Here is a 114601-nt window from a genome sequence, read left to right on the forward strand (position 1 = left end):
AAGGCAGAACCTTTGAAAGCGTTGCGCTCGACTGGCATACGGAAATGTCGGCCAAGTGGGCACCAGGCCATTCCAAGACTGTGATGAGCCGCCTCAAAACCCACGTGTTCCCGCTGATCGGCGCCCGCGCCATTGTCGACCTCGACACCCATGACCTCATGCAGCCCTTGGAAGCGATCAAGAAGCGCGGAACGATAGACGTTGCTTTAAGGGTACAAAACTACCTGCAGAGCATCATGCGCGAGGCAAAGCGCCTCCGGCTTATCACCGTAAACCCTGCTTACGACCTTGAAGGCTTGATTAAGGCCCCGCGGGTGGTGCATCGCCCCGCTCTACCCTTATCGCGACTGCCGGAACTACAGGAGCGGATCGACACCTATAAAGGCCGTGCACTTACCCGCCTGACGGTGATGCTATCGCTGCATGTGTTTGTACGATCCAGCGAGCTGCGTTTCGCACGCTGGAGCGAGTTCGACCTCAAGCGTGGCGTCTGGGAAATCCCGGACACTCGGCCAGCGTTGGAGGGAGTACCCTTTTCCACAAGGGGTACGAAGATGGCAGGGGATATCCATTTAGTACCCTTATCGCCGCAAGCAGTGGCGCTACTCGAAAAAATCCATGCACTCACAGGCAAATTCGCATTGGTCTTCGCAGGGGATGCCAAACCCTGGAAGCCCATGTCCGAAAATACCGTGAACAACGCGCTTCGGACGATGGGATACGACACCAAAACCGATATCTGCGGGCATGGGTTTCGTTCGATGGCCTGCAGCGCACTGATCGAGTCAGGATTGTGGTCGGAGACCGCCATTGAACGGCAGATGAGCCACAAGGAGCGCAACAACGTCCGCGCCGCTTACATCCACAAGGCCGAGTTCATCGAGGAGCGCAGGCTGATCATGAACTGGTGGAGCCGGTACCTGGAGGCCAACCGGCAGGAGCATGTCACTCCACACGAATTCGCCAACCAGATTGGAGATAACGTTACTCGGATAAAGGCGAAGCCTGGCATTGGCGCAGAGAGGAGGAGTTGATATGGATATCTCAACCGCACAAAGCATCAAGCTCGCCATTGTGTCGGCAACCGGACTATCTAAAGACGCGCTGCATATCTATTTGGGCATGGCGGTCTATTTGACGTTGATCGTTGGCACCCGACGATTCAGGCCATACCTTGGCTGGCTGGTTGTTTTAATCATTGCGTGTGCTGGCGAGTGGGTGGATCGGCGAGTCGATATTGGAAGCTTCGGATACTGGCGCTGGCAGGCAAGCGCTCACGACGTTCTCAACACGTTGTTTTGGCCGACGGTGCTGACACTGCTTTGGCTTTTAAAGTGCCGCAGTAAAGTAAGCGTACATCCGTAAGACTCTCGCAATCTGCTCTGCCACGCGGGTCCATCTAAACAGGGCTGCAAAGCCGCCCTGTTTAGATGGACCTCACTTAAAAAATCCAAAGCCCACGCAACTGTCTGTGGAAAACCACTGATTTCCACCGATGGATAATTTCATGCACAGCCGCAGAACTCCCGAAAATTGGAGCCTTGACCCAAATTATCCACAGGCGTAGAGAAGATCGGGCAAAGCGCTGTCTTTGACAGCAACCCAGGTAGCCAGAACCTTTAAGGCTACGCCACACCGTGATGGTTCTCCCAAAGTGCGATTAGCGTCCGGCGGCTCGCACGGTCACAGCGATGTGATGGATGCCTACTTTTACCAGTGTGCCCACTGTGGCAACTCATCCCTTTCATAACTGCCCTGCAGCAACCTATCCGCTTGGCCATTCCCGTGCGCCAACCTGCGCCCGTCTCTTTCTTCCGGAAAGAGACGGGCGCTCCTACCGTTGCTGCAGCCCAACTCGTACAAGACTTTGCGGCATTCCCCCTAGTGACAATCGGCGTGACAAACACCGAAGTCGCCAGCAACAGCGATGCAGATGATGGTGCCGCAGCCCTCGGAATGGACTGCACCTGACTGACAGTCAGGCACGCCCCGGTCATCTCTTCACTGCCTTTACCCGACTCAGGATCTCGCGGCGCTGCTCTCGTCAGCCAGCGCTGCCTCCACCCGCCCGCTTCTTCGGAAGTGTTCAGGAGGCCAGATCATGAGATGCCCTAGCTCCCGGTCGTAAGGAGCCGCCAGTCCTGCGTAGTGGACAAACCCCACAGGTCGCAGGGGCCTTGATCCCTGATAACACTCAGCATTCTTGGCGGGATGACGTGGGGCGAGAACGGGAGAACGGAACATGAGGTGACCGACATGGCATTAGTGGGTAGACGCGATGGTCGTAATTTCGGTTACGGCAGGCAATTGAGTTATGCAGGGCCCCAGGCATTGAAAGACGTGTTCGGCGGTGGCCACTACGGCACGGTCAAGGCACACAGTGATCGGTGGCAGGCGTTCGTGAAGTGGTGCCGTTCCGAACAGGGGCCCGGTATCAATGATGCGCGCCAGATTGAACGAAAAATGTTGGTGGATTACGCAGCGTACCTGTGCGACTTGTTTATCGCCCGCGGGTAAAGGGCAATGAGCATACCTTCAACTATCTCGCGCAAGCACGTGCGGCATTGGATATGGGGGACTGGCGAAATGCGCTAGGAGCGTCCAGACAGAACCTTGAGGTGTTCTCGGATAGGGTGTGGAAATGGCTCGGTAAAAACGACCTTGGAATGCTGACTGTTCCGTTGGCAGCTCGCGGCGCTGAGCCTGCTTTGCGCAACCTTTGTGAAGCGCTGAAAAAACGTCTCGATGACTCAAAAACTTTCATACATCCAGACAAGCCAGGTGTTGTGCAGGGGCTCGGAGCCGTCTTGGGGGGGCCGGCACCATCCAATGTGTGGCATTACCTGAATAAAGGTATCCACGAGGAGGTGAATCGCGATGATTACGATCAACACCTCGTTCGTATAATCGTAGAGACGCTTGAGGCAATGAATCAGCTGCAACTCCGAACTATGTCAGCGGCACTTGCGAATGTTGCTCAAGCTGCTGTGGAGGTAGCAATTGCAGTGAATGCTCAAGGGCAAGGGCGTAATCACCAGGCAGGCTGAGGACGTCGGATATCTCGCGAGCCCATTGGATATGGTGGGCTCGCGCAGCGGGCATAGGGCATTCGAACCGACGCATGCCGGCTATGACCCCCGTCGAGTGTTCCTTACTTATTCGTGCTGCTCACCGTTTCAATCCAAAAGTAAAAGGCGTTCAGGAGCGCTGTGGGGCGCCGGGCAACGCGGCTTATTTGTTCAACATTTACGGTCGCGATGGTATTCGCAATGCCTGTCGTCTTTCCATATGTTGTTGAACCACGTCTTCTTGCTATGTAGCGGCGATGCATCAAACCCGAACTTAAACTAGTCTGTACGGCTGAATGAGCATGACTCGTATCCCTGAAACTTTCCCAGCGCACCAAACTTGCAACGGCAGAATAATGTGTTGTTGCAATAATCACCCAGCTATTCAGGTGAGGATCTCAATGTGCGATTGCCGAACTTAAACAGAGTGATATCGACCTAGCTGGAAAGTCGCAAGTCTTGCCCAGTCGCTTTTACCGAAGGTAGACCTTCCGGACGGTTGAAAGATGCCTGCTATAATAGCATAATGATATTGCGTCGCCGGTTGCTTGGATTTGGTTAAGTCTATCCATGATAGTTCTATGGCGATCTGTATGATCTTTCATTATTTACATAATCATCATTTCTGAGGTGCATAAATATGTCATTGAAGGCGCTTTTTGAAGAAGATGAATTAGATCCAAAGCGTGAAGCGTTAGATCTGATGACTAGCTATCATTCGACCATAAGATTTCTAGAGTATTTCCAAGCAGCAATCTTCGACCGAGAGCAACAGCATCGCTCTCTTTTAAGTGTATACAGAGATTATTTATATGACCTTGGTCTGATTAATACGCATGATGACTATCCGAGGGTGGTTGGAGGGAGGGCGGATAACCCAAATGAAAAACAGGCGATTCGAAACTTAAAGTTCCCAATGGGGCTAGGATCCTTGGCAGCGTATATGAGTATTAATTTGGGCATCGCAAAAGAAATAGCATCAGATAAAATCCCTAACAAAATCAGTGACAAGCTCAAATCCGATTGGTACTTTAGCGAATTTGATATTATTGAGGATGAAGCGGTTAAAAATCCGCCAATACTTAGAGTTGTCACGCGTCTGCGCAATGCCGTTAGTCATCACAATTTTAAGCTGAGAATACCTCTATCGCTAATTCATGAATCTGATATTAAAGATCAAGTGGAAGTAACTTTCTATGATAAAGATCCAAAGGGTAAAGAGTTTTTTGCCAAGGCTAGGTTCAGAGTCGTAGAGAAACTGATGGAAAAGCTGCGCAGTAGTGTTTATTCATTTCATACCTGTCCCGTGTTCGATGGCGATATTTCTAAGCATGATGCTATTACTAATTACGTCGCCGAATGCTTTGAGCACTTTAGTCGATCTTATGCAGGGAAAGGATTAAAGTTTGAAGGGGTGATAGGTCTTAGCCCAGAGGATGCAATTGAAGTTATTGCCAAAACGGGATATTTCGAGATTTCAAAATCTGATTGCTTAATGCACGAAGTCCGTTTTTCGTTGAATGGTAAAAAGTGTGATGCTCAATACATAGATATCCCATACATCGGATACAATAGGTGGGGTAATATTTTGATTGAGGACGAGCTTTACCCAATGGGGGAGTATCCGATGGAATGGATGCTGACTCATGAAAAGTCTCCACTATGTCGATTGGATAAAAAGATTGTGAGTATGTTAGACCTTGCGCTAGCTTCACGTACCGAGTAAATCACAACACCCAATACTGCGACAGTAATACGGCAATCGACTACCTTACTGACTAGTTTGATTGCCAAATCTTGCTTACGGGAGGAAGGGCATGCTCATCAACGTTAAATATGCCAATGGGCAAAATCCGGCGGCAAGCTGGCCGAGCGAAGAGGCTGCGAGTCATATCAGCTGCCATCATTATGCTTAAGGAAGGGCACAAATGTGCACCTCACCCTTATGATGTGGGATAAATCTTATGGTGACGCTCGTACCAAACGAGGTAGAAATGGCTCCCATACTGGAATCCCCATGCTCGTTTAGTTCCACCCAAACGGAAGCGATATGCGGTATCAAACTGTTCAAGCTCCAGCGTCGCCCAGCGAGCTTTTGCTTCTGGGGTGATGGTTGCCACATCTTGGGGATGGTGCCTTTTCCGACGCTTCCGCTTTTTGCCTTCTCCGGTTTCAAGGCGGGCAATCTCAGACCACGTCATTTGTTTTAGAGGCTCAAGTTCGCGGCTAAGCTCGGTGGTCCATTCCTCCTCCGTCCAGGCTCTGGACTCTTTCCATGACCAGTCGCCTTCCGTATCGGATACAGAAATGCACCATGTCATACGCGAGCGGTAGATGGCTGGTTTGTCAGCCAGCTTGGGCATGCCCTTCAAGACTTCATTGCGAGCCTCGGGAGTAACAGGGCACTTTGGTCGCGGAGGATCGTTGGGCACCACAGCGATTTTGGAACTGGCCTCATTGTTGTCGATTGTGCCCGCCAGCTTCTGAGCTTTTTCATTCTTGGCAGCCCGTCGTTCTTCCCTTTTCTCAGCCTTGCTTCCTGCCACGGTTATAGTCCCGAATAGTACTCATGCATGCTTCCCTTTTCGATCACCGTGTTTGAGCGATTCAAAGGGCCAAGATTTCCTCGGGCGTTTTTCCATGGGGCTTCTTCGTGGGTCAAATTGCTGAGCCACTGAGCAGTCTTTTTGCCATAGACCTTAAGAACTTGGTCGATGGTATCTCGCGCATCGTCATCGAGGTTTTTCGGATTACCCTTGGGAAACATCGACTTATCGACCAAAAACTGGCCTCGATGAATCTCGTAGATCGATGGCAACACCGGCCCGTTTGCCCAAGCTTCAAAATCTGCGTCGAAAAGTGCGCACTCATCCCAAACCATGGCCCAGGCTTGCGAGTAATAAATGAGTTTTTGGAGCTTCATTGCCGATATTTCGCCAGTTTTATCAAGGATGTAGCTGGCAACATCATGCTCTGTGGTTTTGGTCATTTCATAAGAAGTCAAATTGATTTTCTTGAGTATATATGGATTATTAAGATCCTTCAATGATGTGTCGTTATGCGGGACTCAGATTCTATGAAAACGATATAGATGCTTCTCTGGTATTATCGTTTTCCCGCTAAGAAGTCTCTAAAAAGCGTTTAAGCATAATCAAGCTTACAAGTATGAATACTAGCCAGCACACTCGCGTTAGGATACGAAGTTTTGACTTGGCAGACTCGGATGAGGATGATAGCTTCACGCGAGAAGCTTTAATCTTTTCGTGGATCTCATCTACGCCCACAATGATGTCATCATATTTTTTAGTGGACCGATCGAACTCATCTGCCAGTAAATTTATGTGGTTAATGACATTGCTGTTTAATGAAACTATCATCCAGGTCGAAATGATCAAGCCGACAAGTATGACTAGATAATCCCATGCAGTTGTAGCCGGTTTTAAAATGGCACCAGCAGCTACAATGCCACCTGGGACAGCAAATGCCTTGGTCTGCTGAGCCATAATGGCATCTTGAACTTTTCCCAAGAAGCTGACGCAATCACTTTCGATCTCAGTCAGTATTTTATTTACTGAGAATTTGCTGACGTAAACTTTATAGCGTTCGTTATACTTTTTGTAGAACTTTGAAACGGATGCCATTATTAGTCGAAGGTTGCAGTCCTTCTCGTCCTTCAAAAGCTCCGTCAGCGTTTCGCGCATCACGTGACGGCGTTCTTCACAATGAACATCCTCATCGGCCATAATCGCCGTATGCATTTTTTTAGCGTCTTTTAAATCCTTTTCCCCTACGTGGATGGCTAGCAGCTCATCGCATGTCATCAAGTAGGAGATTTCTAATTTTGTAAGAAGCGATTCTTTCGAACTGAAAAAAATGTACTTATGGGTTTGACCGTCATCACCCTCGCTATGGCAAAGTGTTTTGAGCGTGTCTCTAAGTAGAAAGTAAAGGTCTATCAGTCGAGAAACTGAGATCTGCTGGTCCTCGCCCATGCCAATAATGTGGAGGTGTTCTGGCTTTTTGCTACGCGTCCGTACTGCATGCCACATGTCTTCGGTGTTGGCAAAAAAAGGCACGAAAGAGGCGTCCCAGGCCGAAGGTGTTAAGAGGCAGAGATCTGTACCAACCAGCTCCAATTTTTCAGGGCTATGGCACCCATGCTCTTTCAGAAACGCAAAAACCTCCCCCATACCAATCGAACGCGTGTCGAGTATGAGCTGGTCATCAACCAGAGATATGCGATCAAGCATCGTCTGAGCCCGAGACCCGACTAACAGTGTTGATGCTTCTGAGCTGGTTTGATACCTCTATGGGCAGCTTTATCTTCAGATACACGAAATCCTTATCGACGCTAAGGTCTGCATCACTCTCGCCGACCGTCACAGCGTCCAGCTTGAAGCGCCCGTCAAACTCTCCAGAGGGGAGCTTAAGATTGGTAAAGGCCATGTTTTTTGCAGTAACACCCGAAGGCTGAAACTCTTCGCTTACCTTGAAGCGCTCAGAGTTTTCTGAAATAAATTTGACGAGCCCTCCGTGATGCGGCGAATCCTCATCCAAGCACTTGTTGATGACGTGCTGAACTTCAGAAAGGTGGACACGTTCGCCCGCTTTGCTCTCGATATATTCGACGACGCGCTTGTGAATTTTGCGTTTCTCTGAGAGGGATAGGGTATTAGCCTCTTCTTGGAGGTATGCGCCCAGTGCGCTTTTCAGGTTATCAACGCACACCTTTCCAGGTATCGAGTCAGAACAGCCCAGCGCGACAGTAAAGAACTCGCTTTTTGAATTCCCTTTGATGAAGTACAGGTAAGAGTCACCTGTATTTTTAGGGAAGCCTTTCTTGAATTCTGTCAAATCCATGCAGGCAGCTTGGCGGAAGTCCTGTAAGTTCAGGCTTTCCGTATCTTTCGGGTTGAGGCTGTTGTCGTTGTCGAAGTCATAACCAGCCTGCTTGCCCAGCATGACAATTAGCAGATGATCCACCTGCCGGTGATCTTGGTAGTGCGAAAATACCACGTAGCCTTCATTCAGTGAGCGGCGGGCTGGGTCGTTTGCCTCGTCACAGAGCCGGTCCATCACGCCATTAACAAACGTGTCGAATTCTAGATCGCTGGCGTACTTCGAAAAGTTGGCAGCAGCAGAAAGCATGTCGGGATCAACATAGCCATAAATTCTTCCGCTCTTGGAGAATTTTTTACCGATGCGATTTACAAAATCAACGCATACCGGGGAGCTGAGATCCCAGTTGTTGCCCTTGTTGCTATCGTAAAAGGTCAGACCGCCAAGCGTGGTCTTAAAAAATTTCGCTGCACATGCGTTTAATACAACTAGCGATTTCACTTCAGGTTTTGAAGCCTCTGCCTCATGAGGAGACTGAGGTGAAAATGATGTGCGATCATCCATGCTAGGTTCGTCCGTAGGAACTTAAAATAGCGAACGCTTTTACGTCGCCTGCCAGCTCTGAATAGTAGCACAGTGCTGGCATGAGGGCCCCGGATTCCGGTTAGTGGGTTAATAGCGCGATCACGTGCCGCGGCGAATTTTGGAGCGAGCAAAAGCGGGCTCTTACGCCACCATTAGCTTGAACAGGCTGACCGATCCTCAAATTTCCACTGACCGCAGAAGGATCCGTGGTTACGCCCTCTGTATCGCCCGCATAAAGCCGGAGCTAACCACCGGGCACCTCCAGCATGACAACAAAGATAATACTATTGGCTTGCTGAGCGCTTAGATAACGATACCGATGATCCTATGTGTCTCTCGTACACATCTGCGCCATTATTCGTTGCGGTGATGGGGGCTGGCATACTCGAGCACTAACAAAAAGCGGCTCTAGTGAGCCGCCTTTTAATCCTATTCCCCCGGTTTATGCTTATGGGGCTTCAGCTTTGGATGCTCCTTTTGCTTTTCAGGCGTGACTCTTTGCCGCTTGTCCGGAGTGCCATCCTCGTTCGTTCTTTTAGGGCCAGGTTTGATACTCATGGTCGACTTCCTTTATCGCTGGGGTTGTTGAATCCTTGATTTTAAATATCCGCGCCCCGTTAAGCTGTCAATAGGGAGAAATAGGTACTGGAGTCACAATGCCGGCAAATGTGGTCGATTGGGGTATGGGTCATCTCCTTGGAGGCTCTGACTTCGGTGTTTTCGCTAATGAACTGAACCGCGCCTAAATTTTAGATTATGTATGGATGTCCCCCATCTGGCCGGCTGCGGTTCAATTTGGGCGAGGTATTTTCCTCTGAGATATAGGACGCCTAATCGATAGTCACTTGAATGGAGGCTGGGAGGGGTGAAATAAATCTTCGAGGCTGCTTAGCTTCCTCGTAGCGCCTAGTCTCGATGCCCCCATATGGGGAATGCTGCCACTATTTGACGCCTGGTGGTTAGGCTCATGGTTATTGGCTTTTTTGAATTTTAGAAGTCACCGACAGAGTTCATCATCTGTGACGCCTTGAGGCGTTATATATATTTCGATTTTAGGGCGCACTCGTCCTACTGGGCGTTCCGCCCAGCATGGCACTGGGCGGTTCGGTCACCGTTGGGATGTATGAGGGAGCCGTGGTCGTTGAAGGCGGCGTGGATGGCCATGACTGCTCAGATTACGCAAAACCTGGGGCTCTCTTCGGGCGAGAAGCACCCCATCCCCGTCTGTTCCGTCCATCTCAATTTAAGGCGGTAAATGGTTGATTCACCACTTCTAGGGGCTAAGGCCGGTTGCTAGTCATATGAATGAGTTTTCCAACACTAAGTTTGCTCAGGATAGCGAGCGATTGCTTCTCATCTTCTGGCTCAACAACATCATATGTGTGCCAGTGCATAGGCATCTCACCCTCCGCAATCTGATGAACAGTATGAATTTCCTTGAGCGACGCAGCGTGTACCTCAATAATCGTTGGAGACAGCGCATAGCTCATAAAGACTTGCTCTGCTTCCTCTAAATTGTCATACAAGACAATCGCGTAGCGGTAGTCCACCGGGCTTGACGCGAGGAATTTCACTCGGCCGTCCTCTAGGAAGTGCTTCAACAGATGTTCGTCTAACACTGGCGTACCCTCGACAGGAAAGCCAGCATGGAATTGATCGTTTATGATCACTAATGGATGCACGTTCACTTCATCCAAGCAGTCGCTCAGGTGCGGGTAGTGCTCCCCGCAGAATTTCTCTAGATGAGTTCGGACATATTGAGTTTTTCTGTTTGCCTGGTTTACCTTTTTATATATGCCACTTTTCTTTTCGTGTAGAGCATTATGATAGTCCAATGGGGTAATCGGTACTCTTCGACTACGTAACTCCACCACGACAATTGTTTTGCCGAAGCTGAACGTGAGATCTACTTCCTCTCCATCTCCACCATAGTCCAGATCGACCGCGCTGGTCCATTTCAACTTTCTACCGATAGGGCCTTCTCCTGAACTACAAGCTTCCATTACTTTTACCATGTGCTTCTCGAAATGCCCCCCACGGAGATGCGCTTTAGGGTCTACTAACGGCAACCACATATCTACGTTCCTGCGAAGACTAGCCGACAGTAGTGAACTGGTCGATAATGCTATTTCTCCGTCAATTTCGAGGAGCGGTTTTAGCCAAAGATCATCTTGTAGTTGTGCGGCCTTATAGGTGAGGAAATTTAATATTGAGTCGATTAAAGGCCCCTCAAATGGTGTGACCCCCTCCAGTACCTGTATCAGCTCTTCGCGCTTAAACCAAATGCAGAACTCGAGCAGCTCCGCAATATCGGCGACGGACGTATCGCTCTGTGCATCAGATATTTGGTGGGCAAGTAGTGACAGGTGGAACCATACTAGTAGGATTTCTCGCACTGAGTATGTCTGACCATTGATATCCTCAGGGCATTTTACTTCCATAATCTCAAAGAGATGCTCTTCTATACCAAAATACTGCTCAACCCACCTTCCGTTTACGTATCGCTTGAATGCTTCGTCAAAAGAGTGAACTCCACGTACCATCAAGATTCCGTTTGGATCATATTTTATAAATTTCTTTGGCCCGGCGGGGCCTAGGTATGCAATCGAGTCATGTATAAAATTATTGGTTTGAATTGAAACGGTACCGTTTTGATGATCTCTGCGATAATCGCAAATAGCTTTCATTTTTCCCAAATCGTTTAGTTTGGAAACGAAAATGATGTTTTTACCCGGTATAAACGAGAAGTACGTATCTCCATATAGGATCTCTTGCCAGATGACTGAACCATTATGATATAGCTGAGAGCAGCTCAAATCATTGAGTAAAAAATCTACCTTGTCCACGCCTGATGGATCGTCTGCGATGACTTTATACTTCTCTGATAAATTGTCTTTGTTGTCTAATGCGTCATAAATTGCAAGGCAAATACTATCGAGTCTCATCATTACAAGTTGGTTTGCATGAACCTTGGCGCCGTCTTGCGTGAGATCGGACTTGAAGGCGATCATTTTTTCCAACGACGGTTTGTCGTCAGGATTGAGTGAGCGCCGCTGCTGCGCTGACACTTGTGCGAATCCATAATTCGCAGCTGCAAGATGAATGTGAAAGAAGTCCTTCAGGATTAAGTTTTCGTCAGATTTTAACCTGTAGTGCTGCCGTGTTAATGATACGCGTTTGAAATGATTACCAAGCCAAGTTGCGGCTTCAGCAATTGATCGATCAAGAGAGTTGTTGTCTGCGAGACCCTTGAAAATATTGTGCCATTCTTGGAAATCTAAACCGGATTTTGATGTTGGATGGGAAAGCTCCAGCTTTCGCGCCATGCTCAACATTTTACTTTGATGTAGTTTCATGTTTGGTATCCTAATACTATCAATGCGGCATCGAAACTGAGATATCGGCAAAAAATGCAAATTCTTAAATGCCTCTCCAGTGATAATTCAGCCCTCGCGAAACGCTATGTCAGGGTCAATAGGAATGTCGCTCGGGCTGCATGAAGATATGCTATACCCTGCCCGAGAGAAGAGTGCTCGATTAGAGCTTGGCCACTAAGGCTGCTCCAAAAATGATCCGTGATTTAATTCCGTTCTCTTCCAATCACTATCAGACACTGCCGCTCTCTGCGATCAACGATGCTAGCAACTGCCAGAAAGGATGACTGAGTGTATGCTCCAAGTCTTAAGCGCATGACTTATGAGGAAAGGCATTTGGTATCCCACGTCTACATCTTGCAAGACCTGAAGCATCCTCGATTCAAGATAGGCAAAGCGAACGACATACTCGCGAGAGCGCGGAGTTTTCGGTGGGAGTCAGTTAATTTCCAACTATCGCTCGGCCTGCGCTTAGGATCGGAAACCGATGCAAATAGATCGTAGCTTGGCTTTGCCTGCGACTATGTAAAACCTAATGAATGCTAAAGGATAGTTTTAGAGATATAGAATCTCACCTAAAACATTAAATCATTATAAAACATGTGCTTATGTACACCTTCGACTCCTGGTGCCGCACCATACAAAACGAAGCCCTCGTAGAAATGCGGGGGCTTTGTTGTTTCTGGATTGCTCTTACCACAGATCCTGATCTGGCAGCCTCTCTACTTTCCGCTGATCATCTATCTGCTCCCACGCCCCTCTGCAATCCTTTCGAAACCCCCACCTTCTGTAACGACGCTCGCATCGATCTTTACATGCGAAATTTTGGGTTGAGACGGAACAGCGCAGAGCGATAAATAAATCCGTCCCCTTTACGTTCGACGCAGTTCGCTGAGTTGACTGGCTAGACTGTTACTAAAGGCCAATTGCTGTTTGAATTGCCTTAGCTGCGACGGTGGCTCCAATCTTCGTTGCCACGTCAAGCGCCCACTTCCCAGCGGATTTCAAATGCTCCAATGCCCCTGCGCCATCCTGTCTCTTCGCCGCGTTCTCCGCTGCACCAATGCTAGCAACTGCCTGGTCGTGTTCGACTTCGGTAGCTTGATTACGCATTGAATTGCGAAGTGTCGCAAGCTCCGCAGTAAGCGCAGGTAGATCGAGATTGGATGCTGCTTGTTGCATTACTTGGTTAAATGTATTGTTTTCCGCTTTGGCGTTGGGCCCGATCGCGCCAACCTGCCCTGTTACGTTGTACTGGTCACCCATAGAAATCTCCTGAGAAATGAACTGCTGAACAAAAACCTGATTATGTTTTGGAAACAAACGCTTATTGGCATCAATTTCTTTTGAATTGAAATCATGGACTTGATTGTAAACACTACAATCTAAAAAGTGGCAGGGAGATATAAAGCCCCACTCATATCGCCAATCGTTGGGTTTTTTTTCCCTTTCAGCAATCCTGCGCCCGCAGTCGCTATCAATTTCATCTACGTATTTCGCCAAGTAGCTTGCGTAGTAATGAAGATAAGCGAAAGTAACCTCAGGGCAAAAATTTGAAAAAGCGCTCCAGTTTCCTTGAATGCCATGTATGCAAGTTTCGTCTTCAGCAATAACTGGTAGCAGCTCGGAGCTAGCCCAAAAAGCATCCAAAGACGCTTTTTTATCATCGTTTATAGAGGTGATGATTCTTGCTTCGCCAAGCATATATATGCTCGCATAGTATCTTGGGCATTTATGTACATTTGCGTAGGGGCACGAGGCGGGAGCATTTTTCTCTGAGCTTTTGCTTCTGTACCATGAAGAATCAGGGATGGTGATAGGCATTGCTAATGTCCTGAAAAAATCTAACTATAGATATTTGCTACAGATCAATTGCTGTTTGAATTGCCTTAGCCGCGACATTGGTTCCAATATTCGTTGCCACATGGAATGCCCACTTTCCAGCAGATTTCAAATGTTCCAATGCCCCTGCGCCATCTTGTTTTTTCGCCGAGCTCTCCGCAGCGCCAATGCTAGCAACCGCCTGGTCGTGTTCGATTTCGGTAGCTTGATTACGCATTGAGTTGCGAAGTATCGCAAGCTCCGTAGCAAGCGCAGGTAGGTCGAGACCGCATGCCGCTTGTTGTAAGACTTGGGTGAACGTATTGTTTACAGCTTGGGCGTTAGGGCCGATTGCTCCGACTTGTCCTGTTACGTTGTATTGATCATTGGAAATGAACTGAAAAACAACTTGTTTAGGCTGCGGAGACGAGGATTCATGAGCGCTGATGTTTTCTGAGATTGGAGTTAATTTTAATTCGTTCCCCTGCTCTAGCTCATGTCGGATACTAAATTCGCTCGTCAATAGCCCCCACATTCGCTGAGCAGAAATGCTATCAGGTAAAAAATATTTTGCATCATTAATGATTGGTTCAATGATCTTGCCAGAGATAAAATCAGACTTTAAATCTCGTTTAATTGCGCATGCAAATTCCATTAATGAGGACGCGTTTTTAAAACGTTGAATATTCCCTTCAATTTGATTGGTGCTACAGTGAGGTGGCAAGTAGGAAAGAACTCCTTGCCTATCTATTAGCACCAATGTTTTATCGATTCGATGGATCTTGTTTTTTTGGATAACCGAATCAACTATGTCTGATTCTTCGATAGTGTGACGCGTTAGGATTTCGACTAGACGATGTAACGTATCTTCCGCCTCGCTACCTAAATTCATAATTTGAATGGCTGGAAAGATTTTAGGAGGCGCGGAAAGTTTTTTTATACTAGCGGTGCCGGTAGTAGTGATCGCAAGAATTTCAGAAACGAATTTAAACAACCCATGATGGGATTTAATATCTTGCAGGCCGGCAATGGTAGCAAGGCATTCGACATCAAAAGCCTGTACTTTTACTGAAGCGCAAATGCAAGATAAATATCTTCGCAAGCTTACTGTTACTTGAAGGCGTTGTTGTACCTGCTCAAAAAAAACTGTGAAGGTAAATTGTTTTCCTTCAACACCTAGCTCGCTCTTCGACGACCGCAATGCGTGATGAAAGTTCTTTGTTGGCTCAAGTGTTGTGGGCGCGTAAGGGACGCGTGGATTGCCTCCAAGCATACGCAAAAAAGAGCTAGCCCCTTTGATATTGAAAAGCGGGTTAGCCAGCCTAGTTTTTTCAATCCCTTGTGGGGAAAGACTGGAGAAGATTTTCCAACCTAATTCGACATGGTATGACATTTCAAACCTTCATTGGGTTGGCGAGGGAGGAGTCGAACCTCCTTGTTCTAGCAACCTAGAATCTGTCGGCTCAATGTCTCCAAAGCGCCGTCCACACAGCCCGCCGCCGACGAGAATATCACGCCAGTATTTGTAAACAATATGAATCGTCCTCAAATTTGTTGACACATCCGGATGACAGCACTTGGCCGTCTGCTGCCTGTTACCACGGGCAGCTTTTGGCGGATTCAGCCTATTCTCTACGGTCGAATGCGCTTATGACGGCACGGAAGAGCGCAATTTCCCCGCGTGCGCCTTTCGAATTTTTTCGAAAGGCAGTCTGAAGCTTGGCACCAATCATTGAAAACTAAAGCTCCATTTCAGCTATCCATTCCAGTGCATCAACACCAATATTGTTGACACATCAATCTTCGCCTGCTTCGGCCAATATGGGCCCTTCTAGGTCATCATCTGCGACTGGCAGAGCGGCAGGTGCCGCTGCGTCATTCGCTACCGCAGGCACCCGTCGTGCCTCAGGAGTCGGGATGCGGTTGCAAATTATCTCGTCCATAGCGGTTACCATGTCTTCCAACGCTTTAATCCATCGCTTGACCTTAACCTCGTCAATATCTTGGATGCGGTTTGCCTGATTATAATCTCCCGCATGAACGATCTCATGGCGTCGAATGATGAGGTCCCCCACCCGGCTCTTGATGTGAGCCTGACGAGTCTTCCTGAAAGCGGCGTCAGTTAGCTTATTTAATCGATACACAAGAAATACGGAGTCGATAACGTCAAATCGCTGGGTGGTATATTGAGCGTAATATGATCGTACTAAATTGCGTATACGACGGTAGGGACGCTCCATAGTCAGAAGGCTTAATGCTTCACGCGTATCTAGGCCTGCTTTCAAAAGCAGTTCAACCAGCGAGTCGTCGGGGCGCTGCCTTTTAAGGTACGTGGCTAGCTTTTCGACGAACACGTCGGTCACATAGGCGTCCAGAGCCGCCACTGCAAGCACGACCGCTCCGCGGATTATATCCTTGGGAGCTGACGGGACGTTTTCATCCGCCGCGTTCATCGTGTGGATCGTCGTATAGGCGTCTACTAATGTTTCGCAACGCCTGGCGGTCTTATGGAATTTTGCAAAAGCTTTCGATGCCATCCTTGCCTCAGTTACTGCTTTGAAAGGCGTCATATTGACATCATTCAAAATGCAGCCGCTAGCACAGACGTCACTCTTGTCAGGTGCCACTTCCGGCGACAACGTCGCTGATGCCTCGAAAGGCCCGGGTTCGATTCCACAGAAAGCCATAACTAGCTGATTTATTTATAGTTACTAGTTGGGGTACGCCAAATTTTCCACAGACTTCCAGACCCGCATAAAACCTAGCCCCGCCGACCACTACCGTTCGTCTGGTGCCGTACCATACAAAACGAAGCCCTCGCAGAAATGCGGGGGCTTTGTTGTTTCTGGGGTGCTCATATTCTGTCTACGCCTGGCGCCCAAACTGAACAAGCCGGTGAGCCTCCAGATAGACCAATTCCCGTAGCGAAGTCCCGCCTTCAGAGTTTTATGCGGAATTATGGGTAGCCAATAATTATGACGTATCCATAAAACGGCATAACTGCACGAGCCGCATGATTTTGCATCCTGAACTGGCTGCAGGAATGGCAAACCTGCCCTTCAAGCTCAGCGTTTTGAGAAGACGCGACAGACTCATCTTCAGGCCGCCAGAACCAAGCACGGCAGCAGCAAAACGAAACAACTATTTCCCCAGTTGCACCCACCCCACCACCACGCTACCCTCCCCCCGTCGCTGCCAATTCAGCGACCGGGCCTGAGAACCCGACATGATGCAGGCGCAACAGCGCCACCAATCACGATTTGCAGGCGTTTTTTTATGCCCGTAGTTTCGTGCAATGGCGGCTGTGCGTGGGAGACCTTCGGGTCTGCCGGGTTCCTGTATCTCCGGTTCTCAGCCTGCGCACAGCTGCCACCCATTCGCCTGAGAACGAACGTGGTAGCTCTCACTTGATATGGGAGTTTTACCGATGAGCGCTCCAAATCCGTCTGGCTTCACTACCCTCGGCGTTACCCCTTTTTCATTCCATTCCGACCAACCTCTGTTCCGCGTTAACAGCGGGGTTTCCCTGAGCGAAGCGCTGTCTCACGTTTCCGATTTGCTGCATGTGGCCAAGCTGTTGGCGGAGGATGCGGCGATGATTCGGGATACGGACCGATACGCCTGGGCTTCGCACTATCTGCAGGAAATGAGCAAGGCAGTGATTGATGATGTGGTGAAGGTGTTGGAGTCGCCGGGCAATAATCTGTAGGTGTGTCAGGTTGTGAGTGTGTTGGCTGGGCCATCGCCATCGCGGGCAAGCCCGGCTCCCACATTTGTTCTTTGTTGTTTGTTTTAGAGTGTCTGGCTAGAAGCCGCCACACAAAAAACGCCCCGAGCCATCACGGTCCGGGGCGTTTTTTATTCAGCCGTATCGCTTAGTGCCCAGCACTCTGCCCACCGTCCACATGCAGAATTTCCCCGGTCACAAACCCAGCCGATTCCAGGTACACAATCGCCTGCGCAATATCCCGCGCTTCACCCATGTGCCCCACCGGATGCAGGCTGCCCAACGCCGCATGCGTCTCTTCCCCATGCATCGGCGTTTTGATAATCCCTGGGCTCACCGCGTTCACGCGAATGCCGCGCTTGGCGTATTCAATCGCCAGCGATTTGGTCGCCGAGTTCAGCCCGCCTTTGGTCAGCGAGGCCAGCACCGACGGCACGCCATCAATCGCGTGGTCCACCAGGCTGGTGGTGATGTTGACGATGTGCCCGGCGCCCTGTTTCAGCATCTCGGTAATCGCCAGTTGGGTGATGTAGAAGAACCCGTTCAGGTTCACCGCCAACACGTTTACGTAGTCTTCGTGGGTGTAGCTGGTGAACGGTTTGGCAACGAAGATCCCGGCGTTGTTGATCAGGCTGTCGATGCGGCCAAAACGCGCTACGCCTTCGCGGATGACGCGCTCGGCGGTGGCCGGGTCGGCGATGTCGCCGGCCACGGTGAGGATGTCCGGATCCGTCGACGGTTTGATCGACCGGGAAGTGGCAACCACGCGGTAATCCAGCTCGCGGTAAGCCTTCACTGCAGCAGCGCCCAGGCCTTGGGATGCACCGGTAATCACAACGACTTTTTTCGAATTGCTCATGATGAAACCTCTATAGGGAAAATGGGATGGTTCAAGCAGCCGCAGCGGATATTTCCCGCAGCATCTGTTCGTAGTAACTGACTGATTGCGACCCGGAGACCAGCTGGCGGCCATTGAGGACCATGGCCGGTACGGAGTTGATGCCGTGCTCGCGGTAGAACGCTTCCAGCTCGCGCACTTCATTGGCGTAGGCGGTAGAGCCCAGCACCCGTCGTGCGCCTTCAATGTCCAGCCCGCCCTCGGCGGCCAGACGCGCCAGGGTTTCGTGGTCGCTGACGTTCTGGCCATCGCTGAAATACCCGCGCAACAGCGCCTTTTTCAGCTCGAGCTGGCGCCCTTGCTGCAACGCCCAAAACAGCAACCGATGGGCGTCGAAGGTGTTGTAGAAGTGGCTGCGCTTTTCCAGGTCGAAGGTGAAGCCGATGGCCGCACCCCGCTCCATCAACATCCTTTTGCCGCTGGCAACTTCTTCAGCGCTGCGCCCGTATTTGCGCATCATGTGGGCGACGGCGTTTTCGCCTTCGGCCGGCATGTCAGGGTTGAGTTCGAAGGGTTTGTAGGTCAGTTCAACCTTCACTTCGCCCGCCAGGTTGTCGATGGCTTGCTCCAGGGCGGTGGCGCCGAGGGCGCACCACGGGCACACCACGTCGGAGATGAAGTCGATGGTGACAGGCGTGCTCATGACGGGTTTTCCGCGAGCTGTTTGCGGTACTGGGTGGTGGTGATGCCGGCGTAGCCCCAGTTATCGGTGTCGACTTCTTCGATGACGATGTGGGTCAGGTCCGGGCGTTTGTTGAGGACGCGTTCGAGGGTTTCGGTGATTTCGGCAATGACCTGGGCTTTCTGCTCCGAGGTAACGCCGTCGCGGGTGATACGTACGCTGACAAATGGCATGACAAGGCTCCAGTGACTTGCCCATCGACATGGTGGGCAGGCAGTGAGGCCAATTTAAGAGGTTGCTTGAGGTGGATAAAGGTGGGTCGGAGTACTTCATTAGTGATGCCATGTAATCAATCGAGACGTCCGGCGCTGCGTTTTTTTACTGCTCCCTGGAATAACCGCCCTCCCCGTGCGTCTTGCCTACAGGCTTAAGGCAGGCTGCAAACGCCTTGAGTGCTGGCCGATAACCCCTCACTTACGGACGTGCCCCACATGCTTAAATCCACAGTCAAAACCCTGTTGCTGCCTACGCTCATGGCCGCCGCGATGCTCACCGGCCAGGCCTATGCCGCCACCCCGGCGCTGTCGGACACCACCGTGGTGCTGGTGCACGGCGCCTTTGCCGATGGCTCCAGCTGGAACAAGGTGATTCCGTTGTTGCAGGCCAAAGGCTTGAAGGTGGTGGCGGTGCAAAACCCGCTGACGTCCCTGGCAGATGATGTGGCCGCCGCCCAGCGGGTGATTGATGCCCAGAGTGGGCGAGTGGTTCTGGTGGGCCATTCGTGGGCCGGCAGTGTAATCACTCAGGGCGGCACCAGCGACAAGGTCAAGGCACTGGTTTATGTGGCCGCGTTCGCGCCGTCCGAGGGCCAGAGCTCTGCCGAGTCCGAGAAAGGCTACCCAACCCCGCCGGGTATCGAGACCATCAGTGCCGACGCTTCCGGCTACTTGTATTTGCCCGCCGCGTCCGTGGCGAAAAACTTCGCCCAGGACTTGCCTGCCGACCAGGCCAACCTGATTGCCGTGACCCAGGGGCCGATTCTGGGCAAGGCGTTCGACGATAAAATCACGGTCGCCGCCTGGAAAACCAAACCCAACTATTACATCGTCGCCGCCAAGGACCGCATGATCGACCCGGGCCTGGAGCAGGCCTACGCGAAGAAAATCAATGCCACCACCACCGTGGTGCAAACCAGCCATGTGCCGATGCTGTCGCAGCCGCAAAAGGTCGCAGATGTGATCATCGCAGCCGCCAGCAAGCGCTGATCGCAGGCATAAAAAAACCCCGAACCAGTCGGGGTTTTTTATCGCCTTGAATCAGGCGCGACGCCGAATCAATTAGAAAACGTTGATTGGGTAGTCGGCGAACAGGCGGATCTCGTTACCACCCACGTTGTAGTTGCTGGCGTTGTTGGAAACGCGCAACCACGACGCACGGGCACGCAGGCTCAGGTCTTTCGCCGGGCCGCTCTGTACTACGTATTTGAACTGGTTGAAGATTTCACGCTCGGTGCCACTGCCGCGATTGGAACCGTCGTCAATGTTGGTGCCGCGCACGTAGGCGATGTTGTAGGTCAGGCCAGGCACGCCGAAGGCGCTGAAGTCCAGGCCGTAGCCTGCTTGCCAGGAGCGCTCGTCCTTGCCGTTGAAGTCAGACCAGTAGGAGTTGGCCAGCAGGATGGTGTTGCCACCGTCGCCGATGCCGCCTGCGTTGCGGTAGCCGCCGTACAGGTAACCGGTGTCACCGGTGCTGCGCTGGTGAGCCACGGTGAAGCTGTGCGGGCCAACGGCCCACGTGGCGCCCAGGCTCCAGATTTTGTTGTCGCGAGCGTCGGCGTCACCTTGGTTTTCCAGGGCGAAGCTACGGTCGAGCTTGGTCTTGTAGCCGTTGAAGTCGAAGGTCAACGATTGCTTCTCTGGCAGGGCCAGCACGTAATTGACGTTGACGTATTGCTTCTTCAGCACGTCCTGCATGTTGGAAGCGTAGAGGGCTGCCGACAGGCTTTCGGTGAATTTGTAGCTACCGCCGATGTAGTCGATGCTTTTCAGCCCGCCACTGTCGGAACCCTCGGCGCTCTTGCGAGCTTCCTTGGTGAAGTGACCAGCGTCCAGTTGCAGGCCGGCGATTTCCTTGGAGACGATCGAGGTACCGGTATAGGTTTCGGACAACAGGCGGGAGTTGTCGTATTCCAGGACCGGCACGGCTGGCATCTGATCACCGTACTTGATCACGGTGTTGGAGATGCGTGCCTTGACGGCAGCGCCGCCCTTGGCCAGGTCGTTGGCCGCTTCGCCGCTGTCGCCTTGCTTGAAGAAGTCGATACCGCCAGCGCCGCTGCGACCTTTACCACCATCCAGGCGAATGGCGTATTGGCCGATCACGTCCACACCCACACCAACGGTGCCTTGGGTGAAACCGGATTCGAACTTGCCGATGAAGCCCTGGCCCCATTCGGCTTTGTCTTGCTTGCCGTTTTTGTAGTCGCGGCTGATGTACGCGTTGCGTGCCGCGATGTTCAGGTGGCTGTCTTCAACAAAACCCTTCGATTGGGATTGGTCGTCAGCCATTGCTTGCGTAGCGCTCAAAATCCCCAGAGCGATCAGCCCCATCCGTTGCTTCAACATTTTCTTATATTCCTTATTGCTGGTTGAGTACGCGCTGTGACACCAGGCTCCGTGTTGCTTTTCTGGTGTCGACTTTCCCAGATAAAAAAAGGCCCGCGGACGACGTGAAATGCCGCGGGCCTTTTTTTATTGGGGAAGTCATGGCGGTTAGCCACAGGCGTTGGGGCGAATCCTATCCGCGCCCTTTACTGTGTGTCAATTTCGTGAATCTTCTGTATTTAGGCTAAAAAAGTCTAAGAAGCATTAAATAGCCATCATTGCGCAAGGCTCTATCAAGCGCTTCCTGGATCTGCACACCCCTGCAGGCCACACATTGGTGCACTCGATTGGGTGGGCTGAATCGAAATTGCGACTCTTTGTCTCAGCCACTCAACGAAGGCTTCTGGCTTGCCCAACCAGGGGCTGATATCGAGCAATTGCAGCTGCCCATTCTGCTCCAGGGCCAGCGTGGGGAAGCCCTGGCCGCCGACTTTTGCCAGCCATTGGCGGCTGTCATTGATGTGCGCTTGAGTTGCTGCGCCAAGGATTTCACTGAAAGCGGCGGTGAAGGCTTGGGGATCCAAACCGATGGATTCGGCCAGGGTCAGCAGCACGTCCTTATCGGCAATTCGGCGACCTTCGACGTAGTGCGCCGTTTGCAGACGCGCCAATAATTCCAGCCCGCGACCGGCAATTTTTTCTGCCGCCAGCACGGCGCTGGTCGGCGGGGCTGAATCGAACACCGCACCGTGGTCCCGCAACAAACCTTCGAAATACGCCTCGCCAAACGGTTGCCCGGTGTACTCGGCGATGCGCCGGTCGTGGGGCATTACGTAGTCACGCAACTGCGGCGATACGGATTGGCGATTCGCGCCGGTCATCATGCCGCCGCCATGCAACTGGATCGGTAACACGCTCCGGGCGGCGCTCAGCAGCGGCTCGGCGCCGTAACACCAACCGCACAGCGGGTCGTAAATGTAGTGAAGTGTGGCTGCCGACATGACGGGCTCCGATGGATGTTGATGACCGGCAGATTAGTCTCACGCACAATTGGGAAAAACCCCGGATCGTCTTTCAGACTGTTTCGAGAATCGGTCGAATACCCTTGAAAAACATACGCCGTAACATTTTTCAGAAAGGTCCGCCCAGGAATAGATAACCTGCGCAAATAGTAAGCATTACCATTAACGCTCTTTTATTCTGCCAACCTTTTTGGATACACACCCCGATGCCTGCCCTTCGCCTGACGCCCATGACCCTTGGGCTCTCTGTCCTGCTGTCTGCCGGATTTACCTGCGCTGCCACTGTCCTGCCGGAAACCTCCGTGAGCGCCGAAGCTGACGAGGACGACCCGCGCGTCAAGGAAACCAGCACCGCCACCCGCACCGCCACACCCGTGCGTTATGTGCCCCAGGCCATCGACTCGGTAAAAACCGACAACCTGCGTTCCTACGGCACCAATGACCTGGGCCAGGCCTTGAGCGGTATACCCAACGTCAGCAGCGGCGCCGACACACGGTTCGACAGCCTGCGCATCCGCGGCTTCGACGCCAGCAACGACTTCTACCTGGACGGCGTTCGCGACGACAGCCAATACGTGCGCGACCTGCACAACATCGAACGCATCGAAGTACTCAAGGGCCCGGCAGCCGTGTTGTACGGCCGCGGCGGCCAAGGTGGCATCGTCAACCGGGTGAGCAAGCTGCCCCAGGCCGGTCGCGCCTCCAGCATCGAGGCCCAGGGCGGAAGCAATGATTTGCGCAGCCTGTACGCCGACCTCAGCACCGACCCCACCGACACCATCAGCCTGCGCCTGAACATGGGCAACCAGGACAACAACAGTTTCCGCGACGGCGTCAGCGGCAATCGCCAACTGTTTGCGCCGTCCATGAGCTGGCAACTGAGCCCCGACCTGAACTGGCTGGTGCAGTACGAATACAGCCGCTACAACCGCACGCCGGACCGGGGCATTCCCGGGGTCAATGGGCGGCCGGCAGATGTCAGCCGCGGCACCACTTATGGTGACAAGCGCGATTACATCGACGACACGTCACAATCCCTGCGTTCGCGGCTTGCCTATGAGCTGAACGACAGTTGGCAACTGCGCCATACGTTGGGCGTGTTCACCCTAGACAGCGACTTCGATAACACTTACGCCGTCAGCTACGACCCAAAAACCGGCAAGGTCGGGCGCCAGCGCTGGCAGCAGGACTTGACCACCCGCAACATCCTCAACAACGTCGAACTGGAAGGCGGCTTCACCACCTTCGGCCTGGAGCATCGCTTGCTCACCGGAGTGGAATTGGGCAACCAGCGCCGTGACCCGAAACTCTATCGAGCGCCGCTCGCCGCTGTGCCGAGCGTGGATGTGTACAACCCCAACCCGGACCTGCGCCACTACGGTCGCCTGCCGACATTCAGCAGCAGTCACACCGAAGCGCAAAGCCAGGGCCTGTATGTGCAGGACCAACTGCGCCTGAACGATCAATGGCAACTGCTCGCCGGCTTGCGCTATGACCGCTTTGATGTGGAGTCCACCAACAAGCTGACCAACGCCTCGGAACAGGTCGTGAGCCACAGCACCAGCCCGCGCGTGGGCCTGGTCTGGACGCCGCTGGAACACCATTCGTTCTATGCCTCGTGGAGCAAGACGTTCTCGCCGACCGGCGGCGGCCTGATCGGCATCACGCCCAATGCCACGGGCAACGCCAACGACCTGAGCCCGGAGCTGACCAAACAGAAGGAAATCGGGGTCAAGAGCGACTGGCTCGACGACCGCCTGAGCACCACCCTGGCGGTGTATGAACTGGAGCTCTACAACCGCCGCACCCGCGACCCGCTGGACCCGACCATCACCCTGCTCAGCGGCGAGCAGCGTTCCCGTGGCGTGGAGTTGACCGCTACCGGCAAGGTCGTCGGCAACTGGTACGTGCGCGGTGGCGTCGGCCTGCAGGACGCCACGGTGGTGAAAGACAACAATGGCTTTGAAGGCAAGCGCATCAGCGACGTGGCCAAGCGCAACGCGAGCCTGTTCGTCACCTGGAAACCGGAGATGGGCTGGTACGCGGAAACCGGGCTGACGCTGGTGGGTGAGCGTTATGCGGATAACGCCAACACGGTGGCGTTGCCGGGTTATGGGCGCTGGGACGCACTGGCCGGGTTTCGGCAGAAGGAATGGGATGTGCGGGCGGCGCTGAACAATATCAGCGACAAGACGTACTACGCGTCAGCGACGAGTGCAGCGCAGATTCAGTTCGGCGACCCGCGCAGCCTGGTGGTGACTGGCACCTATAGCTTCTAACAGGCTTGCGTGGCGAGGGAGCTTGCTCCCGCTGGGGTGCGAAGCGCCCCCAAAATAGGCGACTGTGTTTTTTCAGATAGAACTCGATGATCTGTTTTGGGGCTGCTGCGCAGCCCAGCGGGAGCAAGCTCCCTCACCACAAGGTCCAGTGCAACATTGAAAACAACCGTCAGCCTTGCATCAATTCACACAACGCCTGCACCTCGTCCTCGCTGAACAGTCCCGCCGGGTACCGTTCGCTCATCACCCGGCGCGGGTCGGGCGTCCTGATCTGCCGCGAACCGTTTGCCTTCAACCAGAGCGCCAGCGCGTGGATCGCGTCACCGTTCACCCGCAAAGGGTGGAACGTGCGCGTGTACATCAGGTTGATATCGGCATTCATTTCAGCGCTCTCTCCGACGGCATGAGCGGCTAACTTACTCAAGGTTTATGACAGAACCGCTTAGTCATACACCGTGCTGTGTGTCGCAACAGCGATACAAGAGCTATGCCAATGTGCCCGGTTTGTCGGCACTTGCACACAAAAAAGCCCGCGAACCTGACGGGCCGCGGGCTTGCTGTAAGCGCGCAAAACATGGCGCACTCGATTGCCGTTAAACCCGGCACCAGGCTGTTACAAGTGCACTCAGTTTTTGTGCGGGGCCGGCTGTTGCTGGGTCAGACAGTGGATGTTGCCACCCCCCAGTAACAGTTCGCGGCCAGGCACCATCACCACTTCATGCTGCGGGAACAGGCTCTGCAGAATCTCCTTGGCGCGGCTGTCCAGCGGGTCGTCGAAGCTCGGCGCGATGATGCCACCGTTGACGATCAGGAAGTTGACGTAGGAACCGGCCAACCGCACGGTGGGATTGCGCTCCTGGGTGCCGTCTACCGGGTCCACGCCTGCGCATTCTTCCTCGGTGGCGTACAGCGGCCCCGGGATCGGCATTTTATGCACTGTGAACGAGCGGCCCTGGGCGTCGGTGCTGCTTTGCAGTACTTCCATGGCGGCATGGCAGCGCGCATAGTTCGGGTCTTGCGGGTCGTCGGTCCAGGCCAGCAACACTTCGCCTGGGCGTACGTAGCAGCAGAAGTTATCCACATGCCCATCGGTTTCGTCGTTGAACAGGCCATCCGGCAGCCAGATGATCTTATCCACCGCCAGGTTGGCGCTGAGCACCGCTTCGATTTCCTCACGCTGCAGGTGCGGGTTGCGGTTGCGGTTAAGCAGGCATTCTTCAGTGGTGATCAGGGTGCCTTCGCCGTCGACGTGGATCGAACCGCCTTCCAGCACAAACCCTTCGGTGCGATAACGCGGGCTGCGCTCGATCTCGAGGATCTTGCCGCCCACCTGGGAGTCGCGGTTCCACGGCGAGTACAAGCCGCCATCAAAACCGCCCCAGGCGTTGAAGTCCCAGTTCACACCGCGCACTTCACCGCTGTTGTTGATCACGAAGGTCGGCCCGGTATCGCGGACCCAGGCGTCATCGCTGGACATTTCCACCAGGCGAATATTCGGCACGTCCAGGCGCGCCCGGGCGTTTTCGTACTGGCCGGCCGAGACCGCCACGGTCACCGGTTCAAAACGTGCGATGGCCTTGGCCACCGCCACATGGGCGGCCTGCGCCGGCTTGCCGCCCAGGCGCCAGTTGTCCGGGCGTTCGGGCCAGATCATCCAGATCTGGGTCTGTGGCGCCCATTCGGCAGGCATGTAGAAGCCGTCGGCGCGGGGGGTGCTGTGCAAAGTGGTCATGGCGATTCAGGACTCCAGGGAACCGTCGAGGGTTTTAAGCGCACCATACAGGTTCGGACGGCGGTCGCGGAACGAACCCCAGGCGCTGCGAATGTGTTCAAGTTCATCGAGATCGAAGCGGTGCACCAGGATGCCTTCTTCGGTTTCGTTGAGTTCTTCTACTTTCTCGCCGAACTGATTGGCAATGAAGGACGAGCCGTAGAAGGTGATGTCGTAGCCGTCTTGCTCCTCGTTACCGATGCGGTTGCTGGCGATCAGCGGCATCAGGTTGGCGCCGGCATGGCCTTGCTGTACCCGCTGCCAGTGGTCACGGGACGAAATTGTCTTGTCGTGGGGCTCGCTGCCGATGGCGGTCGGGTAGAACAGGATTTGCGCGCCTTGCAGCGCCATGCTGCGGGCGGCTTCCGGGAACCACTGGTCCCAGCAGATGCCCACGCCGATCTTCGCATAGCGGGTGTTCCACACCTTGAAGCCGGTGTCGCCGGGGTTGAAGTAATACTTTTCATGGTAGCCCGGGCCGTCCGGGATGTGGCTTTTCCGATAAATCCCGAGGTTGGAGCCGTCAGCGTCGATGATCGCAATGCTGTTGAAACGCGCGCGGCCGGCCAGTTCATAGAAACTGATGGGCAACACCACCTGCAGTTCCCGGGCGACCTTCTGGAAGTGCTTGATCGCGACGTTATCTTCAACCGTGGTCGCCAGTTGCAGGTAGTCCGGGTTCGGCTTCTGGCAGAAGTACGGGGCCTCGAACAGCTCCTGGATCAGGATGATCTGCGCGCCCTTGGCGGCGGCCTCACGCACCAGCCTTTCAGCGGTTTCGAGATTGGCATCAAGGTCCCAGGAACAGGCCATCTGGGTCGCGGCAACGGTAACGATACGGCTCATGAATCATCTCCTCGGCGGCGGGCAAGTGGACGCCTTTATAGCGGATAAAAATCGGCTTTTGAAGCTAATAAATATCCGCTCATCGAAAAATGATCAAATTTTACCGATAACAATCGAGTTTATTGTTACAAGCCTTCCTCCAGAACCTTCGCCAGCATGTCGACGAAGAAATCCACACTGTGCCGTGAGGTGACCATCGGCGGCTTGATCTTGAGGATGTTCAGGTAGTCGCCGGTGGGCTGCATGAAGATCCCCAGCTCCCGCAGCCGGTCACACAGCAGCGCAGTCTCTTCGGTGGCCGGTTCCAGGGTCTGTCGATCGCGGACCAATTCCAGCCCCAGGTAAAACCCGGAACCATGCACTGCGCCCACCAATGGATACTGCTCGACCAGCGCCTCCAACCGCGCCTTGAAGTGTCCGCCCACCTCCTGGGCGTTTTCCCACAGCTTTTCTTCCTCCATCACATCCAGCACCGCCATGCCGATCCGGCAACTCACCGGGCTGCCTCCCGATGAGGAGAAGAAGTAACCTTCGGCCTCCAGCGCCTCGGCGATTTCCCGGCGGGTGATTACCGCGCCCAACGGCTGGCCATTGCCCATGCCCTTGGCCATGGTGATGATGTCCGGCACTACGCCCTGCTCTTCAAAGCCCCAGAAGAAATGCCCCATGCGGCCGTAACCCACCTGCACTTCGTCGGCGATGCACACGCCGCCCTGCTCACGAACCAGCGCGTACACCTGCTGCAAATATCCCGGCGGCAAAGAAATCCCGCCGGCATTGCCGTACACCGGCTCGCAAATGAAACCCGCCAGCTGGCGATTCTGCGCGGCGATTTTCGCCAGGTTGTGTTCCACGCTGCGTACGTAGTCGGGGGCGCTGTCCTGCCCGCGAAACTCGCCGCGATAGGTATTCGGCGCGGTCACCGGGTGCACCCAGTCCGGGCGGCTGCTCAAGGCCTGGGGGTTGTCGGCAATCGAGGTCGACACCGCATCCGCCGCCACCGACCAGCCGTGGTACGCCTCCAGCACGCTGAGCATGTCGCGCCCGCCGCTGTAGGCCCAGGCCAGGCGAATCGCCAGGTCGTTGGCCTCGGTGCCGCTGTTGACCAGAAACACCCGGTCCATGGAGTCCGGCGCCAGCGCCAGCAAACGCTCGGAGAATTCGGCAATCGCCGCATAGTGGAAGCGCGAGTTGGTGTTGAGCAGCGACCATTGCCGCGCCGCCACCTCGGCCATGCGCGGATGACCGTGGCCGAGGACGGCGACGTTGTTGAGCATGTCGAGGTAGGAACGGCCCTGCATGTCGATCAAATGGTTGCGCCAGCCGCGCTCGATGCGCGGCGGGTCGACGTAATAGTGCTTCTGCGAGCGGGCGAAGCTGGCGTCCCGACGCGCCAGCAGGGCTTCGGGGTCCAGCTCCGGCTCGGCGTCGCAGGCCAGCCCCAGCAAGGTGGCCGGGGATGGGCAGAGCGTTTGCCATGCCGCCGCCCGGGAAGGCGTGCAGAACAGCGGTGGCTCAAGCTCGGCGCGGCACAGTTGTACTGTCAGCGGCGCGACCACGTCGCCGATTACCTGGCCTTTTACCACTGCGGCGCCGTGCTTCAACAAGGCGTTCACGCCCCACAACCGAACACTCAACTGGGCGCTATGCAGGCTCAGCAGGCCGTCGGCGCCATAGCGCAAGGTGCCGGCGAACGGTGCTTCCACCGTGGCGCCCAAGGGCATGTGCAGTTCTACGTGAAGCGCGAAGGTGTCGGGCTCGACGGCACTGTCGGGTTGGGTGCGGGACAGACGATATTGACCATAACGACTGGCTGCCAGGCCATGGACCGCGGCCGCTTGTTCCAGCAATCGGCGATCAATGCCCTCCTGCTCCCAGTTACCGGCCTCGAAATGCGGGCTGAGCACGCCCAGATCGATCAACGCGAATTCACGCCCAACGAGCCCCGGCAACAAAGGCGCGAAGCCTTCACCGACAATCGGCGGCAATTCGGCACCGACGCAGTTCAGGATCGCCGCCTCCATCAATTCAAAGGGCACCGAGGTGGCTACGTGGAAAATTTCCCACTCATGCTCGGCATTCTTCAACAGGTACGCGTTATCCGGGTCCAGGCGTTGCTGCTGTTCACTGCTCAGCACCAACACCGCGGCCCGCGCGACGATCAGCGGCCATAGCACCTGCAACTCTTCGCGCTGCAACGGCGTGATCCGGTGGCACGCCTGGATCGCCGGCAGGATCGCGAACGGATCACCCTCGGCATGATGCAGCAGCGCCGCGCAGGTCACCGACAGGTCGGCAATGCGCCAGGTGCGCACCAGGTCGCCAAAATCGATCACGCCTTCAATCTGCCAATGCCGCTGGGCATCGCGCTGCCAGACCACGTTGTCATCGGTGATGTCCATGTGCACGGCTTGCCAGGGCAAGCGGTCGGCCAACGGCCGCAGACGCTGCCCGACCTGCTCCACCACGCGCTCCAGCCCGGCCCGATGCGGGAGGTTTTCGAGGGTCGACAGCAAATGAGTGATCAGCTCAAGGGCATGGCGTGGGTCCCATTGCAGGGTACGTTCCAGGCCCGGATGCTCGAAGTCGGCCAGCGCCTGGCTCATCCGCCCGCAGAGTTCGCCGAAGCCTGCGATCACCTCGCGCCCCAGATGGGGCAGATGGGTCAGCGGCTGGCCGTCGATGTAGTCCAGCAACCGCAGGTGCACGGTTTGCCCGGCGACGGTCTCGGTCAGCAGTTCTTCGCCAGCAAGCGACGAGATCACCTTGGGCACCCGTACATCCGAATGTTCCTGCAGATGCTTGAGGGCCGCGTGCTGGGCCTGCAACTCGACGGCGGCGTAGTCGCCCCGGCAGATTTTCAGCACAAAGCGGCCACGCTCGCTGTCGAGACGGTAGTTGAGGTCTTGCTGGCTGCCGAGGGACTGCAACGCCCCACCCAGGCCGTAATGCTGCTCAAGTAGCTGCGTCGCAGGCACAGGCCCGACTTGCGGGCATGGCAGGCTGGCGCGATGAATCAACGTGGCGAGCAACATGTGAAGACCCCTGGCTTTTTTATCAGGCGCTTATATCGCCATTGTTGACGGGGGTTACGCAACCCCCAGTCCCGCGCAGTGCCGTCAATCTGACTGTGGCCCCTTGCACCACCTGGCTCCACAACTCAAGCTATGCTCCATTCGCTTAATGTCTGTCTAAGGAAAAGGGCCTCCGACATGCGCATTCTCATCACCGGCGGCGCCGGATTCATCGGCTCCGCTCTGATCCGGCACCTGATTCAACACACCAAGCACGAAGTGCTCAACCTGGACAAATTGACCTACGCCGGCAATCTTGAGTCGCTGGCCAGCATCGCGAGCAACAGCCGCTACGAGTTCGTCCAGGCCGATATCATCGACCAGGCCACCGTCAGCGCCGTACTGGCGCGCTTTGAGCCCCACGCGATCATGCACCTGGCGGCCGAGTCTCATGTGGACCGTTCCATCGACGGCCCGTCGGATTTTATCCAGACCAATATCGTCGGCACCTACAGCCTGCTGGAGGCCGCACGCGGTTATTGGCAGAAGCTGGAAGAACCGGCCAAGAGTGCCTTCCGCTTCCACCACATCTCCACCGATGAAGTGTATGGCGACCTGCACGGCGTCGATGACCTGTTCACCGAAACCACGCCCTACGCCCCAAGCTCGCCGTACTCGGCCAGCAAGGCCGCGTCCGATCACCTGGTACGCGCCTGGCAGCGCACTTACGGCCTGCCGGTGCTGTTGACCAATTGCTCGAACAACTACGGGCCGTTCCACTTTCCCGAGAAGCTGATTCCGCTGGTGATCCTCAACGCCCTCGCAGGTAAACCATTGCCGGTGTACGGCGACGGCCTGCAAGTGCGCGACTGGCTGTTCGTCGAAGACCACGCCCGCGCGCTGTTCAAAGTGGTGACTGAAGGTGTGGTAGGCGAGACCTACAACATCGGCGGCCATAACGAGCAGAAGAATATCGACGTAGTGCGCAGCATCTGCGGCCTGCTGGAAGAACTGGCACCACAACGCCCGGCGGGCGTGGAGAAATTCACTGACCTGATCACTTTCGTCAAGGATCGCCCGGGCCACGACCAGCGCTATGCGATCGACGCCAGCAAGATCGAACGCGAGCTGGGCTGGGTTCCGCAGGAAACCTTTGAAACCGGCCTGCGCAAAACCGTGCAGTGGTACCTCGATAACCTGGAATGGTGCCGCAGGGTCCAGGACGGCAGTTATCAAGGCGAACGACTGGGCAACACCGACTTTAAGGATCTGATCGCATGATGAAGGGAATCGTACTGGCCGGTGGCTCCGGCACGCGTTTGCACCCCATTACCCTGGGCGTTTCCAAGCAACTGTTGCCGGTGTATGACAAGCCGATGATCTACTACCCGATCTCGGTGCTGATGCTGGCCGGGATCAAGGAAATCCTGGTGATCTCCACCCCGGTAGACCTGCCGCAATACCGCAACCTGTTGGGCGATGGCAGCCAGTTTGGCGTGCGGTTCACTTATGCGGAGCAGCCGTCCCCGGACGGCCTGGCCCAGGCGTTCTTGATTGGCGAAGAGTTTATCGGCGATGACCCGGTATGCCTGATCCTGGGCGACAACATCTTCCACGGCCAGCACTTCGGCGAACAACTGCGCACTGCTGCCGAACGCCCATCTGGCGCCACGGTATTCGGTTACTGGGTCAAGGACCCGGAGCGTTTCGGCGTGATCGACTTCGACAGCCAGGGCCGCGCGCTGTCCATCGAGGAAAAACCAGCCAAGCCAAAGTCGAGCTACGCGGTGACCGGCCTGTATTTCTACGACAACGACGTGATCAGGATCGCCAAGGCAGTCAAGCCATCGCCACGGGGCGAGCTGGAGATCACCGACGTCAACAACGCCTACCTCAATCGTGGCGACCTGCACGTGGAGCGCTTCGGCCGTGGTTTCGCCTGGCTCGACACCGGCACCCACGACAGCCTGCTGGAGGCCTCGACGTATGTGCAGACCATCGAGCACCGCCAGGGTTTGAAAGTGGCGTGCCTGGAAGAAATCGCCTACGAGAACGGCTGGATCGACCGTGACCACTTGCTGGAGCGGGCCAAGTACTTCGGCAAGACCGGCTACGGCCAATACCTGTATTCACTGGCCGGGGAGCAAAAATGAAGGTCACCGACACGTCGTTGCCAGGCGTATTGATCATCGAACCGAAAGTGTTCGGTGACGAGCGCGGCTTTTTCTACGAAAGCTTCAACGCCCGCGCCTTCGAAGAGGCCACCGGGCTCAAGCGTGATTTCGTGCAGGACAACCACTCGCGCTCGCAAAAAGGCGTGCTGCGCGGCCTGCATTACCAGCTCGAACATACCCAGGGCAAACTGGTGCGCGTCATCGCCGGCGAAGTGCTGGATGTGGCCGTCGACATCCGCCGCAGCTCGCCCAACTTCGGACAATGGGTGGGCGTGCGGCTTAGCGCCGATAACCATCGCCAGTTGTGGGTACCGGAAGGTTTCGCCCACGGCTTTGTGGTGCTGAGCGACTACGCCGAGTTCCTCTACAAGACCACCGATTACTACCAGCCGAGCGCCGAGCGTTGCATCCTCTGGAACGACCCGACGCTGGCCATCGACTGGGAACTGACGGAGACGCCGCAACTGTCTGCCAAGGACCAGGCCGGGAAAAGCCTGCAAGAGGCCGACCTGTTCCCATGAAAATCCTTATCAGCGGCCAACATGGCCAAGTCTCCCGGGAGCTGCAACAGCGCCTCCAGGGCCTGGGCGAGTTGATCGTGCTGGGCCGCGATCAACTGGACCTGGCGCATCCCGAGCAGATCCGCGACCAGGTACGCGCCCATCGCCCGGGCCTGATCATCAACGCAGCCGCCCATACGGCCGTCGATCAAGCCGAGAGCGAGCCGGACGTGGCCTTCGCCATCAACGCCACCGCGCCCGGGATTTTCGCCGAGGAAGCCAAGGCACTGGGCATTCCGCTGATTCACTATTCCACCGACTACGTGTTCGACGGCAGCAAGGCCGCGCCCTACAACGAGGACGACGCAACCAACCCGCTGGGCGTCTATGGCGCAAGCAAGCTGGCGGGCGAACAGGCGATCGCGGCCGTCGGCGGTGAACACCTGATCCTGCGCACCAGCTGGGTCTACTCGACCCACGGCAAGAACTTCCTGCTGACCATGCAACGCCTGCTGCAGGAAAAACCGCAGATGCGCATCGTCGCCGACCAGATCGGCGCGCCAACCTGGGCCGGGACCATCGCCAACAGCACCCGTGCACTGATCGAGCGCTGGCAGGCGGGCCAGGCCGGGGATTGGGGTGTCTACCACCTGACGGCCCAGGGCGAGACGTCGTGGTTCGGCTTTGCCCAGGCCATCGGCGAGCAACTACGGGCCAACGGTCGTGCCTGCGCCGAGCTGGAAGCGATTCCCTCCAGCGCCTATCCAACGCCGGCCAGGCGCCCGCTGAACTCGCGCCTCGATTGCAGCCGCCTGCAACAGCAATGGCATGTCTCGCAACCGCAGTGGCATGACGCATTGCGCGAGTGTCTTGCCGAGCAGCACTAGGCATAATGCGCCTGTACCCACAGGCGCATGACTCCCATGACTCCACCCCTTCCGCGAAGACCCCGCTGGCGCAGCCTGGCATTGCTGGCGCTATGCCTGGCACCGCTGTTGTGGCCGCTGGAGCACCTGGCCGAGCGTTATTACCGCAACGAACTGGCCGGTCAGAACCGCCAGACGCTGGACCTGTACGTCGCCAACCTGCTGGGCACCCTGCATCGCTACGAAGTGTTGCCGCAAATCCTCGGTGACCTGCCGGCCCTGCGCACCGCCATCGACGCGCCTCACGTCAGCACCAACCTGGTCAACGCCAACCACCTGCTCAAGGACGTCGCCGCCCAGGCCGGGGTGGAAGTGATGTACCTGATGGACACCACCGGCAAGACCCTCGCCGCGTCCAACTGGGACAAGCAGGACAGCTTCGTCGGGCGTAATTTTTCCTTTCGCCCCTACTTCAGCGAAGCCATGGCCGGGCGCCTCGGGCGCTTCTTCGGCCTGGGCACCACCTCAGCCAAACGCGGTTACTTCTTCGCCGCCGCTGTGCGAGATGGTGACAAGATCATCGGCGTGCTGGTGGTAAAGGTCGACCTGGACCACACCGAAAGCCTGTGGGGCAACACCCCCGAACAACTGCTGGTCACCGACCACAACGGCGTGGTGATCCTGACCTCGCGCCCGCAATGGCGCTTCCGTGCCACCCGGCCGCTGACGGATGAAGAACGCCGCGCCATCATCGCCATCCAGCCCTATCCGACCCGCGACCCGCAGCCGCTGAGCCTCAGCCCGACGGCGTGGGTGCGCCAATCCACCGACATCGCCGAAACCGGCTGGAAAGTCGAGATTCTCGCGCCACGCACCTTGATCAGCCGCCCGGTGCGCACCGTGGTCGCGGTGGGTGGCGCCGCCTTGCTGGTGCTGATGCTGTTGCTCGGCCTGATGATGCAGCGCCGTCGTCACTACCTGGAACGCATCGCCTTCGAAGCCAAGGCCCGTCGCGAACTGGAGATGCGCGTGATCGAGCGGACCAGCGACCTGGAAGGCCTCAACCGGCGCCTGAAACAGGAAGTGCTGGAACGTGAACATGCCCAGCAGGAACTGGTGCGCGCCCAGGACGACCTGGTGCAGGCCGGCAAGTTGTCGGCGCTGGGCACCATGTCGGCGAGTATCAGCCATGAACTCAACCAGCCGTTGGCGGCGATTCGCAGCTACGCGGAAAACGCCGGGATTTTGCTCGACCATGAGCGCACCGACGACGCCCGTGGCAACCTCAAGCTGATCAGCGAGTTGACCGGGCGCATGGCCTCGATCATCGCTCACTTGCGCGCCTTCGCCCGGCGCGACCGGCATGCGCCGGAAAGCGTGGCCCTGCAACCGGCGCTGGACGATGCCCTGGCGCTGCTGGCCAAGCGGCGGCGGGCAATGGAAGTGGAACTGATCCGCGACCTGCCCGAGGCCACCTTGTGGGTGGCGGCCGGCGAAACCCGCCTGCGCCAGGTGCTGGGCAACCTGTTGGCCAACGCTCTGGACGCCCTGACCGAAAAAGGCCCGCCGCGCAAACTCTGGCTGAGTGCCCAAACCACCGAACAGGGCGTCAACCTGTACATTCGCGACAACGGCCCGGGTTTCTGCATGGAAGCCCTGGGCCGCGCCAGCGAGCCCTTCTACACCACCAAGACCCGCACCCAGGGCCTGGGGCTGGGCCTGGCGATCTGCGACACCCTGATGCGCGCCTTTGGCGGTGAACTGTTGTTCGCCAACCACAAGGAAGGCGGCGCACTGTTAACCTTGAAACTGCGCGCCGGAGCACCGGGTGTCAGTCTGCAACCGTCCGAGGACCGCAGTGTATGAGTATCGATAACCAGATTCAGGTGGTGTTGATCGACGATGATCCACACCTGCGTCAGGCCCTCTGCCAGACCCTGGACCTGGCCGGGCTGAAAGTCCTGACCCTCGGCGAAGCCCAGGGCCTGACCGCGCGCCTGTCCCGGGATTGGCCGGGGGTTGTGGTGAGCGACATCCGCATGCCCGGCATGGACGGCCTGGAACTGTTGAAGGAACTCCACGCCCAGGACCCGGAGCTGCCGGTACTGCTGATCACCGGCCACGGCGACGTGCCACTGGCGGTGCAGGCGATGCGCACCGGCGCCTATGACTTCCTGGAAAAACCCTTCGCCAGCGACGCCCTGCTCGACAGCGTGCGCCGCGCCCTGGCCCTGCGCCGCCTGGTGCTGGACAACCGCAGCCTGCGCCTGGCCCTGAGCGACCGTCAGCAATTGAGTACACGCCTGGTGGGCCACTCCCCGCAAATGCTGCGCCTGCGCGAGCAGATTGGCGCGCTGGCGGCGACCAAGGCTGATGTGCTGATCCTCGGTGAAACCGGTGCCGGCAAGGAAGTGGTAGCGCGTGCGCTGCACGATCTGTCGAACCGCCGCAGCGGCCCGTTTGTGGCGATCAACGCCGGCGCCCTGGCCGAGTCGGTGGTGGAAAGCGAGTTGTTCGGGCATGAGCCCGGGGCCTTTACCGGCGCCCAGAAGCGGCGCATCGGCAAATTCGAATTCGCCAACGGCGGCACGCTGTTTCTCGACGAAATCGAAAGCATGAGCCTGGATGTGCAGGTCAAGCTGCTGCGGCTGTTGCAGGAGCGTGTGGTGGAGCGTCTGGGGGGCAACCAGCTGATCCCGCTGGATATCCGCATCATCGCCGCCACCAAGGAAGACCTGCGCCAGTCCGCCGACCAGGGGCGCTTCCGGGCGGACTTGTATTACCGCCTCAACGTTGCGCCGCTGCGCATTCCACCGCTGCGCGAACGGGGTGAGGATGCGTTGATGCTGTTCCAGCACTTTGCCGACGAAGCCAGCACACGCCACGGGCTACCGATGAAAGAGCTGCAACCGGGCCAGCGCGCGCTGTTGTTGCGTCACAGCTGGCCGGGCAATGTGCGCGAGCTGCAAAACGCCGCCGAGCGTTTCGCCCTGGGCCTCGAACTGGCGCTGGACAGCACCCCGGACAGCCCCTCGCCGGGGATCCTCACCAGCACGCCCGGCGGCTTGAGCGAACAGGTCGAACAGTTTGAAAAAAGCCTGATCGCCGCCGAACTGGCGCGCACCCACAATTCCATGCGCAGCCTCGCCGAGGCATTGGGCGTGCCGCGTAAAACCCTGCACGACAAACTGCGCAAGCACGGGCTGAACTTCGCCGACAGCGGCAACAGTCACGCCGACGACGAATGACCCTTTTCCCCCTGCCACGAGGCCACCATGAGTCGCGATAGCCGTTACCTGGAATCGATCCTTCACCACGACATTCCCCTGACCCGGGAAATGGGCCTCAAGGTTATCGACTGGCAGGACCGGCAGCTGCAACTGCGCTTGCCGCTCGACGCCAACATCAACCACAAGAGCACCATGTTTGGCGGCAGCCTGTATTGCGGCGCCGTGCTGGCAGGTTGGGGCTGGCTGCATTTGCAGTTGCGTGAGGAAGGGATTGAAGACGGGCATATCGTGATTCAGGAAGGGCAGATCAGTTATCCGCTGCCGGTGACCACCGATGCGACGGCGATTTGCCAGGCACCTGATGACAAGGTGTGGAAGCGATTCGTCGCCACCTACAAGCGTTATGGCCGGGCGCGCTTGGCGCTGGAGACGTGGATCGTCAATGAGGGCAGTGAAGAGCGGGCCGTGGCCTTTACCGGGCAGTACGTCCTGCACACATAACAAATGTGGGAGCGGGCTTGCTCGCGAAAGCGGTGGATCAGCCAATACATCTGGTGACTGACACACTGCCTTCGCGAGCAAGCCCGCTCCCACATTTTTGATCGGCGCTGTGCTTAAGACCGGGCCAGGGTCAGCAACCGCTCACGCCATTCAGCCTTGGCCGGCAGTGCCAAAAAGAACGGATTCAACAGCGATTCCCGCGCCGGGTAACTGAACGGCTGCCCATTCAATTCCAGCACTTCACCGCCCGCTCCTTCCAGCACACCCTGTGCCGCAGCGGTGTCCCACTGCGAGGTGGGCGCCAGGCGCGGGTAGCAATCGGCGCTGCCCTCAGCCAACAGGCAAAACTTCAAAGAACTGCCGATATTGGCCAGCTTCAACTCGCCCAATCCGGCACTCAAGCCAGCGAGCAAGCGATCCTGTTCAGGGCTCGTATGGCGACGACTGGCAACCACAGTAAATGCTTCACCGCTCGCCGGGGTCTGGCGCACCTGGATTTGCTTGGGCGCAGCACCTACATCGGAACGCCAGGCACCCAGCCCGGCACCCCCGAAGTAGCACCGACCACTGGTAGGCATCGACACCACACCGAACACCACGCGGCCCTTTTCGATCAGCGCGATGTTGACGGTGAACTCCTCGCTGCCGGAGATGAATTCCTTGGTGCCATCCAGCGGGTCCACCAGCCACCAGCGCTGCCAACCGGCACGCACGCTCTGGTCAATGTCCGCGTCTTCCTCCGAGAGCACCGGAATGCTCGGGTCCAACGCAGTCAGCCCGGCGAGGATCAAGTGATGGGCAGCCAAGTCGGCGGCAGTGACCGGTGAATCATCGGTCTTGGTGGTGACGGCAACATCGGCGCGCCAATACGGCAGGATGACCTCGCCAGCCTGGCGGGCCAATTCGATCGCGGGGGCAATAAACGGGTGACCCAGGAACAGTTCGCTCATGGCTGGAACGCTCCACGTTGAGTCAACAGGTCGCGTACCAGGTACAGCGCGGCCAACGCGCGGCCCTCGCTGAACTGCTCGTTCTGCGCCAACTGCGAGAGCTCCCTCAGGTTGACCCGGTCGACGCGCATCGGCTCGGGCTCGTCGCCTTCCAGGCGCTCTTCATACAGTTCGGTGGCCAGCACCACCTGGATTTTCTGGCTCATGTAGCCGGGGGACAGCGACAGCTCGGTGATGTGCTCCAACTGGCGGGCGCCGAAACCGGCTTCTTCCTTGAGCTCACGGTCGGCTGCCGCCAACACGTCTTCGCCCGGTTCGATCAGGCCCTTGGGCAGTGACAGTTCATACTCGTCGGTGCCGCCGCAATATTCTTCGATCAGCAACGCATGGTCCGAGTCGATCATCGCCACGATCATCACCGCGCCATATCCGGCCCCCCTGCCCACCAGGCGCTCGTAGGTCCGCTCCACGCCATTGGAAAAGCGCAATTGCACTTCCTCCACGCGGAACAAACGGCTACTGGCGACTATTTCGCGGGCGAGGACGGTGGGTTTCTGGCGCATGAGCGGCTCCTTGGCGTGATCGGGTTACTATACCGTGGCTTTTCCGATTGTCTGTGTCGGATATCTTTTCTTACATGAGTGTTCTTTATGCCTCCATTGCCCTGGCACGCCATCGACACCGTCCTGCTGGACATGGACGGCACCTTGCTCGACCTGCACTTCGACAACCATTTCTGGATGGAGCACCTGCCCCAGCGCTATGCCGAGTTGCATGGTGTGAGCCGGGCCATGGCCGAGATGGAGCTGCAGCCGCTGTTCGAGCGTAACGCCGGACAGTTGCAATGGTATTGCCTGGATTTCTGGAGCGCCGAACTCAAGATCCCGGTGCGCGAGCTCAAGCTTGAAACCGCACACCTGATTGCCTTGCGCCCGGATGCCGACACCTTCCTGGCGGCGATCAAACAGGCGGGCAAGCGGGTGATCCTGATCACCAACGCCCATCGGGATTCGCTGTCGTTGAAGCTGGAACGCATCGAGTTGGCGCCTTATTTCGAGCGACTGATCAGCTCCCATGACTATGGTTTTGCCAAGGAAAACCCGCAGTTCTGGGACGCCCTGCACGCCGACATCGCCTTCGACCCGGCCCGCAGCCTGTTTATCGACGACACCTTGCCGATCCTGCGCAGCGCCCGGGATTTTGGCGTGGGGCACTTGCTGGCGGTGAAGGAACCGGACAGCCGGAAGGGGCCCAAGGACACGGCGGAGTTTGCGGCGGTTGGGGATTACCGGGACTTGATCGTAGGTTTGTAACAACACTGAAGGTCCAATGTGGGAGCGGGCTTGCTCGCGAATACGGTGTGTCAGCCACTGAATATATTGACTGATCCACCGCTTTCGCGAGCAAGCCCGCTCCCACATTGGGTCCGTGGATTACTCAGGAATACGCAGCGTCTGCCCTGGGTAGATTTTGTCCGGATGGGACAGCAGCGGCTTGTTGGCCTCGAAGATTTTGTTGTACTGGTTGGCGTTGCCATACACCGCCAGCGAAATAGCGCTCAGGGTGTCGCCCTTTTTCACCACGACAAAGCGGGCCGCCGCGACAGCAGGACCGGAAACAGTGATCTGGTCATCAACACTCGCAACGCCGGCGATGTTACCCAGCGCCAGCAATATCTTCTCTTTCTCTTCCTGGCTGGCGACTTCACCTGTCACGGTCACCTTGTCACCGTCGACGGTGGTTTGCACATTGGGGTTACCCAATCCAACCTTGGCCACGTGCTCTTTTAACTGCTCGCTCGCGTTGGCATTACCCGGTGTCAACAGGTCAATCAACTTCTCGCCTGCTTCCTTAACAAAGCTTAAAAGACTCATGGTGCGCTCTCCTTGGGATTTAATTTCCAGATGCCAAAGACTAGACCAGTCCTACAGAATTGGGTTCCAGCCTGACCAAAGACCCAAACACGCTAGAATCCCACCGCATTGGAATAAGCCCGGAGCGAAGATGGACATCAAACAGCTGAAATTCCTCATCGCCCTCGACGAAACCCGTCACTTCGGCCAGGCGGCGGCGCGCTGCCATATCACCCAGCCGACCCTGTCGATGCGCCTGCGCAGCCTGGAGGAAGAGCTGCAGTTGCCGCTGGTCAATCGCGGGCAGCGCTTCGAAGGCTTTACCGCCCCCGGCGAACGCGTGCTGGCCTGGGCACGCACGGTGCTGGCGGCCTATGACGGCTTGCAGGCCGAGGCCGCTGCGTGTCGCGGCAACCTGGTAGGCACGTTGCGCCTGGGGGTGGTGCCGTTGTCGAGCTTCGATCCGCTGGCGTTGATGCAGAAGCTGCACAAGGAACACCCCAGCCTGCGCTTTGAGTTGTCCGCGTTAAGCTCCGAGCAAATCCTTGAACAACTTGCCAGCAACCGCCTGGACCTCGGTGTGTCGTACCTCGAGCGCCTGGACGCCGAGCGTTTCGACTCCCTGGCCCTGGGCGAAACCCGCATGGGCCTGCTGTACGACCAACGGTTCTTCAGCTTCGGCGACAAGCCCCTGAGTTGGGAGGCGCTGATCGAACTGCCCTTGGGCATGCTCACCAGCGGCATGCACTTTCGCCAGTCCATCGACCACAATTTCCACAGCCGTGGCCTCAACCCGCAGCCACTGCTACAGACCGATGCCGTCCATCAATTGTTACAAGCGGTGCACGGCGGCCTGTGTTGCGCGGTGATGCCACTGGACGGCGGCCTCGACGCCCTCACCGAGCACCTGCGCCTGCAACCCATTGAAGACGCTCAAACTTTGGCTCGCCTGGGGTTGATCATGCGCCGCAGTGCACCCCGTTCGGCCTTGGCGGAAGCGTGTTTTGCGCTGTACCAGAAATCGCTGATCGAGACTTGATCGACGGCATCTATCGGTAGATCAGTACTGACGATTAGACGCGACCCTTTGTCGCGCCTAGTCTTACAGCTGAATACTCCCGGTGGTAATGCCCAATGAACGCCCAGCGCCCAGTCTGCGCGGCGCCCGCCCTCGAAACGCCCGCGCCCGCCGCCAGCCAGAGCTACCAGTTTTGTAATCTCGAACACACCGAATCGGCCAGCACCGCGCTTGCCGAGGAAGTCGCGTTGGCGATTGCCTATAACGACATCAGCCAGGCGGTGATGCTGGTGACGCCGACCGACCTTGAAGACTTTATTGTCGGATTCAGCATCGGTAGCGGCATTATCGAAGACGTTAGCGACATTTATGACCTGAAAATCAGCGGTTCGGGCTCGACCCAATACGCTCAGGTGCAGATTTCCAGCCGCGCGTTCTGGAATATGAAGCAGCAGCGCCGGCAACTCGCCGGCACCAGTGGCTGTGGGCTGTGCGGCGTAGAAGCCGTGGAGCAGGCGCTGCCCAACCTCAAGGGGCTGCCCGGCGCGCCGTTGCCGCCTGCCGAATGGCTGGATGGCCTGCGCCAGCGCATCAGCGCGTTCCAACCGCTGGGCCAGTACAGCGGCGCGGTGCATGCGGCGGTGTTCATGAACAACCAGGGCGAATTGCTGCTGGGCCGTGAAGACATCGGCCGGCATAACGCCCTCGACAAGCTGATCGGTGCGCTGATCCGCCAAAAGATTCCGACCGACGGCGGCCTGGCGATTGTCACCAGTCGCTGCAGCCTCGAACTGATCCAGAAAGTCTTGCGTGCAGGCATCCAGACCCTGGTCAGCCTGTCGTCGCCCACCGGCCTGGCCCTGCAATGGGCTCGCCGGCACAACCTCAATCTCATCCACCTGCCGCAGAAAAGTGCGCCGCGGGTCTATAGCCCTGCGATGGAGAATCAAGCGTGAGTAATCATCATCAAGCCGACGACAAACCCACCCCGCGCTACAAGCCCTATAAAGGCCCGGCGGGTGGTTGGGGCGCACTGATCAGCGTGGCGCAAGCCTGGCTGACCAGCGACAACGCGCTGAAAAACATCCGCATGATGCTCAAGACCAACCAGAACGGCGGCTTCGACTGCCCGGGCTGCGCCTGGGGCGACTCGCCGGAAAGCGGCATGGTCAAGTTCTGCGAGAACGGCGCCAAGGCGGTCAACTGGGAAGCCACCAAGCGCCGGGTCGACGCGGCATTCTTCGCCAAGCACAGCGTCAGCGCGCTGCTGGAGCAGAGCGACTACTGGCTTGAGTACCAAGGCCGCCTGACCGAGCCGATGAGCTACGACGCCGAAACCGACCGTTACAAACCCATCAGCTGGGAATCGGCTTTCGACTTGATCGGCAAGCACCTCAATGCGCTGCCAAACCCGGACATGGCCGAGTTCTATACCTCGGGCCGGGCCAGCAACGAAGCGGCTTACCTGTATCAACTGTTTGTGCGCGCCTACGGCACCAACAACTTCCCGGACTGCTCGAACATGTGCCACGAAGCCAGCGGCGTCGCCCTGGCGCAAAGCGTGGGCGTGGGCAAAGGCACCGTGACCTTCGATGACTTCGAGCATGCGGACGCGATTTTCGTCTGGGGCCAGAACCCCGGCACCAACCACCCACGCATGCTGGAGCCACTGCGCGAAGCGGTAAAACGCGGCGCCCAGGTGGTGTGCATCAACCCGCTGAAAGAGCGCGGCCTGGAACGCTTCCAGCACCCGCAACACCCGCTGGAAATGCTCACCAACGGCGACAAGCCAACCAACACCGCCTACTTCCGCCCGGCGCTGGGAGGCGACATGGCCATCCTGCGGGGCATGGCCAAGTTCCTGCTGCTGTGGGAACGCCAGGCCCAGGCCGAAGGCAAGGAGGCCGTGTTCGACCACGACTTCCTCAACGAACACACCGCCAACGTGCTGGATTACCTGGGCAAGATCGACGACACCTCATGGGATGAAATCGTCGAGCAGTCCGGCCTGACCCTGGTAGAGATCGAGCAAGCGGCGCGCATGTACGCCAAAGGCAAGAACGTGATCATGTGCTGGGCGATGGGCATCACCCAGCATCGCCACTCGGTGCCGACCATCCAGGAAATCGCCAACCTGATGCTGCTGCGCGGCAACATCGGCCGCCCGGGCGCGGGCCTGTGCCCGGTGCGTGGCCACAGTAACGTGCAGGGCGACCGCACCATGGGCATCAACGAACGCCCGCCGGTGGCGTTCCTCGATGCCCTGGAGCGTCGTTTCCAGTTCCAGGTGCCGCGCGATAACGGCCACAACGTGGTGGAAGCGATTCACGCCATGCTCGAAGGCCGCTCCAAGGTCTTTATCGGCCTGGGCGGCAACTTCGCCCAAGCCACGCCGGACAGCCCACGCACCTTTGAAGCACTGCGCAATTGCGACCTGACCGTACAGATCAGCACCAAGCTCAACCGCAGCCACCTGATGCATGGCAAGGACGCGCTGATCCTGCCATGCCTGGGCCGCACCGACATCGACATCCAGGCCGAAGGCCCGCAAGCCGTGACCGTTGAAGACTCGTTCAGCATGGTCCACGCCTCCAACGGCCAACTGCAGCCGTTGTCGAAACAGATGAAATCCGAGCCTGCGATTCTGGCGGGCATTGCCGCCGCCACCCTGGGCAGCAAGCCGGTGGACTGGAACTGGCTGGTGGCCGATTACGACCGTATTCGCGACCTGATCGCCGACACCATTCCGGGCTTCAAGGACTTCAACGAGCGCCTGAAAAACCCGGGCGGTTTCTACCTGGGCAACTCGGCTGGCGCCCGTCGCTGGAACACCCCGTCGGGCCGCGCCAACTTCCGCCCGAACATCCTGCCCAAGGACCTGGTGCACGAACGCACCCGCAACACCGGGCAATTGCCGGACCTGATCATGCAGTCGATGCGCTCCCACGATCAGTACAACACCACCATCTATGGCCTGGACGACCGCTATCGTGGGGTCAAGGGCCAGCGGGATGTGTTGTTCGTCAACGAAGCCGACATCATCCGCCTGGGCTTCAAGCCGGGGCAGAAGGCTGACATCGTGTCGATCTGGGACGACGGCCGTGAGCGTCGGGTGAAGGGCTTTACCTTGCTGGCATTTGATATTCCGGCGGGGCAGGCTGCGGCTTATTACCCGGAAGTGAATCCGCTGGTGCCGCTGGAAAGCACGGGGGATGGCAGCCATACGCCAACGTCGAAGTTTGTAGCGATCCGCCTGGAAGCAGCGAGTGCAACCGGCTTGATCATGGCGAAGTCGGCCTAAGCGACACCTCGCCACAGACAGCACCCGAGTTTCTTACGGGCACAAAAAAGGCCGCTTTTGCATAAAAGCGGCCGTTCCGAAGTAACTAAAGACTCGCAAAACTCACTTAAGTTCCTCATACAAAACAGTAACTTAGAGAATTGTATACAACCCATACCACTGGTCGGGTTTCGATTGTCACCGTCTCGATACAACCTCAGGATCGCGCCGTCATCCTCTTGAGGTTCCTCTATGAAGTTCTCCTCGATTCTCTTGTTGTCCCTTGGCCTGGTCAGTGGCGCAGCCATGGCCGGTGGCACCACCGAAGCCGGTGTGGGCGGCGCATTGGGCGGGGTTCTAGGTTCTGTCGTAGGTCAGCAGTTGGGCGGTAACACTGGTTCAGCCATCGGTGCGGCTCTTGGCGGCGCAGGCGGCAGTGCGGTGGGCGCAGACAAGCGCAGCCGCGGTGAAGCAGCCATTGGCGGCGCATTGGGCGCGGCCGGCGGCAACGTGGTGGGTCGCAGTGTCGGCGGCAGCACCGGCAGCCTGATCGGCGCAGCAGCCGGCGGTGGCGCCGGTGGTGCACTGGGCAACTACATGGGCAACAAGAGCGATGACGATGATCGTCGTTACCGTGGGCGCGATAACCGCCGTTATGACCGCGATGACCATCGCGGGCGCGGCCATGCTTATGGGCATCGCAAAAACAAGCATCACTATCGCCACCACCGGTAACACGCGAATCGAAAGAACAACGCGGGTTTAATGTGGGAGCGGGCTTGCTCGCGAAGGCGGTGGATCAGTCGCCGGATGTATTGGCTGATACAACGCCTTCGCGAGCAAGTCGAATCGTCGCACCGCCGCTCCCACATTTGATTTTCATTGCTTCGCAGATCGTATTCAGATCACCAATCGCTGTAACGCCTCGCGCAACATCCCCGGGATCGTCACCGGCTGGTTCGACGCCCGATCCACAAACACATGCACAAACCTCCCCGCAGCACAGGCATCTTCTTCTCCCGCCTTGAACACCGCCAACTCATACTGCACCGAACTGTTGCCCAACTTGCCCACCCGCAGGCCGATCTCGATGCGGTCCGGAAAGGCAATCGAGGCGAAGTAGTCGCACGCCGAACTCACCACAAACCCAACCACTTCGCCGTCATGAATATCCAACCCGCCCTGCGCGATCAGGTAGGTATTCACCGCGGTGTCGAAGAAGCTGTAGTAGGTGACGTTATTCACATGGCCATATACATCGTTGTCGTGCCAGCGCGTGATGATCGGCTGGAAGTGGCGGTAATCGGCGCGTTGTGGCATGGCGTTGGTCATCGGTAAAACCCGGGCAGGAGGAGGCTCTCTTGATACTGGGTTCAAGCACTACCCGCAAGCCTAGGTTGGGCTTTGCTCAATCGTTTGCTGGACGCACGCCATACGCTTGAGCGCTTGATCCGTCTCGGCCGATTGCTGCAGGCACTGGCGATAGGCGGTGATATAGGTCTCGACTGCAGCGCTGGCCTGCTGCGGCGTGACCCGCGCCAGATACTCCACGAACGAACGCCGGCCGATCTGGAAGTGTTGGTAATCCAGCGGAAAATCCCAATAACCACCCCAGGTCAAAAAACCGTGTTCGGCGAACAGGTCAATCACCTCTTCTGCCCGGCCAGGGCGCGCCGGCTTGCCGGGGCGGGCATCCAGGCGGTTAACGGCATTTGCGGTACTTGCCCTGGGCTCAACAGTGGCCTGGCCGGTGAATTCACCTCGCGGGTTACGCCCGAACAAAACGAATGGGTTTTGCAGAGGGTTAAGGTCGATTGCGGCGCCATAGGCGTGCAGCGACCACCCCGAAGCGCCACTGACCTGGCGCCCATTAAAACCACTGGTATTGTTGCGGGCCATCGAGACCTTGTCGTTGCCTCGATAGGTTTCCAGCCTGACCGCCTGATGCACCGGGAACCGACGTTGCAGCAACTGCCTGAAGATCTCCTCCACATGGGGTGCGATGGCATCCAGCACCACGAGCTGCCCGTTGTTATGCAGCACTCCGCCAAAGTCCGCATAGCTGAACGTCACCCGCGCCAGGCGTGCGCAGGGCAATGGATTGGCGGCGGTGATGGTGTTGCGAAGCTGCATCTGCCGACAGTCATTCACGCTCAATGGGATGACCGAGGCCAGCGTGCCTTGTGCCACCAGCAACCCGGCGAACAGCAAGACGCCGGGGACAACACCACGAGAAAAACCAAAAGCCATGGGCAATTCCTTTGCAGAAGAAGTGAAGCGTCAAACCTTCTCACCTGCGGGCACGGTCCGGCTGTCGGCGGCGTCTGCCACTGGAAGGGAAAGCGCGACCCTCCAGACCGGAAATCAGAGTGCCTCCAACCCTGCCTCCGCCCATTCACGAACCTCTGCATAGGGATACTCCTCCAGTACCGCGAAACCTGGAATCCCTCGTGCCTTCAGCTTGGTAAACAACGGCACGCTGAGACCGCATAAAAACCGTGTCAGCCGCTCCGCGCTTGGCAAGTCGCCGCTGTACTCATGGTGGCTGTGGATAAAATCACCGCAAAGCGCGAGAAAGTTTTTATCCACAAGCGGCGGCAAGCTCGGCGGCGCCGGCAAGTGGGCGACGTTACCGTGGCACACCGAGCAGTGCCCGCACTGCCGGGGCGCGTTTTCATCGCCGAAATAGTGCGCCAGGCGGTAACCCAGGCACTCCTGTGTCGCGAACAGATCCAGCATGGCGTGAATTCGCGCCACCTCCGTCACCTCATGCTGCTTGAAGCCTGTGTATAACTCCGTGCTCAGCGCCTGTGGATCGAAGTCGGTATTCAGCAGGGCGTAAACCTCGGTCATCTGCCGGCTTTCCATCTCGATCAGGCCTTGTTCCTGAAAGTAATCCAGGGCCTTCACCACCCGGCTGCGCTCGGCCTGGTGCTGTTGATACAGCGCGTCGAAGTCCACCGTCGCCCAGGTTTTCGCCCGTTTGCAGACCTGGATAATCGCTGCGACAAACTGCTGCCGCTCGCCGGCAAAACGCGCCAGCAATGCCTCTGGTTCAATCAAATACTTGAAGCGGTATTCGGCATAAAACGCGTAGCGCGGCGCAATCACACCCTTGAGTTCAAGCTGCACGAGCAAGGTCTTCAGCGGTAGTTCACGGATGTTGCTGTGGTCCGACAGTGACCGGAGCATAAACTCCCACTGTCCATCGGCACGGACCGCCTGTATTTCCTCCAGGACTCGGCGAATACCTTCCTGTTCCGGCGTATCGCCGTACACAAAGTTTTCCAGGATATTCAGGCTGTCGCGGTTGGCCAGAACCAGACACTCAGACGGCTGCCCGTCACGCCCGGCACGGCCGATTTCCTGGCTGTAGTTCTCGATGGATTTGGGCAGGTCGAAGTGCACCACGTTGCGGATATCGCTTTTGTCGATGCCCATGCCGAAGGCAATGGTGGCGACGATGCAGTTGGACTGCCCGCCCATGAATCGCTTCTGAATGGCCTCCCGCTTATCGTGAGCCAGGCCCGCGTGATAAGCCTCGGCCTGGATTCCATTGCGATTCAAATGCTCGGCAATCTGCTCCGCGGTTTTTTGCAGCGTGACGTAGACGATGCTTGGCTGATTGGCTCGCTCCTGCATCCACGTCACCAGCCGTCGTCGCTTGTCCTGGCCACTGACGGGCTCAACCAGCAGGTTGAGGTTGGAGCGGTAGAACCCGGTGGTGATCACATCGTCAGGTGCAATGGCGAACTTGGCCTGCATGTCAGCGATCACCTTGGGCGTCGCCGTGGCGGTCAGCAGCAGCGCCTGGGGGATGCGGAACTGGCGTTGGTAATCCGGCAGCTTCAGGTAGTCCGGGCGAAAGTTATGGCCCCATTCGGAAATGCAGTGAGCCTCATCCACCACCAGCAGCGAGATCGGCACGCTTTGCAGGAAGTTGCGAAAGCGCTCGTTCTTCAAGCGCTCCACGGAAACCATCAGGATCTTCAGCTCGCCCGAACGCGCCCGGGCCATGACGTCATTGGCATCATCGCGGCTCTGGGCCGAGTCGATGCTGCCCGCCGAGATACCGTGGCGCTGCAGGAAACCCAACTGGTCCTGCATCAGCGCCAGCAACGGCGACACCACCAGCGTCAGGTGCGGCAGCAACACGGCGGAAAGTTGATAACACAGGGACTTGCCGGAACCGGTGGGAAAAATCGCCGCCGCCGAACGGCCGGCCAGCACGGCACTGACCACCGCCTCCTGGCCCAAACGAAACTGTGGATAACCAAAGACCTGTTGGAGGGTGTTGTGCATAAGCTGTCACTCCATTGACCGCTGAACGAGCCCAAAACATAGACCAGCGCATTCAGCGAATCGAGAAAGGTCGCAAGGAAAAAAGAGTCTGGATGATACACAGCCTGGGAAGTGGAGTAGGCACCCGTAAGAAACGTTCCAACCTTACGCGGGACGCATCTCGAAACTCATTGCGCTACAATCAACCTTCGCACCGAGAGGACGCTGTCATGGCCGAACTGACGTTTGAGCAAAAGCAGGATCACTACGACAAGATCCGTCGTTCCAACTACCTGGCCAGCCTGCGCCTGGAGGGGTTCGACACCCAGCCCGCCGATGTCGACAAACCCCTGCCGACCCGCGAAGCCGTCCTCGCCAAGTACCGCAACACCCCACGCTGATGCTCGACAAATATGGCGTGGGCCAGGACCCGTACTGCTACCCCGGTAGCAGCGTCCTGCGCAACCGCCTCGATTTGTTCGACGAAGAACGCCTGCACCAGGCCGAGCGGGAACTGTCTGAAATCGCTGTCGGCAGCCTTCCGCTGTATCCCCCGCCCTACGACCTGGAACGCCTGCAACACATCCACCGCACCCTGTTCGCGGACATTTACGAATGGGCGGGGGAACTGCGTACGGTCAACATCCAGAAGGGCGACACGCTGTTCTGCACACCGGAGCGTATCCCGCCTGAGGCGAGCAAGATCATCCAGCACATGGCGCAGGCGAACTGGTTTGTCGGGGTGACGCAGGCAGAGTTGGTGACGCAAATTGCCGAGGCCTATGGCGACCTCAACGTGATCCATCCGTTTCGCGAAGGGAATGGCCGGGCGCAGCGGATTCTGTTCGAGCAGATCATCGTGAATGCCGGGTTTTCGGTGAATTGGTGGCTGGTGAAGAATGCGGCGTGGATACCGGCGAACATCGATGCGGTGGCGTGTGATTATCGGGGGTTGGAGGCGATTTTCGAGCGGTGTATCAGCACCCCGCGCTAGCCCCGATCGTTCCCTACGCTCCGCGTGGGAATGCCGCCAGGGACGCTCCGCGTCCCGTCATCCGCGCACGACCCAAGCCATGAACACTGGTGACGCGGAGCGTCACGGGATGCATTCCCACGCGGAGCGTGGGAACGATCAGTATCCGTTAAAGCTGGTAACGATCTGTTTATTGCTCTCGCCCCACACTCCCGCCAAGGTTCGCCCCGTCGTTGCAAATTCAGCGACCGGGTTTGGTCACTCGAAAACAGCACACATAAGTGCCATCACTTGTCTGGCGGACGTCTATCGTCCTCTCAGCGCAATGTTATGGCGGCTGTGTGTGGGACGTCCTCGGACGTGCCGGATTGCTGTTTCCGGTTGGCCAACCTGCACACAGTCCGCCACCCATCGTTTGGCCACGGTGACGACGGTTACTTAACAGCAAACCGAGTACCTTCAAATGCAAACACCTGAAGCGAAAAACCGCTACCTTCCACTTGGCACCAACTTCACCGATACCCACCCCCTGCTCATCGACACCGAAGCCGCCGCCGAAGATATCCAGTCCGCAGCCCACCAACGCATCCGCGCCGCAGCCGATCTCCTGGAAACCTTCTCCTGCCTGACCTTCGAACAGGCCGACCTCAAAGATATTTCGCATATCACCAACGCCCTGTATCTGCTCGTCCAGGACGGTTGCGATCTACTGGAAGTCGCCCAAACCGGCATGATGCGACTCACCACCACCGACGCCGTAAAGCGAACACCACCTGAGCAGCCACACAGCTAAAAATGTGGGAGCTGGCTTGCCTGCGATAGCGGAGTGTCAGACAACACCTTTACCACTGAAACACCGCCATCGCGGGCAAGCCCGGCTCCCACATTTGACCAGTTTCGTTTGAAGGATCGCGGTGCCATCGATAAAGTCGGTCGCCTCCACCCACTCTCGCGTAACCACCATGAACCTGGCCCCCAACTTCCCCGAAGACATCGCGATGCAGCAGCTCTTGCAACTGCTGCATGAAGAAATTGGCCTGCCTGAACATAAGACGCTGCGCCTTGAAACGGCCATCAACCTGGACCTGGGTTGCGACGGCGCCGAAGCCAATCAATTGATGGAAGCGCTGGAGCAAGGCTTCGCTGTCGACTTGAACGACTACGACGCTTATCGTTACTTCCAACCTCCCGTATTCGACGTCTTCCTGAAACACCGTGCCAAAGGCCGCGGCGACAAAATCCCGCTGACCATCGGCATGCTATACCTCGCGATCAAGACCCAACGCTGGGACACCCAAACCCTGGAAAACCTGAGCGAACACAAACCCCAAACACGCTGAAGATCAACTGTGGGAGCCGGGCTTGCCCGCGATGAGGCCCGGACAGTCAGCACACCTATAAGCCAATACACCGCAGCCTTCAAAAAATAACAAGGACCTTACATGGACGTACTAATGGGCCTGCTGGCCGCCCTGCTCTGGGGCGGCACGGACTTCCTCGTGGGCCTCAACGCCCGAGCTGTCGGCGTCAAACGCGCGGTGTACTTCGGCCAGGCGCTGGGCTTCCTGATCATGACCCTGCTGCTGGTCATATTCCCGGCCTTCCTCGTCAAATCCCTCGCGGCGCCTTTGAGTGTCTGGCTCCTGGGAGCCGCAGCAGCCCTGCTGACCGTCTCCGGCGCCCTTGCGCTGTCCAAGGCCTTCTCGCTGGGCAAAGCGGCCATTGTCGCGCCGCTGGTGACGTCCTACGGTGTCGCGACTACTTTGCTGTCATGGGCCAGCGGCGAACACATCAGCCTGATCCAACTCGGCTGCATCGCTCTCTGCGTAATTGGCGTGATCCTGTCCAGCATTCACAAGGACAATGGCGTCCCTCACAACAGTTCCAGCCGCTCAATCGCCTACGCGATGCTCGCAGCGTTGCTCTACGGCACAAGCTTTTGGGTGCAGGGCCGCTACACCCTGCCGACGCTTGGCCCGGTCACGATGCTTTGGCTTGGGTATTTGGTTGGCCTGTGCGTCCTGGTGTTGATGGTGCTTAAGATCAAAGACGGCCTGAAAATCCCACCGCTGAAAAACTGCGCAACGCTGACCAGCGCGAGCCTGATGAACCTGGGTGGGTTCTCGGCGTTCTCGTGGGGCGCAATGGCGGGGTCGGTTTCCGTGGTGACGGTGATCAGCACCCTGTCCGGTGGGATCGCCGCGATTCTGGGGTTTGTGTTTTTCAAGGAGCGGCTGTCAGCGGTGCAAGTGACCGGTGTGGTGCTGGTGTTAGTGGGAGCCGTGGTTCTGCACCTCGTCGACTGATCCTTCGCCCACAAAAAAGCCGCCCACTAGGGGCGGCTTTTTCACAACGGCCGAATCTTACAACTTCGGACCCGCAGCCTTGATCGCATCGCTCACTTCAAACTTCTTGAAGTTCTCGATGAACAGACCCGCCAGCGCTTTCGCCGCTTCATCGTAGGCAGCCTTGTCAGCCCAAGTGTTACGTGGGTTCAACAGGCCAGTCTCGACGCCCGGTACGGCCAATGGCACGTCCAGGTTGATGGTATCCAGGTGCTCGGTCTCGGCACCAATCAACGCACCGCTCTGGATCGCTGCAATCACGCCACGGGTGGTCGGGATGTTGAAGCGCTTGCCAACGCCGTAGCCGCCGCCGGTCCAGCCGGTGTTGACCAGGTAGACCTTGGAGCCGAAGCCGCGCACGCGCTTGATCAGCAGTTCTGCGTATTCACCAGCCGGGCGTGGGAAGAATGGCGCGCCGAAGCAGGTGGAGAAGGTCGACTTGATGCCGCCACCCGAACCCATTTCGGTCGAGCCCACCAGAGCGGTGTAGCCGGACAGGAAGTGGTAGGCCGCTTGTTCTTCGCTGAGGATCGACACGGGCGGCAGTACGCCGGTCAGGTCGCAGGTCAGGAAGATCACAGCGTTTGGCTCGCCACCGAGGTTTTTCTCGGAGCGCTTGGCCACGTGCTCCAGCGGGTAGGCGGCGCGGCTGTTCTGGGTCAGGCTGACGTTGGTGTAGTCCGCGTGCTTGGCATCGTCGATCACCACGTTTTCGAGCACGGTACCGTGCTTGATGGCTTTCCAGATCACCGGCTCGTTCTTCTCGGACAGGTCGATGCACTTGGCATAGCAACCGCCTTCGATGTTGAACACCACACCTTCGCCCCAGCCGTGTTCGTCGTCGCCGATCAGGTAGCGGCTTTCGTCGGCGGACAGGGTGGTTTTACCGGTGCCCGACAGACCGAAGAACAGGGTCACGTCGCCGGCTTCGCCGATGTTGGCTGCGCAGTGCATCGGCAGCACGTCGGAGGCCGGCAGCAGGAAGTTCTGCACCGAGAACATGGCTTTTTTCATTTCACCGGCATAACGCATGCCGGCGATCAGGACTTTTTTCTGGGCGAAGTTGAGGATCACGCCACCGTCGGAGTTGGTGCCGTCACGCTCTGGCACGCCCTCGAAGTTGGCCACGTTGTGCACTTGCCACTCTTCACGACCGGCCGGGTGGTACTGGGCCGGGTTGATGAACAGGCAACGACCGAACAGGTTCTGCCAGGCAGTCTGGGTGGTCATTTTCACGGCCAGGTAGTGGTCTTCTGCAGCCCCTACGTGAACGTGGGAAACGAAATGCTCTTGCGCGTTGTTGAATGCCTCGACGCGAGCCCACAGGGCATCGAACTTGTCGGCCGGGAACTTGCGGTTGATCGGGCCCCAGGCAATGGCAGCCTGGGTGGAAGGCTCTTCAACGATGAAGCGGTCGACTGGCGAACGGCCGGTACGGTGACCGGTTTCTACGACCAGCGCACCGGTATCGGCAAGCACGCCTTCACCGCGCTGCAGGGCTTCTTTGACCAGATCGTCAACACTCAGATCGGTGTATACAGCGTTATTGGCTTGCGTCATGAGGTTCCCCGTCGGCCAGTGGCCGAGTGCTCCAAACGTTTTGTAGTAGAAAGTTGCGCACTACTACCGCGAAAAAAGTGGGCCGGATTATGCCAGAAAAGCCCAAAAAGAGTAGGGCCCTCCGGTCAGAACGGCGGAAATCCGGCGTTTGTCAGGTGATTTACCTGTGCTTAAACGTTTTAGTGGCGGGTGCCTGAAGGGGTATCTACGCCCGCGCCGGCGAATAATTGAGCAATATCGGCAGCGTCGAACAGGTAGCGCTGGTTGCAGAACTGGCAGTCGATCTCGATGTTGCCACCGTGTTCCACCACCAGGTCCTGCGCATCTTCCAGGCCCAGGCTGACCAGGGCAGTTGCCGAGCGCTCGCGGGAGCAGCTGCAGTGGAAGCGCAGGGACTGCACGTCGAACAGGCGCACGGCCTCTTCGTGGTAGAGGCGGTGCAGGATGGTTTCGTTATCCAGGCCCAGCAACTCTTCGGCTTTCAGGGTGCCGGCCAGGGCGGTGATGTGGGCCCAGCTGTCGGCGCGGTCTTCTTCGTCCTTGATGCGGTCAGCCGGCAGTTGTTGCAGCAGCAGGCCACGGGCGCGCTTGCCGTCGGCGTTGAGCCAGAAGCGGGTGCCCACTTGCTGGGACATCACGAAATAATTGGTGAAGCAGTCGGACAGGGTTTCGCCATCGAGGTCGACGATGCCCTGGTAACGCTGGCCTACCGTCGGATCGACGGTCAGGGCCAGCACGCCGTCTGGCATCAGGTCAGCCAGGGTCGCATCGGGGGCGATTCGGTCGGCGTCGTAGCGGGCCAGCCCACGGATTTCGCGCTCGCTGGAGCATTCGATCATCAGCAGCGGGATCGGGCCTTCGGAGCGGGCCTGCAGGATCAGCAAACCATCGAATTTCAGGGTGCCCACCAGCAGCGAGGCAGCCGCCATCAGCTCGCCGAGCAATTGCGCGACCGGCTCCGGATAGGGGTGCTTGGCGAGGACTTCGGCATAGCTGCGCTCCAGGGCGACCAGTTCGCCGCGGGCGTCGCTGTCGTCGAAGATGAAGCGTTGGGTGAAGTCGGTATCCGGTAGATCAGTCATAGGTCTGGGTATCTGAATTGATGACAAAAAGATGACAAGGTTTATAGAATTACACGCTTTAGCACCGTTTTGGTGCGGCCTTCTGCGGGAAAACGAAGCGCTTTAAAGCTAAGAGGAAACAGTTTATGAACAATCCGGGTTTGTTCCAAGCCAGGTGGGACCTCGGTCGATTGGCCCTGTGTAATTTACTCGCTGTGGGGCTGCTGTGTTTTTGGCTCTGGCCGGCGGGCCAGGCGCTCTGCACGGTTTTCGACGAGTGGCTGTTTCATCTGCTCAATGACCCGCTGGCAAGCAGCTCCGCGTGGCTGCATGTGTGGGCGGTGGCCAGTTTGCGGCCGTTTGACGCGGTGGTCGGGGTGATTCTGCTGACGCTGTTGATCCGTGGCGACTGGGTGTTCAAGGCGATTGAAGTGCGCCAGGCGTTTTTCGGCTTCCTGGGCATTCTGCTGCTGTTGCTGTTTATCCGCATGCTGTTTTCCAAGCTGGCGGCGCAGATGGGCTGGCAACACCATAGCCCGTCGATGGTGATCAGCGGCGCGATTCAGATGAGCGACTATTTCCCGGGCCTGGAGAAGACATGGGAGTTGAAGGACCGCTCCAGCCAGAGCTTCCCGGGGGATCATGCATCGGTATTGCTGATCTGGGGGATGTTCATGACCGTGTTTGCCAAGCGGATCGGGCAGGTGCTGGTGATCTGGGGCTTGGCGCTGCTGTTCATGATGCCGCGGCTGGTGGCCGGTGCGCATTGGGGGCAGGACGATTATATCGGTGGGGTGTTGCTGGCGCTGTTGGCGTTGGGCTGGGGTTACTACACGCCCTTTGCAGCGAAGGTTTCGCGGGGGCTGGTGCGAGTGACGGGCCCGGTGTTTGAATTGTTTCGGCGAGTACCGCTGGTTAAGCGCTTGAGCGTGATTCGCAGCGTTTGAGTTGAAATAGCAGGAGCCGACCTGGCTCCTGCGGTCTGCCGATTAATCATCATTGCCACTGCCGCGAAACTTGAACAGGTCGCGCCGCTGCTTCTTGCTTGGCTTGCCGTCGGTGGTCATGCCCAGGGAGCCGGCCTTGCGCATGGCCGCCGCGTTTTCGCGCTTGGCGATGCTGGCTTCGGTCTCGGTATACAACGCCTGCGCCTCGGGAGCGCCCCTTCGCACAATTGAAAGCGCCTGGACCACGACGGTTCGTTCATCAAACCCGGCACGGATCTGAAACTCATCGCCGATGCGTGGCTCCTTGCCGGGCTTGCAACGCTCGCCGCGCCAATGCACCTTGCCACTCTCGATCGCCGCCTTGGCCAAGGCACGGGTCTTGAAGAAACGCGCCGCCCACAACCACTTGTCCAAACGGACTTTTTCTTCCTCTTCCTGCTTCTGAGCCACTTGAATTCCTCGCTCTGAAAAATGTCGCAACTTTACCGTTGAAACCCTTCAACGCATAAACCCTTGAGCTCACCTAAGATACGCCAGGTAGCATCCTGTTTTCGCGAGGTTAACGTGTGACCGACTTTCCCATTTCACTGACCTCGCCCAAACAAGCCTGTGCGGGCTGCCAGCAAAGTGAGCCGCTGGGCTTTGAGTTCGCCTTTGCGTATCAGCCTATCGTGGACCTGCGTAACCAGTCGATCTTTGCCCATGAAGCCTTGGTGCGCGGCGTGAATGGTGAGGGCGCGATGTCGGTGCTGGATCAGGTCAACGACAGCAATCGCTACCGTTTCGACCAGCAATGCCGCACCCGCGCGATCGCCACCGCTTCGACACTCAACATGCAGACGCACCTTTCAATCAACTTCATGCCCAATGCGGTCTATCGACCAGAACTGTGCATCCGCAGCACCCTGGAGGCGGCCCGCGCGCATAATTTTCCGTTGGATCGGCTGATTTTCGAGACCCTGGAAAGCGAGCATGTAGATAACTATCGCCATTTGACGAATATTCTGCGTGAATACCGCGAATTCGGCTTCAAGACCGCCATCGACGATTTCGGGGCGGGCTATTCGGGGCTGAATCTGCTGGCCGATTTCCAACCTGACCTGATCAAACTCGACATGGCGCTGATCCGCGATGTCGACCGTGATCGTGTCCGTCAGGTGATCGTCCGGGGGATTGTCACAATCTGTGAGCAGTTGGGCGTTACTGTCATCGCCGAGGGCATCGAAAGTGCCGGCGAGCGGGACTTTCTCGCCGACTGTGGAATATTTCTGATGCAGGGCTACTGGTTCGCCAAGCCTGCATTCAAAGCCCTGGCCGAGGTATCACCCGCCGCTTGGGCGAATTAATTGCCGGTTATTCATATTGAAGACATTTGACCATTTGACCGTTGTGGGTCTGCGTGAGTGGGTGGCACTTCCCGACTTGGGAGTGGCAGGCCTGCGCGCCAAGATCGACACCGGCGCCAGTACCTCAAGCCTGCATGCCACCGAGATCGAGCCATTTGAGCGCGACGGTGCAAAGTGGGTGCGCTTCACCGCGCACCTGGGCAGCGTGGTGCAACTGCGTCACCGGCGCTGCGAAGCACCGCTGGTGGCGATGAAAACCATTAAAAGCTCCAACGGCCAGGCCCAGGTGCGGTATGTGATCAGCACCACCCTGGCCCTGGGCGATCGGGTATGGCGGGTGGAATTCACCCTCGCCTGCCGCAAGGCCATGCGTTACCGCCTGTTGCTGGGCTCCAAGGCCCTGATTGACGGCCAACTGGTGGTCAGTCCCGGCGTCAAATACGTTCAAGACAAGCCGGTGTTCCCGGTCTCTACTACCTCTGCCACAGGTGCTGCATGAAGATCGCTGTGCTGTCGCGTAACCCGCGTCTGTATTCCACCCGTCGCCTGGTCGAGGCCGGCACCGAACGTGGCCATGAGATGGTGGTGATCGATACGTTGCGCGCCTATATGAACATTGCCAGTCATAAGCCGCAGATCCACTACCGGGGCAAACCGCTGGAAGGCTTCGATGCGGTGATCCCGCGTATCGGTGCTTCGGTGACGTTCTATGGCTGCGCGGTACTGCGCCAGTTTGAAATGATGGGGGTGTCTCCCCTCAATGAATCGGTGGCTATCGCCCGTTCGCGGGACAAGCTGCGCTCGCTGCAGTTGCTGTCGCGCCGTGGCATTGGCTTGCCGGTCACCGGCTTTGCGCACTCCCCGGATGACATTCCCGACCTGATCGAGATGGTCAACGGCGCGCCGCTGGTGATCAAGGTGCTGGAAGGCACCCAGGGCATCGGCGTGGTGCTGTGTGAAACCGCGACTGCGGCCGAGTCGGTGATCGAGGCGTTCATGGGCCTCAAGCAGAACATCATGGTGCAGGAGTACATCAAGGAAGCCGGCGGTGCGGATATCCGCTGCTTCGTGGTGGGCGACAAGGTGATTGCCGCGATGAAGCGCCAGGCCAAGCCGGGTGAGTTTCGGTCCAACCTGCACCGTGGCGGCAGTGCCAGCCTGATCAAGATCACCCCGGAAGAACGCATGACCGCACTGCGGGCAGCCAAGGTCATGGGGTTGAGCGTGGCGGGTGTGGATATATTGCGCTCCAACCACGGGCCGCTGGTGATGGAGGTGAACTCGTCACCGGGCCTGGAAGGAATTGAGACCACCACCGGCAAGGATGTGGCGGGGATCATCATTCAGCATCTGGAGAAGAGTGGTGGGCCGAATATGACGCGCACCAAAGGCAAGGGCTGAATACACCCGACCTATAAAGCACCGCAAAACCAGTGTGGGAGCGGGCTTGCTCGCGAAGGCGGTGGATCAGTCGACATTTCTATGGACTGACCCACCGCCTTCGCGAGCAAGCCCGCTCCCACATTTAGACCGCGTCCCTGGGCAACATCAGCCCCAACGGCAAGCGCACTCGCGCTTCCAGGCCGCCATCCGGCCGGTTGCGCAATTCGACATTGCCGCCATGCATCGAAGCAATCCGCCGCACAATCGCCAGCCCCAGGCCCGTGCCTTTGCCACCCCGGGCACGGTCGCCGCGGGTGAACGGGTTGAAGATACCTTCCAGTTCCGCCGGATCGATGCCGGCCCCACGGTCCATGACACTCAGAACCACGTAAGGCGCACTGGTATCCCCGGAAACGTAGGCTGCTACTTCCACATCGGAACCGGCGTGATGCAGCGCGTTACCAATCAGGTTATTCAGCAGGCGCTTCATCGAAACCCGACGCAACGCGAACGGCTGGATCGGCTCCAGGCGCATGCGCACCTGCTCGCCATTCTGGTTGTAAGGCGCAACCACCTCGCGAACCAGGTCCGTCAGGTCGACCTCTTCCACCACCTCGTCCCGGCCATCGCGGATAAACGCCAGGAACTGGTCGAGAATCGCGTCCATGTCCTCGATGTCTCGAACCATGTCGTCGGTAAGGTCGGTGTGGTTACCCATCAGTTCCAGGGAAAGCCGCAGACGCGTCAGCGGCGTGCGCAGGTCATGGGACACCCCCGCCAGCATCAGCTCGCGCTCGCGCCCCGCCTGTTCGACATCCTCGGCCATCTGGTTGAACGCGCTGTACACCTCGGTCATTTCACTCGGCGTATCGCTGATGGGCAGGCGCACACTGCGGCCCTGGCCCAGCTGGCGTGCGGCAAACACCAGGCGCTTGAGCGGCTGGTTGAGCTGGCGCACGAAAATCCAGGCAGACGCGGTGGAAAGTAAGCCAATCGCCAGGAACCAGCCCAGCACGTTCCAGATCTTCTGCCCCCGCAACGGATGCGGATACAGCGGCACTTTCAGCCAGTCCTCCCCCAGGCTCGGCGCTCGCACCCACAGCGCCGGCGACACATGCATGCGCAACCGCACCTCGGTGTCTTCACCCAGTTCGGCCTGCATCTGGCGCTGGTAGATTTCGCTGTAGGGCCAATGTTGCTCGCCCTCGGGCACGCCCGCGCCCGCGACCCGGACCAGGGTAGCGGCCTTGGCGATCTTCTCGCGGTTCTCGGGGTCTGCGGCCCAATAGGCGCGCAAGGTCAGCGCGACACCGTGGCTGTACTGCCGGTCCACCAGCACGTCTTCGTTCATCAACAGATAAACCAGTGTCAGGGCCTTGGAAAACAGTACGACGATGAGCACCAGCCAAAGGGTGCGTGAGAAGAAACTCTGCGGGAACCACAACGGGGTTTTCATAAAAGACAGCTGAACACCTTGCAGGAGCGAGCCAAGCTCGCAGAATTGCAAACGCCGGGCAACCGGCTGACTCTTATCGAGTCATCACCGGCACGCCCGCCTCTGCAAATCATCGGTCACTTGGTTGCAGTGCCATCCGGCACAAACACGTAACCCACACCCCACACCGTCTGGATATAACGCGGCTTGGATGGATCGGGCTCGATCATCCGGCGCAGACGGGAGATCTGTACGTCGATGGAGCGCTCGAGGGCGTCCCACTCACGGCCACGGGCCAGGTTCATCAGCTTGTCGCGGGTCAGCGGCTGGCGAGCGTTCATCACCAGTGCCTTGAGCACGGCGAATTCGCCGGTGGTCAGCATGTGCACTTCATCGCCACGCTTGAGCTCACGGGTGGCCAGCGACAACTCGTAGTCGCCGAAGGTCACGCTTTCGTCTTCGCTGCCTGGAGCGCCCGGTACCGGGGCGGCCTGGCGACGCAGTACGGCCTTGACCCGTGCCATCAGCTCGTCCGGGTTGAACGGCTTGGCCAGGTAATCGTCGGCGCCCAGTTCCAGGCCCTTGATGCGGCTCAGCTCATCGCCCTTGGCGGTCAGCATGATGATCGGGATCTGATTGTTGGCGCCGCGCAGGCGTTTGCAGGCGGTCAGGCCGTCTTCGCCGGGCAGCATCAGGTCCAGCACCACCAGGTTGAAGACTTCACGTCCCAACAGGCGGTCCATCTGTTCGGTGTTTGGCACCGCGCGGGCACGGTAGCCCTTGGAGTTGAAGAAACGCTCCAGCAGGCTGCTCAGCCCCGGATCGTCATCAACGATGAGAATTTTTTCGCCTTCAGCAGTTTGTGCAGTGCTGCTCATTAGATGCTCCTCTTATCTCGGCGCGCATTATGGCGTAGCTGCCGTTATACGCACCGTGTGCATTGTTAGCAGATTTTTCCTCTACCGCCAGCGAACCCGCGCCCTACAACCTTGGCGGCAATCCCCCCAAGGGCAGAACGCTGGTTATAATGCGGCGCCTTTGTGCAGGGCAACGTCAGTTCGTTACCGTTTACTGCCAGGGGATTTTTTTCACCCGCTTGTAGTGATTTTTTCGATTTCGAGGGTCAATAGGCTGCCTCTTGACCCAGGCAGCGGCGCCAGACGGGCCGCTCAACCAGCCTCGCGAGCCTTGTTTTCCGGGCCTGCGAGCCTGCTTTCAGAATTTCAGGTGGTTTTATGGACAGCATCAACAGCCGCATCGCCGAGGAACTCGGCGTACGCCCACAACAGGTCGAAGCGGCCGTCGCTCTACTGGATGAAGGCTCCACAGTGCCCTTCATCGCCCGTTACCGTAAAGAAGTCACCGGCAGCCTCGATGATATCCAGTTGCGGCATCTGGAAGAGCGCCTGCGCTACCTGCGAGAACTCGACGAACGGCGTATCAGCATCCTCGCCAGCATCGAAGAGCAAGGCAAGCTGACCCCGCAGCTGGAACGCGACATCAAGCTCGCCGACACCAAGACCCGCCTCGAAGACTTGTACCTGCCGTACAAGCAGAAGCGCCGCACCAAGGGCCAGATCGCCCTGGAAGCCGGCCTCGGCGAGCTGGCCGACGGTCTGTTCAACGACCCGTCCCTGGCCCCGGAAACCGAAGCTGCACGCTTTGTCGATGCCGAAAAAGGCGTGGCCGACGTCAAGGCCGCCCTCGAAGGCGCCAAGTACATCCTCATGGAGCGCTTCGCCGAAGACGCCAACCTGCTGGAAAAACTGCGCAACTACCTGAAGCAGGAAGCCACCCTCAGTGCCCGCGTAATCGCCGGCAAGGAAGAGGAAGGCGCCAAGTTCCGCGATTACTTCGAACACGACGAGCCGCTGAAAAGCATGCCGTCCCACCGTGCACTGGCGATTTTCCGCGGCCGCAACGAAGGCATCCTGAGCTCCGCGCTGAAAGTCGGCGACGAGCTGCCAGGCACCATGCACCCGTGCGAAGGCATGATCGGTCAACAGTTCGGCATCCAGAATCAGAATCGTCCTGCGGACAAGTGGCTCAGTGAAGTCGTGCGCTGGACCTGGAAGGTCAAGCTCTACACCCACCTGGAAACCGACCTGCTGGGCGAGTTGCGCGACGGCGCCGAAACCGAAGCCATCAGCGTATTCGCCCACAACCTGCACGACCTGCTGCTGGCCGCACCCGCCGGCCCACGCGCGACCCTGGGCCTCGACCCGGGCCTGCGCACCGGCTGCAAGGTTGCCGTGGTCGACGCCACCGGCAAGCTGCTGGATCACGCCACGGTTTACCCCCACGTGCCGCACAACAAGTGGGACCAGACCATCGCCATCCTGGCCGCCCTGTGCGCCAAGCACTCGGTGGACCTGATTGCCATCGGCAACGGCACCGCCAGCCGTGAAACCGACAAGCTGGCCGCCGAGCTGATCAAAAAATACCCAGGCATGCAGATGACCAAGGTGATGGTCTCCGAGGCCGGCGCTTCGGTGTACTCCGCGTCTGAACTGGCTTCCAAGGAATTCCCGGACCTCGACGTGTCGATCCGTGGCGCAGTGTCCATCGCTCGCCGCCTGCAGGACCCACTGGCCGAGCTGGTGAAGATCGATCCGAAATCCATCGGCGTCGGCCAGTACCAGCACGACGTGTCGCAGCTGAAACTGGCTCGCGGCCTGGACGCCGTGGTTGAAGACTGCGTGAACGCCGTGGGCGTGGACGTAAACACCGCTTCGGTTGCGCTGCTGGCCCGCATCTCCGGCCTCAACGCCACCCTGGCGCAGAACATCGTGACCCACCGCGACGAAAACGGTGCGTTCAAGACCCGTGCAGCGCTGAAAAAAGTCGCACGCCTTGGCGAAAAAACCTTCGAACAAGCCGCCGGCTTCCTGCGCGTCATGAACGGTGACAACCCGCTGGATTCCTCGGCTGTCCACCCGGAAGCCTACCCGCTGGTACAACGCATTGCCGCTGAAACCGACCGCGACATCCGCTCGCTGATCGGCGACGCCGCGTTCCTCAAGCGCCTCGACCCGAAGAAGTACACCGACGAAACCTTCGGCGTGCCGACCATCACCGACATCCTGCAAGAGCTGGAAAAACCTGGCCGCGACCCGCGTCCCGAGTTCAAGACCGCCGAATTCCAGGAAGGCGTCGAAGACCTCAAGGACCTGCAACTGGGGATGATCCTCGAAGGCGTGGTGACCAACGTGACCAACTTCGGCGCGTTTGTGGATATCGGCGTGCATCAGGACGGTTTGGTGCACATCTCTGCGCTTTCGGAGAAGTTCATCAAGGACCCGCGTGAAGCGGTGAAAGCCGGTGATGTGGTTAAGGTCAAGGTCATGGAAGTCGACATCCCGCGCAAACGCGTCGGCCTGTCGATGCGCATGAGCGACACCCCGGGCGAGAAAATCGACGGTGCCCGCGGCGCACGCCCGGGCTCGGCGCCACGCCAGTCCCAAGGCGCTGCCCCCCGCAAGGAAACCGCTGCGCCAGCCCCGGCCAACAACGCCATGGCTTCGCTGTTCGCCAACGCCAAACAACTGAAGAAACGTTAATGGAACTGCCAGCCGGCTTGACCCACAGCGCTTTCAGCGAACTCATTGGCTGCCGCCTGCAGCGCCTGGAAACCGGTGTTGCCGAGGTGGCCTTGAGCCTGGAACCGCAGTTGCGCAACCGCGCTGGCAAGCTCCATGGCGGGGCGATCTTCAGCCTGGTGGACATTGCCATGGGGCTGGCGTGTTCCAGCTCCCATGGTTTCGACCAGCAGAGCGCGACCATCGAATGCAAGATCAACTACATCCGCGCCGTTTCCGACGGCGATGTGCTGTGCACCGCCCGAGTGATTCACCCGGGTCGGCGCACGCTGGTGGTCGAGGCGGACGTGTACCAGGACGAAAAACTGGTCGCAAAAGCACAAGGCACCTTCGCTGTCCTATAGCTCCCTGTCATCGATTTGAGTTAATTTCGGCGCTTCGAAAGTTGCGCCGAACTTTTCCTCGTGCGCGATAGCCAGATTCAGGGACGAGGGCGGCTCTTTCAGAGTGGGTCAATCCGGCTCAAAAACCAGGCGATAACGCCAGTTTCCACTTCACCCTTGTAGACCGTCCTGACCACCCCCATATTGGGGCGACTGACGCGTGAAGGAATCCAACTTGAGCGAACTTCTCAACCGCCGCCTGGCCCTGCTCGGCAAGCACGAACACCTCTCTTTGCTCGAGCAATGCCTGCACGGCATCGAGCGCGAATGCCTGCGCGTCACCGGTGAAGGCCGACTGGCACAAACGCCGCATCCCGAGGCCCTGGGCGCTGCACTGACCCACGAACAGATCACCACCGACTATTCCGAGTCGCTGCTTGAATTCATCACGCCGGCGTTGCCCAACCCGGCCGATACCCTGAGCAGCCTCGACAAGATCCACCGTTTTGCCTACAGCAAGCTCGGCAGCGAGTACCTGTGGAGTCCATCGATGCCGTGCCCGTTGCCGGCCGAGGAAGATATTCCGATTGCCTACTACGGCACCTCCAACATCGGACAGCTCAAGTACGTGTATCGCAAGGGCCTGGCCCTGCGGTACGGCAAGACCATGCAGTGCATCGCCGGGATCCACTACAACTTTTCCCTGCCGGAAGACCTCTGGCCGTTGCTCAAGGAAGCCGAAGGCTTTGTGGGCACCGACCGGGATTACCAGTCCACGGCCTATATCGCGCTGATCCGTAACTTCCGCCGCTACAGCTGGCTGCTGATGTACCTGTTCGGCGCCTCGCCGGCCCTGGACGCGGGTTTCCTGCGCGGTCGTTCGCACCAGCTCGAAGTGCTGGACGCCGACACCCTGTACCTGCCGTACGCCACCAGCCTGCGCATGAGCGACCTGGGTTACCAGAGCAACGCCCAGGCCGGCCTGACGCCGTGCTACAACGACCTGGCGAGCTACACCGACAGCCTGCGCGAAGCTGTGGCAACGCCCTACGCACCGTACGTCGAAGTCGGTACCCATAAGGACGGTGAGTGGGTTCAGCTCAACACCAACATCCTGCAGATCGAAAACGAGTACTACTCCAACATCCGGCCCAAGCGCGTGACCTACACCGGCGAACGGCCGATCCAGGCGCTGATGGCCCGTGGCATCCAGTACATCGAAGTGCGTTGCCTGGACATCAACCCGTTCCTGCCGATGGGCATCGACTTGCAAGAGTCGCGCTTCCTCGATGCGTTCCTGCTGTATTGCGCGCTGAATGACAGCCCGCTGTTCGCCGACAATGAGTGCGGCAACGCCACCTCCAACTTCCTCAGCGTGGTCAAGGAAGGCCGCCGTCCGGGCCTGCAATTGCAGCGCCGTGGCGAATCGGTGGACATGAAGGAATGGGCGGCAGAGCTGCTGGAGCAGATTGCTCCGCTGGCGGCGATGCTGGACCAGAGCCAGGGCATCAATGAACACAGCCAGGCGCTGGACGCGCAGCTGGCGAAGGTCAAGGATTCGTCCCTGACCCCGTCGGCCCAGGTGCTGGCGGCGATGAGCGAGCGTAAAGAGAGCTTTGCGCAGTTCTCGCTGCATCAGAGCCAGGTGCATGCGGAGTACTTCCGCAGCGAGCCGTTGAAGGCAGAGGAACAGGCACGTTTTGAGGAGCTGGCGCGCAGTTCGCTGGCGCAGCAGGCGGAGCTTGAGCAGAACGAAGTGGGTGATTTTGACGTGTTTGTCGGGTCGTACCAGGCGAGCATCCTCGCCATCAGCAACTAAAAGCCTGACACAGACCCCTGTGGGAGCGGGCTTGCTCGCGAAAGCGTTGTATCAGTCGATGTATTCGGTGACTGATTCACCGCTTTCGCGAGCAAGCCCGCTCCCACATTTGGCCTACGCGCCTTCTAGCCTAGTGCTCGAGTTTCTCCTCATAAGCTAATTCGAAAATGTTATTTATTTTCGGATTCTTAGATCATTTAGTCTTCTCACACGCCGACCTCCGGCCGCCTGATGAGGACTTCCCCCTTGAAACTGCACTTCCCCCTTCGCCTCTTGGCGGCGTTGTCCCTGGCCGGTGCCAGCCTGTTTGCCCAGGCCGCCGACGTGACCATCGCTTACCAGACCACCGTTGACCCGGCGAAAGTCGCTCAGGCCGACGGCGCGTACGAAAAAGCCACCAACGCCAAGATCGACTGGCGCAAATTCGACAACGGTGCCGACATCATCGCCGCCATCGCTTCCGGTGACGTGCAGATCGGCTACCTCGGTTCCAGCCCGCTGACCGCTGCCGTGACCCGAAAGGTCCCGGTGGAAACCTTCCTGATCGCCACCCAGATCGGCGGGGCCGAGGCCCTGGTGGCCCGCAACGGTTCCGGGATCAACAGCCCGCAGGACCTGATCGGCAAGAAAGTCGCCGTGCCATTCGTTTCCACCGGCCACTACAGCCTGCTGGCCGCGTTGAAGCACTGGAACATCGACCCGTCCAAAGTGACCATCCTCAACCTCGCCCCGCCGGCCATCATCGCCGCCTGGAAACGTGGTGATATCGACGCCACCTACGTGTGGGACCCAGCGCTTGGCGTGGCCAAGGAAAACGGCAAGGTGCTGATCACCTCCGGCGAACTGGCCAAGTTCGGCGCACCGACTTTCGATGCCTGGATCGTGCGTAAGGATTTCGCCGAGAAGCACCCGGAAATCGTCACGGCTTTTGCCAAGGTCACCCTGGATGCCTACGCCGCTTACCGCAAAGACCCACAAGCCTGGCTGGCTGACAAAGGCAACGTAGACAAACTGGTGAAGCTCTCCGGGGCCAAGGCCAGCGACATTCCGCTGCTGCTGCAAGGCAACGTCTACCCGCTGGCGGCTGACCAGGTCACCCTGCTCGGCGCACCGACCACCAAGGCTGTCACCGATACCGCCGCGTTCCTCAAGGAACAAGGCAAGGTCGACGCCGTACTGCCGGACTACGCCCCGTACGTCAGCCCGAAGTTCATCACTAACTGATACCAGGAGTTAACCGCGATGGCCTTGCTACAACTGGAGCGCATCAGCGCACAGTACCCAGGCAGCCCGGAGCCAGTACTGGCAGATATTTCCCTGAGCCTTGGGCCCCAGCAATTGCTGGTGGCCCTCGGCCCTTCCGGCAGTGGCAAGACTTCGCTGTTGAACCTGATTGCCGGCTTTGTCGAACCCAGCGCCGGGCGCATCACCCTTGACGGTGTGCCGGTAAAGGGGCCGAGCGCCGAACGCGGCGTGGTGTTCCAGGACGACGCCCTGCTGCCCTGGCAGGACGTGCTGGCCAACGTCGGCTTCGGCCTGGAGTTGGCAGGCGTGCCCAAGGACCAGCGGGAAATCCGCGCCCGGGAAATGCTCGCCCTGGTGGACCTCGCCGGTTTCGACAGCCGTCGTATCTGGCAACTCTCCGGTGGCCAGAAGCAACGTGTCGGCCTGGCCCGTGCATTGGCTGCCGACCCCCGCGTACTGCTGATGGACGAACCCTTCGGCGCCCTTGATGCCTTCACCCGCGAACAGATGCAGGAGCTGTTGCTGCAAGTCTGGCGGCGCACGGCCAAACCGGTATTCCTGATTACCCACGACATCGAAGAAGCGGTGTTCCTCGCCACGGATTTGATTCTGCTGGCGCCCAACCCCGGCCAGATCGTCGAGCGCCTGAGCCTGGACTTCGGCCAGCGCTACGCCGCCGGTGAGTCGGCACGCGCGATCAAGTCCGACCCGCGCTTTATCGAAACCCGCGAACACGTGCTGGGCAAGGTGTTCTCCCAACGGCAGGTGTCCGCATGAGCAGTTACGAATTACCGGCCACGGCCACCAAGCCGGCGAGCAAACCCGTCGTGCCCGTACGCCGCAGCCTGAGCACCCGCTGGATCAGCGTGCTGACCCTGGTGACCCTGGTTGCCATCTGGTGGGCCGTGACCGCCAGCGGGCTGATCGAGCCGCTGTTCCTGCCACCGCCTTCGGCCGTGCTGCAAAAAGGCTGGCTGCTGGCGACCACCGGCTACATGGATTCCACCCTGTGGCAGCACCTGGGCGCGAGCCTCAAGCGCATCGGCCTGGGCCTCGGCTTTGCCGTGCTGACCGCCGTGCCGGTGGGGATTGCCATCGGTTCCAACCGCATCGCCCGGGGCATTCTCGACCCGCTGATCGAGTTCTACCGGCCGATTCCACCACTGGCCTACCTGCCGCTGATCGTGATCTGGTGCGGCATCGGCGAGCTGTCCAAAGTACTGCTGATCTACCTGGCGATTTTCGCGCCGATTGCCATCGCGACCGCCACCGGCGTACGTACCGTCGACCCGGCCAAACTGCGCGCTGCGCAGTCGTTGGGCGCTACCCGGGCACAACTGATTCGCCATGTGATCCTGCCGAGCGCCCTGCCCGACATCCTCACCGGCGTGCGGATTGGCCTGGGCGTGGGTTGGTCGACCCTGGTAGCCGCAGAATTGATCGCGGCCACCAGCGGCCTGGGCTTCATGGTGCAGTCCGCCGCGCAATTCCTGGTCACCGACGTAGTGGTGCTGGGGATTCTGGTGATCGCGCTGATCGCCTTCGCCATGGAAATGGGCTTGCGTGCCCTGCAGCGCAAATTGGTGCCGTGGCATGGCCAGGCACACTGAAAAATTTTCGACGAGAATCCCATGAGCAGCCTGACCGTAACACCTCTCAGCACCGCCCTTGGCGCCCAGATCAGTGGCGTCGACATCACCCAACCGTTGAAGATTGAAGACCGCGACGCCATCGAACAGGCGCTGCTCAAGCATTCGGTGCTGTTCTTCCGTAACCAGCCAATCAACCCGCAGCAACAGGCGCGGTTCGCGGCGAATTTCGGCGACCTGCACATTCACCCGATCTACCCCAACGTGCCGGAGCAGCCTGAAGTGCTGATCCTCGACACCGCCGTGACCGACGTGCGCGACAACGCCATCTGGCACACCGACGTGACCTTCCTGCCCACCCCGGCCCTCGGTGCGGTACTGAGCGCCAAGCTGCTGCCGGAGTTTGGTGGCGATACGTTGTGGGCCAGCGGGATTGCCGCGTATGAGGCGCTGTCCGAGCCGTTCAAGAAACTGTTGGACGGTTTGACGGCAACCCATGACTTCACCCGCTCCTTCCCGCTGGAGCGTTATGGCAACACGCCGGAAGATTTGGCGCGCTGGGAAGAAGCCCGGCGCAAGAACCCGCCGCTGTCTCACCCGGTGATTCGTACGCACCCGGTGAGCGGGCGTAAGTCGCTGTTCGTCAGCGAGGGGTTCACCAGCAAGATCAACGAACTGGAGCCGGCGGAAAGCGACGTGGTGTTGAAGCTGCTGTTTGCCCATGCAACACGGCCGGAATTCACCATTCGCTGGCGTTGGCAGGAAAATGACGTGGCGTTCTGGGATAACCGCGTGACCCAGCATTACGCGGTGGATGATTACCGGCCGCAGCGGCGGGTGATGCATCGGGCGACGATTCTTGGAGATGTGCCGTTCTAGCAGGCACACCACAAATCAAATGTGGGAGCGGGCTTGCTCGCGAAAGCGGTGAATCAGTCGACATATCCAGTGACTGACACTCCGCTTTCGCGAGCAAGCCCGCTCCCACATTGGGTAGAGGTTGATGCCGGAATCGGGCTCTACCGCTTATTCAGCCGTAGACGGCTTCTCCCACAGGTTAATCCCGCCTTCCTGGGCAAACCGATCAATCTCCGCCAGTTCCTGCGCGCTGAAGCTCAGGTTCTGCAACGCACCGACGTTTTCAATGATCTGCTCCGGCCGGCTCGCGCCGATCAGGGCGCTGGTGACCCGTGGATCACGCAACGTCCACGCCAACGCCATCTGCGCCAGGCTCTGGCCACGGCGCTTGGCAATTTCATTCAGCGCGCGGGCGTGGGCGATGTTGGCCTCGGACAAGTGCTTGGCCTGCAACGAACCACCCCCCGGACGATTGACCCGCGCATCCGCCGGTACGCCGTTGAGGTATTTGTCGGTCAGCAGGCCCTGGGCCAATGGCGTGAACGCGATCACCCCGGCACCGAGTTCTTCGGTGACGTCCAGCAGGTCTTTTTCCACCCAGCGGTTGAGCAGGTTGTAGGCCGGCTGGTGGATCAGCAGCGGGACTTTCCACTCCTGGAGCAGCGCCGCAATTTCCCGGGTTTTCACGCCGGAGTAGGACGAGATCCCGATGTACAACGCCTTGCCCTGTTGCACGGCGGTGGCCAGTGCGCTGGCGGTTTCTTCCAGCGGGGTGTCGGCATCAAAACGGTGGGAGTAGAAGATGTCCACATAGTCGACGCCCAGGCGTTGCAGGCTCTGGTCGAGGCTCGCCAGCACGTACTTGCGCGAACCGCCGCCCTGGCCATAAGGGCCTGGCCACATGTCCCAGCCCGCCTTGCTGGAGATGATCAGTTCGTCGCGGTAATGCTTGAAGTCTTCCCGCAGCAAACGACCGAAGTTGATCTCGGCGCTGCCGTATGGAGGGCCGTAGTTGTTGGCCAGGTCGAAGTGGTTGATACCCAGGTCGAACGCGGTGCGCAGCAAGGCGCGCTGGGTGTCGATCGGGGTGCTGTCGCCAAAGTTGTGCCACAGCCCCAGGGACAGTGCCGGCAGCACCAGTCCGCTGCGACCTACGCGGCGGTAAGGAATAGATTCATAGCGGTTTTCGGCAGCAATGTAAGTCATCGAATCCTCTCTTGGACTTGGGGCAAATAAGGCCCGGGAATAAGCATATTCCCGGGCCTTTTAAGCAGCTGAATCGCTTAAGTCTGCCTATCCCTTTTACAGCAAAGTCCTACCAGAGTGGAACGACGTAGCTTACATAGAAGCGGTTTTCATCTTGCACCGTGGCACCGGTGATATCCGGGCTGGCGTGGGCATTTCGCCAGGTTACGCCGAGGCCTTTGAGGGTGCCGGTGGGCACCTGGTAAGCCACGGTGACGTTACGTTCCCATTCACTGGTAGTGCCTTGGGTGGTGCGGATGTCATCGCCGTGTGCGTAGGACGTGGCGAAGGTCAGGCCGTTAAGGCCGAGTTTGCCGAAGTCATATTTGTACTGCGCCAGCCAGGTGCGCTCGCCGGCATGCTGGAACTTGTTCAGTTGCATGTTGGTGAGTGCCGGGGTGTCGGCGCCCGAGCCCGGGCCCTGGTTGCTGGCACCGCTGTTCAGGCCGGAATCCAGGTACGGGAAGTCGCTGTCGCCGCTGTTTTTCTGGATGCCCAGGCCGACGGTATGGCCGTCCAGGCTGTAGCTTTCCAGCAGGCTGACGGTGGACTGGTTGATGCGGCCCTTGGAGGTGCCATCGCCGTAGAGACCCGCAGCGGAATAGTCTTTGTCGCCCGCGGCGTTTTCACCCACACCCAGGCTGCGGTACAGGCGCACGTCGGTGTCGATCGCGCCGACAGGCAAGGCGTCATGGCGCTTGGCACCGAGGAAGAACTGCTGGTAGTAATCCTCAAGGTTGGAGTACCACAGGCTGACGGTGGTGTCCGGCAAACCTTTGTAGTCCGCACCGCCGTAGAGGAAGCGATCGCTCTCTTTGGTGCCGCCGGCGGTGATCATGCCCTGGTCGCCGGTTTCGTTGCGGATCTTGGTCTTGAGGATGTCACCGGCGGTAAAGGTGAAGTCGGTCAAGTCCTTGGAAACCAACTGCACGCCGGTGTTGGTCTGCTGGTACAGGCGGCCGTCGGTGTTGGCCAGCACCGGGTTGTTGCCGTACAGCGTACCGACGCGCAATTCATCCTGGGCGAAGCGCATCTTGAAGGTCGGGCTGAGCACGCCGAACTGGTCGGCCGACTTGCCGTTATCCAGCGGGAACATGCTGCCGGGGTAGCGGCCCTGGTGATCCTTGTCATTGAGGTCGCCGCCGGAGTCCAGTTTCAAACCGTAGAACGCCTGCAGGTCCAGGCCAAAGCCCACCGGCCCATCGGTGTAGCCGGACTTGAAGTTGAACTCAAAACCCTGGCCCCAATCGCGGATGCTGTGGGCCTTGTTATTGCTGTTCACCACATCCCGCCCCTGCTGGTTGAGGTAGCGGTTGAGCAGGGTCACGTCGGCGTGGCTGTCATCGATAAAATCGGCGTGGGCGGACAGCATAAAGCTCGCCATGGCGGCACCCACCATGGGGCTTAATAACGTCTTCATTGGTACCGGTCTCCGTCACTGTTCTGAAATGAAAGCGTCAAACGCTTCACACAATTAGGCGATGGCCATGTGACAGTTCGGAGTCAAAACACCCTTTACCCGGATGAAATTAAATTTAAGAAACCCAGTAAAGACGCGGGTTAGCGGGCAGTGGCGAAGATTTCGGCGAGCCAATCGACGAACACTCGCACCCTCGGCGACATGTGTCGGTTTTGCGGGTAGAGCACCGAAACCGGCATGGGCGGCGGTGGTGTATCAATGAGGATTTCCTGCATCACGCCCTGGTTGATCAGCTCGGCGATGCGGTAGTGCGGGCACTGGATAATGCCCAGTCCGGCGACTGCGCTGGCGGCATAAATCTCTGCGCCGAACACCGACAGCGCCCCCTCGATCGTCACTTCCTGCACCTGACCGTCGACCATGAACTCGAAGGGGAACAGCTTCGCGGTGGTGCGTGAAACATAGTTCACCGCACGGTGCTCGCCCAGGTCGGCGAGGCGCTTCGGCTCGCCGTATTTGCGCAGGTAGGCCGGGCTCGCGCAGGTCACCTGGCGCAGCGTCGCAACCCGGCGACCGATCAATGCCGAATCCCCCAGGGTGCCCGCCCGCAGCACACAATCCACGCCTTCGGCGATCAGGTCGACGAAGCGGTCCGCCTCGCTGATGGACAGCTCGATTTCCGGGTAGCGCGCCATGAATTGCGGCAGCGCCGGGATCACGAAGTACTTGGCCAGGGTGCCGTGCAAATCCACCCGCAGGCGGCCCTTGGGGGCCACCGAACGGAAGGCCAGTTCCGCCTCTTCCAGCTCCGCCAGCAGTTGCACACAGCGCAGGTAGTAGGCCTCGCCATCCAGCGTGGGGCGGACGCGGCGGGTGCTGCGTTCCAGCAGGCGCGTGCCGAGCCAGGCCTCGAACTGGTTGAGGGTGTGGGTCAGGGTGGCGCGCGGCAGGTTCAGGTCATCGGCCGCCAGCGTGAAGCTGCTGCGTTCGTAAATCCTCACGAACACTTTCATCGCTTTGACCTGGTCCACGGCGCGTCTCCATTGTTGGCGATTCTTGAACAGTCAAGGCAACTCTGGCGCATTTATCGGCCTGGGTAAACATGTGAATCTGCCTCCACACCCAACCACTGCCCCAAGGAAACCCGATCATGACTACCCAAGTTGCTATCGTTACCGGCGCCTCACGCGGCATCGGCGCCGTGGTTGCCAGACAACTGGCTGCCGACGGTTATGCCGTCGCCATCAACTACGCCAACAGCGCCACCGAAGCGTCAAGGCTGGTAGTGGAGTTGCGCCAGGCCGGCCACCAAGCCATAGCGATCCAGGGCGACGTGGCCAGCGCCGCCGACGTCAAGCGCCTGTTCGACGAGACCGAAGCCCAGCTGGGCAAGGTTGATGTGCTGATCAACAACGCCGGGATCCTCAAGGTGCTGCCGCTGGCCCAACACAGCGATGAGCTCTACAACCAGAACTTCGACATCCATACCCGCGGCACCTTCAACGCCCTGCGTGAAGCCGCCACCCGCCTGAACGACGGCGGGCGCATCGTCAATTTCTCCAGCAGCACCGTCGGCCTCAACTTCCCCGGTTATGCGGTGTACATCGCCAGCAAGGCGGCGGTGGAATCCCTGACCCAGGTGTTCGCCAAGGAAATGCGCGGCCGGCGCATCACCGTCAACGCCGTTGCCCCGGGGCCGGTGGCGACCGAACTGTTCCTGCATGGCAAAAGCGAAGAGCAGATCCAGGGCCTGGCCAAGATGGCACCGCTGGAACGCCTGGGCCAACCGGAAGATATCGCCCGCGTGGTGGCGTTCCTGGTGAGCCCGGCCGGTGGTTGGATGAACGGGCAAATCCTGCGGGCCAATGGTGGTTTGGTCTGAAGGCCACGCAGCACTCACTCTACGACGCACTAATATTGTGGCGAGGGAGCTTGCTCCCGCTGGAGTGCGCAGCGCTCCCATCTTTTTTGGGGCCGCTGCGCAGCCCAGCGGGAGCAAGCTCCCTCGCCACAGGTTTGGTGTTCACGGAAAATCAGCGGGTATCAGGAGACTTCAGATATGCACACCGCCCTCGTCATCACCGCCGGCCTGATCCTCCTCGCGCTGATGCTGTTCATCGGCCAAAAGCTGGGCGTCAGCCGGCACATTCTGGCCTACAGCTTTGTCGGGATCTGGCTGGTGGTGTCGGTGGTGAACGGCGCGGTAGGTGTGGTCACTGCCGGCCAACCCCTGGTCTCGGAGCTGGTGATCGGCAGCGGGGTATTCGGTGCGCCGTTGGTGGCACTGGCCCTGTTTATCAGGGCCTGAGCCTTAACGAACCAGGTGCAGGAACTGCATGTGCCGTTCGTACTGGTCGAGGATGTCGTTGATGATCTGCTCCTTGGTGTAGCCCACCAGGTCGTAGTCCTGACTGCCCTCGCTCAAGTGCACTTCCGCCCGGTAGTAGCGGCGGTTGTTGAGCTGCTTGGAACCCATGCCGCCCCGTGCGAATGACGGGGTGAAATAGCCGCGCATCTGCACCTGATACACAAACGGGTGCTGCTCGCCGTGGCCGATCTCCAGGCTGACGCTGTCATTGGCCGGGTCAGGCTGGGTGACGACGTTGAGGCCTTTTTCGACAAACACCGCCGTCACTTCTTCGATGGCCGGGCGCACTGTGGTCTCGAGGAAACGGTACACCTCATCCCGTGACGGGAAATGCACCGCCTGGCTCAGGCGCTGACGCCAACCGCCCGTGCCCTTGCGTGAGCCCGATACCGGCGCGAGGGAATGCATCTGCGCAATCTGCTTCTGCGACTCAAGGTAGAACGCCTTGTGCAGCCCCCACATCATCAGCAGCAGGATCATCGAGAACGGTAGCGAGGTCAGGACCACGGCCGACTTGAGCGAGTCGATGCTGCCGGCAAACAGCAGCGCGCTGGTCACCAACGCGGTCATCGCGCCCCAGAACACCCGCAGCCACTTCGGCCCGTCTTCATCGGCGTTGCCGCCTTTGGCCGACAAGGTCGAGAGCACCACCGTGCCGGAGTCGGCCGAGGTGACGAAGAACACGAAGCTGATAAACACCGTGACCGCGATAACGGTCTTGCTCCACGGGTAGGTTTCCAGCAGCAGGTAGAGGCTCATCGACGGGTCATCAATGGCCGACTGTCCCAGCGCCGTAAGGCCGTGGTTGAGCACCTGGTCGATGGCGCTGTTGCCGAAGATCGACATCCACGCCAGGGTGAAGCCCAGCGGGATCAACAGCACGCCGAACACAAATTCACGGATGGTACGACCGCGGGAAATGCGCGCGATAAACAGGCCTACGAACGGCGACCATGCGATCCACCAGGCCCAATAAAACACGGTCCAGCCGCCCAGCCAGTCGCTCGGTTTGTCGTAGGCGTAGAGGTCGAAACTCTTGGTCGGCAAGGCGCCGAGGTAGTCGCCGATGTTCTGGATCAGGGTGTTGAGCAAGTGCTGGGTAGGGCCGGCGAACAACACGAACAGCAGCAGCGCACAGGCCAGCAGCATGTTGATGTCGGACATCACCCGCACGCCCTTGTCGACGCCGGAGACCGCCACCAGGATCGCCGCGCCCATCATCAAGGTGATGAGGCCGACCTGGATCCACTGGGTGTGGGCCACGCCGAACAGGTAATCGAGCCCTGAGTTGAGGTGCAACACGCCAAAGCCCATGTCGGCGCCGAGGCCGAACACCGTGGCGATGATGCCGAAGCCGTCCACCGCATAACCGATGGGGCCGTTGATGCGCTTGCCGATCAGCGGATATAGCGCCGAGCGCAACGCCAGCGGCAGGTTATGCCGGTAGGCGAAGTACGCCAGGGCCATGCCGACGAAGGCGAACACGCCCCAGCCATGCAGGCCCCAGTGCAGAAACAGGATCTGCATGGCCTGGCGCGCCGCGTCACCGTTCAGGGCCTCGCCCTGGGGCGGTTGCACCAGGTGAGTCAGGGGTTCGGACACGCAGAAGAAAAACAGCGTGATGCTGATCCCGGCGGCGAACAGCATGCCGGCCCAGGACAGGTAACTGAATTCGGGCTCGTCGTGGTCGGCACCGAGTTTGATCTTGCCGTAGCCCGATAACGCGGTGACCACCACGAAGACCAGATACAGGGTCATCGCCAGCATGTAGTACCAGCCGACCGTGTTGGCCGCCCAGTTTTGTGCGGCCAGCAGCCAGGCGCCGGCTTGTTCGGGAATCGCGATGACGGTCAGGCCGAACAGCAGGATGAAGCTCGCGGCGAAGTAAAACACCGGCGGGTTCATGCGGACCAGACCGCTGGAAGGTGTGGACGATGCACTCATGTAGGGCGCACCTCAAGGGTATGGGATGTGGCTGTAAAAAACGGACTCAGCAAAGGTAAGCCTCCTGTTGTGAGCGGGCAGCGAACCACCGATTTAACTTGAACGAACAGTCAAGTTAAACATGGATAGGGGTTTGAGGACTAATCGCAGGGCCGAGTGGTAGGTGTTTCCTACACTAGCTCAAGGAAAGGTATGACGTATGGGGATGACGAAACGTTCAGCGATTGCTGAGGGAAATACGGCTCGAATTTGGGTAGTGCGGCTCAAATTTGGAATGCAGACAAAATGTGGGAGCGGGCTTGCTCGCGAATGCGGCGTGTCAGCCAACACTTCTGGCGACTGATACACCGCATTCGCGAGCAAGCCCGCTCCCACATTGGATCTGTGTGATCGTTAGAGAGGGAGCTGCTCTATTTCTGCGTCCCATCATCATGCTGCAGATTCGCCTGGGTCAGGTTCGCCCCCGCCGGCACACTGCGCGTCAGCCACACATTGCCGCCAATGGTCGAGCCCTTGCCAATCGTAATCCGCCCCAGGATCGTCGCCCCGGCATAGATCACCACATCATCCTCGACAATCGGATGCCGCGGATGGCCTTTCTGCAATTGCCCATCCTCATCCGCTGGGAAACGCTTGGCGCCCAATGTCACGGCCTGGTAGATCCGTACCCGCTCGCCGATGATCGCCGTCTCGCCAATCACCACACCCGTCCCGTGGTCGATAAAGAAGCTCGGGCCGATCTGCGCGCCCGGGTGAATATCAATCCCGGTCGCCGAATGCGCGATTTCCGCGCTGATGCGCGCCAGCAACGGCAAGCCTGCCCGATACAAGTGGTGCGCCAGGCGATGGTGAATCACCGCCAAAATCCCCGGGTAGCACAACAGCACTTCGTCCACGCTGCGCGCCGCCGGGTCGCCGTGGTAGGCGGCGAGCACGTCGGTGTCCAACAGGCTGCGCAAGCCTGGCAACGCCAGGGCGAAATCCTGGATCAGGTGGATGGCATGGGCGTCGACTTCACTGTCATCCTGGCCACCTTGCCGCGCGGCATACCGCAGCTCCAGGCGCGCCTGGGCGAGCAATGCATTCAGCGCCACATCCAGGGTGTGGCCGACGTAGAAGTCTTCACTTTCTTCACGCAGGTCCACCGGCCCCAGACGCATGGGGAACAGAGCACCACACAACGCCTCGAGAATCTGCGCCACGGCTTCCCGTGAAGGCAGCTCGCGCCCGCCCTGCTCGCCGCTGACCCGGCCGTTGCGGGTGCGCCACTGGTCCCGGGCGCTGCGCAGCTGGCTGACGATGGTCTGTAATTGCCAATGACTGGAACGCTCACTCACGGTCTTCACTCCTGACGAAATGCCCATCACTTTACGGCAAGGAACCTGAGCGTCCTTAAGAACCAATAGTGCAATGCTAATAACCCGTCGACATAAGCGATTGGCGGTTGCCGACGCAAAAGTGCCTGCCTATAGTCCCAGCATCTCTGACCACCCGTGCGTAGCCATGATCAAACAACAGCTCGACCGCTTTAACCGTCTGGAACTGCTGGGCGGCGCCACCGCCCTGGAAAAACTCGAGCGGCTGTCGGCCTGGCTGGGGCGTGACGTCTACGTCAAACGCGACGACACCACGCCGCTGGCGATGGGCGGCAACAAGCTGCGCAAACTCGAATACCTCGCCGCCGATGCGCTGGCCCAGGGTGCCGACACCCTGGTGACCGCCGGCGCGATCCAGTCCAACCATGTACGCCAGACCGCTGCGCTGGCCGCCAAGCTGGGCCTGGGCTGCGTTGCCCTGCTGGAAAACCCGACGGGCACCGAAGACCCCAACTACCTGGCCAACGGCAACCGCCTGTTGCTGGAGCTGTTCGACGCCAAGGTCGAGTTGGTGGAGAACCTGGACAACGTCGACGACCAGCTCAACGCCCTCGCCGACCGCCTGCGCAGCAACGGCAAGAAGCCGTACCTGGTGCCCATCGGCGGCTCCAACGCCCTCGGCGCCCTGGGTTACGTGCGCGCCGGGCTGGAGCTGGCCGGGCAGATTGAAGACAGCGGCATCCCGTTCTCCACCGTGGTCCTGGCCTCCGGCAGCGCCGGCACCCACAGCGGCCTGGCCCTGGCGCTGGCCGAAGTGCTGCCCGACCTGCAAGTGATTGGCATCACGGTGTCCCGTACCGACGAAGCCCAGCGCCCCAAGGTGCAGGGCCTGGCCGAACGTACCGCCGAACTGCTCGGCGTGCCGCTGCCGGACGCGTTCAAGGTGATCCTGTGGGACGAGTACTTCGCCCCCCGTTATGGCGAGCCGAGTGCCGGCACGCTGGCGGCGATCAAGCTGGTAGCGAGCCAGGAAGGCCTGCTGCTGGACCCGGTCTACACGGGCAAGGCCATGGCCGGGTTGCTGGATGGCATTGGACGCCAGCGCTTTGAAGAGGGGCCGATCATCTTCCTGCACACGGGTGGCGCACCGGCGTTGTTTGCTTATGATTCGAGCTTTTGATATTCAATAAAGAAATATCAATCTGATTTTATATTATTTTCAAGTCTTAAAAACCGGCTTTATAGTCGCGCCGTAGGCGAGCTTGATGGCGATACGCATGACTGGGCAGATCCAAAACACCGAGTTGATGCAATCGCGGGCAAGCCCGGCTCCCACACACCGCGCTTTTAAGGCAGGATACGACTACCGCGTCACCTGCATCGCTCAACATAAAAAACACAGGGGCTCTTCATGACTATTTCCGTATTCCGTCGCACGTTACTGGTTGGCACATTGGGGCTGGCGCTTGGCGCCGGGTGGCTCGGTCAGGCAGTTGCCGGCGAGCAGTTGGACAACATCAAGAAAGCCGGCGAAATCAAGATTGGCCTGGAAGGCACCTACCCGCCGTTCAGCTTCGTCGACGAAAGCGGCAAGCTCAGCGGTTTCGAGGTCGAGTTGTCTGAAGCGCTGGCCAAGAAGCTGGGCGTCAAGGTCAAGCTGCAAGCCACGCCGTGGGATGGCATCCTCGCCGCCCTGGAATCCAAGCGCCTGGACGCGGTCGTCAACCAGGTGACCATCTCCGATGCGCGCAAGGAAAAGTATGACTTCTCCAAGCCGTATACCGTCTCCGGGATCCAGGCGCTGACCCTGGCGAAAAATGTCGACACCATCAAGACCGCCGACGACCTGGCCGGCAAGAAGATCGGTGTGGGCCTGGGCACCAACTACGAACAATGGCTCAAGGAAAACCAACCGAAAGCCATCGTCAAAACCTATAACGATGACCCAACCAAGTTCCAGGACCTGCGCATCGGCCGTGTCGACGCCATCCTGATCGACCGCCTCGCCGCGCTGGAATACGCCAAGAAAGCCAAGGACACCGCCGCTGCAGGTGCTGCGTTCTCCCGTCAGGAAGCCGGTATTGCCCTGCGCAAAGGCGAGCCTGAACTGCTGGCCGCGGTGAACAAGGCTCTGGACGAACTGCGCGCCGACGGTACCTTGAAGAAGCTGTCCGAGAAGTACTTCAACGCTGACGTTACTCAATAATGGAAGCAGGTTTCCAACTCGCGCTGGACTCCGCGCCCTTTCTGCTCAAGGGCGCGTACTTCACGGTCATCCTTAGCCTCGGCGGGATGTTTTTCGGCTTGCTGCTGGGCTTCGGCCTGGCCTTGATGCGCCTGTCGCGCTTCAAGCTGTTGAGCTGGACCGCCCGCGTCTACGTGTCGTTCTTTCGCGGCACGCCCTTGCTGGTACAGCTGTTCCTGATCTACTACGGCTTGCCGCAAGTGGGCATCGAGCTGGATCCGATCCCGGCGGCCATGATCGGCTTCTCGCTGAACATGGCTGCTTATGCCTGTGAAATCCTGCGTGCCGCCATCGGTTCCATCGAGCGCGGCCAGTGGGAAGCTGCGGCCAGTATCGGCATGACCCGTGCGCAGACCCTGCGCCGGGCCATCCTGCCGCAGGCCATGCGCACGGCCTTGCCGCCGCTGGGCAACAGCTTTATTTCCCTGGTCAAGGACACTGCCCTGGCCGCCACCATCCAGGTGCCGGAGCTGTTCCGCCAGGCGCAATTGGTCTCGGCCCGTACCTTCGAAATTTTCACCATGTATCTGTCCGCCGCCTTGATCTACTGGATTCTTGCCAGCGTCCTGGCGCACGTGCAAAACCGCCTGGAAGCACGAGTCAACCGGCATGACCTGGAGTCTTGAAGCATGATCGTGGTTGAAAAACTGACCAAACAATTCAAGGGTCAGGTGGTGCTTAACGGGATCGACCTTGAGGTCAAGGAAGGCGAAGTCGTCGCCATCATCGGCCCCAGCGGTTCCGGCAAGACCACCTTGCTGCGCTGCCTGAATTTCCTCGAAGAACCCACCAGTGGCCGAATCAAGGTCGGTGACATCGAGATCGACAGCAGCCGCCCGCTCAACCAACAGCAAAGCCTGGTGCGGCGCCTGCGCCAGCACGTGGGTTTTGTGTTCCAGAACTTCAACCTGTTCCCGCACCGCACGGCCCTGGAGAACGTCATCGAAGGCCCGATCGTGGTCAAGAAGATGCCCCGGGCCGCCGCAGATGCCCTGGGCCGCAAGCTATTGGCCAGGGTTGGCCTGGCAGGCAAGGAAGACGCCTACCCACGCCGCCTCTCCGGTGGGCAGCAGCAACGGGTGGCCATTGCCCGGGCCCTGGCGATGGAGCCGGAGGTGATCCTGTTCGATGAGCCGACTTCGGCCCTGGACCCGGAGCTGGTAGGCGAAGTGCTGGCGACCATTCGCAGCCTCGCGGAAGAAAACCGCACCATGGTCATCGTGACCCACGAAATGAGTTTCGCCCGGGATGTGGCCAACCGGGTGATCTTCTTCGACAAGGGCGTCATTGTTGAACAAGGCGAAGCCAAGGCGCTGTTTGCCAACCCGAAAGAAGAACGTACCCGGCAGTTTCTCAGCAAGTTCATCAACAACTAACTTGCGCCGATTCATTGTAAGAAGCTTCGCTTTATAGAGTTGCCGAAAGGCAACTCGCCTCTTTAGTGTTTTTGGGGAAACACCCTTTATTCATTGGGTAAAAGTCACCCTGAAGCACGCACTTGCAGCGCCCTCCCAGTAAGACCCTTCTGAATATTCCATAACCCCCTGTTTGCCCCGCCCAGCCTCTTGACGCCAACTAACCAAGCCTCTTATCTAACGCCCAGAGGATTGGATCCATTCTGGTTTTTTATTAAATCGTTTCTTTCGGACTACGTCGCCTGCCCGCGCCTGATGTCCGGAACGATTGCTGCTGGCTGCACCAAGGAGATTATTTATGAAGCGTATTTCCACCCAGGCGCTGCTCACTGCCCCGACCTTGCCCCAGGCCCATCGAGAAGGCATCAATGCCCTCGCTGCGACAAACCTGCAGGTCGACATCGCGCCTTACTGCGGCATGGACGAGGGCGACCTGATCGAGTTGTTCTGGAACAACTGCTTTGCCGCCTCCCGGCGCATCACCGCCGGCAAGATCGGCATGCCCACCAGCCTGCGAGTGCCGGAGAGCTTTGTGCAAAATGGCCCGGCACGGATTCATTACCGGGTCATGCAGGTCGGCCACGGCCCGGCGCGTTCGGCCATCACCCGGGTGCAGGTCAAGACCGACTACCCCGGCGGCATGCCCTCGGCACTGAGCCTTGATGAAAACCAGAACCTGGCCGCCGTCAGCCTGCCCGAGACCATCCGTCGCCATGGCGTCAACAGCAGCCAGATCCGCCGTGGCGTGCCCCTGACCATCGAGCCGTACCTGAACATGGCGACCGATGACGAGATCACCCTGCGCTGGGGTGACGTGCGCCTGGACCTGCCGAGCATCCAGGCCGACGATGTGGGCAAGGCGGTGCAGGTGTGGGTGCCGTCGGCCATCATTGTCGAGGCCGGGGACGACCATCGCCTCGAAGTGACCTACTGCATTCTCGACCGGGTCGGCAACAATTCAAGCTGGGCGCCAGCCCGCATCCTGCGCATCGCCGCGCTCGCTCCCCAGGCCCCGACCAGCCCCGCCAGGGCCCCGCTGGCCTACCAACCCCGTCGCCCCGGCTCGCCCTGTGAACCGGGGTGACAGACCTTCTATGCATATTCCTAAAAGTTAGTTTATTAAAAAATTTAACACGCTTAGGGTATATGCACCGGACCACCGGACATTCCTGATTTTTTTATCTTTTCAACGGATGTGAGGTAGGTATGGTCAAAATTACCCCGGTGCGTAACGCCAGGGCATTGCGTGCAGCCAAGGAGCGGCGCTGATGTCTAACTTGGCACAAACACCCCCCCAGAGTGATCTGGACGTTGCCCCGCTGTTGTTGCCCGCCAAAGTGCTGCGCAACGACGCCGAGGCCCTGAGCGCCGCCCACGAGCTGGCACAGGCCGCGCGCCTGCAAGCGGCCAGGCGCGATCAGCAACGCAAACTGCCCTGGGCTGAAATCGAACACTTCACCCGCAGCGGCCTGGGCAGTATTTCCATTCCCCGTGAGTACGGCGGCCCGCAGGTGTCCTTCGTGACCCTGGCCGAGGTGTTCGCGATCATCAGCGCGGCCGACCCGGCGCTGGGGCAAATCCCGCAGAACCATTTCGGCATCCTGCACGTGCTGCAAGGTGCGGCCAGCGAGCGCCAGAAAAAGCAGCTGTTTCAGAGCGTGCTGGACGGCTGGCGCATCGGCAACGGCGGCCCGGAACGCGGTACCAAAAACACCCTGGACCTCAAGTCACGCATCACAGCCGAAGGTGACGGCTACGTCGTCAGTGGCCAGAAGTTCTACTCCACTGGCGCGCTGTTCGCCCATTGGGTGGCGGTCAAGGCCTTGAACGATGACGGCAAAGTCGTCATGGCGTTCGTGCGCCGTGGCACCGAAGGCCTGCGCATCGTCGATGACTGGTCCGGCTTTGGCCAACGCACCACCGCCAGCGGCACAGTGCTGCTGGATCAAGTGGCGGTGGACGCCGAACTGGTGGTGGAAACCTGGCGACTCGGCGAAACACCGAGCATCCAGGGCGCAGTCTCGCAATTGATCCAGGCGGCCATCGACGCCGGCATCGCCCGTGGCGCGATCGACGACACCATCAGCTTTGTACGCGAACGCTCGCGGCCATGGATCGACGCCAAGGTCGAACGGGCCAGCGATGACCTGTATGTGATCGCCGATATCGGCAAGCTGAAGATCGAACTGCACGCCGCTGAAGCCCTGCTGCGCAAGGCCGGCCAGGTACTGGACCAAGTCAGCGCCGCACCGATCACCGCGCAGTCCGCCGCACGCGCGTCGATTGCCGTGGCCGAAGCCAAGGTGCTGACCACCGAGATTTCCCTGCTCGCCAGCGAAAAGCTGTTCGAGCTGGCCGGCAGCCGCGCGACCCTCGCCGAATTCAACCTCGACCGCCACTGGCGCAACGCCCGGGTGCACACCCTGCACGACCCGGTCCGCTGGAAGTACCACGCGGTGGGCGCTTACCACCTCAACGGCACTTTACCTGCCCGACATTCCTGGATTTAACCGACCAGACCTCTGGAGAATACGCATGACCCTTTCTCATCACGTCGCGGTTATTACCAGCGATGAACAAGCCCTCATTGTCGCCAGCGACCTGGCCGAAGACTTCCGCCGCGACAGCGCCTTGCGTGACCGTGAACGCCGCCTGCCCTTGCCTGAGCTGGACGTGTTTTCCCGCTCCGGCCTGTGGGGCATCAGCGTACCCAAGGAGTTCGGCGGTGCCGGCGTTTCCAACGTCACCCTGGCCAAGGTCACGGCACTGATTGCCCAGGCGGATGCGTCCCTGGGGCAGATCCCGCAAAACCATTTTTATGCCCTCGAAGTGCTGCGGGTGAACGGCAGCCCGGCGCAGCAAAAACGCCTGTACGCCGAAGTGCTCGCCGGCCAGCGCTTCGGCAATGCCCTGGCAGAACTGGGCACCAGGACCGCCCACGACCGCATCACCAAGATCACCCGCGACGGTGACGGTTTCCGTATCACCGGCCGCAAGTTCTACTCGACCGGCGCGATCTACGCCCAACGTATTCCCACGTCCGTGGTGGACGAAAACGGTGTGCAGCAACTGGCCTTTGTCACCCGTGACAGCGAGGGCCTGAGCGTGATCGACGACTGGAGCGGCTTCGGCCAGCGCACCACCGGCAGCGGTTCGGTGGTGTTCGATAACGTGTGGGTCGCGGCCCAGGACGTGATCCCGTTCCAGAGTGCCTTCGAACGCCCGACCACTGTCGGCCCGCTGGCGCAGATCCTTCACGCCGCCATCGACACCGGCATTGCCCGTGCTGCCTATGAGGATGCCCTGCACTTCGTGCGCACCAAGACCCGGCCGTGGATCGATGCCACCAGCGACAAGGCCACCGAAGATCCGCTGACCCTGAAAAGCTTCGGCCACTTGAGCATCCGCCTGCACGCCACCGAAGCCCTGCTGGAACGCTCAGGCGAATTCCTCGACCGCGCCCAGGCCGACAGCAATGCCGACACCGTCGCGGCCGCATCCATCGCGGTCGCCGAAGTGCGCGCCCTCAGCACCGAGATTTCCCTGGCGGCCGGCAGCACCCTGTTCGAACTCGCCGGCAGCCAGGCGACCCTCGCCGAACACGGCCTGGACCGCCACTGGCGCAACGCCCGGGTGCACACCCTGCACGACCCGGTGCGCTGGAAGTACCACGCTGTGGGCAATTACTACCTCAACGATGAAAACCCGCCACTGCGGGGGACTATCTGATGACGAAGAAAAAGATCCTGCTCAATGCCTTCAACATGAACTGCATCGGGCACATCAACCACGGCCTGTGGACCCATCCACGGGACAACTCGACCCAGTACAAAACCATCGAGTACTGGACCGAACTGGCGCAGTTGCTGGAACGCGGACTGTTCGACGGGCTGTTCATCGCCGACATCGTCGGCGTGTATGACGTCTACCAGAACTCGGTGGACGTGCCGCTCAAGGAAGCGATCCAGCTGCCGGTCAACGACCCGTTGCTGCTGGTCTCGGCCATGGCGGCGGTGACCAAAAACCTTGGCTTCGGCCTGACCGCCAACCTCACCTACGAACCGCCGTATCTGTTCGCCCGGCGCATGTCGACCCTCGACCACCTGAGCCGTGGCCGGGTGGGCTGGAACATCGTCACCGGCTACCTCGACAGCGCCGCCAAGGCCATGGGCCTGACCGAGCAGGTCGAGCACGACCGGCGCTACGACCAGGCCGACGAATACCTGGAGGTGCTCTACAAACTCTGGGAAGGCAGCTGGGAAAACGACGCGGTGATCAACGATCCGCAGGCGCGGGTGTATGCCCAGCCGGAAAAAGTGCACAAGGTCGAGCACAAGGGCGAGTTCTATCAGGTGGAGGGTTATCACCTGTGCGAGCCGTCGCCGCAACGCACGCCGGTGCTGTTCCAGGCGGGCAGCTCCGACCGTGGACTGCTGTTTGCCGGGCGCCACGCCGAGTGCGTGTTCATCAGCGGGCAGAACAAGGCCTCGACCAAGATCCAGGTGGACAAGGTGCGCGCCAGCGCCGTGGAAGCCGGGCGCAACCCGGACGATATCAAGGTGTTCATGGGCCTGAACGTGATTGTCGGCGCCACCGAAGAAGCTGCGTGGGCCAAGCACGCCGAGTACCTGAGCTACGCCAGTGCGGAAGCCGGCGTGGCGCATTTCTCGGCATCCACGGCGATTGATTTTTCACAGTACGAAATCGACGAACCGATCCAGTACGTGAAGAGCAACGCCATCCAGTCCGCGACCAAGAACCTGCAGAACAATGACTGGACCCGGCGCAAGTTGCTTGAGCAGCACGCCCTGGGCGGGCGCTACATCACCCTGGTGGGTTCGCCGGCACAGGTGGCGGATGAACTTGAGTCATGGATCAGCGAAACCGGCCTGGATGGCTTCAACCTGACGCGCATCGTCACCCCGGAAAGCTACGTCGACTTCATCGAACTGGTGGTGCCGGAGCTGCAGCGCCGGGGCTCGTACAAGACCGCGTATGAGACCGGGACGTTGCGGGAGAAAGTCTTCCACCACTCGGCGCACCTGCCTGAACAACATACCGGCTCCACCTACCGCCACTGAACCAAAATGTGGGAGCTGGCTTGCCTGCGATTGCGGAGTGTCTGTTGAAGAAATGTCGCTGACCCACCGCTATCGCAGGCAAGCCCGCTCCCACAGTTGACCGAGTTGTTTGCACTCACACCTTATGACTGGAAATCCACTATGAAAAAAACATTGCTCAGCCACCCAGTCAAAGCACTGGCTCTCGCCCTCGGATTGTTCAGCTCGGCGGTATTCGCCGCTGACGCACCGTTGAAAGTCGGCACCACCGCGGCCTTCGCCATTCCCCTGGAGGCCGCCGCCTCCGAGGCCGGCAAACAGGGTTTGAAAGTCGAACTGGTGGAATTCACCGACTGGATCGCACCCAACGTCAGCCTGGCAGCCGGCGATATCGACGTGAACTACTTCCAGCACATCCCGTTTTTGGAAAACGCCAAGGCCGCTGCAGGCTTTGACCTGGTGCCGTACGCGCCGGGCATCATCAATAACGTCGGGCTGTATTCGAAGAAGTACAAAAGCATCAACGACCTGCCCCAGGGCGCCAGCGTGGCGATTGCCAACGACCCGATCAACAGTGGTCGCGGCCTGCAACTGCTGGCCAAGGCCGGCTTGATCACGCTCAAGCCGGGCGTAGGCTACAAGGCCACTGAAGAAGACATCGTCACCAACCCGAAGAAGATCAAGATCCTGCAAGTCGAAGCCGTGCAACTGGTGCGCGCTTATGACGACGCCGACCTGGTGCAGGGCTACCCGGCGTATATCCGCCTGTCCAAGACCTTCGATGCCGAGTCGGCGCTGCTGTTCGACGGCCTCGACCACCCGGAATACGTGATCCAGTTCGTGGTCCAGCCCAAGAGCAAAACCGACCCGCGGGTGATCAAGTTCGTCGACATCTACCAGCACTCGCCGGTGGTGCGCGCCGCGTTGGATAAATCCCTTGGCAAGCTCTACCAAGTGGGCTGGGAAGATAAAAAATGACCGCCGCCCACTCTCAACTGCGCGACCTGGGCCTGCCGCCCAGGGACGCCGAGCAGACAGAACTGCACCCGGACCTGAATCGCGCGCACGTGCGCTTTATCAACCTGGGCAAGACCTATGACGGCCAATCCGTGCCCGCCCTGCAAGGCATCGACCTGGCGATCCAGCGCGGCGAAGTCTTCGGCATCATCGGCCGCAGCGGCGCCGGCAAGTCGTCGCTGATCCGCACCATCAACCGCCTGGAACAACCGAGCAGCGGCCGGGTATTGATTGACCAGGTGGACATCGGCGACTTCGACGAAGACCGCCTGGTCGCCCTGCGCCGACGCATCGGCATGATCTTCCAGCACTTCAACCTGATGTCGGCCAAGACTGTGTGGCAGAACGTCGAACTGCCGTTGAAAGTCGCAGGCGTGCCCAAGGAGCAGCGCGAGAAGAAGGTGCGTGAACTGCTGGAATTGGTCGGTTTGCAGGATAAGCACCAGGCTTACCCGGCCCAGCTGTCCGGCGGGCAGAAACAGCGGGTGGGCATCGCCCGCTCACTGGTGCATGACCCACAGATTCTGTTGTGCGACGAAGCCACTTCGGCGCTCGACCCTGAGACCACGCAATCCATCCTCGGCCTGCTGCGGGAGATCAACAAACGCCTGGGCTTGACCATCGTGCTGATCACCCACGAAATGGCCGTGATTCGCGAAATCTGCGACCGCGTGGTGGTGCTGGAACACGGCCATGTGGTCGAGCAAGGTCCGGTGTGGGAAGTGTTCGGCAACCCGCAGCATGAGGTCAGTAAAACCCTGCTGGCGCCGCTGCAACATGGCCTGCCTGAAGAGTTGCAAAGCCGCCTGCAGGCCAATCCGACCTCAAAGGACGCCGCCGTGGTGCTGCGCTTGCAACTGACTGGCAGTGCCGAAGACGAACCTGATCTTGCTGCGTTGTTCAGCGCCCTCGGCGGGCGCGTGCGCTTGCTGCAAGGCGGTGTGGAACGCATCCAGGGCCACGCCTTGGGGCAATTGCTGCTGGCGGTGAGCGGCTCGTCCCTGACCGCCGAAGAACTGCGCAGCCGCGCCGGGCGCTGGGCACAACAGGTGGAGGTGCTGGGCTATGTGGTTTGATCGTTTATTGCAGGGCGCCATCGACACACTGTTGATGGTCGGAGTGTCGTCGTTGATTGCATTGCTGGTGGGGATTCCGCTGGCGGTGTTCCTGGTGACCAGCGACAAGGGCGGCATCTATCAGGCGCCTGCCTTGAATCGGGTGCTGGGGGCGTTCGTTAACCTGTTCCGCTCGATCCCGTTTTTGATTTTGATGGTGGCGCTGATTCCGTTCACCCGGTTGATCGTCGGCACCACCTATGGCGTGTGGGCGGCGGTGGTGCCGTTGACCATCGCGGCCACGCCGTTCTTTGCGCGGATCGCCGAAGTCAGCTTGCGCGAAGTCGACCACGGCTTGATCGAGGCGGCGCAGGCCATGGGTTGCCGGCGCTGGCATATCGTCTGGCATGTGCTGCTGCCGGAGGCGCTGCCGGGGATTGTCGGCGGGTTCACGATTACCCTGGTGACGATGATCAACTCCTCGGCCATGGCCGGGGCAATTGGCGCCGGTGGGCTGGGGGATATTGCCTATCGCTATGGCTATCAGCGTTTTGACACGCAGATCATGCTCACCGTGATTGTGCTGCTGGTGATCCTGGTAGCCGTGATTCAGTTGGGCGGCGATCGGTTGGCCAGGGTTCTGAACAAGAGGTGAGGTATAGTCGGGCCATCTCAGCGCCCGGTATAACCTGCCATGAAACTTGCCCCCGACGACCTCGACCAGATCACCTCCACCACCCTTGGCCACTACAACAAAGTGGCCGAGGATTTTCGTGAAGGCACCCGCGATCACGATGTGAGCCAGAACATTGATGCGTTGCTGCGGCATATCCAGGGCGACGCACCGTTTACCGTGCTGGACTTCGGCTGCGGGCCGGGGCGGGATTTGCAGACGTTTACCCGCATGGGCCACATCGCGGTGGGGCTCGATGGTTCGGAGCGCTTTGCACAGATGGCCCGGGAAGACAGCGGCTGTGAAGTGCTGCAACAGGACTTCCTGAAGCTGGATTTGCCGGCCGGCCGTTTCGACGGGATCTTCGCCAATGCGGTGCTGTTTCATATTCCCAAGCAGGAACTGCCGCGCATTCTTGGGCAGTTGCATGGGGCGTTGAAGGTCGGTGGAGTGTTGTTCAGCTCAAACCCTCGGGGTGAAAACCAGGAGGGCTGGAATGGGCCGCGGTATGGCTCGTATCACGACTTGCAGGCCTGGCAGGAATTGCTGACGGCTGCGGGGTTTATGGAGTTGGAGCATTACTACCGGCCAGCGGGATTGCCTCGGGAACAACAGCCGTGGCTGGCGAGTGTGTGGCGCAAGCTGTAGGTCTTTGTTGTTTGGGCTTACGCCTTCGCGAGCAAGCCCGCTCCCACATTTTGGAATGCATTCCCCTGTGGGAGCGGGCTTGCTCGCGAAGGACTCACAGCCGCCACTCATCCACCTGATACACCACAGTCTGGGCGCCAGGTACAAAAGCCGTAATACGCCCCTCAGCAAAATTCGCCACCAACCGCGTCCCATCGGCAAACGTGGTCTGCTGCACCTGTTTATCTTCGGTCAGCCAGCGAAAATCGGTCATCGCCTGAGTCGCCAACCGCTCATGCAGCGGCCGAAAGAACGCGTCCTGGCGCTGAATCACCGGCAAGCGCTGCTTCACCGTCGCCGCACTCAGGTGATACAGCGGCGGCACGTTGTAGAGCAGTTGCGTCAGCTCGTTTTCGGCCCGCACGTTGCTCAGTTTCAGGCTGTCGAACAGCCAATGGTGGGTGGTGATCACCGAGCCATGGAACACCGCCTGATACAGCGGCAGGCGCATCGTCGGGTCAAAGTAGACCGTGCGAAACGGCTCTTTCAACGGCACCGACTTGAAGAACACCGCCGGCTGTTCCGGCGGGTACCAAGCCCCGACGTAATACGGCGACTGCCTGTCCTTGGTGATCTCCCGATCACCCCAGCCCAGCACCGGCGTTTGCATGCCGTGGGCAAACAGGATGCCTCGGGCGGTGATCGCGTTGCCGTCCTCGGAACCTGCCGGCAACTTCAGCGCCGTATTGATCCAGCGGGCCGCATCGATATTGCCTTCGGCGTTTTGTGCCTGGGTCATGCTCGCACCCGTGCGATAGCTGTCGAACAACATGCTGGTGGCATAGGCGTCGAGGAACCAGGCGTTGAACCCGGACTTGGCCTGCACCGCCTTGATCCGCGCCTCCAGCAACGGCCGCACGCAGCGCGGGTCGGTGTAGTGGCCGGACTTCTGGAAGCCTGTCTTGAGTTGGCCGCCCTTCAACACGATCGCGCACTCGCCATAGGCCTTGCTGCCCAGGTGCGCGGTGGTCCAGTCGGGATTTTCAGTGGCCGACAGTGCCGTTTCATAAGAGTCGTAGGGCGCCATCAGGTAACCGGCGTCGACCCCGGCCTTCACCGCTTCAGGATGCCAGAGCCCACCTTCCCAGCCCTCCCCCTGGGTCACCAAGAGACGTTTGAGGCCGGCGCCCTTCAATGCATTGGTGACCGACAACGTATTGCCCCAGGTCTCGGGCGTTGTGCTCAAGGCACCGGCAAAGGCCACGGCCAACTCACGACGCAGCGCACCATAGCCATCAGCGAGTTGGGTCATATTCGGTTCGGTGGAGGGCTGCCAGCCCTGCCGGGCCTTTGTGTTGATCGCCGCATTCAGGCCGCGCAGCAGGACAGCCTGCTCATACGGTTGCTTGACCTGTCGAACCTGCGCAGCCTCTTTGTCCAGCAAGCCATTCAACTCCGCCGCCAAGCCTTTGCCACTGCGCAGCAGTTTGAGCAACTGCTGCCAGTCCCGCACATCACCCAAGCTCAGCAGGTCATCGCCCCACAGGTAGATATGGCTGGCGCCCAGCAGCTTTTCCGCTTCCGGGGTTTGCCGCAACTTGTCCGCCAACGGTTCAAACAGCCCCTGCTCCACCAGCCACTGGTGATAACGCTTGGCGCCGGCCAGCGGGTCGCTTTCGCCCAGGTGCAACAGCACGGTCATCGGCGCCGCTGGGTCCAGTGTGGTGAACTCATGGGAGGCGGACAACGCCAGTCCTTTGCCGTCGGCCTGCCAGTGCAGACGGTTGTTGTAAGGATTGGTCATCAGCCAGTTGAGGGTAAACGCGCCGTGATCCACGCCCCACAGCGGCAAGCTGAGGTCCTGGGTGGTGTTGACGTCGCCCTGTTCCAGCAGGAAGTCCTGCCACACACCATTGCCCGCCGGCACGTAATGCCCTTCGGCCAGGGGCCAGATCAGGCCCTTGCCCATGGCGCTGGCGGGTTGGCGCAGGATCGCCAACTCACCGGCATCACGGGCGGTAATCGTCAGGGCAAGATCCCGTTGCTCGAGGGTGGCGCTCAGGCGATAGGCGCCATCGTCCCATTGCCAACTGGCCTGACGGGTGCTTTGGGAGAGCTGGTTGACCCTGTGCGCAGGGCCTCCGCTTGAAGCCTGCACGGCGGTCTTGTCGCTGGGGAAAACGTGGATCGCAAGGGTCGCCGGGTCGATCTCAACCCGCCACAGGGCGTTCTCCAGCACCGTGCCGGCAAGGGCCACGGGCGACAGTAACAAGCTACAAACCAGCAGGAAACAACGCATGGGGCAGGCCTTGGCAAAGGATCAGGCCCGGAGGGTAAAACAATTGATCGGGTGCGAAGGGCAAAAAAATGTTTCAGGGAACATTCCCACGTCCGTGTAGGAATGTCACCGCTGTGGCCGTCAGGCTTGTTCTTTCTTCGGCTCGCGAATCTTGTACCAGGCCACGTACAGCGCCGGCAGGAACAGCAGCGTCAGCAAGGTGGCGATGATGATCCCGCCGATCATCGCGTAGGCCATCGGGCCCCAGAACACTTCACGGGCGATAGGGATCATGCCCAGGCTGGCCGCTGCTGCGGTCAGCAGGATCGGCCGGCGCCGGTGTTCGGTAGCTTCCACCACCGCGTCCCACGGCGTGTAGCCGTCGCGCTCGTAGGCGTCGATCTGCGTCACCAGGATCACCGAGTTACGGATGATGATGCCGATCAGCGCAAGGATCCCGAGAATCGCCACAAAGCCCATGGGCGTGCCCGTGGGAATCAGCGCCAACACCACGCCAATCAGCCCCAGCGGCGCCACGCTGGCCACCAGGAACATCTTCTGCACGCTGTGCAGCTGGATCATCAGGAAGGTCGCCATCAGGAACAACATCAACGGCACCACCTTGGCAATCGGGCCCTGGGCCTTGCCGCTTTCTTCCACGGTGCCGCCGGTGGCGACCTTGTAGCCCACCGGCAACCCAGCACTGAACTTGTCGATGTCCGGCTTGAGCTGTTTCACCAGGTCGGTCGGCTGCATGTCGTCGCGCACCGCCGCCTTGATGGTGATGGTCGGCTTGCGGTCGCGACGCCACACCAACGGCTGTTCCAGCTCATAGCGCACGGTGGCAAACGCCAGCAGCGGAATCGAGGTGCCGTTGGGCGTGACGATCTGCAGGTTCTGCAAGGTTTCCGGCGTACCGCGTTCGGCATCTTCGGCGCGGCCGACCACGTTGATCAGGTAGATATCGTCATGCACCTGGGTCACCGACGCACCGCTGACCACGCTGTTCATCAACTGCGCCACGTCTTCCGACGACAGCCCCAGTTGCCGCGCCTTGTCCTGGGCGATGTCCACCCGCAGGACTTTGCCAGGCTCGTTCCAGTCGTAGATGATCTCGCCCATGTGGGTATTTTTATCGAGCATGGTCGCCAGTTCGATCGCGTGTTTGCGCACCTGGTCGATGTCCTTGCCAGACACCCGGTACTGGATCGGACGCCCCACCGGCGGGCCCATTTCCAGTGGCTGCACGAAGCTGCCCACGCCGACAAAATCTTCCCGCAGGCGTTTTTGCAGGCGCGCAATCAAGGCGCCGCGCTCTTCCAGGCCCTTGCTGACGATCACCAGTTGCGCGTAGTACGGGTTCTCCAGTTGCTGGTCCAGCGGCAGGTAGAAACGGATCGCGCCCTGGCCGATATAGGTGCTCCAGCGGGCGATGTCCGGGTCGTCCTTGATGATCGCCTCAAGACGGTCGACGGCCTTGCGGGTCTCGTTGATCGAGGCGTTTTGCGGCAGGTTGAGGTCGACGAGAATTTCCGGACGGTCCGAGGACGGGAAAAACTGGTTCTGCACAAACTGCATGGAAAACACCGACGCTACAAACAGCAGCACCGTGATGCCAATGGCCCACCAGCGGTTACGCATCGCCCACAGCATGCCGCCATTGAACGCCCGGCCCACACGGCCCGGCTCGGCATTGTGGGGTTTTACCTTGCTGCTGAGGATATGCACCCCGAGCACCGGCGCGAACAATACCGCGACCACCCACGACACCAGCATTGCCACGGCAATCACCGCGAACAGCGTGAAGGTGTACTCCCCCGCCGAACTGGCGTTGAGGCCAATCGGCACAAACCCGGCGACGGTCACCAGCGTGCCGGTCAACATCGGGAATGCCGTGGAGGTGTAGGCGAACGTCGCCGCCTGCTCCTTGGTCTCGCCTTTTTCCAGGCGCGTGATCATCATCTCCACGGTGATCATCGCGTCGTCCACCAACAGGCCGAGGGCGATGATCAACGCGCCCAGCGACACCCGCTGCATGGTGATGCCGCTGTATTCCATGAACACGAACACCAGCGCCAGCACCAGCGGGATCGAGCACGCCACCACCAACCCGGCACGCACGCCGAGGCTGATAAAGCTCACCACCAGCACGATGATCACCGCCTCGAACAACGCGCTGGTAAAGCCGCCGACGGCCTCCTCCACCACTTCGGCCTGGTCGGAAACCTTGTGCACGCCCACACCCACTGGCAGGTCGGCGGTCAGGTCGTCCATGCGTTTGTGCAGGGCCTTGCCGAAATCCTGGATGTTGCCGCCCTTCTGCATGGCGATGGCCAAGCCGATGGCGGGCTTGCCGTTGAAGCGGAACATCGGCGTCGACGGGTCGACATAGCCACGGGTGATTTCCGCCACGTCGGCCAGCCGATAGAAACGGTCATTGAGCCGCAGGTTGACGTTGGCCAGGTCCTTCTCCGAGGCGAACTGCCCGGAGGTGCGCACCGAAATCCGCTCCGGCCCGGCCTCGATCACCCCAGCCGGGGTCACCGCGTTCTGCGATTGCAGGCTCTGCACCACCTGGCGCTGATCGATCCCCAACGCTGCGAGTTTGCGGGTGGAGAAATTCAGGTAAATCACTTCGTCCTGCTGGCCGATCATCTCGACCTTGCCCAGCCCCGGTACCGAACGAATTTCGGCGCGCACCTGCTCCACGTAATCGCGCAGCTGGCGCATCGACAGGCCGTCGGCGGTAAACGCGTACACCGAGCCGAACACATCCCCGAACTCGTCGTTGAACGCCGGCCCCTGCAAGCCTTGGGGGAAGCTGCCGCGAATATCGTCGATCTTCTTGCGGACCTGGTACCAGATCTGCGGGATGTCCTTGGCGCTGGTGGTGTCCCGCAGGAACACGAACACCGTGGACTCGCCGGGCCGGGTGTAGCTCTTCACGTAGTCGAGGGAGTCCAGCTCTTCGAGTTTTTTCTCGATGCGGTCGGTGACCTGCTTCAGGGTTTCTTCCTGGGTCGCGCCTGGCCAACGGGTCTGGATCACCATGGTCTTGATGGTGAACGACGGATCTTCCTCGCGGCCGAGGTTCATGTATGAGAACACGCCCATCAGCAGCGCTACGAACATCAGGTACCAGACGAAGGACTGATGCTTGAGGGCCCAGTCGGATAAGTTGAAGCTCCCTTTCATCGCGGGCTGTCCTCGTCGATTTTGACTTTTTGCCCGGGCTTCAGGCTGTTCACGCCGGCACTCACCACCCGCTCGCCGGGTTTGACGCCGGCGTTGAGCAAGGCGCTGTCGGCGTCGCGGCTGACGATGGTGACGTCTCGGGGTTGTACGGTCTGGCTTTGGGTGTCGATCACCCAGATGCGGGTCTTGCCGTCGGCTTCCTGCAAAGCGCTGAGGGGCAGTTCGATACGCGGAGCGATGGCTGAGCTCAAGGTCACGCTGATAGCGGTGCCGAGGCGAAACGCGGGCGGCGTTTCCGCCAGGGTCAGGCGGGCGCGACGGGTGCGGGTGGCACTTTGGGCCTGGGGTTCGATCTCGCGCACGGTGGCGGTGGTGCTGATGTTCGGGTCCATTTGCCCGGCGACCAGGAACACCACATCCGGCGGCAGGCGTTCGGCGAGGCCGGCGGGCAAGTCGATGACGGCTTCCTTGATGTCCGGTCGTGCCAGGGTCACCACTTGCTGCCCGGCGCTGACCACCTGGCCGGCCTCGGCATTCCAGGCGGTGACGATGCCTGCATGGTCGGTACGCAGTTCGGCGTAGTTGAGCTGGTCCTTGGCCTGGTTGACCGAGGCCCTGGCCTGATCCAGGGAAGCCTGGGTGGTTTTCAAGTCGGTCTGGGCGATGTCCAGTTGGGCCTGGGCGCCGACGCCACGGCTGAACAGTTCCTGCTGGCGGCGAGCATTGGCCTGGGCGTTGATCCACTGTGCCTGGACCCGGGCCAGGTCGCCCTGGGCGGCGCGCAACTGGTTCTGTTGATCGGTGGGGTCGAGCACGGCGAGCAACGCGCCCTGCTGCACTTCAGCGCCCACGTCGACCGCGCGCCGGGCGATACGGCCTGGCACACGGAAACCGAGATTGCTTTCGTAGCGGGCCTGGATCGTGCCGGCGAAGCGGCCGAGGTTTTCCTGGTCCTCGGCTTTCACTTCAATCGACAGCACCGGGCGCACCGGTTCCGGCGCCGGTTCTTCCTTGGAACACGCCATCAACAGCAGGCTGGCGGCGAGAACACACGTCATCTGCTTCATGGCTGCACTCCCTGGGCCTGGGCCTGATCCGGCGGCTGGGCGATTTCCACGATCATGCCGGGGTGCAGCAATTGCCCGCCGGCCACCACGACTTTTTCGCCGCCCTTGAGGCCGTCGCTGATGATCACCTTGCCGGTCAGGTAACGCGCGACCGTGACCTTGTGCAGTTGCGCCTTGCCGTCGTCGTCCACCAGCCAGACAGCAGGCGCGCTGATGTCTTTGGTCAAGGCTGCCCACGGCAATTCGATGCTGGCCTTGGCCGGCCCGTTGGCCGTGGCGCTGACCACCGAGCCCAGTTGCATGCCCTTGGGCAGTGCGTCGAGGGCGATTTTGACTTGCACCGTGCCGGTATTGGCGGCAACGGCCGGGGTGACTTCGCGCACCTTGCCCACGGCGGTGATCTGCGGATTTTCCAGCAGGCTGACGGTAATCGGTTTGTCCGGCGGCGGCTCCACCAGCAGCGATTCATAGACGTTGAACACCGCGTCGCGCTCGCCATCCCGGGCCAGGCTGAAAATCGGCACGGTGGCCTGCACCACCTGGCCCACCTCGGCCTGGCGGGCGGTGATGATGCCCGGCGCGTCGGCGACCAGCGAGTTGTAGCCCAACTGCTCACGGGCATTGGCCAACTGCGCCTGGGCGGCAGTCAGTGCGCTTTGACTGCTGCGCAACGCGGCCTGGGCGGAGTCGTATTCACTGCGGCTGGTGTAGCCCTTGGGCAAGAGTTTTTCCTGGCGCACAAACGCGGCGGCAGTCTGTTTGACCCGCGCCTGTTCGGCGACCACCTGGGCCTGGGCGGAGTCGACGTTGGTCTGCAAATCCTTCGGGTCGAGCTTGGCCAGCACTTGCTTGGCGCTGACGCGGTCGCCGACATCCACCATGCGCTGGATGATCTTGCCGCCGACGCGAAACGATAGATCGGTCTGCACCCGCGCCTGGATATCGCCGGTCAAGGTCACGGCGGCGGCAAAGTCGGTGGACTTCACCGTCTGCACAAACACCCGGGAATGTTCCTTGGGTTCGGCTTTTTCCTGGCCGCAACCGCTCAGCAGCGCCAGCAGGCCAAGGCCGAGGATAAATGTGAGTTTGGGACCGCCCATGCAGGCTCCTTTTGCGTGATGCCGACGTGCCAGTGTCTATGCGACTGTGAGCTTAGAACAGGGTTCCTTATCTGCATGGAGAATCCCATACTCCAGGGGTTCCCAAACCGATAATTTTTCTCATGCTCAAGACCCTCGCGGTGGCCAATTACCGCTCGATCAACAAATTGGTGGTGCCGCTGGATCGGTTGAACCTGATTACCGGCCCCAATGGCAGCGGCAAGTCCAACCTGTACCGCGCCCTGCGGCTGCTGGCGGAGACGGCCCAGGGCGGCGTGATCAACGCACTGGCCCGCGAGGGTGGGCTGGATTCAACCTTCTGGGCCGGGCCGGAAAGCATCAGCCGGCGCATGCTCAGTGGTGAAGTGGCGGTGGAGCCCATCGTGCGCCAGGGCGCCAAGCGCTTGCGCTTGGGGTTTGCCGCAGAGGATTTCAGCTATGCGATTTCCCTGGGGTTGCCCGAGAAGACCTTGTCCTATTTTTCCCTGGACCCGGAGATCAAGAAAGAATGCATCTGGGCCGGGCATGTATTTCGCCCGGCGAGCCTGCTGGTGCAGCGCTCCGGCCCGATGGTACGTGCCCGCGATGGCCGCGCCTGGGATGTACTGGCCCAGCACACGCCGAACTACCACAGCCTGTTCGATCAGGTCGGCAGCCTGCGGGGTTCGCCGGAGGTATTGCTGCTGCGCGAAAGCATTCGCGGCTGGCGCTTTTATGATCATTTTCGCAGCGACGTCGACGCCCCGGTGCGCCAGCCGCAACTGGGCACGCGTACGCCGGTGCTGCATCACGATGGGCGGGACTTGGCGGCGGCGTTGCAGACCATCCGCGAGATCGGCGACCCCGAGGCGTTGCAGCGGGCGATCAGCGATGCGTTTCCCGGCGCACGGTTGAATATCGAGCCGTTGCAGGGCGGACGCTTTGCCATCGAGTTTTATCAGGAAGGATTGCTGCGGCCGTTATCGGCGGCGGAGCTGTCTGACGGGACCTTGCGCTACTTGCTGCTGGTGGCGGCGCTGCTGACGCCGAGGCCACCGACGATGATGGTATTGAACGAACCGGAAACCAGCTTGCACCCGGATCTTTTGCCGGCGTTGGCGCGGCTGATCATTCAGGTGTCGCAGCAGTGTCAGGTGTGGGTGGTGTCCCATGCCAGCCGCTTGATTGCGGCGTTGCAGCAGGATGAAGGGTGTAATTCGATCGTGCTGGAGAAGGTGATGGGGCAGACGCAGGTGGTGGGGCAGCGGGTGCTGGATGAGCCGGCGTGGCATTGGCCCAGCTGATGATCGTTCCCACGCTCTGCGTGGGAACGCATCACGGGACGCTCCGCGTCCCAGCAGCAGACGCGGAGCGTCCAAGGCGGCATTCCCACGCGGAGCGTGGGAACGATCATTGACGGGTCAACCCTGCCACTTCCCGCCTTCAACAATCACGCTTTCCGGCTTGGTGTCATCGCTCAGTTCCTTGCGAACATACTGGTCATACAGCTTGAGCAGATACTTCTCTTCGCCCAACTTCGCCAGCTCGGTATTCACCCAATCCCGCAATTCGATGTTGCCCTTCTTCACCGCCGGCGCAATCGGCGCTTCATCCCCCAGTTTCTGCTCCAGCACGCGATAGCCCGGGTTCTGCTTGGCCCAGCTGAACAGCACCAGGTTGTCCTGGGCATAGGCATCACCACGGCCCGCCGACAACGCTTGCAGCGACTCGGAATTTTTCTCGAACTTCAGCAGTTTCCAGTCCGGGTGGTTCTTGGTCAGCCAGATATCCGCGGTAGTGCCGGTGGTGACGATGGTGGTGCGGGTCGCCAGGTCGTCCAGGCTCTTCACCGAGCTGTCCTGCGGCACCAGGGCCTGCACCGCGACTTTCAGGTTCGGGTTGGTGAAGTCCACCGCTTCCTTGCGCTCCGGCGTCACCGTCATGTTGGCGAGGATCAGGTCGACCTTGTCGCTTTGCAGGAACGGAATGCGGCTCGCCGGCTCTACGGCGACGAATTCAACCTTGTTCTCGTCGCCTAGCAGGTCCTTGGCGAAACGGCGGCCGATGTCGGTATCGAAGCCGACATAGCGGCCGGACTCATCCACGAAACCAAACGGCGGCTTGTCGGTGAATACGCCGACGATCAGCTTGTCCCGCGCCTTGATCTTGTCGATGTAGCTCACTGCAGCGGGTGCCGGGGTGGCAGCGGCAGCCGTCTTGGCGGGCTCTTCGGACTTATTGCAGCCGGCCAGCAAAGCGAGGCCGAACAGGGGGAATAACAACTTGGCAGTTTTCATGACAGCTCCAGTTCCTTGGTTCTTTTGGGCAGTGTTGAAACGAAGGAGAACTTCTCCAGGAACTGCTGCGCGCGTGCGGTTTGCGGGTTCGTAAAGAATGCCTCGGGGGTGTTTTGTTCGAGGATGCGGCCGGCCTCCATGAACACCACGCGGTCGGCGACGGCGCGGGCGAAGGCCATTTCATGGGTGACGATCAGCAGGGTCATGCCGTCCCGGGCCAGGCCCTGGATCACTTCCAGTACTTCCTTGACCATCTCCGGGTCAAGGGCGGCGGTGACTTCGTCAAACAGCATGACCTGCGGGTTCATGCACAACGAGCGGACGATGGCGATGCGTTGCTGCTGGCCGCCCGACAGCTGGCGCGGGTAGGCGTCGCGTTTGTCGGAGAGGCCCACCCGTTCCAGCAGTTTTTCAGCCTGGGCCCGGGCTTCGCGGGGTTCGCGTTTTTGCACTTTCAGCGGGCCGAGCAGGAGGTTGTCGAGCACGCTCATGTGCGGGAACAGGTGATAACTCTGGAACACCATGCCCACGTCCTGGCGCACCTGGCGCCAGTCGGTGGCCTTGTCCAGCAGCTCCTTGCCCGCAAAACGCAGGCTACCGCTGTGGGCCACTTCCAGGCCATTGAGGCACCGCAGCAAGGTGCTTTTGCCGCAACCGCTGGGGCCGAGGATCACCACCACTTCGCCGCTTTGCACACTTAGGTCGATGCCGTCGAGCACCTGCTGGTCGCCGAAAAACTTGTTGAAACCCTGGAACTCGATCAATGCGCTCATGCTTGGGCCCAGCGCCGTTCCAGCACCTTGGAGGCGGCCGACAACGGGTAGCAGATAAAGAAGAAAAACAGGAACAGCGCGCCGTAGATCAATACCGACTCGTAGGTGCGCTCGATGATTTGCTGGCCGACCTTGATCACGTCCACCACACCGATCAGCACCGCCAGGGAGCTGGTCTTGATGATGCGGGTGTAGACGTTGATGGTCGGCGGGGTCATGCGTTTCAGGGCCTGGGGCAACAGCACGTAGCCGTACAGTTGCGGGTCCGACAGGCCAATCGACAGGCCGGCTTCACGCTGGCCACGGGGCAACGAATGCAACGCACCGCGCACCACTTCGCCGACTTCACTGGCACCCCACAGCGACAACACCAGCACGGCGCACCAGAAGCTCGGAATGCTCAGGCCAAAGAAAATCGGCAGGCCGAAGAACAGCAAGTACAACCACACCAACACCGGAATGGCGCGGAACAGCTCCAGGTAAATCCGCAGCACCAGGTTGATCGCTTTCGAATTCAACGTGCGCAGCACGCCATACACCACGCCGCCGACGGTGCTGAAGGCGATGCTCAAGAACGAGATCGACAGGGTTAGCGCCGCGCCCTTGCCCAGCTGCGGCAAGGACACCCAGAGTAATTCAAGACCCGAACTGGCCATGCTGGAGCCTCCTTTCAAGGCGGCTGAGCAGCAGCGACAGCGGCAGGAATAACAGCACGCAGATCAACGTGAGCACCGCGAGCATTTCGTAGGTTTTGTAGTAGAGGGCGATATAGCTTTTGGTGGTGTAGAGAATCTCCGGCACCGCCACCGCCGACACGATCGTGGTTTCCTTGAGCAGGAAAATAAAGTTCGCAAACAGCGCCGGCAGGCTGAGGATCCCGGCCTGGGGCAGGATCACATGGCGCAGCAGTTGCCAGTGGGACAGCCCGATGGACTTGCCCGATTCGATCTGTGCCAGCGGCACCGCCTCGACACCGGCGCGCAACACTTCCGTGAGGTAGGCGCCGCCGAGAAAGGTCATCGTGATGATTGCCGCCCAGAACCCGGAGATATTCAGCCCCAGGGCCGGCAACGCGAAGTAGACGAAAAACAGTTGGATCAGCAGCGGTGTGTTGCGCGCCAACTCCACGTACAGCGCCACCAGGCGCCACACGTAGGGCGTGCGAAACACCAGCAGCGCGGCGTTGATCAAGGCCACCAGCATGGAGGTGCCAATGGCGATCAGGCCGACTTGCAGGGTAACGCCCACGGCCTTGAGAAACGCCGGCAGCGTGCTGAGGATAAATGCGTAATCGAAGGTCATCTGAAATCCCTGACGCCGCAGGGGTAAAGCGGCGTTGGTGCGGTCCGGTCCAGCGTGGGTAACGCCGGGTAGCGCCGACTTTAAAGGTATAAAAAGCAAAATTTAAATACCGAAATAGCATATTGATATCACCCAAATAGATAACCTGCGGATTCGCGGTGCAGATGGATGACAGCTACTGTTCCCGGGGAAGTAGGACGGGTCTTTTTATCGGAGCTGCACTTCAGGGATAGGCGGTACGTGGCCAGACTGACGGCCAACCAACAGGCGAGGGAATGAGCGATGAACGAGGCAAAACCGATTGATCCGCAGGAACTGGTGAAGTGGCTGGTGGCGCTACGCAGGGCCATTAACAGTCGAAATATCTGAGCTGACACAGTCCCAAATGTGGGAGCGGGCTTGCTCGCGAATGCGGTGTATCAGTCAGCAGATGTGTTGGCTGACCCACCGCATTCGCGAGCAAGCCCGCTCCCACATTTCGATTGTGTTCCAGCCATAAAAAACGCCGACGCTGTAGAAGCCGTCGGCGTTTAAACCTTGAAGGAGGTTTTTGGGTTCGATCAGAACGCCGGCACGACCGCGCCGTTGTATTTCTTCTCGATGAAAGCTTTCACTTCAGGGCTGGTCAGGGCTTTGGCCAGCTTCTGGATCGCGTCGCTGTCCTTGTTGTCCGGGCGGGCAACCAGGAAGTTCACGTACGGCGACTTGGCGTCTTCGATGATCAACGCGTCCTTGGCCGGGTTCAGGCCGGCTTCCAGGGCGTAGTTGGTGTTGATCAGGTCCAGGTCAACCTGGTCCAGGACGCGTGGCAGCAGCGCCGATTCCAGCTCTTTGAATTTCAGGTGTTTCGGGTTGCTGGCGATGTCTTTCGGCGTGGCCAGGGCGTTGGTCGGGTCTTTCAGGGTGATCACGCCAGCCTTTTGCAGCAGCAGCAGGGCACGGCCGGAGTTGCTGCCTTCGTTCGGGATGGCCACGGTGGCGCCATCTTTGAGCTCAGAGATGTTTTTGATTTTTTTCGAGTAGCCGCCGAAGGGTTCAACGTGCACGCCCACTACGGTGACCAGGTTGGTGCCTTTACCCTTGTTGAAGTTTTCCAGGTACGGCAGGGTCTGGAAGTAGTTGGCGTCCAGACGCTTCTCGGCCACCTGTACGTTCGGTTGTACGTAGTCGGTGAAGACTTTGATTTCCAGGTCCACGCCTTCTTTGGCCAGGGTCGGCTTGACCAGCTCAAGGATCTCGGCGTGCGGGATCGGGGTAGCGGCTACCACCAGTTTCTCGTTGGCCTGGGCGAAGCTTGCAGTCAGGGCAGCCGCCAGTGCGGTAAACAACAGAACCTTTTTCATGCAGTGTCCTTATCGAAAATCCGGGTCGTCTGGGACGGCCGCTTTTTTAGTGGATGCCAGCGAAGTGCTATCGCGGCGTGCAGCGGACAATACCGAGGTTTTTTATTCCAGAACAATACTTTTTATTCACTTTGATATTCCATTTTGTTCATGCAGGAGCCCGTCTTGCCGGCGATGGCGGTCTTGAGCCTTGCGATGCTCCTGAGGACGCCATCGCCGGCAAGCCGGGCTTCTACAAAACAGCGTGTTCTTTCAGATAGCTTTTCAGGGCTTCAACCTCGGCGGCGCTGGCGTGGCCAAGAATTCGTCGCACCTGCTCCACAGGTGAACCCGCCACGGGCAGGTTCAAATGCTCAGGCAGAATCTCGTCGCCACTGCTGACCAGCAAGGCAAAGTGAATCACGTTCTCCAACTCCCGGGTGTTGCCCGGCCAGCTGTGATGCTCCAGCACGCGCTGGGCTTCGTCGCTGATCAGCGGCACCGGCAGGTCGAGGCGCTGGCTGTAGATGCCGAGGAAATATTCGGCCAGTGACAGGATGTCGCCCACCCGCTCGCGCAGTGCGGGCAGCTCCAGTTGGCCTTCGCTGAGGTAATGGAACAGGCGCTCATGAAACTTGCCGGCCGCCACGGCCTGGGCGAGGTCGATGCTGGTGGCCGCCACCAGCCGCACATCCACCGGGCTTGGCTGATGGGCGCCGACGCGGGTGACTTCGTGGTTTTCCAGCGCCGCCAGCAGCTTGACCTGGATTGGCAGCGGCAAGTCGCCGATTTCATCCAGGTACAACGTGCCGCCGTTGGCCGAGCCAAACCAGCCGGCGCGGCTGCTGGCTGCGCCGCTGTGGCTGCCTGCGGCGTAGCCGAACAGTTCGGCGTCGGCGTATGTCGGGCTGATGGCGCCGCAATTCACCGAGACAAACAGGCCGGTGCGGTCGCTGCCACGGTGGATATGCCGGGCGAGCAACTCCTTGCCGCTGCCGGTTTCGCCGCGGATCAACACGGGCAAGGCACGGGGGGCGAGGTTTTCGAGGTCTTCACGCAGTTGCCGCGAACGCGGGTCGACAAACACCAGCGCCTTGGCACGAATGCTCAGGGGGCTTTTTTCGGCGTCGGGGAAGGTCAGCAGGGGCTGACCGAAGGTTTCATGCAGGCTCATGGCAGGCTCCCGCCCCATCCACGAAGGGGAAGGGGCGTTTAAAAAATTTTATGCACGGCGCCGGGAGTGATGTTCCAGGCGATTTTGCAGGCGATAGAGGTAGGCGAAACCCTGTTCCCAGCGTTGATGGCCGGACTTCACGTTGATGTGCCCGGCGCCCGCGAGAATTCCCGCTTCGGCGCCCCAGTTACGTGCCAGTTCCAAGGCGCGGGTGGCGCTGACGGCGCTGTCGTTGTCGGAGCTGACGACCTGGCTTGGGAAGGGCAACAGGTGGCTGGGGATTGGCGCAAAGTTACGCAGGGCGGGTGCGCAGGCAGGGCGTTCGACATCGGCCGGGGCCACCAGCAGGGCGCCGCGTACCTGACGCAGGAACTGCACCGGTGCGGTGGCCGCCCAATGGGCGACGGTGATGCAGCCCAGGCTGTGGGCGATCAGAATCACCGGGGTGCTGTCGGCGGCGATGGCTTCGGCCAGGGCGGCCACCCAGTCTTCGCGGCGTGGGGTGAGCCAGTCGGCCTGCTCCACACGAGCGCTGTTGGGCAGGCTGTTCTGCCAATGACTTTGCCAATGATCTTCTGGCGATCCTTGCCAGCCCGGCACGATCAGATAACGAATCGACTCGCTGTGCATGGGTGTGCCCTCCTGCAGCGTTTAACGTTGTGGGTCAGTATAGGCACGGGGTATATATTCGTTAAGGAATAAGAAGCTATTTATTAATAACCAAAAATCGAGTGTTAAAAGCCAAATCAAAAACCAGAGCGAAAGCAGAGCTGCTTTTCTGTGGGAGCTGGCTTGCCTGCGATGCAGACAACTCGGTACATCAGACACACCGAGGAGATGCCATCGCAGGCAAGCCAGCTCCCACATTTGAACCGTGCCCGCTTTAGCTTTTGATTTTGCTCTTCAACACTCAAGCCGGCCGGGAGGCCGCTGTGCTCTTGATCTGCTTTTGATCTTGATCTTAGGCGCCCCGTTAAACCACGCTGGCCGAACGCAGGCTTTGGAGCGTGGGTAACCCGGCAGGACGCCGGGTTAGCCGTCCTGGGCCAAGGATGGCCCATGACGGCGGCCCACGGTCCAAAGCCGGAGTGAGGGCACACCGAGCCTAGGCGAGGTGCCGAGTGGTGGGGCAAGAGCGTTTTGCTTACTTTTGCGCTTTTCAAAAGTGAGCCGCTGTAAGAGCGGAACCCATATCAGCAACAACCCAAATAACGGATATACACCCAAATCCAAACCCAAACCCACAAACCACCTTACGGCAGCAAAGCCAACTCAATCAGCTCATGCAGTTCTTCAACCTCAAGCGGCGCGGTAGAAAACAGATTACGAAACACGGTGGGCGCAACGATCAAATTGATCAGCCGATCCACGCTGGGAAGTGTCCCGGCGTCGTCGGTGTACCGATCCAGGATCGTCTCCAACTGCCCGGTGAGAATCCCCACGCAATACCCCGGCGCCTGACTGCATTGCACATCACGCATCATCTCGCGGCCAAGGTCCGAGCTCATCTCATCACGGTATTGCTCACCCCAGGCCCGCAGGTCTCCGCGCAGGCTGCCGGTATCAGCCGGCTCACTGTCCGGGCGCAGACGGGCCATCGCAACATCGGCCAGCAGCGCCGCCAAGTCACCCCAGCGCCGGTAGATGGTCGAAGGCGTCACTCCGGCGCGCGTGGCTATCTGCGGCACGGTCACGCTGGAACGGTCCTGCTCTTCGAGCAATTCACGCACCGCCGAATGCACTGATTCCTGGACCCGGGCACTACGGCCCCCCGGGCGGAGCCCTTCTTTTATCGCCATGCGTAAAACCTTAACACAAAGAATTTGCTTTAAGCGCCATCCGGTAGCACACTCCGCAAAAGCAAAATATTAGCTTTAGCGGAGCGTGCCCATGTCCAGCGTTACTTCTCATCGTTCCAGCCTGGTGTTTCTGGCGATCACCTTGCTGACGTTCCTCGCCGCCTCCAGCGCGCCGACCCCGTTGTACCACCTCTATCAAGAGGGCCTGCACTTTTCGGCGGCGATGTTGACCCTGGTATTTGGCATTTACGCCTTGAGCCTGCTGGCTGCATTGCTGACCGTGGGGTCGCTGTCGGACCACCTGGGGCGCAAGCCGGTAATTTTTGCCGCGCTGCTCCTCGATATGCTGGCGATGCTGCTGTTTATCAATGCCGACAGCGTCGGCTGGCTGATTGCCGCCCGCACGGTACAAGGCTTTGCCACCGGCATGGCCACCGCCGTACTGGGCGCCGCATTGCTCGACACCGACCGCCAGCAAGGCCCGCTGATCAACAGCGTAGCGCCTTTGCTGGGCATGGCCTGCGGGGCCATGGGCTGCAGCCTGCTGGTGGAGTTCGCGCCGATGCCGACCACGTTGATTTACTGGACCCTGCTCGGGTTGATGATCCTGCAGGCATTGTACGTCTGGCGCCTGCCGGAGACAGTCAGCCGGATTCCGGGGGCCCTGGCCTCGCTATGGCCCACCTTGCATGTACCGCCCCAGGCCCGACGCGCCTTGTGGATCTCGTTGCCGGTAGACGTAGCCGTATGGGCCATGGGCGGTTTTTATCTGTCTCTGGCGCCCTCGCTGGTGCGGGCGGCGACCGGGTCCACCTCGAACCTGATCGGCGGCGGACTGGTGGCGGTGTTGACGCTGAGCGGGGCGGTGATGATTTTCAGCCTGCGCAACCGCCCGGCGGACAAAGTCCTGCGGTTGGGCGCCGTGCTGCTGGCGGTGGGTGTTGCGCTGATCCTCACGGCCGTCCACAGCGCCAGCCTGCCGCTGTTCTTCATTGCCACGCTGATCGCCGGCGGTGGTTTTGGCTCGGGATTCCTCGGTGCGCTGCGCAGTGTTTTGCCGTTGGCCTTGCCCCATGAGCGGGCGGGCTTGATGTCGGCGTTCTATGTGCTGAGTTACCTGGCGTTCTGTGTGCCGTCGCTGTTGGCGGGCAACTTGACGCGCACCTTCGGTTTGATCGCCACCACCGACGGTTATGGCGTGGTGCTGATCGTATTGGCACTCGGCGCGTTGGTGGCGTTGCTAATGCAGGATTTGGCGAAGAGCAGGGCGACGGCGGGTAATTGATTCGGTAATAATTCGTCACCCTTACGCCTTGGGATTCACCCATGAAGATCATCCGCAGCAAAGAATTCACCGGCAGCCGCGCCTGGGAGGCGCTGGACATCGCCAATATGAACGGCATCACCACCCGTTTGCATTGGACCGACCAGCCGTATCGCTGGCACGTGAATGACGGCGAAGAGGTGTTCGTGGTGCTTGATGGCCAGGTGCAGATGCACTATCGCGAAAACGGCAGCGAACAGATGGCCTTGCTTGAGGTAGGCGACATCTTCTACGCCAGTGTCGGCACCGAGCATGTGGCCCATCCACAGGGCCCGGCACGGATTCTGGTGATTGAAACCGAAGGCAGCGTTTAATCACATATCTACGAAACAGATAACAGTTAGAGATATTACCCGTTATATAGATATTCGATTCGGTTCTACCATGGTCTCAACCTCATGCGAGGAAGAGGACTACACCATGACTTGCCCGAATACGCTTCACAGCAGCTTGAAACCCTTCAGTCACCTGACCCGTCCCCGGGAAGTGATTCGCCAGTTCACCCCCAACTGGTTTGCCGCCACCATGGGCACCGGGGTGCTGGCGTTGGCGCTGGCGCAATTGCCGGTCAACCTGGCGGGGCTGCACGCCGTGGCCGAAGGGCTGTGGCTGTTTACCATCGGCCTGTTTGTGCTGTTCAGCGTGCTGTATGCGGCGCGCTGGGTGATGTTTTTCCACGAGGCCCGGCGCATTTTCGGGCACTCCACGGTGTCGATGTTCTTCGGCACCATCCCCATGGGCCTGGCGACCATTATCAACGGCTTCCTGCTGTTCGGCCTGCCGCGCTGGGGGGATGGCGTGGTGCAACTGGCCGAGGTGCTGTGGTGGCTCGACGTCGCGATGGCCCTGGCCTGCGGGGTGCTGATCCCGTTCATGATGTTCACCCGCCAGGAACACAGCATCGACCAGATGACTGCCGTGTGGCTGTTGCCGGTGGTGGCCGCGGAAGTCGCCGCCGCCAGCGGTGGCCTGCTGGCGCCGCACCTGGCCGACGCCCATTCGCAACTGGTGATGCTGGTGACCAGCTACGTGCTGTGGGCGTTTTCCCTGCCGGTGGCGTTCAGCATCCTGACCATCCTGATGCTGCGCATGGCCCTGCATAAACTGCCACACGCCAATATGGCCGCGTCGAGCTGGCTGGCTCTAGGTCCCATCGGCACCGGTGCCCTGGGCATGCTGGTACTGGGCGGTGATGCACCTGCCATCTTTGCCGCCAACGGTCTGCCCGGCGTCGGTGAGATGGCCAACGGCATCGGCCTGGTCGCAGGCATCACCCTGTGGGGCTTCGGCTTGTGGTGGATGCTGATCGCGGTGCTGATCACCCTGCGTTACCTGCGGGCCGGTATCCCGTTCAACCTTGGCTGGTGGGGCTTCACCTTCCCGTTGGGCGTGTACTCGCTGGCCACGCTGAAACTGGCGAGCACCTTGCACCTGGGTTTTTTCAGCATCGTTGGTTGCGTGTTGGTGGCGGCGCTGGCGCTGATGTGGCTGATTGTCGCCAAGCGCACGGTGCAGGGCGCCTATAAAGGCGAGCTTTTTGTATCGCCGTGCATTGCAGGACTAGCGAATAAGTAAGCAGGATTAGGTAAAGTCGTGGCCTGGAAAAACCAATAACAGCCTTCAGGCCACGCAGGAACACGGACGATGAGCCACCCCTCGCAATTCACTTTGCTGCGCAAACGGCGTTTCCTGCCGTTCTTCATTACCCAGTCCCTTGGTGCGTTCAACGACAATATATTCAAGCAGTCGTTGATCCTGGCGATTCTCTACAAGCTGACCATCGAGGGCGACCGCTCGATCTGGGTCAATCTCTGCGCGTTGCTGTTTATCCTGCCGTTCTTCCTGTTCTCGGCCCTGGCCGGGCAATTTGGCGAGAAGTTCAACAAGGACGCGCTGATCCGGGTGATCAAGATCGGCGAAATCGTGATCATGTCCGTGGGCGCGGTGGGTTTCATGTTCAACCACCTGGAGCTGATGCTGCTGGCGCTGTTTGCCATGGGCACGCACTCGGCGCTGTTCGGGCCGGTGAAATACTCGATCATGCCCCAGGCCCTGCACGAGGATGAGCTGGTGGGCGGCAATGGCCTGGTGGAAATGGGCACGTTCCTCGCAATCCTCGCGGGCACCATTGGCGCCGGGATCATGATGTCGTCCACCCATTACGCGCCGGTGGTCTCGACGGCCATCGTCGGCATTGCGGTGCTGGGCTACCTGGCCAGCCGCAGCATTCCGCGCGCGGCGGCGTCCAGCCCCGAGATGCGCCTGAACTGGAATATCTTCAGTCAGTCCTGGGCCACCTTGAAGCTCGGCCTGGGGCAGACACCGGCGGTGTCGCGCTCGATTGTCGGCAACTCGTGGTTCTGGTTTGTCGGCGCGATCTACCTGACGCAAATCCCGGCCTACGCCAAGGAATGGATGTACGGCGACGAGACGGTGGTCACGCTGATCCTCACGGTGTTCTCGGTGGGCATCGCACTGGGTTCGATGCTGTGCGAAAAGCTCTCCGGGCGCAAAGTCGAGATCGGCCTGGTGCCGTTCGGCTCGTTCGGTTTGACCGTGTTCGGGCTGCTGCTGTGGTGGCATTCCGGCGGCTTCCCGCAGAACGTCCAGGCCAACGACTGGATCGCCGTGCTGAGTTACGGCCAGGCGTGGTGGGTGTTGTTCGATATCCTCGGCCTTGGCGTATTCGGCGGCTTCTATATCGTGCCGCTGTACGCGTTGATCCAGTCGCGTACCGCCGAGAACGAGCGGGCGCGGGTGATCGCGGCCAACAACATTCTCAATGCGCTGTTCATGGTGGTCTCGGCGATCGTCTCGATCCTGCTGCTGAGCGTGGCCAAGCTGTCGATTCCCGAGCTGTTCCTGGTGGTGTCGCTGCTGAACATCGCGGTCAACACCTACATCTTCAAGATCGTGCCCGAGTTCACCATGCGTTTCATGATCTGGCTGCTCAGCCATTCCATGTACCGCGTCGAGCACAAGAACCTCGAGCTGATCCCAGACGAGGGCGCGGCGTTGCTGGTGTGCAATCACGTGTCGTTTGTCGATGCGCTGTTGATTGCCGGTTCGGTGCGTCGGCCGATTCGTTTTGTCATGTACTACAAGATCTACAACCTGCCGGTTTTGAACTTTATCTTCCGCACTGCCGGGGCGATTCCGATTGCCGGGCGGCATGAGGACATCCAGATCTACGAAAAGGCCTTCCAGCGGATTGCCCACTATCTGAAGGACGGCGAGCTGGTGTGCATCTTCCCGGAAGGAAAATTGACCTCCGATGGCGAGATGAACGAGTTCCGAAGCGGCGTGACGCGGATTCTTGGAGAGACGCCGGTGCCGGTGATTCCGATGGCGTTGCAGGGGTTGTGGGGGAGTTTTTTCAGTCGCGATCCGAACAAGGGCTTCTTCCACCGGATCTGGTCGCGAGTGACCCTGGTGGCCGGCGCGCCGGTGACGGTGGAGGCGGCGACGCCCGAGGCGTTGCATGGTCTGGTTGGCACGTTGAGGGGTGATCTCAAGTAGTCAAGTTCTGGTGCTCAGGACCTTCTGCGCTGAAGGGCCTGGGCAGGGACTGACTTTGATGTGGGACAACGCTTGCAGTTTGTAGTTTTGGGTAATAAATCACTCATCCTGCGGAACCATTTCTTTCTAATTGCCACGCAGTCATCGTAGTTGTCTAACGCTAAGGATGATTTTCGATGAACATGCAAGTGAGTACTAACCCTCCCGCTTTACAACCGCCTTTACATACTCTTTCTACAGCACCCTCCGATAAGTTACAGGATAAACAGGGCGAGCCTTCTGCGCCGATAAAAATCATCCCGAATATGCCATTCAATGAAGGTGGGGTCCAGATAGATTTAAGTGTTAGGGGCGGCGGGCGTGGTTTTTTCTCCCCGCCAAAAGACCAGGCGTTAACGATTAAGACGGGTGACAGCGCGGACAAAATTCATATTAAAAATTCGGCTGATGGAGGATTGACCGCCGAGATTAATGGCAAGACCTACGACATTCCTTTCGATACCAAGAGTAATGGTCAGCAGCATCTTGAGATCCAAAGCAACGGCGGAGACGACAATGTCACTATTGACGACGACGTAAAAGTGCCCGTCAGCGTCAAGCTGGGAGCCGGCAACGATCGATTCAACGCTGGAGGCGGCAGGACCAATGTCTACGGCGGTGTTGGTAATGACACCATTCAATTGGGCAGCGGTGTCGGGTATGCCGAGGGCAACGATGGGGATGACACGATCACCGGAGGCTCGGCATATAGCGTCATGTATGGGGGTAACGGCAACGACAAGTTGCGGGGAGCAGGTGGTGGCACTTACATGGACGGTGGCAGCGGCAATGATTCGCTGCGTGGAGGCGGTGGGAAGAACGTCATGAATGGCGGAAAGGGAAATGATGTTGTAGATGGTGGTGCTGGTCAGAATACAATTTATACCGGCAAGGGGCAGGATACGGTTAATTCAGTATCTGATAAGGATATTGTTTACGGCAAGAAAGACGACACTATAAAACGCACGGGGAACTCTAAGTTCGTTGAGGTGACGCCGTCTGACGTTGGTAAAAAAGCGTTTGAGGTTAAAGGGGATGGTGAGTTCAAGCAGCGCGTTGAAGATGATTTAGAGTTTTTTCGGGGTTCTCCAGTAGGGCAAAAAATGCTTGGGGCGTTAGACAAGACTCCCGCGCCGATAAAAATAGAGAAGGTGCCAGAGTCGGAGGGTATCTTTTATAAGTACGGACGTAAGGACTTACAACCACTCAATGAGCACCCACCTCAAGATTCGCAACACGGATTCATCACTAATAACACGCCAGGTATGCCGGCTGATGATGCAACAGTCTCCTACAACCCTTCGTTCATTATGGACAAGTACGAGCGTCCAGGCGTCTCAACCCTGTTCCATGAGTTCGCCCATGCGTACGACGGTGTCGACGGTAAGTTCTTGCCCGGAGAAACTGAAGTACCGCCAGAAACTAGCGATCCCCGCAGGCCAACTCGTGAGCCAAATTTGGAGCGGCAAGCCGTTGGGTTACCAACGGACGGTGAACCTTATGATTTTGATAATGACCCCTCAACGCCCCCTACCAGTACAAACCCGGAGCCGTATAACGAAAATGCACTTTACAAGGAATGGGGGAAAGAACCGCGTGAACGCTACTATGACGTCTGATGCATCACAGAGTAGTAAATAGCGTGCCGTACTCGGTGGACTATTAAGTCCACCTTGTTTTTATTGCCGGTGAGTGGCTCAGGCGCTGATCTTGAGCCCGATCAGCCCGCAGATAATCAACGCCACACTGGCCAGTCGAAACAGCGCCATGGACTCCCCGAACAGGATAATCCCGGCAATCACCGTGCCCACCGCACCGACTCCGGTCCAGATGGCATAGGCGGTACCCAGCGGCAGTTCCTTCATGGCCAGCCCCAACAGTCCGAGGCTGACGGCCATGGCGGCAATCGTCAGGGCCGTGGGCAGTGGCTTGCTGAAACCGTCGGTGTACTTCAGTCCGACGGCCCAGCCGACTTCAAACAGTCCGGCAAAAAACAGAATGATCCAGGACATGATGATCTCGCTTCTATAAGGCGGGGTCGTCCCCTGAATTAATCGCGCGATAGCGTCGCGAGGTCGTCCACGCGAAGCCCGTTAGAGTGCCGAATATTGATCAGGTGATCAAGTTTCTGACTTGCTTGCCAGCAGCTCTCGGTCTTCCTTTTCGCTCATCCGCCGGAAGTACGTAGCCAGCAACGCCCCGGAAATATTGTGCCAGACGCTGAACAGCGCACTCGGCACTGCGGCTAGCGGTGAGAAGTGTGCACTTGCCAGTGCGGCGCCCAAGCCGGAGTTCTGCATGCCCACTTCCAGCGACAGGGATTTGCGTTGTGCCAGCGGCAGCCCGAACACACGGCCGGTGAAATAGCCCAGCAGGAAGCCAAAGGTGTTATGCAGGATCACCACCGCCATGATCAGCAGGCCCGACTCGGCAATCTTCGCCTGGCTGGCCGCCACCACGGCGGCGACAATCGCCACGATGCTGACCACCGACACCAGCGGCAACACCTCGACCGCATGCCGTACCCGGGCGCCCAGCAAGCGCTGCGCCACCACGCCCAACACGATCGGCAGCAGTACCACTTGCAGGATCGACCAGAACAACTCCATGAACGACACCGGCAACCAGGCCGAGGCCAGCAGCCAGATCAGCGCGGGCGTCAGCAGCGGAGCGAGGAGGGTGGTGACGGCTGCAATGGCCACCGACAGGGCCAGGTCGCCTCGGGCCAGCCAGGTCATGACGTTGGACGACGTGCCGCTCGGGCAGCAGCCGACGAGGATCACACCGACGGCAATTTCCGGTGGCAGGTGAAAGACCTGGCACAACAGCCAGGCCACGCCGGGCATGATCACGAAATGCGCGACCACACCCAATGCCACGCGCCACGGATGGCGCGCGACTTCAGCGAAATCTTCAAGTTTGAGGGTCAGCCCCATGCCGAACATCACCAGGCCCAACAGCGGCACGATGGCGCCTTTGAGGCCGAGAAACCAGGCGGGTTGCAGGAACGCAGCCACGGCAAAAATCAGCACCCAGTAGGCGAAGGTATTGCCGACGAAACGGCTCAAGGCGGCGAGTGCACGCATGGGGTTGGTCCTTGTTATTCGATTTTGGAAGTGCGCATGCGATCAAATGTGGGAGCGGGCTTGCTCGCGAATGCGGTGTGTCAGCCAGGAAGATATCAACTGAAAGGACGCATTCGCGAGCAAGCCCGCTCCCACATTTTGATCTTCACAAGGCTTTAGATACCTTGTGGGGTTTCTTCGCCACCCAGTGCCTCAACCAACGCCGGCAGGAAGTCGCCAAACGTCAGCATCATCAGGGTAAAGCTGGCGTCCTGCTGGCCCAGTGCTTCGTCGCCGCCGTCCTGTTCAGCCTGATCCTGCAGCAGGTCTTCGAACTTCAGGCGCTTGACGGTCATTTTGTCGTCCAGCATGAAGGAC

At 59.3% G+C, this 114601-nt stretch carries 103 protein-coding genes and 1 pseudogene (1 of these 104 cut by a window edge); 56 read left to right on the forward strand and 48 right to left on the reverse strand.

All coding sequences use genetic code 11. The features are described from left to right. From ACIOMR_RS14000 to ACIOMR_RS14020, 5 genes and pseudogenes are all read left to right on the forward strand, one after another. A partial coding sequence (locus ACIOMR_RS14000; RefSeq protein WP_401194707.1) for a tyrosine-type recombinase/integrase occupies positions 1–1034 on the forward strand: 1034 nt, incomplete at its 5' end. A gap of 1 nt (position 1035) precedes the next feature. Then, positions 1036–1365: a hypothetical protein gene (locus ACIOMR_RS14005; RefSeq protein ID WP_401194710.1), complete on the forward strand. Its 330-nt coding sequence runs from the start codon at positions 1036–1038 to the stop codon at positions 1363–1365. Between the two features lie 891 nt (positions 1366–2256). After that, positions 2257–2490: pseudogene (locus ACIOMR_RS14010) on the forward strand (integrase); the annotation flags it as partial. A gap of 176 nt (positions 2491–2666) precedes the next feature. Beyond that, on the forward strand, positions 2667–3047 hold the full coding sequence (locus ACIOMR_RS14015) for a hypothetical protein (RefSeq protein WP_401194713.1): 381 nt from the start codon (positions 2667–2669) through the stop codon (positions 3045–3047). A gap of 661 nt (positions 3048–3708) precedes the next feature. Continuing rightward, positions 3709–4794 carry a hypothetical protein gene (locus ACIOMR_RS14020; protein WP_401194715.1) on the forward strand — a complete coding sequence of 362 codons (1086 nt, stop codon included), beginning with the start codon at positions 3709–3711 and terminating at the stop codon, positions 4792–4794. A 217-nt stretch (positions 4795–5011) separates the two neighbouring features. Here the strand turns inward: ACIOMR_RS14020 and ACIOMR_RS14025 are convergent, their stop codons facing one another. The 8 genes from ACIOMR_RS14025 to ACIOMR_RS14060 form a co-directional block, all read right to left on the reverse strand. Then, positions 5012–5614 carry a hypothetical protein gene (locus tag ACIOMR_RS14025; protein ID WP_288911552.1) on the reverse strand — a complete coding sequence of 201 codons (603 nt, stop codon included), beginning with the start codon at positions 5612–5614 and terminating at the stop codon, positions 5012–5014. Between the two features lie 2 nt (positions 5615–5616). Further along, positions 5617–6114, reverse strand: coding sequence for a Panacea domain-containing protein (locus tag ACIOMR_RS14030; protein ID WP_401194718.1), 498 nt, complete (start codon positions 6112–6114; stop codon positions 5617–5619). A 73-nt stretch (positions 6115–6187) separates the two neighbouring features. Then, on the reverse strand, positions 6188–7318 hold the full coding sequence (locus tag ACIOMR_RS14035; RefSeq protein ID WP_401194721.1) for a hypothetical protein: 1131 nt from the start codon (positions 7316–7318) through the stop codon (positions 6188–6190). After that, complete coding sequence (locus ACIOMR_RS14040) at positions 7311–8471, reverse strand: nucleoid-associated protein (protein ID WP_401194724.1); 1161 nt, start codon at positions 8469–8471, stop codon at positions 7311–7313. Before ACIOMR_RS14040 ends, ACIOMR_RS14035 begins: the two co-directional genes overlap by 8 nt. A gap of 1301 nt (positions 8472–9772) precedes the next feature. Continuing rightward, positions 9773–11848 carry a hypothetical protein gene (locus ACIOMR_RS14045; protein ID WP_401194727.1) on the reverse strand — a complete coding sequence of 692 codons (2076 nt, stop codon included), beginning with the start codon at positions 11846–11848 and terminating at the stop codon, positions 9773–9775. Between the two features lie 933 nt (positions 11849–12781). Next, positions 12782–13690: a hypothetical protein gene (locus ACIOMR_RS14050; RefSeq protein WP_401194730.1), complete on the reverse strand. Its 909-nt coding sequence runs from the start codon at positions 13688–13690 to the stop codon at positions 12782–12784. A gap of 37 nt (positions 13691–13727) precedes the next feature. Beyond that, positions 13728–15080 (reverse strand): hypothetical protein, encoded by a 1353-nt coding sequence (locus ACIOMR_RS14055; protein WP_401194732.1) that lies wholly within the window; start codon positions 15078–15080, stop codon positions 13728–13730. A 403-nt stretch (positions 15081–15483) separates the two neighbouring features. Further along, entirely contained in the window at positions 15484–16257 is a 774-nt protein-coding gene (locus tag ACIOMR_RS14060; protein WP_155586026.1) for a HEPN domain-containing protein, read from the reverse strand. 857 nt (positions 16258–17114) lie between these two features. Between ACIOMR_RS14060 and ACIOMR_RS14065 the strand changes: the two genes are divergently transcribed. Next, positions 17115–17396, forward strand: a complete 282-nt coding sequence (locus ACIOMR_RS14065) for a DUF3077 domain-containing protein (protein WP_102370209.1) — start codon at positions 17115–17117, stop codon at positions 17394–17396. 166 nt (positions 17397–17562) lie between these two features. Here ACIOMR_RS14065 and ACIOMR_RS14070 read toward each other — a convergent pair whose 3' ends face one another. Genes ACIOMR_RS14070 through ACIOMR_RS14080 form a run of 3 tightly spaced genes read right to left on the reverse strand, consistent with a single transcriptional unit; the run spans position 17563 to position 19167 of the window. Continuing rightward, complete coding sequence (locus ACIOMR_RS14070) at positions 17563–18273, reverse strand: SDR family NAD(P)-dependent oxidoreductase (protein ID WP_003218108.1); 711 nt, start codon at positions 18271–18273, stop codon at positions 17563–17565. A 31-nt stretch (positions 18274–18304) separates the two neighbouring features. Further along, positions 18305–18955: a DsbA family oxidoreductase gene (locus ACIOMR_RS14075; RefSeq protein WP_177069281.1), complete on the reverse strand. Its 651-nt coding sequence runs from the start codon at positions 18953–18955 to the stop codon at positions 18305–18307. Next, positions 18952–19167: a 4-oxalocrotonate tautomerase family protein gene (locus tag ACIOMR_RS14080; RefSeq protein ID WP_003218111.1), complete on the reverse strand. Its 216-nt coding sequence runs from the start codon at positions 19165–19167 to the stop codon at positions 18952–18954. Before ACIOMR_RS14080 ends, ACIOMR_RS14075 begins: the two co-directional genes overlap by 4 nt. A gap of 258 nt (positions 19168–19425) precedes the next feature. Here ACIOMR_RS14080 and ACIOMR_RS14085 point away from each other — a divergent pair, with 258 nt between their 5' ends. Next, positions 19426–20199, forward strand: a complete 774-nt coding sequence (locus tag ACIOMR_RS14085) for an alpha/beta fold hydrolase (protein ID WP_177053997.1) — start codon at positions 19426–19428, stop codon at positions 20197–20199. Positions 20200–20271: 72 nt separating this feature from the next. Here the strand turns inward: ACIOMR_RS14085 and ACIOMR_RS14090 are convergent, their stop codons facing one another. Then, positions 20272–21558, reverse strand: coding sequence for an OprD family porin (locus tag ACIOMR_RS14090; protein ID WP_401194739.1), 1287 nt, complete (start codon positions 21556–21558; stop codon positions 20272–20274). A gap of 272 nt (positions 21559–21830) precedes the next feature. Then, the gene (locus tag ACIOMR_RS14095) at positions 21831–22538 is read right to left on the reverse strand and encodes a DsbA family protein (RefSeq protein ID WP_008435732.1); all 708 of its coding nucleotides are present in this window, start codon (positions 22536–22538) and stop codon (positions 21831–21833) included. Between the two features lie 227 nt (positions 22539–22765). Between ACIOMR_RS14095 and ACIOMR_RS14100 the strand changes: the two genes are divergently transcribed. Beyond that, complete coding sequence (locus ACIOMR_RS14100; RefSeq protein ID WP_401194742.1) at positions 22766–24838, forward strand: TonB-dependent receptor; 2073 nt, start codon at positions 22766–22768, stop codon at positions 24836–24838. A gap of 169 nt (positions 24839–25007) precedes the next feature. Here the strand turns inward: ACIOMR_RS14100 and ACIOMR_RS14105 are convergent, their stop codons facing one another. The 4 genes from ACIOMR_RS14105 to ACIOMR_RS14120 form a co-directional block, all read right to left on the reverse strand. Beyond that, positions 25008–25220, reverse strand: coding sequence for a hypothetical protein (locus ACIOMR_RS14105; RefSeq protein ID WP_003213240.1), 213 nt, complete (start codon positions 25218–25220; stop codon positions 25008–25010). A gap of 243 nt (positions 25221–25463) precedes the next feature. Beyond that, on the reverse strand, positions 25464–26570 hold the full coding sequence (gene aguA, locus ACIOMR_RS14110) for an agmatine deiminase (protein ID WP_401194745.1): 1107 nt from the start codon (positions 26568–26570) through the stop codon (positions 25464–25466). 6 nt (positions 26571–26576) lie between these two features. Continuing rightward, positions 26577–27455, reverse strand: coding sequence for an N-carbamoylputrescine amidase (gene aguB, locus ACIOMR_RS14115; RefSeq protein WP_177036533.1), 879 nt, complete (start codon positions 27453–27455; stop codon positions 26577–26579). Between the two features lie 125 nt (positions 27456–27580). Next, positions 27581–30490, reverse strand: coding sequence for an aminotransferase (locus tag ACIOMR_RS14120; RefSeq protein ID WP_401194748.1), 2910 nt, complete (start codon positions 30488–30490; stop codon positions 27581–27583). A 177-nt stretch (positions 30491–30667) separates the two neighbouring features. On the opposite strand from ACIOMR_RS14120, the gene rfbB reads away from it, so the two are divergent. From rfbB to ACIOMR_RS14155, 7 genes are read left to right on the forward strand one after another with little or no spacing between them, the layout of a single operon-like run. Beyond that, positions 30668–31750, forward strand: a complete 1083-nt coding sequence (gene rfbB / locus ACIOMR_RS14125; protein WP_177067104.1) for a dTDP-glucose 4,6-dehydratase — start codon at positions 30668–30670, stop codon at positions 31748–31750. Then, on the forward strand, positions 31747–32622 hold the full coding sequence (rfbA, locus tag ACIOMR_RS14130; protein ID WP_032899443.1) for a glucose-1-phosphate thymidylyltransferase RfbA: 876 nt from the start codon (positions 31747–31749) through the stop codon (positions 32620–32622). The genes rfbB and rfbA overlap by 4 nt, the downstream gene beginning before the upstream one ends. Continuing rightward, positions 32619–33164, forward strand: a complete 546-nt coding sequence (gene rfbC / locus ACIOMR_RS14135) for a dTDP-4-dehydrorhamnose 3,5-epimerase (RefSeq protein ID WP_008435750.1) — start codon at positions 32619–32621, stop codon at positions 33162–33164. Before rfbA ends, rfbC begins: the two co-directional genes overlap by 4 nt. Then, a complete protein-coding gene (gene rfbD / locus ACIOMR_RS14140; RefSeq protein ID WP_177123060.1) occupies positions 33161–34030 on the forward strand; it encodes a dTDP-4-dehydrorhamnose reductase in 870 nt (289 codons plus the stop codon). The genes rfbC and rfbD overlap by 4 nt, the downstream gene beginning before the upstream one ends. Positions 34031–34066: 36 nt before the next feature. Continuing rightward, entirely contained in the window at positions 34067–35875 is a 1809-nt protein-coding gene (locus tag ACIOMR_RS14145; RefSeq protein WP_023659335.1) for an ATP-binding protein, read from the forward strand. Next, positions 35872–37257: a sigma-54 dependent transcriptional regulator gene (locus ACIOMR_RS14150; RefSeq protein WP_003213224.1), complete on the forward strand. Its 1386-nt coding sequence runs from the start codon at positions 35872–35874 to the stop codon at positions 37255–37257. Before ACIOMR_RS14145 ends, ACIOMR_RS14150 begins: the two co-directional genes overlap by 4 nt. A 27-nt stretch (positions 37258–37284) precedes the next feature. Next, positions 37285–37740 (forward strand): YiiD C-terminal domain-containing protein, encoded by a 456-nt coding sequence (locus tag ACIOMR_RS14155; RefSeq protein WP_003213222.1) that lies wholly within the window; start codon positions 37285–37287, stop codon positions 37738–37740. 113 nt (positions 37741–37853) lie between these two features. Here ACIOMR_RS14155 and cysQ read toward each other — a convergent pair whose 3' ends face one another. Both cysQ and nudE read right to left on the reverse strand, forming a co-directional pair. Further along, on the reverse strand, positions 37854–38690 hold the full coding sequence (gene cysQ / locus ACIOMR_RS14160) for a 3'(2'),5'-bisphosphate nucleotidase CysQ (protein ID WP_003213220.1): 837 nt from the start codon (positions 38688–38690) through the stop codon (positions 37854–37856). Then, positions 38687–39253 carry an ADP compounds hydrolase NudE gene (nudE, locus tag ACIOMR_RS14165; RefSeq protein ID WP_003213218.1) on the reverse strand — a complete coding sequence of 189 codons (567 nt, stop codon included), beginning with the start codon at positions 39251–39253 and terminating at the stop codon, positions 38687–38689. Before nudE ends, cysQ begins: the two co-directional genes overlap by 4 nt. Before the next feature lie 87 nt (positions 39254–39340). Between nudE and yrfG the strand changes: the two genes are divergently transcribed. Then, positions 39341–40003: a GMP/IMP nucleotidase gene (gene yrfG / locus ACIOMR_RS14170; protein ID WP_003213217.1), complete on the forward strand. Its 663-nt coding sequence runs from the start codon at positions 39341–39343 to the stop codon at positions 40001–40003. 120 nt (positions 40004–40123) lie between these two features. Here the strand turns inward: yrfG and lysM are convergent, their stop codons facing one another. Continuing rightward, positions 40124–40564, reverse strand: coding sequence for a peptidoglycan-binding protein LysM (gene lysM, locus ACIOMR_RS14175; protein ID WP_003213215.1), 441 nt, complete (start codon positions 40562–40564; stop codon positions 40124–40126). A gap of 130 nt (positions 40565–40694) precedes the next feature. Between lysM and ACIOMR_RS14180 the strand changes: the two genes are divergently transcribed. From ACIOMR_RS14180 to ACIOMR_RS14195, 4 genes are all read left to right on the forward strand, one after another. After that, positions 40695–41582, forward strand: coding sequence for a LysR family transcriptional regulator (locus ACIOMR_RS14180; RefSeq protein ID WP_134325555.1), 888 nt, complete (start codon positions 40695–40697; stop codon positions 41580–41582). A gap of 95 nt (positions 41583–41677) precedes the next feature. Continuing rightward, positions 41678–42517, forward strand: a complete 840-nt coding sequence (gene fdhD / locus ACIOMR_RS14185) for a formate dehydrogenase accessory sulfurtransferase FdhD (protein WP_401194756.1) — start codon at positions 41678–41680, stop codon at positions 42515–42517. After that, positions 42514–44862: an FdhF/YdeP family oxidoreductase gene (locus ACIOMR_RS14190; RefSeq protein ID WP_003213210.1), complete on the forward strand. Its 2349-nt coding sequence runs from the start codon at positions 42514–42516 to the stop codon at positions 44860–44862. The genes fdhD and ACIOMR_RS14190 overlap by 4 nt, the downstream gene beginning before the upstream one ends. 231 nt (positions 44863–45093) lie before the next feature. Further along, positions 45094–45576: a glycine zipper domain-containing protein gene (locus ACIOMR_RS14195; protein ID WP_008435777.1), complete on the forward strand. Its 483-nt coding sequence runs from the start codon at positions 45094–45096 to the stop codon at positions 45574–45576. A gap of 165 nt (positions 45577–45741) precedes the next feature. On the opposite strand, the gene ACIOMR_RS14200 is transcribed toward ACIOMR_RS14195, so the two are convergent. The 3 genes from ACIOMR_RS14200 to ACIOMR_RS14210 all read right to left on the reverse strand — a co-directional run bounded on the left by ACIOMR_RS14200 (position 45742) and on the right by ACIOMR_RS14210 (position 49143). Beyond that, a complete protein-coding gene (locus ACIOMR_RS14200) occupies positions 45742–46173 on the reverse strand; it encodes an acyl-CoA thioesterase (protein WP_401194760.1) in 432 nt (143 codons plus the stop codon). Positions 46174–46233: 60 nt separating this feature from the next. Continuing rightward, entirely contained in the window at positions 46234–47091 is an 858-nt protein-coding gene (locus tag ACIOMR_RS14205; protein ID WP_401194763.1) for a M15 family metallopeptidase, read from the reverse strand. 114 nt (positions 47092–47205) lie between these two features. Next, positions 47206–49143 (reverse strand): ATP-dependent DNA helicase RecQ, encoded by a 1938-nt coding sequence (locus ACIOMR_RS14210; RefSeq protein ID WP_401194765.1) that lies wholly within the window; start codon positions 49141–49143, stop codon positions 47206–47208. Between the two features lie 209 nt (positions 49144–49352). Here ACIOMR_RS14210 and ACIOMR_RS14215 point away from each other — a divergent pair, with 209 nt between their 5' ends. The 5 genes from ACIOMR_RS14215 to ACIOMR_RS14235 all read left to right on the forward strand — a co-directional run bounded on the left by ACIOMR_RS14215 (position 49353) and on the right by ACIOMR_RS14235 (position 52401). Continuing rightward, positions 49353–49523, forward strand: coding sequence for a YhfG family protein (locus ACIOMR_RS14215; protein WP_003213201.1), 171 nt, complete (start codon positions 49353–49355; stop codon positions 49521–49523). Further along, positions 49523–50116: a putative adenosine monophosphate-protein transferase Fic gene (locus ACIOMR_RS14220; protein ID WP_003213199.1), complete on the forward strand. Its 594-nt coding sequence runs from the start codon at positions 49523–49525 to the stop codon at positions 50114–50116. The genes ACIOMR_RS14215 and ACIOMR_RS14220 overlap by 1 nt, the downstream gene beginning before the upstream one ends. A 442-nt stretch (positions 50117–50558) precedes the next feature. Then, a complete protein-coding gene (locus ACIOMR_RS14225) occupies positions 50559–50888 on the forward strand; it encodes a hypothetical protein (RefSeq protein ID WP_177053990.1) in 330 nt (109 codons plus the stop codon). A 169-nt stretch (positions 50889–51057) separates the two neighbouring features. Further along, positions 51058–51435, forward strand: coding sequence for a DUF1493 family protein (locus tag ACIOMR_RS14230; RefSeq protein WP_401194770.1), 378 nt, complete (start codon positions 51058–51060; stop codon positions 51433–51435). A 114-nt stretch (positions 51436–51549) separates the two neighbouring features. Beyond that, positions 51550–52401: an EamA family transporter gene (locus tag ACIOMR_RS14235; protein WP_401194848.1), complete on the forward strand. Its 852-nt coding sequence runs from the start codon at positions 51550–51552 to the stop codon at positions 52399–52401. A gap of 57 nt (positions 52402–52458) precedes the next feature. Here the strand turns inward: ACIOMR_RS14235 and ACIOMR_RS14240 are convergent, their stop codons facing one another. Then, positions 52459–54000: a phosphoenolpyruvate carboxykinase gene (locus ACIOMR_RS14240; RefSeq protein ID WP_401194773.1), complete on the reverse strand. Its 1542-nt coding sequence runs from the start codon at positions 53998–54000 to the stop codon at positions 52459–52461. Positions 54001–54179: 179 nt separating this feature from the next. Beyond that, a complete protein-coding gene (gene hslO / locus ACIOMR_RS14245; protein ID WP_003213189.1) occupies positions 54180–55082 on the reverse strand; it encodes an Hsp33 family molecular chaperone HslO in 903 nt (300 codons plus the stop codon). A gap of 125 nt (positions 55083–55207) precedes the next feature. On the opposite strand from hslO, the gene ACIOMR_RS14250 reads away from it, so the two are divergent. Next, a complete protein-coding gene (locus ACIOMR_RS14250) occupies positions 55208–56008 on the forward strand; it encodes a phosphatase PAP2 family protein (RefSeq protein WP_003213187.1) in 801 nt (266 codons plus the stop codon). Positions 56009–56050: 42 nt separating this feature from the next. On the opposite strand, the gene ACIOMR_RS14255 is transcribed toward ACIOMR_RS14250, so the two are convergent. Continuing rightward, positions 56051–56458 carry an RNA-binding S4 domain-containing protein gene (locus tag ACIOMR_RS14255; RefSeq protein WP_003213184.1) on the reverse strand — a complete coding sequence of 136 codons (408 nt, stop codon included), beginning with the start codon at positions 56456–56458 and terminating at the stop codon, positions 56051–56053. A 116-nt stretch (positions 56459–56574) separates the two neighbouring features. Here ACIOMR_RS14255 and ACIOMR_RS14260 point away from each other — a divergent pair, with 116 nt between their 5' ends. From ACIOMR_RS14260 to rimK, 3 genes are read left to right on the forward strand one after another with little or no spacing between them, the layout of a single operon-like run. After that, on the forward strand, positions 56575–57354 hold the full coding sequence (locus ACIOMR_RS14260) for an EAL domain-containing protein (RefSeq protein ID WP_134325546.1): 780 nt from the start codon (positions 56575–56577) through the stop codon (positions 57352–57354). Between the two features lie 34 nt (positions 57355–57388). Beyond that, on the forward strand, positions 57389–57853 hold the full coding sequence (locus tag ACIOMR_RS14265; RefSeq protein ID WP_371132397.1) for an ATP-dependent zinc protease: 465 nt from the start codon (positions 57389–57391) through the stop codon (positions 57851–57853). Continuing rightward, the gene (gene rimK / locus ACIOMR_RS14270; protein WP_003213178.1) at positions 57850–58755 is read left to right on the forward strand and encodes a 30S ribosomal protein S6--L-glutamate ligase; all 906 of its coding nucleotides are present in this window, start codon (positions 57850–57852) and stop codon (positions 58753–58755) included. The genes ACIOMR_RS14265 and rimK overlap by 4 nt, the downstream gene beginning before the upstream one ends. A gap of 124 nt (positions 58756–58879) precedes the next feature. On the opposite strand, the gene ACIOMR_RS14275 is transcribed toward rimK, so the two are convergent. Together ACIOMR_RS14275 and ompR are read right to left on the reverse strand one after the other, a co-directional pair. Then, on the reverse strand, positions 58880–60193 hold the full coding sequence (locus ACIOMR_RS14275; protein WP_003213176.1) for an ATP-binding protein: 1314 nt from the start codon (positions 60191–60193) through the stop codon (positions 58880–58882). Positions 60194–60309: 116 nt separating this feature from the next. Then, positions 60310–61050, reverse strand: coding sequence for a two-component system response regulator OmpR (gene ompR / locus ACIOMR_RS14280; protein ID WP_003213175.1), 741 nt, complete (start codon positions 61048–61050; stop codon positions 60310–60312). Between the two features lie 357 nt (positions 61051–61407). Between ompR and ACIOMR_RS14285 the strand changes: the two genes are divergently transcribed. The 7 genes from ACIOMR_RS14285 to tauD all read left to right on the forward strand — a co-directional run bounded on the left by ACIOMR_RS14285 (position 61408) and on the right by tauD (position 69626). Beyond that, on the forward strand, positions 61408–63732 hold the full coding sequence (locus ACIOMR_RS14285; protein ID WP_102367889.1) for a Tex family protein: 2325 nt from the start codon (positions 61408–61410) through the stop codon (positions 63730–63732). Then, on the forward strand, positions 63732–64115 hold the full coding sequence (locus ACIOMR_RS14290; protein WP_401194781.1) for a PaaI family thioesterase: 384 nt from the start codon (positions 63732–63734) through the stop codon (positions 64113–64115). The genes ACIOMR_RS14285 and ACIOMR_RS14290 overlap by 1 nt, the downstream gene beginning before the upstream one ends. A gap of 214 nt (positions 64116–64329) precedes the next feature. Beyond that, entirely contained in the window at positions 64330–65913 is a 1584-nt protein-coding gene (gshA, locus tag ACIOMR_RS14295; RefSeq protein WP_008435798.1) for a glutamate--cysteine ligase, read from the forward strand. A gap of 246 nt (positions 65914–66159) precedes the next feature. After that, on the forward strand, positions 66160–67137 hold the full coding sequence (gene tauA, locus ACIOMR_RS14300) for a taurine ABC transporter substrate-binding protein (protein ID WP_003213167.1): 978 nt from the start codon (positions 66160–66162) through the stop codon (positions 67135–67137). Positions 67138–67155: 18 nt separating this feature from the next. Continuing rightward, on the forward strand, positions 67156–67935 hold the full coding sequence (gene tauB / locus ACIOMR_RS14305; protein ID WP_023659332.1) for a taurine ABC transporter ATP-binding subunit: 780 nt from the start codon (positions 67156–67158) through the stop codon (positions 67933–67935). Beyond that, positions 67932–68768, forward strand: coding sequence for a taurine ABC transporter permease TauC (tauC, locus tag ACIOMR_RS14310; RefSeq protein WP_003213163.1), 837 nt, complete (start codon positions 67932–67934; stop codon positions 68766–68768). Before tauB ends, tauC begins: the two co-directional genes overlap by 4 nt. Positions 68769–68789: 21 nt before the next feature. Continuing rightward, positions 68790–69626, forward strand: a complete 837-nt coding sequence (gene tauD / locus ACIOMR_RS14315) for a taurine dioxygenase (protein WP_177081397.1) — start codon at positions 68790–68792, stop codon at positions 69624–69626. A gap of 147 nt (positions 69627–69773) precedes the next feature. Here tauD and mgrA read toward each other — a convergent pair whose 3' ends face one another. From mgrA to ACIOMR_RS14330, 3 genes are all read right to left on the reverse strand, one after another. Further along, positions 69774–70811, reverse strand: a complete 1038-nt coding sequence (gene mgrA, locus ACIOMR_RS14320; RefSeq protein ID WP_003211877.1) for an L-glyceraldehyde 3-phosphate reductase — start codon at positions 70809–70811, stop codon at positions 69774–69776. A gap of 109 nt (positions 70812–70920) precedes the next feature. Beyond that, positions 70921–72249, reverse strand: a complete 1329-nt coding sequence (locus ACIOMR_RS14325; protein WP_080673292.1) for an OprD family outer membrane porin — start codon at positions 72247–72249, stop codon at positions 70921–70923. A gap of 161 nt (positions 72250–72410) precedes the next feature. Further along, positions 72411–73301, reverse strand: coding sequence for a LysR family transcriptional regulator (locus ACIOMR_RS14330; RefSeq protein WP_008435806.1), 891 nt, complete (start codon positions 73299–73301; stop codon positions 72411–72413). Positions 73302–73420: 119 nt separating this feature from the next. Here ACIOMR_RS14330 and ACIOMR_RS14335 point away from each other — a divergent pair, with 119 nt between their 5' ends. Together ACIOMR_RS14335 and ACIOMR_RS14340 are read left to right on the forward strand one after the other, a co-directional pair. Next, on the forward strand, positions 73421–74152 hold the full coding sequence (locus tag ACIOMR_RS14335) for an SDR family oxidoreductase (protein ID WP_401194788.1): 732 nt from the start codon (positions 73421–73423) through the stop codon (positions 74150–74152). Positions 74153–74329: 177 nt separating this feature from the next. After that, positions 74330–74578, forward strand: coding sequence for a hypothetical protein (locus ACIOMR_RS14340; RefSeq protein ID WP_003211868.1), 249 nt, complete (start codon positions 74330–74332; stop codon positions 74576–74578). Positions 74579–74581: 3 nt separating this feature from the next. On the opposite strand, the gene betT is transcribed toward ACIOMR_RS14340, so the two are convergent. Both betT and epsC read right to left on the reverse strand, forming a co-directional pair. Then, the gene (gene betT / locus ACIOMR_RS14345) at positions 74582–76543 is read right to left on the reverse strand and encodes a choline transporter BetT (protein ID WP_003211865.1); all 1962 of its coding nucleotides are present in this window, start codon (positions 76541–76543) and stop codon (positions 74582–74584) included. A 449-nt stretch (positions 76544–76992) separates the two neighbouring features. Beyond that, the gene (gene epsC / locus ACIOMR_RS14350; RefSeq protein ID WP_003211862.1) at positions 76993–77919 is read right to left on the reverse strand and encodes a serine O-acetyltransferase EpsC; all 927 of its coding nucleotides are present in this window, start codon (positions 77917–77919) and stop codon (positions 76993–76995) included. 166 nt (positions 77920–78085) lie between these two features. Between epsC and ACIOMR_RS14355 the strand changes: the two genes are divergently transcribed. The 12 genes from ACIOMR_RS14355 (at position 78086) to ACIOMR_RS14410 (ending at position 90011) form a co-directional block, all read left to right on the forward strand. Further along, complete coding sequence (locus ACIOMR_RS14355; protein WP_003211860.1) at positions 78086–79078, forward strand: D-cysteine desulfhydrase; 993 nt, start codon at positions 78086–78088, stop codon at positions 79076–79078. A 231-nt stretch (positions 79079–79309) separates the two neighbouring features. After that, entirely contained in the window at positions 79310–80104 is a 795-nt protein-coding gene (gene tcyJ, locus ACIOMR_RS14360) for a cystine ABC transporter substrate-binding protein (protein ID WP_003211859.1), read from the forward strand. After that, positions 80104–80769 carry a cystine ABC transporter permease gene (gene tcyL, locus ACIOMR_RS14365; RefSeq protein ID WP_003211857.1) on the forward strand — a complete coding sequence of 222 codons (666 nt, stop codon included), beginning with the start codon at positions 80104–80106 and terminating at the stop codon, positions 80767–80769. The genes tcyJ and tcyL overlap by 1 nt, the downstream gene beginning before the upstream one ends. A 3-nt stretch (positions 80770–80772) precedes the next feature. Next, positions 80773–81519, forward strand: a complete 747-nt coding sequence (tcyN, locus tag ACIOMR_RS14370; RefSeq protein WP_134325540.1) for an L-cystine ABC transporter ATP-binding protein TcyN — start codon at positions 80773–80775, stop codon at positions 81517–81519. A 337-nt stretch (positions 81520–81856) separates the two neighbouring features. Next, on the forward strand, positions 81857–82642 hold the full coding sequence (locus tag ACIOMR_RS14375) for a hypothetical protein (protein WP_177021886.1): 786 nt from the start codon (positions 81857–81859) through the stop codon (positions 82640–82642). Positions 82643–82826: 184 nt separating this feature from the next. After that, positions 82827–84068, forward strand: a complete 1242-nt coding sequence (locus tag ACIOMR_RS14380; protein ID WP_401194795.1) for an SfnB family sulfur acquisition oxidoreductase — start codon at positions 82827–82829, stop codon at positions 84066–84068. Positions 84069–84093: 25 nt separating this feature from the next. Next, positions 84094–85287, forward strand: a complete 1194-nt coding sequence (locus ACIOMR_RS14385) for an SfnB family sulfur acquisition oxidoreductase (protein ID WP_401194798.1) — start codon at positions 84094–84096, stop codon at positions 85285–85287. Then, positions 85287–86639 (forward strand): LLM class flavin-dependent oxidoreductase, encoded by a 1353-nt coding sequence (locus tag ACIOMR_RS14390; protein ID WP_177021885.1) that lies wholly within the window; start codon positions 85287–85289, stop codon positions 86637–86639. Before ACIOMR_RS14385 ends, ACIOMR_RS14390 begins: the two co-directional genes overlap by 1 nt. Positions 86640–86780: 141 nt before the next feature. Continuing rightward, a complete protein-coding gene (locus ACIOMR_RS14395) occupies positions 86781–87596 on the forward strand; it encodes a MetQ/NlpA family ABC transporter substrate-binding protein (protein WP_177045593.1) in 816 nt (271 codons plus the stop codon). Further along, positions 87593–88711: a methionine ABC transporter ATP-binding protein gene (locus ACIOMR_RS14400; protein WP_102367883.1), complete on the forward strand. Its 1119-nt coding sequence runs from the start codon at positions 87593–87595 to the stop codon at positions 88709–88711. The genes ACIOMR_RS14395 and ACIOMR_RS14400 overlap by 4 nt, the downstream gene beginning before the upstream one ends. Beyond that, on the forward strand, positions 88701–89345 hold the full coding sequence (locus tag ACIOMR_RS14405) for a methionine ABC transporter permease (protein ID WP_003211840.1): 645 nt from the start codon (positions 88701–88703) through the stop codon (positions 89343–89345). The genes ACIOMR_RS14400 and ACIOMR_RS14405 overlap by 11 nt, the downstream gene beginning before the upstream one ends. Before the next feature lie 39 nt (positions 89346–89384). Continuing rightward, on the forward strand, positions 89385–90011 hold the full coding sequence (locus ACIOMR_RS14410; protein WP_008435824.1) for a bifunctional 2-polyprenyl-6-hydroxyphenol methylase/3-demethylubiquinol 3-O-methyltransferase UbiG: 627 nt from the start codon (positions 89385–89387) through the stop codon (positions 90009–90011). Positions 90012–90105: 94 nt separating this feature from the next. Here ACIOMR_RS14410 and ACIOMR_RS14415 read toward each other — a convergent pair whose 3' ends face one another. From ACIOMR_RS14415 to ACIOMR_RS14430, 4 genes are all read right to left on the reverse strand, one after another. Then, positions 90106–92289, reverse strand: coding sequence for a glycoside hydrolase (locus ACIOMR_RS14415; protein ID WP_401194804.1), 2184 nt, complete (start codon positions 92287–92289; stop codon positions 90106–90108). Between the two features lie 120 nt (positions 92290–92409). Next, entirely contained in the window at positions 92410–95463 is a 3054-nt protein-coding gene (locus tag ACIOMR_RS14420) for an efflux RND transporter permease subunit (RefSeq protein ID WP_087692737.1), read from the reverse strand. Next, positions 95460–96530: an efflux RND transporter periplasmic adaptor subunit gene (locus ACIOMR_RS14425; protein ID WP_401194807.1), complete on the reverse strand. Its 1071-nt coding sequence runs from the start codon at positions 96528–96530 to the stop codon at positions 95460–95462. Before ACIOMR_RS14425 ends, ACIOMR_RS14420 begins: the two co-directional genes overlap by 4 nt. Beyond that, a complete protein-coding gene (locus ACIOMR_RS14430) occupies positions 96527–97630 on the reverse strand; it encodes an efflux RND transporter periplasmic adaptor subunit (RefSeq protein ID WP_401194810.1) in 1104 nt (367 codons plus the stop codon). The genes ACIOMR_RS14425 and ACIOMR_RS14430 overlap by 4 nt, the downstream gene beginning before the upstream one ends. 122 nt (positions 97631–97752) lie before the next feature. Between ACIOMR_RS14430 and ACIOMR_RS14435 the strand changes: the two genes are divergently transcribed. Beyond that, positions 97753–98913 (forward strand): AAA family ATPase, encoded by a 1161-nt coding sequence (locus tag ACIOMR_RS14435; protein WP_177028464.1) that lies wholly within the window; start codon positions 97753–97755, stop codon positions 98911–98913. A gap of 117 nt (positions 98914–99030) precedes the next feature. Here ACIOMR_RS14435 and ACIOMR_RS14440 read toward each other — a convergent pair whose 3' ends face one another. From ACIOMR_RS14440 to ACIOMR_RS14475, 8 genes are all read right to left on the reverse strand, one after another. Next, complete coding sequence (locus ACIOMR_RS14440; RefSeq protein ID WP_003211830.1) at positions 99031–99906, reverse strand: transporter substrate-binding domain-containing protein; 876 nt, start codon at positions 99904–99906, stop codon at positions 99031–99033. Beyond that, entirely contained in the window at positions 99903–100679 is a 777-nt protein-coding gene (locus ACIOMR_RS14445; protein ID WP_003211829.1) for an amino acid ABC transporter ATP-binding protein, read from the reverse strand. The genes ACIOMR_RS14440 and ACIOMR_RS14445 overlap by 4 nt, the downstream gene beginning before the upstream one ends. Further along, positions 100676–101335 (reverse strand): amino acid ABC transporter permease, encoded by a 660-nt coding sequence (locus tag ACIOMR_RS14450; protein ID WP_401194815.1) that lies wholly within the window; start codon positions 101333–101335, stop codon positions 100676–100678. Before ACIOMR_RS14450 ends, ACIOMR_RS14445 begins: the two co-directional genes overlap by 4 nt. After that, a complete protein-coding gene (locus ACIOMR_RS14455) occupies positions 101316–101981 on the reverse strand; it encodes an amino acid ABC transporter permease (protein ID WP_003211825.1) in 666 nt (221 codons plus the stop codon). The genes ACIOMR_RS14450 and ACIOMR_RS14455 overlap by 20 nt, the downstream gene beginning before the upstream one ends. 560 nt (positions 101982–102541) lie before the next feature. Further along, a complete protein-coding gene (locus tag ACIOMR_RS14460; RefSeq protein ID WP_003211822.1) occupies positions 102542–103324 on the reverse strand; it encodes a MetQ/NlpA family ABC transporter substrate-binding protein in 783 nt (260 codons plus the stop codon). Between the two features lie 232 nt (positions 103325–103556). Next, positions 103557–104477: a sigma 54-interacting transcriptional regulator gene (locus ACIOMR_RS14465; protein WP_003211821.1), complete on the reverse strand. Its 921-nt coding sequence runs from the start codon at positions 104475–104477 to the stop codon at positions 103557–103559. 48 nt (positions 104478–104525) lie between these two features. Then, positions 104526–105107 carry an alpha/beta hydrolase gene (locus ACIOMR_RS14470; protein WP_003211820.1) on the reverse strand — a complete coding sequence of 194 codons (582 nt, stop codon included), beginning with the start codon at positions 105105–105107 and terminating at the stop codon, positions 104526–104528. Between the two features lie 623 nt (positions 105108–105730). Beyond that, positions 105731–106276, reverse strand: a complete 546-nt coding sequence (locus ACIOMR_RS14475; RefSeq protein WP_087695266.1) for a TetR/AcrR family transcriptional regulator — start codon at positions 106274–106276, stop codon at positions 105731–105733. Positions 106277–106367: 91 nt separating this feature from the next. Between ACIOMR_RS14475 and ACIOMR_RS14480 the strand changes: the two genes are divergently transcribed. From ACIOMR_RS14480 to ACIOMR_RS14500, 5 genes are all read left to right on the forward strand, one after another. Continuing rightward, positions 106368–107561 (forward strand): MFS transporter, encoded by a 1194-nt coding sequence (locus tag ACIOMR_RS14480; protein ID WP_003212382.1) that lies wholly within the window; start codon positions 106368–106370, stop codon positions 107559–107561. 41 nt (positions 107562–107602) lie between these two features. Continuing rightward, the gene (locus ACIOMR_RS14485; RefSeq protein WP_102369631.1) at positions 107603–107914 is read left to right on the forward strand and encodes a cupin domain-containing protein; all 312 of its coding nucleotides are present in this window, start codon (positions 107603–107605) and stop codon (positions 107912–107914) included. 106 nt (positions 107915–108020) lie between these two features. Further along, positions 108021–109175 carry a TDT family transporter gene (locus ACIOMR_RS14490; RefSeq protein WP_401194822.1) on the forward strand — a complete coding sequence of 385 codons (1155 nt, stop codon included), beginning with the start codon at positions 108021–108023 and terminating at the stop codon, positions 109173–109175. Positions 109176–109244: 69 nt separating this feature from the next. Next, positions 109245–111119, forward strand: coding sequence for an MFS transporter (locus tag ACIOMR_RS14495; protein ID WP_177029243.1), 1875 nt, complete (start codon positions 109245–109247; stop codon positions 111117–111119). Between the two features lie 176 nt (positions 111120–111295). Next, complete coding sequence (locus ACIOMR_RS14500; protein WP_177023019.1) at positions 111296–112777, forward strand: M91 family zinc metallopeptidase; 1482 nt, start codon at positions 111296–111298, stop codon at positions 112775–112777. A 78-nt stretch (positions 112778–112855) separates the two neighbouring features. On the opposite strand, the gene sugE is transcribed toward ACIOMR_RS14500, so the two are convergent. The 3 genes from sugE to rdgC all read right to left on the reverse strand — a co-directional run. Further along, positions 112856–113170: a quaternary ammonium compound efflux SMR transporter SugE gene (gene sugE / locus ACIOMR_RS14505; RefSeq protein WP_003190128.1), complete on the reverse strand. Its 315-nt coding sequence runs from the start codon at positions 113168–113170 to the stop codon at positions 112856–112858. Positions 113171–113278: 108 nt separating this feature from the next. Next, complete coding sequence (locus ACIOMR_RS14510; protein WP_401194827.1) at positions 113279–114244, reverse strand: bile acid:sodium symporter family protein; 966 nt, start codon at positions 114242–114244, stop codon at positions 113279–113281. 155 nt (positions 114245–114399) lie between these two features. After that, positions 114400–114601: the final stretch of a recombination-associated protein RdgC gene (gene rdgC / locus ACIOMR_RS14515; RefSeq protein ID WP_008430455.1), read on the reverse strand. The gene runs 719 nt beyond the window's last position; only the last 202 of its 921 coding nucleotides appear in the window; the start codon falls outside the window, past its right edge — the gene reads right to left on this strand; the stop codon is at positions 114400–114402.

The organism is Pseudomonas sp. NPDC087814 (genome assembly GCF_044742865.1).
In the GTDB taxonomy this organism is placed as follows: domain Bacteria; phylum Pseudomonadota; class Gammaproteobacteria; order Pseudomonadales; family Pseudomonadaceae; genus Aquipseudomonas.

What these genes read in the sequence shown, in the direction of transcription:
- ACIOMR_RS14005 (WP_401194710.1), top strand. Translation starts at nt 1,036, where the DNA reads ATGGATATCTCAACCGCACAAAGCATCAAGCTCGCCATTGTGTCGGCA.
- ACIOMR_RS14015 (WP_401194713.1), top strand. Translation starts at nt 2,667, where the DNA reads ATGCTGACTGTTCCGTTGGCAGCTCGCGGCGCTGAGCCTGCTTTGCGC.
- ACIOMR_RS14020 (WP_401194715.1), top strand. Translation starts at nt 3,709, where the DNA reads ATGTCATTGAAGGCGCTTTTTGAAGAAGATGAATTAGATCCAAAGCGT.
- ACIOMR_RS14035 (WP_401194721.1), bottom strand. Translation starts at nt 7,318, where the DNA reads ATGCTTGATCGCATATCTCTGGTTGATGACCAGCTCATACTCGACACG.
- ACIOMR_RS14040 (WP_401194724.1), bottom strand. Translation starts at nt 8,471, where the DNA reads ATGGATGATCGCACATCATTTTCACCTCAGTCTCCTCATGAGGCAGAG.
- ACIOMR_RS14045 (WP_401194727.1), bottom strand. Translation starts at nt 11,848, where the DNA reads ATGAAACTACATCAAAGTAAAATGTTGAGCATGGCGCGAAAGCTGGAG.
- ACIOMR_RS14050 (WP_401194730.1), bottom strand. Translation starts at nt 13,690, where the DNA reads ATGCCTATCACCATCCCTGATTCTTCATGGTACAGAAGCAAAAGCTCA.
- ACIOMR_RS14055 (WP_401194732.1), bottom strand. Translation starts at nt 15,080, where the DNA reads ATGTCATACCATGTCGAATTAGGTTGGAAAATCTTCTCCAGTCTTTCC.
- ACIOMR_RS14060 (WP_155586026.1), bottom strand. Translation starts at nt 16,257, where the DNA reads ATGACGCCTTTCAAAGCAGTAACTGAGGCAAGGATGGCATCGAAAGCT.
- ACIOMR_RS14065 (WP_102370209.1), top strand. Translation starts at nt 17,115, where the DNA reads ATGAGCGCTCCAAATCCGTCTGGCTTCACTACCCTCGGCGTTACCCCT.
- ACIOMR_RS14070 (WP_003218108.1), bottom strand. Translation starts at nt 18,273, where the DNA reads ATGAGCAATTCGAAAAAAGTCGTTGTGATTACCGGTGCATCCCAAGGC.
- ACIOMR_RS14075 (WP_177069281.1), bottom strand. Translation starts at nt 18,955, where the DNA reads ATGAGCACGCCTGTCACCATCGACTTCATCTCCGACGTGGTGTGCCCG.
- ACIOMR_RS14080 (WP_003218111.1), bottom strand. Translation starts at nt 19,167, where the DNA reads ATGCCATTTGTCAGCGTACGTATCACCCGCGACGGCGTTACCTCGGAG.
- ACIOMR_RS14085 (WP_177053997.1), top strand. Translation starts at nt 19,426, where the DNA reads ATGCTTAAATCCACAGTCAAAACCCTGTTGCTGCCTACGCTCATGGCC.
- ACIOMR_RS14090 (WP_401194739.1), bottom strand. Translation starts at nt 21,558, where the DNA reads ATGTTGAAGCAACGGATGGGGCTGATCGCTCTGGGGATTTTGAGCGCT.
- ACIOMR_RS14095 (WP_008435732.1), bottom strand. Translation starts at nt 22,538, where the DNA reads ATGTCGGCAGCCACACTTCACTACATTTACGACCCGCTGTGCGGTTGG.
- ACIOMR_RS14100 (WP_401194742.1), top strand. Translation starts at nt 22,766, where the DNA reads ATGCCTGCCCTTCGCCTGACGCCCATGACCCTTGGGCTCTCTGTCCTG.
- ACIOMR_RS14105 (WP_003213240.1), bottom strand. Translation starts at nt 25,220, where the DNA reads ATGAATGCCGATATCAACCTGATGTACACGCGCACGTTCCACCCTTTG.
- aguA (WP_401194745.1), bottom strand. Translation starts at nt 26,570, where the DNA reads ATGACCACTTTGCACAGCACCCCCCGCGCCGACGGCTTCTACATGCCT.
- aguB (WP_177036533.1), bottom strand. Translation starts at nt 27,455, where the DNA reads ATGAGCCGTATCGTTACCGTTGCCGCGACCCAGATGGCCTGTTCCTGG.
- ACIOMR_RS14120 (WP_401194748.1), bottom strand. Translation starts at nt 30,490, where the DNA reads ATGTTGCTCGCCACGTTGATTCATCGCGCCAGCCTGCCATGCCCGCAA.
- rfbB (WP_177067104.1), top strand. Translation starts at nt 30,668, where the DNA reads ATGCGCATTCTCATCACCGGCGGCGCCGGATTCATCGGCTCCGCTCTG.
- rfbA (WP_032899443.1), top strand. Translation starts at nt 31,747, where the DNA reads ATGATGAAGGGAATCGTACTGGCCGGTGGCTCCGGCACGCGTTTGCAC.
- rfbC (WP_008435750.1), top strand. Translation starts at nt 32,619, where the DNA reads ATGAAGGTCACCGACACGTCGTTGCCAGGCGTATTGATCATCGAACCG.
- rfbD (WP_177123060.1), top strand. Translation starts at nt 33,161, where the DNA reads ATGAAAATCCTTATCAGCGGCCAACATGGCCAAGTCTCCCGGGAGCTG.
- ACIOMR_RS14145 (WP_023659335.1), top strand. Translation starts at nt 34,067, where the DNA reads ATGACTCCACCCCTTCCGCGAAGACCCCGCTGGCGCAGCCTGGCATTG.
- ACIOMR_RS14150 (WP_003213224.1), top strand. Translation starts at nt 35,872, where the DNA reads ATGAGTATCGATAACCAGATTCAGGTGGTGTTGATCGACGATGATCCA.
- ACIOMR_RS14155 (WP_003213222.1), top strand. Translation starts at nt 37,285, where the DNA reads ATGAGTCGCGATAGCCGTTACCTGGAATCGATCCTTCACCACGACATT.
- cysQ (WP_003213220.1), bottom strand. Translation starts at nt 38,690, where the DNA reads ATGAGCGAACTGTTCCTGGGTCACCCGTTTATTGCCCCCGCGATCGAA.
- nudE (WP_003213218.1), bottom strand. Translation starts at nt 39,253, where the DNA reads ATGCGCCAGAAACCCACCGTCCTCGCCCGCGAAATAGTCGCCAGTAGC.
- yrfG (WP_003213217.1), top strand. Translation starts at nt 39,341, where the DNA reads ATGCCTCCATTGCCCTGGCACGCCATCGACACCGTCCTGCTGGACATG.
- lysM (WP_003213215.1), bottom strand. Translation starts at nt 40,564, where the DNA reads ATGAGTCTTTTAAGCTTTGTTAAGGAAGCAGGCGAGAAGTTGATTGAC.
- ACIOMR_RS14180 (WP_134325555.1), top strand. Translation starts at nt 40,695, where the DNA reads ATGGACATCAAACAGCTGAAATTCCTCATCGCCCTCGACGAAACCCGT.
- fdhD (WP_401194756.1), top strand. Translation starts at nt 41,678, where the DNA reads ATGAACGCCCAGCGCCCAGTCTGCGCGGCGCCCGCCCTCGAAACGCCC.
- ACIOMR_RS14195 (WP_008435777.1), top strand. Translation starts at nt 45,094, where the DNA reads ATGAAGTTCTCCTCGATTCTCTTGTTGTCCCTTGGCCTGGTCAGTGGC.
- ACIOMR_RS14200 (WP_401194760.1), bottom strand. Translation starts at nt 46,173, where the DNA reads ATGACCAACGCCATGCCACAACGCGCCGATTACCGCCACTTCCAGCCG.
- ACIOMR_RS14205 (WP_401194763.1), bottom strand. Translation starts at nt 47,091, where the DNA reads ATGGCTTTTGGTTTTTCTCGTGGTGTTGTCCCCGGCGTCTTGCTGTTC.
- ACIOMR_RS14210 (WP_401194765.1), bottom strand. Translation starts at nt 49,143, where the DNA reads ATGCACAACACCCTCCAACAGGTCTTTGGTTATCCACAGTTTCGTTTG.
- ACIOMR_RS14215 (WP_003213201.1), top strand. Translation starts at nt 49,353, where the DNA reads ATGGCCGAACTGACGTTTGAGCAAAAGCAGGATCACTACGACAAGATC.
- ACIOMR_RS14220 (WP_003213199.1), top strand. Translation starts at nt 49,523, where the DNA reads ATGCTCGACAAATATGGCGTGGGCCAGGACCCGTACTGCTACCCCGGT.
- ACIOMR_RS14225 (WP_177053990.1), top strand. Translation starts at nt 50,559, where the DNA reads ATGCAAACACCTGAAGCGAAAAACCGCTACCTTCCACTTGGCACCAAC.
- ACIOMR_RS14230 (WP_401194770.1), top strand. Translation starts at nt 51,058, where the DNA reads ATGAACCTGGCCCCCAACTTCCCCGAAGACATCGCGATGCAGCAGCTC.
- ACIOMR_RS14235 (WP_401194848.1), top strand. Translation starts at nt 51,550, where the DNA reads ATGGGCCTGCTGGCCGCCCTGCTCTGGGGCGGCACGGACTTCCTCGTG.
- ACIOMR_RS14240 (WP_401194773.1), bottom strand. Translation starts at nt 54,000, where the DNA reads ATGACGCAAGCCAATAACGCTGTATACACCGATCTGAGTGTTGACGAT.
- hslO (WP_003213189.1), bottom strand. Translation starts at nt 55,082, where the DNA reads ATGACTGATCTACCGGATACCGACTTCACCCAACGCTTCATCTTCGAC.
- ACIOMR_RS14250 (WP_003213187.1), top strand. Translation starts at nt 55,208, where the DNA reads ATGAACAATCCGGGTTTGTTCCAAGCCAGGTGGGACCTCGGTCGATTG.
- rimK (WP_003213178.1), top strand. Translation starts at nt 57,850, where the DNA reads ATGAAGATCGCTGTGCTGTCGCGTAACCCGCGTCTGTATTCCACCCGT.
- ACIOMR_RS14275 (WP_003213176.1), bottom strand. Translation starts at nt 60,193, where the DNA reads ATGAAAACCCCGTTGTGGTTCCCGCAGAGTTTCTTCTCACGCACCCTT.
- ompR (WP_003213175.1), bottom strand. Translation starts at nt 61,050, where the DNA reads ATGAGCAGCACTGCACAAACTGCTGAAGGCGAAAAAATTCTCATCGTT.
- ACIOMR_RS14285 (WP_102367889.1), top strand. Translation starts at nt 61,408, where the DNA reads ATGGACAGCATCAACAGCCGCATCGCCGAGGAACTCGGCGTACGCCCA.
- ACIOMR_RS14290 (WP_401194781.1), top strand. Translation starts at nt 63,732, where the DNA reads ATGGAACTGCCAGCCGGCTTGACCCACAGCGCTTTCAGCGAACTCATT.
- tauB (WP_023659332.1), top strand. Translation starts at nt 67,156, where the DNA reads ATGGCCTTGCTACAACTGGAGCGCATCAGCGCACAGTACCCAGGCAGC.
- tauC (WP_003213163.1), top strand. Translation starts at nt 67,932, where the DNA reads ATGAGCAGTTACGAATTACCGGCCACGGCCACCAAGCCGGCGAGCAAA.
- tauD (WP_177081397.1), top strand. Translation starts at nt 68,790, where the DNA reads ATGAGCAGCCTGACCGTAACACCTCTCAGCACCGCCCTTGGCGCCCAG.
- mgrA (WP_003211877.1), bottom strand. Translation starts at nt 70,811, where the DNA reads ATGACTTACATTGCTGCCGAAAACCGCTATGAATCTATTCCTTACCGC.
- ACIOMR_RS14325 (WP_080673292.1), bottom strand. Translation starts at nt 72,249, where the DNA reads ATGGTGGGTGCCGCCATGGCGAGCTTTATGCTGTCCGCCCACGCCGAT.
- ACIOMR_RS14335 (WP_401194788.1), top strand. Translation starts at nt 73,421, where the DNA reads ATGACTACCCAAGTTGCTATCGTTACCGGCGCCTCACGCGGCATCGGC.
- ACIOMR_RS14340 (WP_003211868.1), top strand. Translation starts at nt 74,330, where the DNA reads ATGCACACCGCCCTCGTCATCACCGCCGGCCTGATCCTCCTCGCGCTG.
- betT (WP_003211865.1), bottom strand. Translation starts at nt 76,543, where the DNA reads ATGAACCCGCCGGTGTTTTACTTCGCCGCGAGCTTCATCCTGCTGTTC.
- ACIOMR_RS14355 (WP_003211860.1), top strand. Translation starts at nt 78,086, where the DNA reads ATGATCAAACAACAGCTCGACCGCTTTAACCGTCTGGAACTGCTGGGC.
- tcyJ (WP_003211859.1), top strand. Translation starts at nt 79,310, where the DNA reads ATGACTATTTCCGTATTCCGTCGCACGTTACTGGTTGGCACATTGGGG.
- tcyL (WP_003211857.1), top strand. Translation starts at nt 80,104, where the DNA reads ATGGAAGCAGGTTTCCAACTCGCGCTGGACTCCGCGCCCTTTCTGCTC.
- tcyN (WP_134325540.1), top strand. Translation starts at nt 80,773, where the DNA reads ATGATCGTGGTTGAAAAACTGACCAAACAATTCAAGGGTCAGGTGGTG.
- ACIOMR_RS14375 (WP_177021886.1), top strand. Translation starts at nt 81,857, where the DNA reads ATGAAGCGTATTTCCACCCAGGCGCTGCTCACTGCCCCGACCTTGCCC.
- ACIOMR_RS14380 (WP_401194795.1), top strand. Translation starts at nt 82,827, where the DNA reads ATGTCTAACTTGGCACAAACACCCCCCCAGAGTGATCTGGACGTTGCC.
- ACIOMR_RS14385 (WP_401194798.1), top strand. Translation starts at nt 84,094, where the DNA reads ATGACCCTTTCTCATCACGTCGCGGTTATTACCAGCGATGAACAAGCC.
- ACIOMR_RS14390 (WP_177021885.1), top strand. Translation starts at nt 85,287, where the DNA reads ATGACGAAGAAAAAGATCCTGCTCAATGCCTTCAACATGAACTGCATC.
- ACIOMR_RS14395 (WP_177045593.1), top strand. Translation starts at nt 86,781, where the DNA reads ATGAAAAAAACATTGCTCAGCCACCCAGTCAAAGCACTGGCTCTCGCC.
- ACIOMR_RS14400 (WP_102367883.1), top strand. Translation starts at nt 87,593, where the DNA reads ATGACCGCCGCCCACTCTCAACTGCGCGACCTGGGCCTGCCGCCCAGG.
- ACIOMR_RS14405 (WP_003211840.1), top strand. Translation starts at nt 88,701, where the DNA reads ATGTGGTTTGATCGTTTATTGCAGGGCGCCATCGACACACTGTTGATG.
- ACIOMR_RS14410 (WP_008435824.1), top strand. Translation starts at nt 89,385, where the DNA reads ATGAAACTTGCCCCCGACGACCTCGACCAGATCACCTCCACCACCCTT.
- ACIOMR_RS14415 (WP_401194804.1), bottom strand. Translation starts at nt 92,289, where the DNA reads ATGCGTTGTTTCCTGCTGGTTTGTAGCTTGTTACTGTCGCCCGTGGCC.
- ACIOMR_RS14420 (WP_087692737.1), bottom strand. Translation starts at nt 95,463, where the DNA reads ATGAAAGGGAGCTTCAACTTATCCGACTGGGCCCTCAAGCATCAGTCC.
- ACIOMR_RS14425 (WP_401194807.1), bottom strand. Translation starts at nt 96,530, where the DNA reads ATGAAGCAGATGACGTGTGTTCTCGCCGCCAGCCTGCTGTTGATGGCG.
- ACIOMR_RS14430 (WP_401194810.1), bottom strand. Translation starts at nt 97,630, where the DNA reads ATGGGCGGTCCCAAACTCACATTTATCCTCGGCCTTGGCCTGCTGGCG.
- ACIOMR_RS14435 (WP_177028464.1), top strand. Translation starts at nt 97,753, where the DNA reads ATGCTCAAGACCCTCGCGGTGGCCAATTACCGCTCGATCAACAAATTG.
- ACIOMR_RS14440 (WP_003211830.1), bottom strand. Translation starts at nt 99,906, where the DNA reads ATGAAAACTGCCAAGTTGTTATTCCCCCTGTTCGGCCTCGCTTTGCTG.
- ACIOMR_RS14445 (WP_003211829.1), bottom strand. Translation starts at nt 100,679, where the DNA reads ATGAGCGCATTGATCGAGTTCCAGGGTTTCAACAAGTTTTTCGGCGAC.
- ACIOMR_RS14450 (WP_401194815.1), bottom strand. Translation starts at nt 101,335, where the DNA reads ATGGCCAGTTCGGGTCTTGAATTACTCTGGGTGTCCTTGCCGCAGCTG.
- ACIOMR_RS14455 (WP_003211825.1), bottom strand. Translation starts at nt 101,981, where the DNA reads ATGACCTTCGATTACGCATTTATCCTCAGCACGCTGCCGGCGTTTCTC.
- ACIOMR_RS14460 (WP_003211822.1), bottom strand. Translation starts at nt 103,324, where the DNA reads ATGAAAAAGGTTCTGTTGTTTACCGCACTGGCGGCTGCCCTGACTGCA.
- ACIOMR_RS14465 (WP_003211821.1), bottom strand. Translation starts at nt 104,477, where the DNA reads ATGAGCCTGCATGAAACCTTCGGTCAGCCCCTGCTGACCTTCCCCGAC.
- ACIOMR_RS14470 (WP_003211820.1), bottom strand. Translation starts at nt 105,107, where the DNA reads ATGCACAGCGAGTCGATTCGTTATCTGATCGTGCCGGGCTGGCAAGGA.
- ACIOMR_RS14475 (WP_087695266.1), bottom strand. Translation starts at nt 106,276, where the DNA reads ATGGCGATAAAAGAAGGGCTCCGCCCGGGGGGCCGTAGTGCCCGGGTC.
- ACIOMR_RS14480 (WP_003212382.1), top strand. Translation starts at nt 106,368, where the DNA reads ATGTCCAGCGTTACTTCTCATCGTTCCAGCCTGGTGTTTCTGGCGATC.
- ACIOMR_RS14485 (WP_102369631.1), top strand. Translation starts at nt 107,603, where the DNA reads ATGAAGATCATCCGCAGCAAAGAATTCACCGGCAGCCGCGCCTGGGAG.
- ACIOMR_RS14490 (WP_401194822.1), top strand. Translation starts at nt 108,021, where the DNA reads ATGACTTGCCCGAATACGCTTCACAGCAGCTTGAAACCCTTCAGTCAC.
- ACIOMR_RS14495 (WP_177029243.1), top strand. Translation starts at nt 109,245, where the DNA reads ATGAGCCACCCCTCGCAATTCACTTTGCTGCGCAAACGGCGTTTCCTG.
- ACIOMR_RS14500 (WP_177023019.1), top strand. Translation starts at nt 111,296, where the DNA reads ATGAACATGCAAGTGAGTACTAACCCTCCCGCTTTACAACCGCCTTTA.
- sugE (WP_003190128.1), bottom strand. Translation starts at nt 113,170, where the DNA reads ATGTCCTGGATCATTCTGTTTTTTGCCGGACTGTTTGAAGTCGGCTGG.
- ACIOMR_RS14510 (WP_401194827.1), bottom strand. Translation starts at nt 114,244, where the DNA reads ATGCGTGCACTCGCCGCCTTGAGCCGTTTCGTCGGCAATACCTTCGCC.